The sequence below is a fragment of the Acinetobacter sp. F16 genome (assembly GCF_052712855.1).
The window spans coordinates 57,672-150,450 of sequence record NZ_JBRATK010000006.1; the positions used below are offsets into that span (position 1 = coordinate 57,672).

At 41.4% G+C, this 92,779-nt stretch carries 92 protein-coding genes (1 of these 92 running past the window's edge); 35 read left to right on the plus strand and 57 right to left on the minus strand.

The features are described 5' to 3' along the window. From clpX to tig, 3 genes are all read right to left on the minus strand, one after another. On the minus strand, nucleotides 1-1,188 hold the 5' portion of the coding sequence (gene clpX / locus ACU0NF_RS05225) for an ATP-dependent protease ATP-binding subunit ClpX (RefSeq protein ID WP_445660365.1). The gene continues 123 nt to the left of window position 1, outside the view; the window shows 1,188 of its 1,311 coding nt (coding positions 1-1,188); it begins with the start codon at nucleotides 1,186-1,188; the stop codon falls past the left edge of the window. A 27-nt stretch (nucleotides 1,189-1,215) separates the two neighbouring features. Next, nucleotides 1,216-1,821 (minus strand): ATP-dependent Clp endopeptidase proteolytic subunit ClpP, encoded by a 606-nt coding sequence (clpP, locus tag ACU0NF_RS05230; RefSeq protein WP_131287347.1) that lies wholly within the window; start codon nucleotides 1,819-1,821, stop codon nucleotides 1,216-1,218. A 192-nt stretch (nucleotides 1,822-2,013) separates the two neighbouring features. After that, entirely contained in the window at nucleotides 2,014-3,348 is a 1,335-nt protein-coding gene (gene tig, locus ACU0NF_RS05235; RefSeq protein WP_445660366.1) for a trigger factor, read from the minus strand. A gap of 962 nt (nucleotides 3,349-4,310) precedes the next feature. Between tig and ACU0NF_RS05240 the strand changes: the two genes are divergently transcribed. From ACU0NF_RS05240 to ACU0NF_RS05280, 9 genes are all read left to right on the plus strand, one after another. After that, nucleotides 4,311-6,533 (plus strand): TonB-dependent receptor, encoded by a 2,223-nt coding sequence (locus ACU0NF_RS05240; protein ID WP_445660367.1) that lies wholly within the window; start codon nucleotides 4,311-4,313, stop codon nucleotides 6,531-6,533. Between the two features lie 109 nt (nucleotides 6,534-6,642). Continuing rightward, a complete protein-coding gene (locus ACU0NF_RS05245) occupies nucleotides 6,643-7,326 on the plus strand; it encodes a Fe2+-dependent dioxygenase (protein ID WP_445660368.1) in 684 nt (227 codons plus the stop codon). Nucleotides 7,327-7,687: 361 nt separating this feature from the next. After that, complete coding sequence (locus ACU0NF_RS05250; protein WP_445660369.1) at nucleotides 7,688-9,919, plus strand: catecholate siderophore receptor Fiu; 2,232 nt, start codon at nucleotides 7,688-7,690, stop codon at nucleotides 9,917-9,919. A 174-nt stretch (nucleotides 9,920-10,093) separates the two neighbouring features. After that, a complete protein-coding gene (locus ACU0NF_RS05255; RefSeq protein ID WP_445660370.1) occupies nucleotides 10,094-10,777 on the plus strand; it encodes a Fe2+-dependent dioxygenase in 684 nt (227 codons plus the stop codon). After that, a complete protein-coding gene (locus ACU0NF_RS05260) occupies nucleotides 10,774-11,877 on the plus strand; it encodes an alpha-hydroxy acid oxidase (RefSeq protein WP_445660371.1) in 1,104 nt (367 codons plus the stop codon). Before ACU0NF_RS05255 ends, ACU0NF_RS05260 begins: the two co-directional genes overlap by 4 nt. Before the next feature lie 267 nt (nucleotides 11,878-12,144). Beyond that, nucleotides 12,145-13,842 (plus strand): 2-isopropylmalate synthase, encoded by a 1,698-nt coding sequence (gene leuA / locus ACU0NF_RS05265; RefSeq protein WP_445660372.1) that lies wholly within the window; start codon nucleotides 12,145-12,147, stop codon nucleotides 13,840-13,842. 101 nt (nucleotides 13,843-13,943) lie between these two features. Further along, nucleotides 13,944-15,104 carry a homoserine O-succinyltransferase MetX gene (gene metX / locus ACU0NF_RS05270; RefSeq protein WP_370983575.1) on the plus strand — a complete coding sequence of 387 codons (1,161 nt, stop codon included), beginning with the start codon at nucleotides 13,944-13,946 and terminating at the stop codon, nucleotides 15,102-15,104. Further along, on the plus strand, nucleotides 15,104-15,697 hold the full coding sequence (gene metW, locus ACU0NF_RS05275; protein ID WP_067866482.1) for a methionine biosynthesis protein MetW: 594 nt from the start codon (nucleotides 15,104-15,106) through the stop codon (nucleotides 15,695-15,697). Before metX ends, metW begins: the two co-directional genes overlap by 1 nt. Next, on the plus strand, nucleotides 15,694-16,281 hold the full coding sequence (locus ACU0NF_RS05280) for a tetratricopeptide repeat protein (protein ID WP_445660373.1): 588 nt from the start codon (nucleotides 15,694-15,696) through the stop codon (nucleotides 16,279-16,281). Before metW ends, ACU0NF_RS05280 begins: the two co-directional genes overlap by 4 nt. Before the next feature lie 37 nt (nucleotides 16,282-16,318). Here the strand turns inward: ACU0NF_RS05280 and ACU0NF_RS05285 are convergent, their stop codons facing one another. After that, nucleotides 16,319-16,510 (minus strand): GNAT family N-acetyltransferase, encoded by a 192-nt coding sequence (locus tag ACU0NF_RS05285; protein WP_445660427.1) that lies wholly within the window; start codon nucleotides 16,508-16,510, stop codon nucleotides 16,319-16,321. Nucleotides 16,511-16,627: 117 nt separating this feature from the next. Continuing rightward, entirely contained in the window at nucleotides 16,628-16,762 is a 135-nt protein-coding gene (locus ACU0NF_RS05290; protein ID WP_445660374.1) for a hypothetical protein, read from the minus strand. A 120-nt stretch (nucleotides 16,763-16,882) separates the two neighbouring features. Between ACU0NF_RS05290 and rdgB the strand changes: the two genes are divergently transcribed. Then, nucleotides 16,883-17,509 carry an RdgB/HAM1 family non-canonical purine NTP pyrophosphatase gene (rdgB, locus tag ACU0NF_RS05295; protein ID WP_445660375.1) on the plus strand — a complete coding sequence of 209 codons (627 nt, stop codon included), beginning with the start codon at nucleotides 16,883-16,885 and terminating at the stop codon, nucleotides 17,507-17,509. A gap of 223 nt (nucleotides 17,510-17,732) precedes the next feature. On the opposite strand, the gene ACU0NF_RS05300 is transcribed toward rdgB, so the two are convergent. Together ACU0NF_RS05300 and ACU0NF_RS05305 are read right to left on the minus strand one after the other, a co-directional pair. Continuing rightward, complete coding sequence (locus ACU0NF_RS05300) at nucleotides 17,733-18,614, minus strand: AEC family transporter (protein WP_445660376.1); 882 nt, start codon at nucleotides 18,612-18,614, stop codon at nucleotides 17,733-17,735. 184 nt (nucleotides 18,615-18,798) lie between these two features. Further along, a complete protein-coding gene (locus tag ACU0NF_RS05305; protein ID WP_445660377.1) occupies nucleotides 18,799-19,581 on the minus strand; it encodes an NRDE family protein in 783 nt (260 codons plus the stop codon). A gap of 93 nt (nucleotides 19,582-19,674) precedes the next feature. On the opposite strand from ACU0NF_RS05305, the gene lgt reads away from it, so the two are divergent. From lgt to ACU0NF_RS05320, 3 genes are all read left to right on the plus strand, one after another. Beyond that, nucleotides 19,675-20,487 (plus strand): prolipoprotein diacylglyceryl transferase, encoded by an 813-nt coding sequence (gene lgt, locus ACU0NF_RS05310; RefSeq protein WP_445660378.1) that lies wholly within the window; start codon nucleotides 19,675-19,677, stop codon nucleotides 20,485-20,487. An 82-nt stretch (nucleotides 20,488-20,569) separates the two neighbouring features. Next, a complete protein-coding gene (locus tag ACU0NF_RS05315; RefSeq protein ID WP_445660379.1) occupies nucleotides 20,570-20,956 on the plus strand; it encodes a hypothetical protein in 387 nt (128 codons plus the stop codon). Further along, nucleotides 20,956-21,336, plus strand: a complete 381-nt coding sequence (locus ACU0NF_RS05320) for a hypothetical protein (protein ID WP_445660380.1) — start codon at nucleotides 20,956-20,958, stop codon at nucleotides 21,334-21,336. The genes ACU0NF_RS05315 and ACU0NF_RS05320 overlap by 1 nt, the downstream gene beginning before the upstream one ends. 136 nt (nucleotides 21,337-21,472) lie before the next feature. On the opposite strand, the gene rplT is transcribed toward ACU0NF_RS05320, so the two are convergent. Then, complete coding sequence (gene rplT / locus ACU0NF_RS05325) at nucleotides 21,473-21,832, minus strand: 50S ribosomal protein L20 (RefSeq protein WP_131385200.1); 360 nt, start codon at nucleotides 21,830-21,832, stop codon at nucleotides 21,473-21,475. Between the two features lie 11 nt (nucleotides 21,833-21,843). Further along, nucleotides 21,844-22,038 (minus strand): 50S ribosomal protein L35, encoded by a 195-nt coding sequence (gene rpmI / locus ACU0NF_RS05330; protein ID WP_004278281.1) that lies wholly within the window; start codon nucleotides 22,036-22,038, stop codon nucleotides 21,844-21,846. 237 nt (nucleotides 22,039-22,275) lie between these two features. Between rpmI and ACU0NF_RS05335 the strand changes: the two genes are divergently transcribed. Further along, nucleotides 22,276-23,535 carry an MFS transporter gene (locus tag ACU0NF_RS05335; RefSeq protein ID WP_171535626.1) on the plus strand — a complete coding sequence of 420 codons (1,260 nt, stop codon included), beginning with the start codon at nucleotides 22,276-22,278 and terminating at the stop codon, nucleotides 23,533-23,535. A gap of 104 nt (nucleotides 23,536-23,639) precedes the next feature. Further along, nucleotides 23,640-24,374, plus strand: a complete 735-nt coding sequence (locus ACU0NF_RS05340; protein ID WP_445660381.1) for an energy transducer TonB family protein — start codon at nucleotides 23,640-23,642, stop codon at nucleotides 24,372-24,374. Nucleotides 24,375-24,425: 51 nt separating this feature from the next. Here ACU0NF_RS05340 and ACU0NF_RS05345 read toward each other — a convergent pair whose 3' ends face one another. From ACU0NF_RS05345 to ACU0NF_RS05355, 3 genes are all read right to left on the minus strand, one after another. Continuing rightward, on the minus strand, nucleotides 24,426-24,848 hold the full coding sequence (locus ACU0NF_RS05345) for a YqaA family protein (protein ID WP_445660428.1): 423 nt from the start codon (nucleotides 24,846-24,848) through the stop codon (nucleotides 24,426-24,428). A gap of 32 nt (nucleotides 24,849-24,880) precedes the next feature. Continuing rightward, nucleotides 24,881-25,165: a hypothetical protein gene (locus ACU0NF_RS05350; RefSeq protein WP_445660382.1), complete on the minus strand. Its 285-nt coding sequence runs from the start codon at nucleotides 25,163-25,165 to the stop codon at nucleotides 24,881-24,883. Between the two features lie 108 nt (nucleotides 25,166-25,273). Beyond that, complete coding sequence (locus ACU0NF_RS05355; protein WP_171535629.1) at nucleotides 25,274-25,897, minus strand: glutathione S-transferase N-terminal domain-containing protein; 624 nt, start codon at nucleotides 25,895-25,897, stop codon at nucleotides 25,274-25,276. A gap of 317 nt (nucleotides 25,898-26,214) precedes the next feature. Here ACU0NF_RS05355 and ACU0NF_RS05360 point away from each other — a divergent pair, with 317 nt between their 5' ends. Both ACU0NF_RS05360 and ACU0NF_RS05365 read left to right on the plus strand, forming a co-directional pair. Next, nucleotides 26,215-26,673: an Hsp20 family protein gene (locus ACU0NF_RS05360; protein ID WP_445660383.1), complete on the plus strand. Its 459-nt coding sequence runs from the start codon at nucleotides 26,215-26,217 to the stop codon at nucleotides 26,671-26,673. A 175-nt stretch (nucleotides 26,674-26,848) separates the two neighbouring features. Beyond that, nucleotides 26,849-27,250 (plus strand): hypothetical protein, encoded by a 402-nt coding sequence (locus tag ACU0NF_RS05365; protein WP_445660384.1) that lies wholly within the window; start codon nucleotides 26,849-26,851, stop codon nucleotides 27,248-27,250. Nucleotides 27,251-27,314: 64 nt separating this feature from the next. Here the strand turns inward: ACU0NF_RS05365 and infC are convergent, their stop codons facing one another. The 4 genes from infC to ACU0NF_RS05385 all read right to left on the minus strand — a co-directional run bounded on the left by infC (nucleotide 27,315) and on the right by ACU0NF_RS05385 (nucleotide 32,478). Then, on the minus strand, nucleotides 27,315-27,866 hold the full coding sequence (infC, locus tag ACU0NF_RS05370; protein WP_131385910.1) for a translation initiation factor IF-3: 552 nt from the start codon (nucleotides 27,864-27,866) through the stop codon (nucleotides 27,315-27,317). Between the two features lie 5 nt (nucleotides 27,867-27,871). Next, nucleotides 27,872-29,794: a threonine--tRNA ligase gene (thrS, locus tag ACU0NF_RS05375; RefSeq protein WP_445660385.1), complete on the minus strand. Its 1,923-nt coding sequence runs from the start codon at nucleotides 29,792-29,794 to the stop codon at nucleotides 27,872-27,874. A 234-nt stretch (nucleotides 29,795-30,028) separates the two neighbouring features. Further along, nucleotides 30,029-31,183 (minus strand): alanine racemase, encoded by a 1,155-nt coding sequence (locus ACU0NF_RS05380; protein ID WP_445660386.1) that lies wholly within the window; start codon nucleotides 31,181-31,183, stop codon nucleotides 30,029-30,031. Beyond that, nucleotides 31,183-32,478 (minus strand): D-arabinono-1,4-lactone oxidase, encoded by a 1,296-nt coding sequence (locus ACU0NF_RS05385; protein ID WP_445660387.1) that lies wholly within the window; start codon nucleotides 32,476-32,478, stop codon nucleotides 31,183-31,185. Before ACU0NF_RS05385 ends, ACU0NF_RS05380 begins: the two co-directional genes overlap by 1 nt. A gap of 233 nt (nucleotides 32,479-32,711) precedes the next feature. Here ACU0NF_RS05385 and ACU0NF_RS05390 point away from each other — a divergent pair, with 233 nt between their 5' ends. Next, complete coding sequence (locus ACU0NF_RS05390) at nucleotides 32,712-34,352, plus strand: acyl-CoA synthetase (RefSeq protein ID WP_445660388.1); 1,641 nt, start codon at nucleotides 32,712-32,714, stop codon at nucleotides 34,350-34,352. Between the two features lie 308 nt (nucleotides 34,353-34,660). On the opposite strand, the gene yjgA is transcribed toward ACU0NF_RS05390, so the two are convergent. The 9 genes from yjgA to mazG form a co-directional block, all read right to left on the minus strand. Next, nucleotides 34,661-35,197, minus strand: a complete 537-nt coding sequence (gene yjgA / locus ACU0NF_RS05395) for a ribosome biogenesis factor YjgA (protein WP_131315935.1) — start codon at nucleotides 35,195-35,197, stop codon at nucleotides 34,661-34,663. A 2-nt stretch (nucleotides 35,198-35,199) separates the two neighbouring features. Beyond that, entirely contained in the window at nucleotides 35,200-35,469 is a 270-nt protein-coding gene (locus ACU0NF_RS05400; protein ID WP_131315937.1) for an HPr family phosphocarrier protein, read from the minus strand. Beyond that, nucleotides 35,466-36,317, minus strand: a complete 852-nt coding sequence (rapZ, locus tag ACU0NF_RS05405) for an RNase adapter RapZ (protein WP_131385920.1) — start codon at nucleotides 36,315-36,317, stop codon at nucleotides 35,466-35,468. The genes ACU0NF_RS05400 and rapZ overlap by 4 nt, the downstream gene beginning before the upstream one ends. Nucleotides 36,318-36,341: 24 nt before the next feature. Then, complete coding sequence (panC, locus tag ACU0NF_RS05410) at nucleotides 36,342-37,187, minus strand: pantoate--beta-alanine ligase (RefSeq protein ID WP_131315941.1); 846 nt, start codon at nucleotides 37,185-37,187, stop codon at nucleotides 36,342-36,344. Nucleotides 37,188-37,189: 2 nt separating this feature from the next. After that, on the minus strand, nucleotides 37,190-37,999 hold the full coding sequence (panB, locus tag ACU0NF_RS05415; protein ID WP_131385924.1) for a 3-methyl-2-oxobutanoate hydroxymethyltransferase: 810 nt from the start codon (nucleotides 37,997-37,999) through the stop codon (nucleotides 37,190-37,192). Nucleotides 38,000-38,038: 39 nt separating this feature from the next. After that, nucleotides 38,039-38,527, minus strand: a complete 489-nt coding sequence (gene folK, locus ACU0NF_RS05420; protein WP_445660389.1) for a 2-amino-4-hydroxy-6-hydroxymethyldihydropteridine diphosphokinase — start codon at nucleotides 38,525-38,527, stop codon at nucleotides 38,039-38,041. Continuing rightward, nucleotides 38,524-39,978, minus strand: a complete 1,455-nt coding sequence (gene pcnB, locus ACU0NF_RS05425) for a polynucleotide adenylyltransferase PcnB (RefSeq protein ID WP_445660390.1) — start codon at nucleotides 39,976-39,978, stop codon at nucleotides 38,524-38,526. Before pcnB ends, folK begins: the two co-directional genes overlap by 4 nt. Nucleotides 39,979-40,114: 136 nt before the next feature. Then, complete coding sequence (locus ACU0NF_RS05430; protein WP_284067727.1) at nucleotides 40,115-40,471, minus strand: ComEA family DNA-binding protein; 357 nt, start codon at nucleotides 40,469-40,471, stop codon at nucleotides 40,115-40,117. 61 nt (nucleotides 40,472-40,532) lie between these two features. Further along, nucleotides 40,533-41,294 (minus strand): nucleoside triphosphate pyrophosphohydrolase, encoded by a 762-nt coding sequence (gene mazG, locus ACU0NF_RS05435; protein ID WP_445660391.1) that lies wholly within the window; start codon nucleotides 41,292-41,294, stop codon nucleotides 40,533-40,535. A gap of 119 nt (nucleotides 41,295-41,413) precedes the next feature. Between mazG and ACU0NF_RS05440 the strand changes: the two genes are divergently transcribed. Then, a complete protein-coding gene (locus ACU0NF_RS05440; RefSeq protein WP_445660392.1) occupies nucleotides 41,414-42,187 on the plus strand; it encodes an SDR family oxidoreductase in 774 nt (257 codons plus the stop codon). Nucleotides 42,188-42,266: 79 nt separating this feature from the next. Here the strand turns inward: ACU0NF_RS05440 and ACU0NF_RS05445 are convergent, their stop codons facing one another. The 21 genes from ACU0NF_RS05445 to ACU0NF_RS05545 all read right to left on the minus strand — a co-directional run bounded on the left by ACU0NF_RS05445 (nucleotide 42,267) and on the right by ACU0NF_RS05545 (nucleotide 64,263). Next, complete coding sequence (locus ACU0NF_RS05445) at nucleotides 42,267-42,914, minus strand: 4'-phosphopantetheinyl transferase family protein (protein ID WP_445660393.1); 648 nt, start codon at nucleotides 42,912-42,914, stop codon at nucleotides 42,267-42,269. Nucleotides 42,915-43,004: 90 nt separating this feature from the next. Continuing rightward, nucleotides 43,005-44,414 (minus strand): ribosome biogenesis GTPase Der, encoded by a 1,410-nt coding sequence (gene der, locus ACU0NF_RS05450; RefSeq protein ID WP_131267124.1) that lies wholly within the window; start codon nucleotides 44,412-44,414, stop codon nucleotides 43,005-43,007. 3 nt (nucleotides 44,415-44,417) lie between these two features. Continuing rightward, nucleotides 44,418-45,566: an outer membrane protein assembly factor BamB gene (gene bamB, locus ACU0NF_RS05455; protein WP_131385961.1), complete on the minus strand. Its 1,149-nt coding sequence runs from the start codon at nucleotides 45,564-45,566 to the stop codon at nucleotides 44,418-44,420. Beyond that, nucleotides 45,566-46,267, minus strand: coding sequence for a YfgM family protein (locus tag ACU0NF_RS05460; RefSeq protein WP_445660394.1), 702 nt, complete (start codon nucleotides 46,265-46,267; stop codon nucleotides 45,566-45,568). The genes bamB and ACU0NF_RS05460 overlap by 1 nt, the downstream gene beginning before the upstream one ends. A 30-nt stretch (nucleotides 46,268-46,297) precedes the next feature. Continuing rightward, nucleotides 46,298-47,593 carry a histidine--tRNA ligase gene (hisS, locus tag ACU0NF_RS05465; protein WP_445660395.1) on the minus strand — a complete coding sequence of 432 codons (1,296 nt, stop codon included), beginning with the start codon at nucleotides 47,591-47,593 and terminating at the stop codon, nucleotides 46,298-46,300. A gap of 3 nt (nucleotides 47,594-47,596) precedes the next feature. After that, nucleotides 47,597-48,718 (minus strand): flavodoxin-dependent (E)-4-hydroxy-3-methylbut-2-enyl-diphosphate synthase, encoded by a 1,122-nt coding sequence (ispG, locus tag ACU0NF_RS05470; RefSeq protein WP_445660396.1) that lies wholly within the window; start codon nucleotides 48,716-48,718, stop codon nucleotides 47,597-47,599. A gap of 24 nt (nucleotides 48,719-48,742) precedes the next feature. Beyond that, on the minus strand, nucleotides 48,743-49,531 hold the full coding sequence (locus ACU0NF_RS05475) for a helix-turn-helix domain-containing protein (protein WP_445660397.1): 789 nt from the start codon (nucleotides 49,529-49,531) through the stop codon (nucleotides 48,743-48,745). Beyond that, nucleotides 49,522-50,283 (minus strand): type IV pilus biogenesis/stability protein PilW, encoded by a 762-nt coding sequence (gene pilW / locus ACU0NF_RS05480; RefSeq protein ID WP_131385948.1) that lies wholly within the window; start codon nucleotides 50,281-50,283, stop codon nucleotides 49,522-49,524. The genes ACU0NF_RS05475 and pilW overlap by 10 nt, the downstream gene beginning before the upstream one ends. A gap of 61 nt (nucleotides 50,284-50,344) precedes the next feature. Further along, entirely contained in the window at nucleotides 50,345-51,580 is a 1,236-nt protein-coding gene (gene rlmN / locus ACU0NF_RS05485; RefSeq protein ID WP_445660398.1) for a 23S rRNA (adenine(2503)-C(2))-methyltransferase RlmN, read from the minus strand. A 123-nt stretch (nucleotides 51,581-51,703) separates the two neighbouring features. Then, a complete protein-coding gene (ndk, locus tag ACU0NF_RS05490; protein ID WP_131267131.1) occupies nucleotides 51,704-52,135 on the minus strand; it encodes a nucleoside-diphosphate kinase in 432 nt (143 codons plus the stop codon). A gap of 109 nt (nucleotides 52,136-52,244) precedes the next feature. Next, the gene (iscX, locus tag ACU0NF_RS05495) at nucleotides 52,245-52,445 is read right to left on the minus strand and encodes a Fe-S cluster assembly protein IscX (RefSeq protein WP_086192927.1); all 201 of its coding nucleotides are present in this window, start codon (nucleotides 52,443-52,445) and stop codon (nucleotides 52,245-52,247) included. A gap of 85 nt (nucleotides 52,446-52,530) precedes the next feature. Then, entirely contained in the window at nucleotides 52,531-53,082 is a 552-nt protein-coding gene (locus ACU0NF_RS05500) for a phosphatase PAP2 family protein (protein WP_445660399.1), read from the minus strand. A 31-nt stretch (nucleotides 53,083-53,113) separates the two neighbouring features. Further along, nucleotides 53,114-54,397: a glycosyltransferase family 4 protein gene (locus ACU0NF_RS05505; protein WP_445660400.1), complete on the minus strand. Its 1,284-nt coding sequence runs from the start codon at nucleotides 54,395-54,397 to the stop codon at nucleotides 53,114-53,116. A 369-nt stretch (nucleotides 54,398-54,766) separates the two neighbouring features. Next, entirely contained in the window at nucleotides 54,767-55,177 is a 411-nt protein-coding gene (locus tag ACU0NF_RS05510; protein WP_445660401.1) for a hypothetical protein, read from the minus strand. Between the two features lie 9 nt (nucleotides 55,178-55,186). Then, nucleotides 55,187-57,514: a fimbria/pilus outer membrane usher protein gene (locus tag ACU0NF_RS05515; protein WP_445660402.1), complete on the minus strand. Its 2,328-nt coding sequence runs from the start codon at nucleotides 57,512-57,514 to the stop codon at nucleotides 55,187-55,189. A 10-nt stretch (nucleotides 57,515-57,524) separates the two neighbouring features. Beyond that, nucleotides 57,525-58,223, minus strand: coding sequence for a fimbrial biogenesis chaperone (locus ACU0NF_RS05520; protein ID WP_445660403.1), 699 nt, complete (start codon nucleotides 58,221-58,223; stop codon nucleotides 57,525-57,527). Between the two features lie 114 nt (nucleotides 58,224-58,337). Continuing rightward, nucleotides 58,338-58,766: a hypothetical protein gene (locus ACU0NF_RS05525; RefSeq protein ID WP_445660404.1), complete on the minus strand. Its 429-nt coding sequence runs from the start codon at nucleotides 58,764-58,766 to the stop codon at nucleotides 58,338-58,340. A gap of 1,043 nt (nucleotides 58,767-59,809) precedes the next feature. After that, nucleotides 59,810-60,625: an XAC2610-related protein gene (locus ACU0NF_RS05530; RefSeq protein ID WP_445660405.1), complete on the minus strand. Its 816-nt coding sequence runs from the start codon at nucleotides 60,623-60,625 to the stop codon at nucleotides 59,810-59,812. A 286-nt stretch (nucleotides 60,626-60,911) separates the two neighbouring features. Beyond that, the gene (gene ilvC / locus ACU0NF_RS05535) at nucleotides 60,912-61,928 is read right to left on the minus strand and encodes a ketol-acid reductoisomerase (protein ID WP_445660406.1); all 1,017 of its coding nucleotides are present in this window, start codon (nucleotides 61,926-61,928) and stop codon (nucleotides 60,912-60,914) included. Between the two features lie 119 nt (nucleotides 61,929-62,047). Then, a complete protein-coding gene (gene ilvN, locus ACU0NF_RS05540; RefSeq protein ID WP_131287452.1) occupies nucleotides 62,048-62,539 on the minus strand; it encodes an acetolactate synthase small subunit in 492 nt (163 codons plus the stop codon). Beyond that, entirely contained in the window at nucleotides 62,536-64,263 is a 1,728-nt protein-coding gene (locus ACU0NF_RS05545) for an acetolactate synthase 3 large subunit (protein WP_445660407.1), read from the minus strand. Before ACU0NF_RS05545 ends, ilvN begins: the two co-directional genes overlap by 4 nt. A gap of 801 nt (nucleotides 64,264-65,064) precedes the next feature. Between ACU0NF_RS05545 and ACU0NF_RS05550 the strand changes: the two genes are divergently transcribed. The 7 genes from ACU0NF_RS05550 (at nucleotide 65,065) to ACU0NF_RS05580 (ending at nucleotide 74,973) form a co-directional block, all read left to right on the plus strand. Further along, on the plus strand, nucleotides 65,065-65,424 hold the full coding sequence (locus ACU0NF_RS05550) for a DUF4124 domain-containing protein (protein WP_445660408.1): 360 nt from the start codon (nucleotides 65,065-65,067) through the stop codon (nucleotides 65,422-65,424). A 147-nt stretch (nucleotides 65,425-65,571) separates the two neighbouring features. Further along, nucleotides 65,572-68,193: a leucine--tRNA ligase gene (gene leuS, locus ACU0NF_RS05555; protein ID WP_445660409.1), complete on the plus strand. Its 2,622-nt coding sequence runs from the start codon at nucleotides 65,572-65,574 to the stop codon at nucleotides 68,191-68,193. Between the two features lie 192 nt (nucleotides 68,194-68,385). Then, on the plus strand, nucleotides 68,386-68,922 hold the full coding sequence (locus ACU0NF_RS05560) for an LPS-assembly lipoprotein LptE (protein WP_445660410.1): 537 nt from the start codon (nucleotides 68,386-68,388) through the stop codon (nucleotides 68,920-68,922). 16 nt (nucleotides 68,923-68,938) lie between these two features. After that, the gene (gene holA / locus ACU0NF_RS05565; protein WP_445660411.1) at nucleotides 68,939-69,928 is read left to right on the plus strand and encodes a DNA polymerase III subunit delta; all 990 of its coding nucleotides are present in this window, start codon (nucleotides 68,939-68,941) and stop codon (nucleotides 69,926-69,928) included. A gap of 310 nt (nucleotides 69,929-70,238) precedes the next feature. Beyond that, the gene (locus ACU0NF_RS05570; protein ID WP_445660412.1) at nucleotides 70,239-71,576 is read left to right on the plus strand and encodes a MacA family efflux pump subunit; all 1,338 of its coding nucleotides are present in this window, start codon (nucleotides 70,239-70,241) and stop codon (nucleotides 71,574-71,576) included. Between the two features lie 2 nt (nucleotides 71,577-71,578). After that, entirely contained in the window at nucleotides 71,579-73,558 is a 1,980-nt protein-coding gene (locus ACU0NF_RS05575) for a MacB family efflux pump subunit (protein ID WP_445660413.1), read from the plus strand. A gap of 11 nt (nucleotides 73,559-73,569) precedes the next feature. After that, nucleotides 73,570-74,973, plus strand: a complete 1,404-nt coding sequence (locus ACU0NF_RS05580; RefSeq protein WP_445660414.1) for an efflux transporter outer membrane subunit — start codon at nucleotides 73,570-73,572, stop codon at nucleotides 74,971-74,973. 65 nt (nucleotides 74,974-75,038) lie between these two features. Here the strand turns inward: ACU0NF_RS05580 and ACU0NF_RS05585 are convergent, their stop codons facing one another. Continuing rightward, entirely contained in the window at nucleotides 75,039-75,560 is a 522-nt protein-coding gene (locus ACU0NF_RS05585; RefSeq protein WP_131315990.1) for a CHAP domain-containing protein, read from the minus strand. Between the two features lie 526 nt (nucleotides 75,561-76,086). Between ACU0NF_RS05585 and thyA the strand changes: the two genes are divergently transcribed. The 5 genes from thyA (at nucleotide 76,087) to msrA (ending at nucleotide 79,926) form a co-directional block, all read left to right on the plus strand. Further along, a complete protein-coding gene (gene thyA, locus ACU0NF_RS05590; protein WP_445660415.1) occupies nucleotides 76,087-76,929 on the plus strand; it encodes a thymidylate synthase in 843 nt (280 codons plus the stop codon). Between the two features lie 185 nt (nucleotides 76,930-77,114). Further along, nucleotides 77,115-77,627 (plus strand): dihydrofolate reductase, encoded by a 513-nt coding sequence (locus ACU0NF_RS05595; RefSeq protein ID WP_370982770.1) that lies wholly within the window; start codon nucleotides 77,115-77,117, stop codon nucleotides 77,625-77,627. Nucleotides 77,628-77,655: 28 nt separating this feature from the next. Next, nucleotides 77,656-78,717, plus strand: coding sequence for an Lnb N-terminal periplasmic domain-containing protein (locus ACU0NF_RS05600; RefSeq protein ID WP_445660416.1), 1,062 nt, complete (start codon nucleotides 77,656-77,658; stop codon nucleotides 78,715-78,717). A 102-nt stretch (nucleotides 78,718-78,819) separates the two neighbouring features. After that, nucleotides 78,820-79,281, plus strand: coding sequence for an META domain-containing protein (locus ACU0NF_RS05605; protein ID WP_445660417.1), 462 nt, complete (start codon nucleotides 78,820-78,822; stop codon nucleotides 79,279-79,281). A 120-nt stretch (nucleotides 79,282-79,401) separates the two neighbouring features. Next, nucleotides 79,402-79,926, plus strand: a complete 525-nt coding sequence (gene msrA / locus ACU0NF_RS05610) for a peptide-methionine (S)-S-oxide reductase MsrA (protein WP_445660418.1) — start codon at nucleotides 79,402-79,404, stop codon at nucleotides 79,924-79,926. Between the two features lie 67 nt (nucleotides 79,927-79,993). Here the strand turns inward: msrA and ACU0NF_RS05615 are convergent, their stop codons facing one another. From ACU0NF_RS05615 to ACU0NF_RS05635, 5 genes are all read right to left on the minus strand, one after another. Beyond that, on the minus strand, nucleotides 79,994-80,398 hold the full coding sequence (locus ACU0NF_RS05615) for an ExbD/TolR family protein (protein WP_445660419.1): 405 nt from the start codon (nucleotides 80,396-80,398) through the stop codon (nucleotides 79,994-79,996). After that, nucleotides 80,398-81,021 carry a MotA/TolQ/ExbB proton channel family protein gene (locus tag ACU0NF_RS05620; protein ID WP_445660420.1) on the minus strand — a complete coding sequence of 208 codons (624 nt, stop codon included), beginning with the start codon at nucleotides 81,019-81,021 and terminating at the stop codon, nucleotides 80,398-80,400. Before ACU0NF_RS05620 ends, ACU0NF_RS05615 begins: the two co-directional genes overlap by 1 nt. A 20-nt stretch (nucleotides 81,022-81,041) precedes the next feature. After that, the gene (locus ACU0NF_RS05625; protein WP_445660421.1) at nucleotides 81,042-81,836 is read right to left on the minus strand and encodes a TonB family protein; all 795 of its coding nucleotides are present in this window, start codon (nucleotides 81,834-81,836) and stop codon (nucleotides 81,042-81,044) included. Nucleotides 81,837-82,046: 210 nt separating this feature from the next. Beyond that, nucleotides 82,047-82,913: a formyltetrahydrofolate deformylase gene (gene purU / locus ACU0NF_RS05630; RefSeq protein ID WP_131385798.1), complete on the minus strand. Its 867-nt coding sequence runs from the start codon at nucleotides 82,911-82,913 to the stop codon at nucleotides 82,047-82,049. 78 nt (nucleotides 82,914-82,991) lie between these two features. Continuing rightward, the gene (locus ACU0NF_RS05635; protein WP_131216260.1) at nucleotides 82,992-83,693 is read right to left on the minus strand and encodes a TetR/AcrR family transcriptional regulator; all 702 of its coding nucleotides are present in this window, start codon (nucleotides 83,691-83,693) and stop codon (nucleotides 82,992-82,994) included. Between the two features lie 115 nt (nucleotides 83,694-83,808). Between ACU0NF_RS05635 and ACU0NF_RS05640 the strand changes: the two genes are divergently transcribed. From ACU0NF_RS05640 to ACU0NF_RS05655, 4 genes are all read left to right on the plus strand, one after another. After that, nucleotides 83,809-85,257: a coniferyl aldehyde dehydrogenase gene (locus ACU0NF_RS05640; protein ID WP_131385800.1), complete on the plus strand. Its 1,449-nt coding sequence runs from the start codon at nucleotides 83,809-83,811 to the stop codon at nucleotides 85,255-85,257. A gap of 162 nt (nucleotides 85,258-85,419) precedes the next feature. Then, on the plus strand, nucleotides 85,420-85,656 hold the full coding sequence (gene rpmB, locus ACU0NF_RS05645) for a 50S ribosomal protein L28 (protein ID WP_010325866.1): 237 nt from the start codon (nucleotides 85,420-85,422) through the stop codon (nucleotides 85,654-85,656). Nucleotides 85,657-85,668: 12 nt separating this feature from the next. Further along, nucleotides 85,669-85,824 carry a 50S ribosomal protein L33 gene (gene rpmG / locus ACU0NF_RS05650; RefSeq protein WP_001205031.1) on the plus strand — a complete coding sequence of 52 codons (156 nt, stop codon included), beginning with the start codon at nucleotides 85,669-85,671 and terminating at the stop codon, nucleotides 85,822-85,824. Nucleotides 85,825-85,964: 140 nt separating this feature from the next. Next, the gene (locus ACU0NF_RS05655; RefSeq protein WP_445660422.1) at nucleotides 85,965-87,683 is read left to right on the plus strand and encodes a cation:proton antiporter; all 1,719 of its coding nucleotides are present in this window, start codon (nucleotides 85,965-85,967) and stop codon (nucleotides 87,681-87,683) included. 52 nt (nucleotides 87,684-87,735) lie between these two features. Here ACU0NF_RS05655 and ACU0NF_RS05660 read toward each other — a convergent pair whose 3' ends face one another. From ACU0NF_RS05660 to ACU0NF_RS05680, 5 genes are all read right to left on the minus strand, one after another. After that, nucleotides 87,736-88,014, minus strand: a complete 279-nt coding sequence (locus ACU0NF_RS05660) for a hypothetical protein (protein ID WP_067722074.1) — start codon at nucleotides 88,012-88,014, stop codon at nucleotides 87,736-87,738. Between the two features lie 102 nt (nucleotides 88,015-88,116). Next, nucleotides 88,117-88,620, minus strand: coding sequence for a DUF6586 family protein (locus tag ACU0NF_RS05665; RefSeq protein ID WP_445660423.1), 504 nt, complete (start codon nucleotides 88,618-88,620; stop codon nucleotides 88,117-88,119). Between the two features lie 259 nt (nucleotides 88,621-88,879). Continuing rightward, nucleotides 88,880-89,152 (minus strand): RNA recognition motif domain-containing protein, encoded by a 273-nt coding sequence (locus ACU0NF_RS05670; protein WP_445660424.1) that lies wholly within the window; start codon nucleotides 89,150-89,152, stop codon nucleotides 88,880-88,882. A gap of 97 nt (nucleotides 89,153-89,249) precedes the next feature. Continuing rightward, nucleotides 89,250-91,241: an ATP-dependent helicase gene (locus ACU0NF_RS05675; RefSeq protein WP_445660425.1), complete on the minus strand. Its 1,992-nt coding sequence runs from the start codon at nucleotides 91,239-91,241 to the stop codon at nucleotides 89,250-89,252. Between the two features lie 255 nt (nucleotides 91,242-91,496). Further along, nucleotides 91,497-92,639 (minus strand): glycerate kinase family protein, encoded by a 1,143-nt coding sequence (locus tag ACU0NF_RS05680; RefSeq protein WP_445660426.1) that lies wholly within the window; start codon nucleotides 92,637-92,639, stop codon nucleotides 91,497-91,499. Between the last annotated feature and the right edge of the window lie 140 nt (nucleotides 92,640-92,779).

A 92,779-nucleotide genomic window follows, 5' to 3' on the forward strand; every position in this document is an offset into this window, starting at 1 on the left:
AATCACAGTACCAACATCGGTACGGCTTGGTAAATCATACATGGTTTCAAGTAAAGAATTTTCCAGGATTGAACGCAGACCACGAGCACCTGTATTACGTTCTAATGCTTTTTTCGCAACAGCCCGCAATGCAGAATCTTCAAATACAAGGTCAACATTTTCCATACCAAATAAATATTGGTATTGACGTGTTAAGGCATTTTTCGGTTCAGTCAGAATCTGCATAAGTGCTTCTTCATCCAACTCTTCCAAAGTTGCAATAACCGGTAAACGGCCAATGAATTCTGGAATCAAACCAAATTTCACCAAGTCATTCGCTTCCACTTGACGGAATAAATCAGACAATTTTTTAGTTTCGTCTTTTTTCTTCACTTCAGCAGTGAAACCAATACCACCTTTTTCTTGACGCTGTTGTACGATTTTCTCAAGACCCGAGAATGCACCGCCACAAATAAACAAGATATTCGAGGTATCAATTTGAATGAACTCTTGTTGCGGATGCTTACGACCACCTTGTGGTGGAATTGAAGCAACTGTACCTTCGATCATTTTCAATAACGCTTGCTGAACACCTTCACCCGATACATCACGGGTAATGGAGGGGTTTTCAGACTTGCGGGTAATCTTGTCGATTTCATCGATATAGATAATACCCTTTTGCGCTTTTTCTACATCGTAATCGGCTTTTTGCAAAAGTTTCTGTACGATGTTTTCAACGTCTTCGCCCACATAACCGGCTTCGGTTAATGTTGTTGCATCTGCCATAGCAAATGGAACATCAAGAAGACGCGCTAAAGTTTGAGCAAGTAAGGTTTTACCTGAACCTGTTGGGCCAACCAGCAAAATATTACTTTTCGCAAGTTCTACAGCATCATCAGGTTTATGACCTGAGTTAGTGACTTTTAAACGTTTGTAATGGTTATAAACCGCAACTGAAAGCGTTTTTTTCGCAACATCTTGACCAATGACATATTGATCAAGCGCAGCACGAATTTCATGTGGTTTTGGCAAAGGTTTAGTTGCCCAATCACCAGATTCGACTTGCTGACTGGTCTGGACTAAATCTAGGCATACGTCCACACACTCATTACAGATGTAAGCGTCCTCACCTGCAATCAGTTTCCCGACTTCAGACTGCGTTTTACCGCAAAATGAACAATGCTTTTGTCCTTGAGGATGTTCGGACATATTCACTCCAATATTAAAATCTGAAAATTATGGACGTTTACTTAACACTTCATCCACGAGACCGTATTCTTTTGCAGCCTGAGCTGTCATAAAGTTGTCACGGTCAGTATCTCTTGCAACAGTTTCATAGTCTTGACCACTATGCTCTGCCATTAAACGGTTTAAGCGTTCTTTAATGAATAGAATTTCACGGGCGTGAATTTCAATATCCGATGCTTGACCACGGAAACCACCGAGTGGCTGGTGAATCATCACACGGGCATTTTCCAAGCAATAACGCTTACCTTTTGCACCGGCATTTAATAAGAACGCACCCATAGATGCCGCTTGACCCATACAATAAGTCACCACATCCGGTTTAATAAACTGCATGGTGTCATAAATTGCCATACCTGCAGTTACAGACCCACCTGGTGAATTAATATAGAGGTGTATATCTTTATCTGGGTTCTCTGCTTCTAAAAACAACATCTGCGCAACAATTAAGTTGGCCATGTTGTCTTCAACTTCACCGGTTAAAAAAATTACACGCTCACGCAAAAGGCGTGAATAAATATCAAAAGAACGCTCACCACGAGAAGATTGTTCTACGACCATTGGTACTAAAGCGTTATCAATTGTTGGAACATACATACGTTATTTATTCCTAAATTTTTTGTTACTCAACTCATAGTCACAATATGAGGGATAATTGTCGAAATTGCAAAATATTCCCAATTAAATAACAGATATTTTTTGCATAAGCATTGTTAATTCAGTACAGGTTCAGTATAAGCCAATGCATAAAAAAAGGCGCATGATGCGCCTTTTTTCGATCAGCTAAACTTAGCCTTGTTGACGAGCTTGTTGCTCTTTCAACAATTCTTCGTAGCTTACAGCTTTATCAGTCACTTTAGCAGACGCTAAAATGTGATCAACGATTTGATCTTCTAACACAACTGCTTCGATTTGAGCACGTTGCTGTTTGTCATTTTTGAAGTATTCAATAACTTCAGTAGGATCTTCATAAGAAGAAGCCATGTCGTCGATATAAGCTTCAACGCGAGCAGGATCAACTTCAATTTTAGCATCAGCTAAAACTTTGCTAACCAACACACCCAATTTAACTGCTTTTTGAGCTTGCTCTTTGAACAAGTCATCTGGAAGCATGCTACTGTCAAATGCTTGCGCACCTTGAGCACCAAACTGTTGAGTGAATTGTTGAATCATTTGTTGACGTTGACGGTCAATTTCTTGAGCCAACATAGACTCAGGAACTTCAACTTCGTTTGCAGCTACAAGCGCGTCAAAAGTCGCAGCTTTAACTTGGTTACGAAGACCGTTTTTCACTTCACGATCCATATTTTTGCGAACGTCAGCTTTTAATTTTTCAACGCCTTCTTCTTCAGTCAAACCAAAGATTTTTAAGAATTCAGCATCAATTTCTGGAAGCTTTGGTTTTTCAACTTGCTTAACAGTGATTTTGAACTGTGCAGCTTTACCAGCAAGGTTTTCAGCTTGGTAGTCTTCAGGGAAAGTTACATCAATAACTTTCTCTTCGCCTTTCTTCATACCAACGATACCGTCTTCAAAGCCAGGAATCATGCGACCAGAACCTAAAACAAGTTTAAAGTCTTCAGCAGTACCGCCTTCAAACTTCTCACCGTCAACAGTACCTTCGAAATCGAAAGTTACTTGCATGTCTTTTTTAGCCATGCCTTTGGTTTCAGCCCAAGTTTGACGCTGTTTTTGAAGATTTTCAATCATCTGGTCAACGTCTTTGTCGTTAACTTCAGTTGTTTTACGTTCAACTTCCAAAGCGTCAAAAGCTTTCACTTCAACTTCTGGATAAACTTCTACAGTTGCTTCATAAACAAGAGCGTCTTCTTTATTTTCAACTTTATCAATGTTTGGCATGCCAACAGCATTGATTTTTTCTTGCTGAATTGCTTCGAATACTGTGTCACGAATTACATCGTTCACAACTTCTTGATAAATGCCTGCGCCATATTCACGACGTACAACATTCAAAGGCACTTTACCTGGACGGAAGCCGTTGATCTTCACAGTTTTAGCAGTGCGTTTTAAACGAGCTTCAAATTGCTCGTTCACACGGCTCGTCGGTACAGATACATTTAAACGACGGGCAACGCCCGAAACCGCTTCAGAAGTTACTTGCATGGCTTCCTCGATATAGAAATAGTAATTGCAATTTTGAAAGTGCCATATTATATGACAACATTGGAAGATATACAAAACAGGATGATTTAACCATTAAATTTTAAGCTTTCTTCGGATAAAAATCCGTTTTTATTTCAATTTCCTAACACTTTATCTGCCAAAGACGCTTATTTCGTATGCATTTTAGCTAAAAGCGTAAATTTTCTTAAATTTGAGTTCCTTGCTGATTTAATTCATGCATCCTAAAATAGTGTTGGATCATTGCTTATATGAGCCAATAAGAAACCTGCATTCACGTGTAACAATTCCAATCACTGCACATCAGCTTTTAATGACTTGGAAAAATATATAACTTACCAATATCATCGTTCCAACTTATCTTCACAACCTTTATCCCCCAACCAAATAAAAACGGATGATCTTGGTGTAATTTCATTAGACAACATCTCTTTCATCACAAGAGATCTAGAATAAGTTGGGTAGCCTTTCCCCATCGAGTGAAAAAATTCATTAAACGTTGCCGATTATTTATATGAAATTATAAAAATGAAGCTGAATATCTGTAACTAAAAATACTTTCTTGTTTTGGTATGAATTTATAGTTCAAGATGAGTGTAAGCAACTTATGCTGTGACTTTAAATCGACCATTTCAAATAAATCCAAGCGATGGAATCGAATAGACATGATTTAACATTAAGTTAACTGTTTGTTATCACAAATTGCTTAAAAAATGCTAAATATCAGCATGATTAAAATTCACAATCACAAATAAGAAATCAAGAGATTTTACAGATATTTATTTAAAATCATATATTTAATAAAAAATTATCGCATTTCATTATTCATTCTTAGAATTATAAATACGACAATGATCGCAAACTCCAATCCAACTTAATAGTTATAAAAAATAAGAATCATTATTATTCTCATACCTTTTCCCAGTACACTTTTTGAGTTAGAAATGGCCTTCATTAAAACACGCAAAAAAATCGTATCTTCTGCGATTGTGTCATCACTTTCAGTTATGGCGGGTAATGCAATTGCACAAGATCAAGTGACCCAACTTGATACTATTCGCACTCAAGCAGAAACAGAACAAACACTTAAAGTAGATAAATCAGCGAATTCTAAGTTTGTTGCTCCACTGCTCGATACGCCTAAATCAGTTTCTGTGATTTCTAAACAGCTGATTGCAGATACTCAAGTGACAACTTTAAGCGATGCTTTGCGTACTGTACCTGGTATTACTTTAGGTGCGGGTGAAGGTGGCAACCCAAATGGCGACCGTCCATTTATTCGTGGTTATAACTCTGAAAGTTCAATGTATGTCGATGGTGTGCGTAGCGCAACTTCACAAAACCGTGAAATGTTTGCTGTAGAACAAGTGGAAGTTACTAAAGGTTCTGCATCTGCCATGGGTGGTGCAGGTACCACTGGCGGTAGCATTAACATGATTTCTAAAGTTGCGAAACAAGGTGACTTCCTAGAAGGTTCTGTTGGCGCAGGTACAGACAATTACCAACGTATTACTTTAGATGGCAACAAAGATTTTGGTAATGGCATTGCAGCCCGTGTTGCGGTATTGGGCCATAAAAATGAAAAAGCAGGTCAAGCCGATGGTGCTGAATATGCACGTGCTGGTATTGCGCCAAGTATTACTTTTGGTTTAGACACCCCTACTCGTGCAACTTTAAGCTATTACTACTTAAAATCTGATGACACTCCAGATTCAGGTGTGCCATACAATTACGTGGATGGTGTCGGCGGTTTTGGTAAACCTGTAAATGTTAAACAAGGTATTTACTATGGTTTATTAGATCGTGATTTCCAAAAACAAGAAAATCAGATTGGTACATTAAAATTAGAACATGATTTAACGGACAATCTCACACTCACCAATACCGCAGTGTATGGCAAGTCTAAAAATGATTACCTATGGACTCAACCAGACGATTCTAAAGGTAATGTGCTGAATGATCAGGTATGGCGTCGTATCAACTCACGTATTACTGACACTGAAAGTTTTACAGACCAGTTAGCATTAACCGGTAAATTTAAAACGGGCACGGCTGAACATCGTTTTAACATAGGCGCTGAATATTCGGATCAAGAGTCTGACAAAGGCAACTACAGCACAACTTATCCAGGTTATCTTGATACCACAACAGGTGGCTTCAATAGTAACTGTGCCATCAATGATGCTTGGTGTACATCTTTAACAAATCCAAACTCACGTGAACCTTGGTTAGGTAAAGCGCAAGCCAATAAAAAAACCACAACTACCTCAACAGAAACAACCTCTGTTTATGTGTTGGATAACATTGAATTCAGTCCAAAATGGTTATTGGATTTAGGTGTACGTTGGGATCAGTTTGATACTGAACAAGTCACCCACGCAACAGGCGATAAGATTTCAAGTAATACAGATTTCTTCAATTATCAAGCAGGTCTAACCTTTAAACCACGTGAAAATGGTGCAATCTATACCAGTTTTGCAACTTCCGCTACCCCTGTAGGTGTCGACGCAGGCGATGGTTCTGAAAGTATTGGCCAAGCGTATATGGACTTAGACCCTGAAGAAAGCCGTACATTTGAGTTAGGTACAAAATGGGACTTATTGCAAGATCGTTTAAATTTAACTGCTGCAATTTTCCGTACTGAAAAACAAAATACCCGTATTCAACTAGATGCTGGAACCTATACCAATGGCGGTGAAACCAAAGTTGATGGTATTGAGCTTGGCGTAAATGGCCAAATTACAGATAAGTGGGCAGTTTCGGCTGGTTACACCTATTTAGACAGTGAAAACGTAAACCCTGGCCCTTCTTGTAACCGCCAAGGTGTATGTAACCCAGACAATCCAGCCAAAGGCAAACACATGCAGAATGTTCCTGAAAACTCTGCTACCTTTTGGACTACATATGACGTAACTCCAGCATTTACTTTAGGTGCTGGTGCAACCGCTATGGATAAAGTCTATGGCGATGCTGCTAATACCAAGTATATTCCAGGTTATGTACGTTACGATGCCATGGCACGTTACAACGTAAACAAAAATGTTGACCTGCAGTTGAACGTCAACAACTTGTCTGACGAACGTTACTTCACTAAAGCATATGCATCACATTATGCAACTGAAGCAGAAGGTCGTAGCGCTGTATTGTCTCTAAACTTCAAATACTAAAACCCAGTCAGAACCCCATAAATTATTTATGGGATTTGATTTTAAATAGCCTCATAATGAGGCTATTTTTATAGCTATACAAAATTCATTCTTCCAAAGGTGTATTGCCGTGATTCATCATATTCCTAACGTCCTGACTAAAGAACAAGTTCAATATTTCCGCGAAGAAATGAATAAAATTGAATGGGTCAATGGTAAAGTCACTGCGGGTACACTTTCAGCTACAGTCAAACAAAACCAACAGCTTCCGGAAGACCTTCCGCTGACCCATCATTTAAGTACGATTATCTTAGAGTCCTTAGGACAACATTCTTTATTCCTGTCTGCGGCCATTCCTTTAGACATCATTCCTCCCCTGTTTAACCGTTATGAAAATAATGAAGCCTTCGGTTTTCATGTCGACAATTCGATTCGTCGAATCCGAGGAACCAATGAGCGCTTAAGAACCGATTTGTCCTGTACGGTTTTTTTAAGCGAACCAGAAGAATATGAAGGTGGCGATTTAGTCATCGAAGATACATATGGCTACCATGAAGTTAAACTTCCTGCTGGCGATATGATTCTCTACCCTTCCACAAGTTTGCACGAGGTAACACCTGTGACCTCAGGTTGCCGTATTGCATCATTCTTTTGGGTGCAAAGCATGGTTCGTGATGAAGCTGAACGTCATATGCTATTCAATCTTGATCAAAGCATTCAGAACCTGCGTATGCAGTTGGGCGATCAACATGATGAAGTGATCAAGCTGACCAATCTTTATCATAATTTAATGCGTAAATGGGCTGAGCTTTAATTCTTTTAACGTAAAAAAATAAATGGGCGGTCGAGATTTTATATCGGCTAGCCCAGTCAATGACTTATAAATATAAGAATTTCTGTTTTATCTGTGAGTCAGATTTGACTGTCATCGGATCGTTTTCTTTAAGCATGATTGCTTTATCTAATGAATAAACCTGAATTAAGTCATATTTCCATCCCTTTTCATCACAATTAAACACTCACCACCATTGTTAATGATAATTATTATCATTATAATTCGCATAAATTGTTACAGGCCATAACAATATCTCCACTTTTACTGCTATTTTGCCAACTTTAAAAGTGGCAAGGCAGTAAAGGAATTCTGTCATATACGATATTAGGGATGACCTACAATGGCACAGATTAAAAGCCGTAAACACAATCGAAATGCTCAACTGGTTGCTTTAGCCGCATCTCTCCCCCTGATGGCTCATGCAGCGAATACACAAGATGTCACTCAGCTTCCAACCATTACCGTGAAATCAGATGCAGAAAATAAATATAAAGCGGATAAGCTAAGTTCGCCTAAATATACTCAGCCTCTGGTCGATACCCCGCAAACAGTTTCAGTGATTAAAAAAGAATTATTAAAAGAACAAGGTGCAACCTCCCTGGTTGAAGCCTTAAGAAATACGCCAGGAATTACCCTGCAACTGGGTGAAAATGGCAATACCAGTGCCGGTGATGCTTTCCAGATGCGTGGATTTTCCACTCAAACTTCGACCTATGTCGATGGTATTCGTGATCTGGGTGCTGTTACTCGGGATGTATTTAATCTGGAACAGATTGAAGTAGTCAAAGGCCCATCTGGTGCAGAAGCAGGACGCGGGTCGGCATCGGGTTATATTAACTTGGCCAGCAAACTTCCTCAGACTGAAAATAGCCGAGAAGTTTCTGCAACCTACAATACTGCTGAGCATGCACGTCTGACTGCCGACATTAACCAAGTGATTAATAGTGGTACCGCTTTTCGCTTAAATGCGATGGGACAAGACGGCGGTGTTGAAGGTCGGGATTATCTTGAAAACAATAGCTGGGCCATTGCTCCTTCAATTTCCTTTGGCTTAGATACCGATACACGTCTACATCTCTATTCGCAACATGTTCGTCAACGTAATATTCCAGATGGCGGGATTCCGACTGTAGGGATGAAAGGTTTTTACAATGCAGATTCAGCTTTAAGCTCAGCGCCTAAAGTCAACCCTGAAAATTATTATGGTCATGTGGATGATCATGAAGATGTCGATGCAGACATGTTTACGGCAAAAATTGAAAGTGATTTAGCCGACAATCTAAAATTTACCCACATCACCCGTTTGGGTAAAACCAGCATGAACCGCGTTTTAACTGGAATAAATACCGGTTCAACTGGTTTAAGAACCAATGGCTCAACCGATCCAAAAGACTGGGAAGTTAACCGTTCACGGCAGGGTGTCGATCAGGAAAATAAGATTCTTGCCAACCAAAGCACCTTGAACCTGAATTTAAAAACCGGTGCCATTGAGCATGATCTGGTCGCAGGATTAGAATTGTTAAAAGAACAACAACATACAAAAACATTAGCAACTCAAATGCCAGGCGAAACGACTGTAGCAACACCTTGGGCAAATCTTTACCATCCTGACCGAAATCAAGTATTACCCGGCTTAGTTTATAACGGTGGCTACAGCAACGGTGAAACAGATACAGCTGCCGCTTATTTGTTTGACACCCTGAAGTTTGGTGAACGCTTCCAGCTAAATGGGGGTGTGCGTGTCGATTATTATGATACTGAATATGATGGACTCGCTATTCCCCGTAATGAAAATGCCTTAGTCGCATCCAGTTTTGCTGCACATGACACGCTGGTCAGCTGGAAACTGGGTGGTTTATTTAAGCCAACCCCATTTAGCAGTGTCTATGCATCTTATGCAAAATCACTGACGCCTCCGGGAAGTGCGAATTTTACTTTGTCCGAAACAGGTGCAAACAGCTCGGCAGCAGAACCTCAAGAAACCCATCATTATGAAATTGGCACAAAATGGGATCTTTTAGAGGGCAAATTGGCGTTGAATGCTGCAGCTTACCGTACTGAAAACGAAAACCAGTTTACGATTGATCCCATTACCCAGCTCTCGGTACAAGAAGGTAAAAAGCGCGTTGATGGTGTAGAACTCAGTGCTGTGGGACAAATCACCGATGTGTGGAATGTTTCTGCCGGGCTGGCTCATATGAAAGTGAAACAGCTGAATCAACAGACGGCAACAGCAACAACCTTGGCTGAACGCTGGTCACCGGAATGGACTGCAAGTTTATGGTCTACTTATGATGTTGCAGGCTTTAAACTGGGCTTAGGTGCACGTTATGTCGATGATCAAAAACGTGTGACTACGGACAGCACTACAGTAGCGAATATGCCAGGCATTCCGGGCTATGTGGTATTTGATGCCATGGCCGGTTATACCCTCAATAAAAATGCCTCTGTAAACCTGAATGTCTATAACCTGGCAGATAAAGAATACATCAGCACCTTAAACAATGGGGGTGGTCGTGTGGTATTGGGGCAACCGCGTTCAGCAGCCTTAACCTTTAACTATAAGTTTTAAGCAATTCGCTAGGTCTTAGCAGATTGAGTATAAATGTAGTGTGTTAGAGCCAAGGTCTGTTGACACTTTGTCTATGTTTGCGACGACGCAAGCCATTGATGAAATATCAACAGACCCTACGCACCACATTATTTATTTTGAGTCCAACTCATTCAAGGGATGCAGATAAAGCAGATGATGTTACATATTCCTGAAATTTTAACCAAACAGCAAGTTGCCGAATTACGCCAGCAACTGGATGCCAGCCATGCCTGGGTTCACGGTCAGCAAAGCGCCGGCTTTCAGGCTCAAAAAATAAAAAACAATCTGCAAATTGATGTGAACAGCATTGTCTATCAATCCCTTTCTCCGAAAATAATGCAAGTATTACAACGAAATGCTCAGGTAAAATCGGCTGCCCTTCCCAAACATATCCTCTCGCCTTTGTTTAACTGCTATCAAGATGAGGGGAATTATGGCAATCATATCGATAGTGCGGTGCAATATTCAAATGCAACCGGACATGCGATTCGTACCGATGTTTCAATCACGCTGTTTTTATCTGAACCGGATGAATACCAAGGTGGTGAACTGATTATTGAAGATCATTATGGCAGCCATGAAGTGAAGCTGGATGCTGGCGATGCCATTCTCTACCCTGCTACAAGTTTACATCGGGTTGAACCGGTGACACAGGGCAAACGAATAGCTGCATTTACCTGGTTACAAAGCATGGTGAAAGATGACTGGCAACGCAGTATGCTATTTAACTTAGATATGGCCATTATGAAACTACGGCTACAAGTGGGCGATTCCGAAGAAATCATCAGCTTAACCAGTCATTATCATAATTTATTGCGCCAATGGGGCGATTTATGAAACCAGTTATACCCCTTGAGCCGTTCAGCCAAATTCCAGCACATTTACAGACGCTTGCCGATTACCAACAACAGGCTGAAAAGCACCTTCCGGACAATACCTGGCACTACTTACAAGGCGGTGCGATGGATGAAGTTAGCGTTCAAGAAAATCTGGAGCAATTTAAAAAAATCCAGCTGATTCCCAGACATTTAAATGACCTGACTCAAGGCAACACAAAATGTGAAATTTTGGGGCAGACCTTTCCCCATCCAATTTTTTTGGCCCCGATTGGCCATCAACAACTGTTCCATGCCGATGCTGAACTGGCGACTGCCTTAGCAGCTGAAGTACTACACAGTAATCTGATTTTAAGTACCTTTAGCAATACCGATATGCGTAATCTCAAAGCTGAAAATCCGTATAAATGGTTTCAGCTTTACTGGCAAGGCGATCGTGAAAAATCATTGGCACTGGTTAAACTGGCTGAACAGCAAAACTTCAAAGCGCTGGTGATTACGGTAGATTCACCGCATAGCGGCATTCGCGATCGTGAACGACGGGTGTTTTTCCAGTTACCTGCAGGCATGCAACATCCACATACTCCGGCACATATTCCCCTGCCTGAAATTGGTGAAGATCAACATCCGGTATTTAATGGCTTAATGCAGATTGCGCCGAAATGGCAGGATATTGAATGGATGATTGCCAACACGTCTTTGCCGGTCATTTTAAAAGGTGTGGTTCACCCCAAAGATGCAGAACGTGCAGTTCAATCTGGTGTTCAAGGACTGATTATTTCCAATCATGGCGGGCGGGTTTTAGACAGCTGCATTTCGCCACTTACTGCCCTGCAGCAGATTAAAGCCGTTGTGCCTCCGAATTTCCCTTTAATTGTTGATGGTGGAATTCGCCGTGGAAGTGATGTTTTTAAAGCCATTGCCTTAGGTGCTTCTGCGGTTTGTATTGGTCGACCTTATATTCATGGTTTAGCAGTTGCCGGTGCTTTAGGCGTTGCCCATGTGATTAAAATCTTGAAGGAAGAATTTGAGATTACGATGGCTTTGGCGGGAACTGCGACATTAAATGAGATCACTTCCGACTATATTTTTCATAAATAGCCAAATTAAAGGAAAATATTTTCTATAAAGTTGTTGTAAACGCAAAAATAGAAAAATATTTTCGGAATAAATAGATTAATATTTAGTTATAGATTTGCAAGTGCTGTAATAAAGCTAAGTCGTAATAATTTATCAATATTTTACGACTTTCGACTAAAGTATCCTAAGCATTACTTGTAAATTGATAGAATAGACACAATCTATATTCGTAGTACATTGCCGTTATCCACGATTAAAAGCAATGCCTGCTACACAAGGAGTTACCTCATGATGTTGGCTGATCCAAGTAAAAAATATCGTCGCATGTATCAACGTGTAGACTTGCCAGACCGTCAATGGCCAAATAATGAAATCAATCAAGCGCCTATTTGGATGAGCACTGACCTTCGTGACGGTAACCAAGCCATTTTCGAACCGATGGACATGGAACAGAAATTCAAGATGTTCCAGATGTTGGTAAAAATCGGCTTTAAACATATTGAAATTGGTTTTCCTTCTGCATCGCAAATTGACTTTGATTTCACCCGTAAATTGATTGAAGAAAATCATATTCCGGATGACGTTTATATCGAGGTTTTGGTTCAGGCGCGTGATCATTTGATCCAACGTACGTTTGAGTCTTTACAAGGCGCGAAACGTGCGATTGTGCATATCTATAACTCCAACTCACCGACTTTCCGTGAAAAAGTGTTGAATGTAGATGTGGCTGGCGCAAAACAGTTGGCGATCAATGCTGCACAAAAAGTGAAAGAATATGCAGCAAAACAGCCTGAAACTGAATTTGTATTCCAGTACAGCCCTGAATGTTTTACTGCAACTGAATTAGAAGTTGCAAAAGACGTTTGTGATGCTGTCACTGAAATCTGGGAAGCTTCACCGACCAACAAAGTGATCTTGAACTTGCCTGCAACCGTTGAAGTTTCAGGCCCACACGTTTATGCCGACCAAATTGAATGGATGCACCGCAACATTCAACGTCGTGACGGCGTGATCATTTCTGTGCACTGTCACAATGACCGTGGCTGTGGTATTGCAGCTTCTGAATTGGCCATTATGGCCGGTGCTGACCGTGTCGAAGGCTGTGTATTTGGTAATGGCGAACGTACCGGTAACGTCGACGTTGCAGCGATTGCCTTGAATATGTACACCCAGGGTGTAGCTCCAAACTTGGACTTCTCTAACATTAACGAAATTATTGCCACCATTGAAGAATGCACAGGCTTGCCTGTTCACCCGCGTCATCCGTATGCAGGTGACTTAGTGTTCACCGCATTCTCGGGTTCGCATCAAGATGCGATCAAGAAAGGTTTCGAGTTCCAGAAGAACCAAGAAATGTGGGATATGCCTTACTTGCCAATCGATCCTAAAGACTTGGGTCGTGACTACGATGCGGTCATTCGCGTGAACTCACAGTCTGGTAAAGGTGGTATCGCCTACTTGTTAGAATCAAATTACAACGTGGTATTGCCGCGCCGTTTACAAATTGAATTCTCACAAGCGGTTCAACAAGTGACAGATGAACAGGCCAAAGAAATTTCAGCACAAGATATCTGGGCCTTGTTTAAACAGAATTATGTTGCAATCAAAGATGCAAACTACTCTGCGAAAAACTACAGATTGTTTGATGACAACGGCAATCAGGTGGTTGAGTTAGATGTCGAAGTGAACGGTGAGAACCAGCACTTGCGTGGTGAAGGTAACGGTCCGATTTCTGCCATCTTGAATGCATTACAATTGCCAATTGACGTATTGAACTATGAAGAACGTAGCATTAGTTCAGGCGCGCATGCCAAAGCCTTGGCTTTAATCGAGCTTCAAGTGAAAGGCACAGGTAAATCTGCATTCGGTGCCGGTGTTCATGACAACATTGTGACTGCCTCAATCGAAGCGATCATTGCCTGCACCAACCGCTTGATCGAGCAAGGTGTACTTAGCACAGAACAGGTTGTTGCAGCTGCCGTATAAGTATTAGCAATAATATTTAGCACTAAAATGACTTTAGAAGGATACCCTCAAGTGGTATCCTTTTGTTTATACATCCTAAAGATTTAAGGCGAATTATTCCTGTGTCTTTTCCAGCTGACTCAGTGGGTCTCGTTACCCCACAAAAGTTCTCATTCGAAGAGCCGTTAGAGCTTGAATGTGGTCGCATTCTCCCGCGTTTCGAAATTATGGTTGAAACCTACGGTACGCTTAATGCAGATAAATCCAATGCGATTCTGATTTGTCATGCGTTGTCAGGCCATCATCATGCTGCAGGCTATCATCATGAAGATGATAAAAAGCCCGGTTGGTGGGATGCCTGTATTGGTCCGGGTAAAGCGATTGATACCTCTAAATTCTTTGTTGTTGCGCTCAACAACATTGGTGGTTGCAGTGGCTCTACCGGTCCAATCTCGCCAAATCCTGAAAATGACAACCGTCCTTATGGGCCAGATTTCCCTTTAGTTACTGTTCGTGACTGGGTCAAAACCCAAGCCATGCTGTCTGACCGTCTAGGCATTGATGTCTGGTACTCAATTATTGGCGGATCACTGGGTGGCATGCAGGCTTTGCAATGGTCGGTGGATTATCCTGATCGTCTAAAAAATTGCGTGATTATTGCCAGTGCACCCAAACTGTCGGCACAAAATATTGCCTTCAATGAAGTGGCGCGTCAGTCGATTTTGTCAGATCCAGATTTCCATAACGGCCGTTATCTAGAAAATGACAGCTATCCAAAACGTGGTCTGATTTTGGCACGTATGGTCGGTCATATTACCTATCTGTCTGAAGAAGCCATGAAACAGAAATTTGGCCGTGACTTGAAGTCGGGCAAATTTATGTACGGTTTTGACGTCGAATTTCAGGTCGAAAGTTATTTGCGTTATCAAGGTGAGCAATTCAGTCGTAACTTTGATGCCAATACTTACCTGATTATGACCAAGGCACTGGATTATTTCGATCCTGCACGTGAATATGAATTGTCTTTAACCAAGGCGATGGCAAATACCAAATGCCGTTTCCTGGTGGTTTCATTTACCACCGATTGGCGTTTCACCCCGCAGCGTTCAAAAGAAATTGTGGATGCACTCATCACCAATCATAAACCTGTCAGTTATGTCGATATTGATGCAGAACAAGGCCATGACTCGTTCCTGTTCCCTATTCCGCTTTACGTTAAATCATTACGTGCATTTTTAGGTGGCGCAGAACACCTTGAAGCAACACCTCAGGAGACTGTGTAATGCGTATCGATCATCAACTTGCTGAGACATGGATTAAACCTGATTCAAGCGTACTCGATTTGGGCTGTGGCGATGGTGAACTGCTGGCTCATATGGGCAAAAAGCACAATATTCGTGCCTATGGACTGGAAATTGATCAGGAAAAGATTGCAATTGCGGTCAGTCGAGGGTTAAATATTATCCAACAAGACTTGAACCTCGGTTTAAGCCGCTTTGCAGACCAGTCATTTGACTATGTCGTTATGGCACAGGCTTTGCAGGCAGTAGATGCACCAGACGTATTGTTGCGTGATATGGTGCGTGTGGGGAAACAAGCGATTATTACCTTTCCTAACTTTGCGCATTGGAAGACCCGTTCTTTCTTGGCTTTGAAAGGAATGATGCCTGTTTCAAATGCTTTACCGTATATGTGGTATAACACGCCTAATATCCACTTATGTACTTTCCGTGATTTCGAAGCACTTTGTGCTGAAAATGACATCCGGATTATTAATCGACTCGCCGTGAATGGGGATCAACAAGGTAGTTTACTCAGTAAACATGTCCCGAATCTGTTTGGTGAAGTCGCTATTTATCGAGTGAGCGCACTATGAAAAAAATATTATTAAGCACACTACTGGTTGGTTTTTTTAGCATTCAAGCGCATGCGGATTATGTTGCACCAGCACCGTCTATTTCCAGTCAGGCTGCACAATATTCTGTCATGGATATTAATAGCCTGATTAAGTCAGCAAAATCTGGTCAAGCCGCTGCACAGTTTTATTTGGCGACCAAATATCAACTCGGCAAAGATATTCAAAAAGATGTACAGCAAGCTTTTGCCTGGTACAAAGCCGCTGCTGACCAAGGTCTAACGGCTGCCCAATTGAATGTCGGCCGTATGCTGGCTGATGGTATGGGTACCAAAAAAGATGAAACTCTAGCGCGTAAATACTTTGAAAAAGCTGCAAGTCATGGTGACAACCGTGCCAGCTTTAATCTTGCGATGATGGAAGAGCAAAAGAAAAATTACGTGGGTGCATATCAGTGGTATGAACTTTCTACCCGTGATGGCATGCTCGACAATAAAGTTATTTCTCTTTCTGAAGGCAAGAAAACAGCTTTGGCTGCCAACTTAACTCAAGAGCAAATTCGTATGGCGCGTGACCGTGCCGACAAATGGATTCAAGCGCAGTAATTTTGCCCGGCTCTAGAAAGCACCTTCGGGTGCTTTTTTATGCGCAGGAGGATTTGAGCCGAGGCATTTTGATAAAGCGCAAGCCTCCAAATTCGCAAACCTCTGAAATACATTCAAAGCCAAATTTTTCATATACGGCAACCGTATTACAACTCAAATTGACACTGATCTGCTGATGATTACCATTTTCCAGATGTTGCAGTAAATAATTCCATAATAATCGGCCAATTCCCTATCCCTGATCAGCCTGGCCTACAAAGAAATAAACGATATGTGCCCGTTCTCTATAAGCGATTACATCAATTATTCTATTTGCTCTTTCATACAAAAAGTAATGGACTTCCGATTATTGCAAGAGCTCTTGCAGAGCAGACTGACTAAATTTTTGCTCGCCTTCTGTCTGAATGGCAAACTCAGAAATATAGGGCTGAATCAAGTATTGTATGGCATCACTATCTTGTAACTTGGCTCTTCTAATCACAATTTATTTCCTTAAATTTATTATTGTTTAATTCAAACCTACAAAATCAGTCCTACACTAAATCACGAACTAAAAATCCGTTAAAATAGCAGCATATTTATTGATACAAAGAGCACAACAATGGCGTCTCAAGACTGGTTATCTCAAGGAACTCTCGTTCTTGCAAGTAACAATAAAGGCAAAATTGCAGAATTTGAGAAAATGTTTGCAGAACTCAAGCTTCCAGTGGAAGTAATTCCACAGGGTAAACTGAACATTGAAGATGCCATTGAAGATGGGCTGAGCTTTGTTGAAAACGCCATTATCAAAGCCCGTCATGCAGCTAAAATTTTAGGCAAACCGGCCATTGCCGATGATTCCGGGATTTGTGTACCGATCTTAGGCGGAGCACCTGGCATTTATTCTGCACGTTATGCGGGTGAACATGGCAATGATGCTGCCAACAATAAAAAACTGTTAGCTGACTTAAAACCACTACGTAAAGACGGCGAAGCGATTGAAGGGATGTTTGTCTGTGTACTTGCGCTGGTGCAACATGCAGAAGATCCGCTTCCACAAATTTTCCAGGGCATTTGGAAAGGTGAAGTCCTAGAAGCAGCACGTGGTGAAAATGGTTTTGGTTATGACCCATTGTTCTGGTTGCCTGAACTTGGGATTTCTAGTGCAGAACTGTCTAAAGACGAGAAAAATAAAATCAGTCACCGTGGTCAGGCGATGCAACTGTTTAAGGCGAGTTTGGAGAACTGAGTTTTCCTTATTCATTCTCCCTCCTTTTAGGAGGGATGAGAAGCTTAGCTTCGTAAGGGATGTTGGCTCCTCCCTTTAGAAAAGGGAGATTGGGAGGGATTTAAATAGTAAATTACCTCTCCCTTGCGCACTCAGACTATATTCTGAGGATGCTCCCCCCTAAAAGGAGAAGGAATACTTTATCTACACCATCTCTCAGAGGGAGAGAGAACTTTTCTTGTATTTATAAACCCGGCACTAAAACGTGCAACACCACGCCATAAATTCCAATCAAGATTGCACTGGCAATCGTCCCTGATGCAATATATTTCGCTGAATGTCCTGTGCCTTGGTAATACGTTTCTAAAGCCACAATATTGGCTGCTGGTGGCAGGGCAAAGAACATAAACATAACAGCATAAGTCAGCCACTGATGCGGAATCGGCAAGACATAATAAGCTGCCAAACACACAAAAACAGCTAAAAACATTCGGCTACTGATCAGCAATAGACTCTGTTTTAGGTCATTCAAACCAATACGAATTTTACTGAGCCACATGCCAAGAATACACATTCCGGTAAAGGTCACCAATACCTTATTGGCTTGATACACCCCCTGCACCCATGGATGTGACTCATAGGCAGTAAAGTCCCAGATCGACAGAATAGCGGCTAGACTTAGGGCAATTACCGGTGGAGAAAGCAGAACATTTTTAATAATAAATTTCGGATCTTGCCTGGTTTGACTGACTGCCATCACTGCACAAATATTGCCAAACAAAGAGCCGCCAATATATAAAGCGACTATTGTGCTGCTGGCTTGTGGGCCAAATAATGCCAAGGCAAAGGGAAAACCCAACCAAGCCCCATTTAGATAGCTTAAGCACAGCGCGCGTAATTTATCTTTTTTAAAATAATAAAAAATACAAAAGAAGAATACCGAACTGATAAAACTAAAACCAATCAGCCACAAACTGCCTTCTTGGTAAAACACCATATTGTAGACAATGATCGCTGGAATAAGCAATCGTGCCAGTAACGAAGCCAATAGCTGTCGTAGCGGTGTTAAAACATGGACTCCCCAGTATCCAATCAAGAATGAAATTAAAGGAAGAATCAATGTCATAAGATGCAGTTTAACTAGAAGCAGAATGGCTTAAATCCTAACATAATTCTATCGTGCAAACGGCGTGTAGCATCTAAACTGAAGGACAACTAGGTTTATATTCTGCTTAAATCTCAATATAAAAAATCATCCTGCTTAGATTTAAAAAAAGCTGGCTTGTTACCCGCATTTTTTAGTGGCTTATTTAGTAGCTTAAAGGCAAATTAATGTGAATAACTTCTCCTTGAGTCTGACCTTGTTGCGATTTTTCCTGCCACAGCCATGTTTGATTTTTCATTCTTAAAAAATTAGAAGAGCGTGTGCCATACACGGGACTTTGAATAAAAGTTGATGAAAGCAATTCTTCCATTTCTGTACTAATACCGGTTTGGGGCAGACGTTCGGGAATAATTTTTCGTTCATCTTCTAAAATATCCCACACCGTAACTTCAAGATCCGCTTCTGGTGTATCTGCATGCTGCAACATCGGCAAAAATTCTTGGGTAAAGCGTTTACGCAAATGTTTGGTCTTTTCCCAATGTTCAGTCATTAAACCATTGGATACCACATACACGCCTTTGGCTAAAACCTGTGGTGCTTCACCGCGATTACTCATATAAACCGCCTGATCTTGATCGCCAAGCAATAAATTAAAACCGGCATAGTCACATTGCCGTTTTTCTAATGCTTGAGCAAAGCGGATCGGGGTTAAATCAGATTCTAAAAAGGCTTGAATCAGATGACCACGTGAAGTTGGATAGATTTTTTTATCGGTCGCGTCCCGAAAGTTGGTCACGACTGCCCATCTGCCGGATTTTGTTACGCCCATCCATGTTCCACCCGACTGTAGGTCTTGTCCGGCAATAATCGGGCTATTTTCCCAAGCTTTTAAACCGGCTGTCGGGCGCTGATAAAACTCATCCCGATTTGAAATGAGACATAAAGGCGTATCTTCCAAGACTTGCCAAGCTAAAGCGACAATACACATAATCTATGCTCTTTATCTTTACACATTGAATGTACAACATTTTTCATCACATTCAGCTAAAATCTGTGCAAAACAGAATCACAAGGAACAGGAATGCTGACCTATCCAAATATTGACCCAGTTGCCGTATCGCTGGGACCGTTACAAGTCCATTGGTATGGACTGATGTATTTACTGGCATTTTTATTTGCCTGGGGACTTGCCACTTATCGTACCAAACACCGGGATGGCTGGACACCCGATATGGTCTCTGACCTGATTTTCTATGGGGCTTTAGGTGTGGTGGTCGGTGGTCGTCTTGGCTACGTGTTCTTTTATGGCTTTGAGCAATTCCTTGCCAATCCGCTCTGGCTCTTCCAGGTCTGGACGGGTGGTATGAGCTTCCATGGCGGCTTCTTGGGAGTGATGATTGCGATGCTGTTCTGGTGCAGAAAATACCAGAAAACCTGGTTCCAAACACTCGACTTTATTGCACCTTGCGTACCGACTGGTTTGATGTTCGGTCGTATCGGTAACTTTATTGGGGGCGAACTGTATGGTCGTCAAGTCACCGATCCAAACTTTGCCTTGGGCATGGTTTTCCCAACCGATCCGCTGCAATTGGTACGTCACCCATCACAGCTTTATCAAGCATTAGCTGAAGGCTTAATCCTGTTTATTGTGTTGTGGTGGTTCAGCTCAAAACCTCGCCCACGTATGGCCGTTTCAGCCCTGTTCCTGATTGGTTACGGTATTGCACGCTTTGTGGTGGAATTCTTCCGTGAACCCGACAATGGACAGCTGTTTATTGGCTGGATGAGTAAAGGTCAATTCCTGACTGTACCGATGATTTTAATTGGTCTATGGATGATGTGGTATGCCTACCAAAAGAAAATTTATGATTGGGGTCCACAGAAAAATACTTGATTTTTAGCGAGGCAAAAGTCTCGCTTTTTTAGCTTTGTTTTTGCTAAAGTGCAGTCAGTCCCCATCTATCTATCAGAAGAATATGCTCGAATTTTGGTTTAATCCTAAAGTGTCTATGCTCCGTAAACTTATGATCTTTGCTGTCATTGCGATTGCAACAGGCGTGCTTTACTGGATGGACCCGCTAAAACCTGATGCAATTCTGATGTTCCTGGGAACAGGCATTATTTTTCTGATTTGCCGTTATTGCAAAATTCATTTTGCCGCAAAAAATCCAACCGGATTATTATATCGCCTGCTGACCTGGATTCCGATTGCCCTGTTACTGGCTCTTATTTTTATCCAGATGAAAGAGGGTGAAATTTTAATTCCGGGTGCACAAGGCATTGGCTTTACGGCTTTAGCCATCTGTCTCTTTTCACCTTTGTCTTTAATGAATAAAAACAATGTTTCAGACGAGAAAAAATAATGCTGGAATTTTGGTATTCAAATCAATGCAGCCGTCAAATCAAGCTGATAGTCTGTATTGCTACCTGTGTGATGATTTATCTGTGTTCCACAGTGCAACAGCTTTCACCTATATTTACAGGAATTAGCATTGTGATCGGCATGGCCATACATGGCTTAAGAGCATTAAGCTTAAAAATTGCAACAGATAATCCCTATAAAAAAGGCTTTGCTATTCTCATTCTGGTGATGCCGCTTATAGCATTCATCACTTTAATTTCAGCTTTACCGACCCAGCATAAAATCATTCTCGCCATGCAAGCAATTGGCTTTGCTGCGATTGGTTTATTTATCTTATCGATGTTTGCAAACCGTCGCTTTGATAAAAGTGAAGAGAGATGACCAAGCATCTTTGTGATCAGCCTGCAATTCATGCATCTTTATCAAGAATGATGAGTTTTATCATTGATCAATTTGCTACTTCTAAAAAATAAAAAAGACCGCTAAAAGCGGTCTTTTTTCAATCATCCGAAGACGATTAAGCAGCTAGTGCGTCTTTCGCTTTTTGAGCGATAGCAGCAAATGCAACTGCATCATGCATAGCGATGTCTGCAAGTACACGACGGTCGATAATCACTTGAGCTTTTTTCAAGCCAGCGATCATACGGCTGTACGATAAACCATTAAGACGCGCACCAGCATTGATACGTGCAATCCACAAAGCGCGGAATTGACGTTTCTTCTGACGACGGTCGCGGTAAGCATATTGACCTGCTTTAATTACTGCCTGGAACGCTACGCGATATACGCGTGAACGAGCGCCGTAGTAACCTTTAGCACGAGCAAGAATTTTTTTGTGACGGCGATGAGCCTGTACACCACGTTTTACACGAGCCATTTATAATCTCCTTAGATGTACGGGCACATACGGCGAACTGAAGCAACGTCACTTACGTGAACCATTACACAGCCGCGTAATTGACGAATACGCTTAGCAGATTTTTTGGTCAAAATGTGGCGTTTGAACGCTTGTTTACGCTTAAAACCGTTAGCAGTCGCTTTAAAGCGTTTAGCTGCACCACGGCGAGTTTTCATCTTAGGCATAACAACCTCTTTTGAACACCTGTTCGGAACGTCTGCACCATTGCAAAAACGACCTGCAGGTAAGGGAGCCAGTATTCTAAAGCATCTTTGCTTAAAACGAAAGCAGATATGCCCAAAATACCCGACCAATCGTCTACTTCTCTTCGTTTTATTTCCCCTATTAAATGCAGGATGTTTTTATTAATAAATCAACTCATCAGCATTATAATTATCACGACATAAGAATATTGGACCGACATGACTCCCGCACAGGATGCTTTTGCAGCGCTACGCTATCGTGATTTTTCTATTGTCACGATCAACCAGTTCTGTCTCACCCTCGCCATTTTAATTCAAGAAATTATTGTTGCGTATTCACTTTATCAAATCACTAAAGACCCACTGACACTGGGTTTAATCGGTTTAGCTGAAGCAATTCCGTTTATTACCTTGTCGTTGTGGGGCGGCTATTTTGCAGACCGCTTTAATAAACAGACCATTATGAAAATCTGTTTGTTCTTTGCCGTGCCCCTGCCTGTGGTTTTATGGTGGCTGTTTCATGCTTATGGCCTAGGTCAAATCGGAGTCAATACGCTATCTTGGGGAATTTACGCCGTGATTTTTGGCTTGGGCACGATTCGTGGTTTTTACAACCCCTCTGCAACTTCACTTAAGCCCTTCCTGATTCCACGTGAACTCTATGCCAATGGTGCAACCTGGACCACGATCGGATGGCAAAGTGGCGTGATTATTGGTCCCATGCTCGGCGGCTTTATGCTGGCATTTTTAGGTCGTGAAACCAGTTTGCTGTCAGTCGCGGTATTGCTGAGCATCTGTTTTATCCTGATTAATCTGTTGCAAAAACGCAGTTTCCCCAAAATTGAAACGGATAACCTGCTGGAAAGTCTGGGCGATGGTTTCCGCTTTATCTGGAAAACTAAGATTGTGCTATGGGCAATTTCACTGGATTTGGTTTCTGTCCTGTTTGGCGGGGTCATTGCCCTATTGCCGATTTTTGCAGAAGATATTTTAAAAGTCGGCCCAGAAGGATTGGGTTATTTGCGTGCAGCTCCTTCCATTGGTGCACTTTTTACCATGATTGCTTTAACCAAGTTTCCCCCCACACAAAATGCCTGGCGTAATATGCTGCTTGCCGTGGCCGGTTTTGGGGTGTTTACACTACTGTTTGCCTTCTCCAACAACATGTGGCTATCCCTGTTTGCTCTAGCCATGACCGGTGCCTGTGACAGTATTTCAGTGGTGGTTCGACAAACCATTCTACAGATTTACCCACCGGAGAATATGCGTGGCCGCGTTGCGGCAGTAAACGGCATGTTTGTCTCAAGCAGCAATGAACTCGGGGCATTTGAATCTGGCTTAGCCGCAAAATATATGGGCACCATTATGGCAACAGTCTTTGGTGGCTGCATGACCATGGTGGTGGTTGCGATGAGCTGGGCAAAAACCCGTGATTTATTTGGCGTAGATATCACGAAAGGTGATGATCAAACAGGTTAATTTACTGTTTAGACTTGCGAGTATTTCTAATTCAGGAAATACTTCGCACTCACCATGCTCCGCTACCGATACAACCTCTGGCTTGATTAAAGAAATAAATATTTATGAAGCAAATCCTGTGTTTTTCTCTACTTATAAGCTTACCCTTAACTGCTACCTATAGCGCTACAGCTAAAGCACCAAAACAACTCTCGGTTCAGAAAAGTGCAGCCCTTCCCGCGCATTTGACCACCCGCATTCAGTGGACCAAATTTCCACATCCTTCCTATAAAAATGAAGACTTAAAAGATCAAAACCGTAGCGCGATTATCCGGATCTATGCAGATGAAACTGGTACGATTAGCAAAGCCAGTGTACAAGAAAGTACCGGCTTGACGCATTTAGACGATTTGTTAATTAAAGCGGTTCGTGAGGCGCATGTAAAACCCCATGTCGAAAATGATACTGCCCTGCCACAAATTGGCTATCAGACCTTTAGCCTTAAACTCAGCCAAGAAGATGATGCTGAAGTTTGCCAATACAGCTTTAATTCTGAAAACTGGCAGGCTCAACAGCACAACAAAAAAGCACCCTTTTCGTATCGTTATCAACCGGATTTAGATCTCGACTCTGAACAACTCAACGGACACAATCGTGCGGTGAAATTCACTTTTAAAGTGAATAAACAGGGTGATGTGAAAAAAGTAAAAGTAAAAAAAGGCTCAGGCATTTACGCTTTAGACCAACAAATTGTACGCGCAGTCTCAAATACAAAAGTAGATGTGCCACGCAAATATTGGGTTTATAAAAAATCGACCCTTAAAGATGAAATCAAGTTCGATTTAGCTCAATGCCAGTAATTTAAATACTGATCTAGGCCATAAAAAGAGATGCGCAAGGCATCTCTTTTTTTAAAACATTGAAAAAGCGGCATAGATAAATAAATAGCGGCCTACTTTGGCAAGGCTCACGATCCATAAAAAACGCCAAAAGCTTTCTTTCAGTAAGCCTGCAATCAAGGTAATCGGATCACCAATAATCGGCACCCAGCTCAATAGCAACGACCAGTAGCCATACTTTTGATAGATTTTCTGTGCTTTCAACATTTGCTGCCCGGAGACAGGAAACCATTTTTTATCTTTATAGTGTTCGATTTGAAAGCCCAGCCACCAGTTCACGCAGGAACCCAGAATATTTCCCAAACTTGCAACAAATAGCAGCCCCATAACTGAATGGCTGTCCTCGGCCAACAAGGCCAATAGGACAGCTTCAGACTGTAATGGCAATAAAGTTGCTGCACCAAAGGCAGAAATAAACAGTAAAGCGTAGGACAGCATTATGCGAATAGCAGTTTAAAGGCCGAGTTTTAAAGACCGAGTTGTTTCTTGGTTTTTTTATACTCATAAATTGACCAAACAATAAATAAAGCCATCGCCAACCATCGTGCTAAATCATAACGATGCGCAATCACGCGAAAAATTTCTTTAGATACAGATGGATCATTGGCTTTTAGTGTTTCTGCCACGGATTGCATATGCACCACTTCAGCAATAATGAGCAACAGGCAAGCTGCGATACCAAAGATAATTGCCCAATAAATTTTCTTATTTGTTTCAATAATACGGGTCAAATTTAAGAAAAAGTCGTTCATAGCCATGAGGTCCAATAAAAAACCACCGCAACGGGTGGTTTATTTTTGCGAGATTTAAGCGGTGTTATTCCGCAATCTTAGCATAAAAAACATTTTTCAATTTCACCCTCAGCTATTCACTTGAATGGCCAATGCACGTTGCACTGCCGGACGTGCAGTTAAACGCTCCACATATTCTTTTACGTGTGGATATTCTTCGAGTTGAATTTGCTGCCATTCATAACGCAGAATCCACGGCAGAATTGCCATATCTGCAATTGAATATTCGCCAGCGACATATTTTTGACCAATCAGCTGCTTATTCAATACACCATATAAGCGTTTGGTCTCAGCGACATAACGATCAATGGCATAGGGGATTTTTTCCGGTGCAAATTTACCAAAATGATGATTTTGCCCAAGCATCGGCCCCAAGCCACCCATTTGCCACATCAACCACTGCTCAACTTCAACGCGTTGCTGTTCATCCTCTGGATAATACAAACCGGTTTTACGCCCCAAATATTGTAAAATTGCACCAGATTCAAATACCGAAATAGCTTCACCACGTGGTCCATCCTGATCGACGATGGCCGGAATTTTATTGTTTGGAGAAATACGTAAAAAGTCAGGTTGAAACTGATCATTTTCCATAATATTGATGGGAAAAACTTGATAATCCAAGCCCATTTCTTCTAAAGCGATTGTAATTTTATGACCATTGGGCGTTCCCCAATAATATAGATCAATCATGTTCTCTACCTTTTGCCGTTCTCGTTTTACATGACATTATTGAACTGTGCCCATACTTATATCATGTTTTATATTGATAAATCATTAATCTTTACTCAAACTTAAAACATAAAAAATTACGTATAAGCATTTATTTTTATTCACTATTATAAATTTTATCACTTTTTTAATCAGGAATTCTTGAAAACACCCAAAACAGTACAATATAAAAAAGAGCAATGATCTTTTCAGATATTGTTCCACATACTGTTGATGCAATCCATCACAGAATTGCAATGTTGTTTATAAAACTTTTCTGGACTCAGGAGGTTATATCAATGAGCAATCTTAGTCTTACTCCGCTATTCCGTCGTAGCATTGGTTTTGACCGTTTCAATGATCTATTTGATTATGCAATGCAAAGCGATACGCCTAATTATCCAAACTATAATATTGAAAAAACAGGTGATAACAACTATCGCATTGTGGTCGCTACCGCTGGATTTAATGAAGATCAGCTTGAGATTAATCTTGAAAATCAGCTGCTCACCATTACCGGCAAAGCGGTTGAAGAAAATTCAGATAATACGGTTGAATTTTTACATAAAGGCATTGCCAGTCGCTCATTTAAACTTTCGCTACGCTTAGATGAACATATTGAGGTACAGCAGGCAGATTATGAAAACGGTTTATTGAAAATAAATTTGCAGCGTTCTGTTCCTGAGGAAGCGATGCCGCGCCAAATTCCGATCAGACGTAAAACCAATGAGCAGATAGAGACATCTAAAACCGAATAAGTGCTAAAAAGACCCGTCATCGGCGGGTCTTTCTTGTTTCTGTTTTATTCAAAAAATAATGTCCTAAAAAGCACAACAATTAAATCTTAAAACATCCTGATTTAAATTTAAAATATACTGCCAGATACAGATCTAAAAACAACAATCTATCTTTACGAAGAAAAATAGGTAAAAAATGAACTATTCAAGACAACCCAATATTGGCCCATTTACAATCTTAATCGCCTTGATCTGTTTTATTGCCCTGATGATTCTGATCCTGTTCGGTTGGCCACATTATAAGGTTTGGAAACAAGGTATGGATGGTCAAGCAGCACTGGCAGAAGCAGAGCAATCGAAAATGATTCAGGTTCAGGTGGCCAAAGCAGAACTGGAAAGTGCCAAATTGCGTGCTCAAGCCATACAATTAGTGGGTCAAGCTGCAAAAGATTATCCGGAATACCGTAAACAGGAATTTATTGGTGCCTTTGGCGAGGCATTACGCGATGGTCGCATTCAGCAAATTATTTATGTACCGACCGAAGCCAATATTCCGATTGTGGAAGCAGGCAAGAACACTAGCCCTGTACAACAATAAAAAAATATAGATATAAAAAAGCACTGCATTTGCAGTGCTTTTTTATTAATGGATCAACGCATGCTTATTTCTTACGTTTCGGTCCAATGAGCATGCCCATTTGACGACCTTCCATTTTTGGTGCTTGTTCGACTGTACCGTATTCAATTACGTCTGCTTCAACTTTTTGTAATTGAGCAAGACCTAATTGTTGGTGAGCCATTTCACGACCACGGAAGCGCAAGGTAATTTTTACCTTGTTCCCTTCCTCTAAGAAACGAAGAATTGCACGCAACTTGATGTTGTAATCACCAATGTCTGTACCAGGACGCAACTTAATCTCTTTAACCTGAACTTGATGCTGTTTTTTCTTCGCATCTTTTTGCTTTTGCTTCAGATCGAATAAATGTTTGTTAAAGTCCATGATTTTACAAACAGGTGGCTCTGCATTGGCAACGATCTCAACAAGATCAAGCTCAACTTCTTCTGCAGCGCGCAACGCTTCAGCAAGTGAAACGATGCCTTTTTGTTCACCATCTGCAGCAACGAGACGTACTTCTTTCGCACGGATCTCGTCATTTAATGCAGGACGATTGCTTTTAGCACCTTGTTGTTGGTTACGGTCAGGCTGTTTAATCTTTCTTACTCCACAATGTACCGGCCACGTTCGGCTACGGCTGCTTTCACTAGGTCAACGAAGGCATCAATTGACATAGTACCTAAATTTTTTCCTGAGCGGGTACGGACATTTACTGTACCTTCCTCTACTTCACGGTCTCCAAGAACCAGTAAGTAAGGAATACGCTCTAAAGTACGTTCACGAATCTTAAAGCCGATTTTCTCATTTCTCAAGTCTGAAATGGTACGAATTCCGCTTTCTTTAAGTTTAGCGACGACTGACTCACACGCTTCAGCTTGTGAATCGGTAATATTCATTACACACGCTTGAACTGGTGATAACCATGGTGGCATGAAACCAGCGTAGTGCTCAATAAGTATACCAATAAATCGTTCAAAACTACCAAGAATTGCGCGGTGCAACATTACAGGCTGATCACGATCATTATCTTCTGTTACATAAGATGCGTCTAAACGCCCTGGTAAATTGAAGTCACACTGAATAGTACCACATTGCCAGATACGACCTAAGCAGTCTTTCAACGAGAATTCAATTTTCGGACCGTAGAATGCACCTTCACCCGGCTGTAAATCCCATTCAAGACCAGCAGCATCTAAAGCATCCGCCAAAGATTTTTCTGCCATATCCCAAAGCGCATCTTCACCGACACGTTTTTCAGGACGAGTCGACAATTTCATTTGTACTTCTTCGAAGCCAAAATCTTTGTATACATCTAGTGTCAATTTGATAAAGTCTGCAACTTCCTGACCAATCTGTTCTTTGGTACAGAAAATGTGCGCATCATCTTGGGTAAAGCCACGTACGCGCATAATACCGTGTAGTGAACCAGATGGTTCGTTACGGTGACATGAACCAAACTCTGCCAAACGTACCGGTAGATCACGGTACGATTTTAACCCTTGGTTGAACACCTGTACGTGACAAGGACAGTTCATTGGTTTAACGGCATAGTTACGGTTTTCAGAATGCGTGGTGAACATGTTATCTGCATAGTTTGCAGCATGTCCCGATTTTTCCCAAAGCGTAAAATCAACCACTTGCGGGGTACGGATTTCTTCGTAACCATTGTCTTGTTGAACTTTACGCATGTACTGTTCAAGCACTTGGTAAATGGTCCAACCGTTCGGATGCCAGAACACCATACCCGGTGCTTCTTCTTGCATATGGAACAAATCAAGCGCTTTACCAATTTTACGGTGATCGCGTTTTTCAGCTTCTTCAATACGCTTTACATAAGCCGCAAGCTGTTTCTTGTCCGCCCACGCTGTACCGTAGATCCGTTGTAGCTGTTCATTCTTCGCATCACCGCGCCAGTAAGCGCCAGAGATTTTAGTCAGCTTGAATGATTTTAAGAATTTAGTGTTTGGAACGTGCGGACCACGGCACATATCCAAATAATCTTGATGGTAGTACAAGCCCATTTGAGTTTCTTCAGGCATGTCTGCAATCAAGCGTAATTTGTATTCTTCGCCACGTGCTGTGAATTCTGCAATCACTTCGTCACGAGGAGTCATTTTTTTCACGACTTCATAGTCTTGATCGATAAGCTTTTTCATACGCTCTTCAATCGCTGCCATGTCGTCTAATGTGAATGGACGTGGCATCCAGATGTCATAGTAGAAACCTTCTTCAATGACCGGACCAATTACCATTTTCGCTTCTGGGAACAATTGCTTAACAGCATGACCGACCAAATGCGCGCAAGAGTGACGGATAATTTCCACGCCTGCTTCGTCTTTAGGCGTGATAATTTGTAAGGTTGCATCTTCAGTAATCAAGTCAGACGCGTCAACAAGACGATCGTTTACACGACCTGCAACTGTATTTTTTGCAAGACCAGGGCCGATGCTAAGCGCAACGTCCATCACAGATACGGCGTGATCAAATTGTTTTTGATCGCCATTGGGTAAAGTGATAATTGGCATAAGAAAATCCTTAAGGAGTGATGCCCCGTACCATGGGGCATATCACCGCGAGATTATGATCGAGGAGAACCTCAAAAGATAAAAACGGTGGATAAATAAAAATCGACTTGAATTTTACACGTCTTATCCACGGGATTAAACCTTTTCACCTAGAAAATTCGCGATTTGGCTCATTTTGAATTTATTTGCCAATGCTTTGCCTTTACTCAGATCAGGAAATTTTCAGTTTTGTTTTTATTCTCTAAAGCTATCCCATATTTCGAATTTGCCCTGCACGTAAGCATAAAGCTGAGCGAATTGCGGAATAATCGCTTCACTCTGAGTCGGCCTTAAAAACACATAATCATCCACTGCAATGTCACACGGTTTAAGCACCTGTAGCATTTCCTGATTGCTGCTGCGGCCATACAACACATGCGGCTGACTTTTTTCAGGATAAATATAATCTGCTCGCCAATAACCACCATACACAAACAAAGCTTTATATTTATGTGGAAGATGATTCAGCACTTCCAAACCGGGCAATTGACTATAGGGCAAAACTTTCAATACCGGGGTGGCAATCCAGAGTGCACACTTTAAAACGGATAAATTTTCCAGATCGAAATCACTCGGCTTGAGTAGCATCGAGCCAAAAGCCAGATCATTACAGACACTTTGCTGGCAATGCTGCATAAAGGTCGGACTGCCGCCGCCGTTAAAACACAGACCTTCATGCCATAAATCCGGGAATTGCTGCTGAAGAGTGGCTTTATAGTGTTGATAAGTTTGTTGCGATTGTCGATAACTTTTTTCAGGGCTTGTTATGATTTTCGGTAACTTGGCAACATGCGCATCGTAGCCCATTAAACCTGATAGTTTCAGATGTTCTGGATACTGTTGAATCAGATTGAGCAATGCCACAAATTGCTGCGAATTTTGCACTCCACCCCGATGCAACCCCACATCAATTTCAATATTCACATTCAGCCTGATGCTGAGTCGTTGTGCGAGTTCTAGATATTGTTGTAATCGTCCCAGATCATCAATCAGCCATTGAATATAAATATTGTGTTGTGCAGTGCTTTGATAAAACAACTCTACTGCCCGGATCGGCACGGGTTTACCCAGTAAAATATCGGCTTGCTCAAAGGTCTGCACAATCTCTGCAATATGCGGAAGATGAAACAGCATAAAACGCTGAGTATTGAGCTTTTGGCTGGCTATTTTGAGCAGCTGCATACTGGCCAGTGATTTCACTACCAAACGTGGTTTTAACTGCGTAGGCAATTTTGACTGTACATAGTCCAGATTATCTTGATAAGTTTTTAAATCTAAAATCAGTTGCGGCGTGCCTGTTCCCTGCTGTTTTAAATCCTGGGTTAATTGCTGAAAATAATTCGGTTGCATCACTCCCCCGACTGCTCAACTAAAAAAAGCTGCTTTAAGTACGGATTCAGCCATTTTTGATTGGGATCCAGTTGTTGACGCAACGCTATAAAATCGTCCCATTTCGGATAAAGATCACGTAGTGAAGCGGCTGTCATGGTGTGCAATTTCCCCCAATGCGGGCGTCCCTGATATTTCTGTAAAATCGGCTCGACCAAATCAAATACGACGTGATAATCCTGTTTGTAAAACTGATGGATTGAAATGGAGACCGAATCACGGGCATAGAAAGGACTCAACCAGATATCATCGCCTTTGACATAACGAAATTCGATCGGGAAAAACATCGGCACTTGATATTTGCGTAAGCTATATAGAACCTCCTCCAGACACTGCAAACCTTGCGCAACCGGAAACTGATATTCCATTTCATTAAATTTGGTCTTGCGCGGAGTCGGAAAAATCTGATTTGACCAATCCACATAACAAGTCGGTTTGACAAAGACACTCAGCAGTTTTTGCAGATAGGGATTCGTTGCAGGCAACCTTCGCGTCAATTCCGAACATAGGGTCAGCAAAGCGTCTTCCGAAGGCCAGCTCTCCTGCCTCGGCTGAATGTCATCCTCCGTTTCATCCAGGGTTTTCAGCATCACCTGATTGGAATGCAGAAAAGCCCAAAATTCAATATGCCGATGCTGATATTTCCATTGATCAATATTTGCAAAAACATCCTGTATTGGACACAGTCGGATCTGTTCTTTTAATTTATATCTGGGCCGATTTTGCAGGGTGATTTTTGTCAGTAGACCCAAGCTGCCCAAGGCAACACGTCCGGCCTGAAATATGTCGGTATTTTGCTGACGATCACATTGCAGCAGCTCGCCATCTGCGGTCAGCAATTCAAAAGCTTCTACAAAAGCCGATAAACAGGGTAAATCAAAACCCGTACCATGCGTTCCGGTAGAAATGGCGCCCGCCAGACTTTGCTGATCAATATCCCCTTGATTAGGTAAAGCCTGATGGATGGGGGCAAGATATTCGCCCAAGTCATATAAACGCGTGCCGGCTTGTACTGTGCATTGGGTGCGATTTTCATCAAAGGCAACCACGCCTTGGAAATGATCGAGATTGATCAGCACTGCATCCGTCTTGGCTAAAGCACTGAACGAATGCCCTGCGCCCACTGCACGAATTTGCGCATGCGCCTTCACGATCTTTTGCAATTCATAGATCTTTCTGGGCTTAAAAATCTCAGGAGAACCGTACTGACTGCCTGACCAATTTCGCCATGTTTCATCCGCCTGTTGTATTTTCATTATTATTCCTTGGCTGATATTATTTTAATTGCTCAACTAGAGTAAAATACCTAAAAAATCAAACATGGGAACCCATGCGTTCAAAATATTTGAGTGCTCTAAAATAATTTCATTAATATTCAATATGTTAAAAATTATAAAAATGCACTCGACTAAAGCATAAATGCAAGATTACTGAGAAGTGCATATCTTTTTAACAGGATATGAAAATAAATACAGAATGGAGTTTTAAAATGGTTAGCGCATACGATGAATTACCGCGTACCCCTGCAAACTTTGTAGCGTTGTCACCTTTACGCTATCTTGATCGCGCAGCATATATCTATCCAAATCAGAACGCGATTATTCACGGTAAGCGCCGTATTAGCTGGCGTGAGACATACAATCGTTGCCGTCAGTTTGCCAACCAACTCCAAAACTTGGGCATCGGTAAAAATGATACCGTTTCTGTACTGCTGCCGAACGTTCCTGCCATGATTGAAGCGCATTTTGCTGTCCCTATGGCAGGTGCTGTACTCAACACCTTAAATACGCGCCTAGATGCCAAGACACTCGCATTCATGCTTGAGCATGCTGAAACCAAAGTGTTATTGGTCGATCCTGAATTTACTGCACTTGCGACAGAAGCACTCGCACTCATTAAACAAGACATCTATGTGATTGATGTGGCTGACGAAGAATATGAAAATGCCTCGACGCCGATTGGTCAAGTTGAATATGAAGACTGGATTGCACAAGGTGACGCAAATTTTGAATGGCATTTACCCCAAGATGAATGGGATGCCATCAGCTTAAGTTATACCTCTGGAACCACGGGCAATCCTAAAGGTGTGGTTTACCATCACCGCGGTGCCTACATTAACGCAGCCAGCAATATCATTGCCTGCGGTATGACGCCTCGTGCCACCTATTTATGGACCCTGCCGCTGTTCCACTGTAATGGCTGGTGCTTTGCATGGACCATGGCTGCTAACGGCGGTACCAACGTCTGCTTGCGTAAAGTCGATGCAGAACTGATTTTCAAATTGATTGCTGAACATAAAGTGGATTACTTCTGTGGTGCGCCAATTGTCTTGTCCATGCTGATCAACACACCTGAAGAGAAAAAGGCCAAGCTTGATCACCGTGTCGAAGTGATGGTGGCGGGTGCGGCACCTCCAGCAGCCATTATTGAAGGCATGCGCAATATTGGCATCAACGTTACTCATGTCTATGGCCTAACAGAGACCTACGGCCCTTCTGCACTTTGCGCATCACAAGCGGGCTGGAGTGATTTGTCGATTCAGGAACAAGCGCAGTTGCATTCACGTCAAGGGGTTCCTTACCCATTACAAGACGGCATGAAAGTACTTGACCCTGAAACCATGCAAGAAGTTCCACATGATGGTCACACCATGGGTGAAATTATGTTCCGTGGCAACATCGTGATGAAAGGTTACTTAAAAAATGCTGAAGCGACAGCAGAAGCCTTCGCTGGTGGTTGGTTCCATACCGGTGACCTTGCTGTTTGCCAGCCAGATGGCTATGCAAAAATTACCGACCGTTCCAAAGACGTGATTATTTCAGGTGGTGAAAATATTTCCTCGCTAGAAGTGGAGGAAGTACTGTATCAACATCCTGCAGTTCTTACTGCAGCCGTGGTAGCAAAACCTGATCCACGCTGGCAGGAAGTGCCGTGTGCCTTTGTGGAACTAAAAGAAGGTAAAACAGCAACAGCTGAAGAACTGATTGAATTCTGCAAACAACATTTAGCACGCTTTAAAGTGCCTAAAGATCTGGTGATTACAGAAATTCCGAAAACATCGACTGGGAAACTGCAAAAATTTATCCTGCGTGACTGGGCAAAAGAGCGGGCTACAGGTGAGTTTCAATAATTTTTTTCTTCTAAATAACACTTCAACAAGCTCCATCCCAACCTTCCTTCTAATATAGGAGTTCGCTCTCATATTAGGAGAGGGTTAGGCAGAGGTCATATACATTGAAGAAATATGTGATTTTTACTTAGCTGTATAAAAATTGGTTATTTGAAAATATTTTTTGAAATAAAGGTCAGCCCTTTCTCTAACTCTCTCCCTGAGCAAGCGACAATGCACTGCATTCTCGCAAAGCGCAAGAGAGAAATACCAAAGCATAAAAAAGCGACTCATATGAGCCGCTTTTTTATTTCTATCAGGACAAAAAATCAGTTATCTGAAATCAATGCCACTTGCTGAATATAGTTAAATAATTTCAACTTGGAAGCAGCGATTTGTTCTTCAGGCAACTGTTTGCTGATGTCACGCTGAATACGCAAAATATGCTGACGAATCGGATGATGTTCTGCCGCATTATGCGCTTTCATGAATTCTTTGATTGCCGGATCACCCTGTGCAATCATTCGGTCAACCCAACGCTGCAACTGTGCGGTTTTTTTCGCACCTTGTTGCGGAGTTAAATAAGACAAAATGACTGCCTCATCTTCATTACGTAATAATTTACCAATACGTAAGAACTGACGGCGGCGGGCTTCGTGTGAAGTAATTAAACGTACATCTTCCAATGCTTCAATTAAACGTTCTTCCACAGGGAGTTTCTGAATTTGTTTAAGACTCAATTCAGCGAGTTGTTCACCTAAAGCAGCCATACGCTGAACTGCTTTTTTTTGTTCGGTTTTGCTTGCACGTCCTTCTAAAGTTTCAAAGTCATCTTCAGTAAAACGCTGTTGCGGTCGACGTGCCACGATTAATCTGCCTCGTAAAATTTTGCTGCAAATAGCGCCTGAATTTCAGATAAAGCTTGTTCTTCATCTGTACCCTCAAGCACTAAACGTAAAGTTGTGCCTTTGCCTGCACCGAGCATGAGCAAGGACATAATATTTTTTGCATCGACTAATTTATCACCTTTACCAATTTGAATCGATGAACGAAATTTGGTGGTAACTTCAATTAGCTTTCCAGATGCACGCGCATGTAAACCTAGTTTGTTAATTACGTCAACAGTTGTGTCAATCATGACCAGTGCTTCATTTCCCTGTGTAAGACCTGAATAGACCATTTTGCCTCAAGAGCTTTTTTGAGTCTATCCACTATATATACTGAACGGTGCTGCCCTCCCGTACACCCAATCGACACTGTCATATAGTGACGATGCCCCTCTGCAAAGGCAGGCAACCATTTATCTAAAAAATGATAAATGTCTTCAAACATTTCGCCGGTTTGTTCACTCTGCAGTAAAAACTGCTGCACAGGTAAATCTAAACCTGAATATTTTCGTAATTCCAGATCCCAATGCGGATTAGGCAAATGACGGACATCAAAGACATAATCGGCATCCAGAGGAATACCGTGCTTATAACCAAAAGATTGTAAAATTAAAATTAAGTTATCGGATTGTCCAAGTTTAGACAACAAAGTGTGCTTTAGATCATGCACACTTTTATCCGTTGTATCAATATGAACTGTGGAACGTAATTGTATCGGAAGCAATAAGGTTTTTTCTTCCTGAATACACTGATTCAAACTTTTAAAACGGCTGGCTAAGGGATGTGGGCGACGCGACGCACTAAAACGGGAAATAAGTTCCTGGTCTTGTGTAGTCAAATAAATGATATCGACCGAACCATGGCTCTGCATTTGTTCAAAGACATGATCAAACTCCTGTAAATCCGCGCGCGTACTGCGTACATCCACCCCTAGAGCCAATTGTTCCAGATTATTTTCACTGTCCAGTTTGGCAACAATTTCAGGCAGCAATGCCAAGGGCAAATTATCTATACAGTAATATCCCAAATCCTCCAGCACCTGCAAGGCAGATGATTTTCCTGATCCGGATTGTCCTGTAACGATTAAAATACGCTTCATGGCAAGGCTGTCCTTAACTAAATCTTACACAGTATACTTAACTTGCAAGTTATCAATCAGTCGTGTTTTACCTAATTTTGCAGCAACAAACAAAACCAGATCCTGATCAAATGCTTCTATTTTTTGTAATTCCGGAGTACGTGCTTCCACATAATCCACAATAAAGCCTGCTTGTGTCAACGTATGCTTAATACTTTCCAACACGTCCGCCAGAGCCACACCACTTTGAAGTTGTTGTTCAGCAGCTTTTAAACTTTGGAAAATGGTCGGTGCAATCTGACGATGTTCTTCACTTAAATAACCATTACGTGAACTGAGTGCCAAACCATCTTCTGCACGGGTAATCGGCACACCAATCACTTCCAGCGGAATATTCAAGTCACGCACAAACTGACGAATTACTGCCAGCTGCTGATAATCTTTTTGGCCAAAGAAAGCAAAATTCGGCTGCACCATATTAAACAGTTTCGTCACAACAACCGCGACGCCATCAAAATGGCCGGGACGCTGTAAGCCACATAAATCATTGGTAATGTCAGACACAGTGATATTGGTTAAACGCGGCTTGTTACCATACATTTGCTCAACGGTGGGCGCAAATACAATGTCACATCCCACATCTGCCAACAAATGGCTATCATGCTCTAAAGTGCGTGGATAATTTTCAAAATCTTCATTTGGGCCAAACTGAATGGGATTGACAAAAATACTGACCACTACAACATCACAGATCTTGCGTGCTTCACGTACAAGGTTTAAATGACCTTCGTGTAAATTGCCCATGGTTGGAACAAAACCAATAATTTTTCGCGCTGATCGAGCCGGACTCAGTGAAGCAGTTAATCCTTGAATGGTAGTTTCTGTTTTCATGTTTACAGCTCGACTTGAAAAGTGTGTTCTTTAGCAGGGAAAGAACCCTCTTGTACTGCAGCGTGGTAGGCTTTAAAAGCATCCAGAATTGCAGTTTCCCCTGCCTGTTCTTTCATAAAGTTACGTACAAATTTAGCCACACGGCCAAAGGTCAGCCCAAGCATATCTTGAACCACCAGCACTTGACCGTCGGTATCTGCGCCCGCACCAATGCCAATCACAGGAATATGCGGGAACAATTCACTAATTTCTTTACCCAATTGAGCCGGCACACATTCTAATAATAATAATGCAGCACCCGCTTCAACCACAGCCTTACAATCTGCAATCAGTTGATCCGCTGCTGCACGGGTACGGGCTTGTAATTTATAACCGCCAAATACATGAACAGATTGCGGGGTTAAACCTAAATGTACACAGACTGGAATACCATTTCGTGTCAAAACAGTGACAGTTTCACTTAACCAGGCGCCACCTTCCATTTTGACCATTTGTGCGCCAGCTTGCATGACGGTTTTTGAGCTGAGCAATGCGTCATTTAAAGTGGCATAACTCATAAACGGCAAATCCGTCATGATGAAGGCATGCTGATTACCACGGCGCACTGCTGCGGTATGGTAAGCCATATCTGCTACAGTCACAGGCAATGTTGAATCACGACCCTGGATCGACATCCCTAAAGAATCACCAATTAAAATAGTGTCGACTTCTGCAATTTCCATGGCCTTGGCCATACTGGCATCGTAACAGGTCAAACAAGAAAATTTGCGTCCATCAGTTTTAAATTGTCTTAAGTCGCTGAGACTAATCATCAAGATGTTCCTCTAACACGTTCCAAGAACATGCCTAAATTAAATATTTGACCAAGTTTCATCATCCAGAACAGATAAGCTGGGATGTTGAACCACGGGTAAATCTTTTAATCGTTGTGCTTTAATTTGTATATTTTCATCTAAGTCTAGCAAAGGAATGACCACAAAATCACGTTCAAACAGTCCCGCATGCGGAACGGTTAAACGCTCATTTTGAATGTGTTCTTGGCCATATACAAGTAAATCTAAATCCAAAGTACGCTCGCCCCAACGGCGTAAACGCACCCGACCTGACTCTTGTTCAAAACGTTGTAGCTCATCCAGTAAAACCAAAGGCGCCAATTCAGTTTCTAGCTGTGCCACCGCATTTAAATAATTCGGCTGGTCCTGAGGTCCCATCGGTGGACTTTGATATAACTTGGATGTTTTCACGCGTCCAAGCGTTGCCAGTTTTTGCACAGCTTCAAGCAAAATCTGACGTGAATCACCCAAATTACTGCCTAAGCCAATATAGGTGATTGTGCTCATTGTGTTGGTCCAAAAACAACTTGGCTTAAATCACGTTTTACACGTTTACGTTTTAGAATTGGATGGTCATACGCAATCTCTGAACCACCTGCAGAAACTGTTTGAACTGGTCTGTCAGACCGGGTTCTGCTCTTACGTTCACGACGACTACGTGGTTCAGGCTCGTTGACTAACGGCTCAATTTCAACAGAGACGGATTTAGCTTCAATCACATCTTCTGTTGCAGCTTTACGACGGCTTTTTGCACGTTGACGGTTGTATTGACTAATGGCACGTTCTTTTTCATCCGTACTCATCAGCTGATAAGAATCCCACCACATGCCCATACCTTGGGTGGTGTGGTCGCCAGACTTCTCGCGAAGCAGCAGGAAATCGAAGCCGGCACGGAAACGCGCATGAGTCGCTAAAGCTTGGATTTGTTGCGGTTTTGGATTCAGCAAACGGGTTTGCATTTCCCAAACTTCACGAATAAAGGTTTCTGCAAAACGTGGAATGATGGTACGGGTGGCCTGACGTTTTAATACATCCAAGCCCGCTTGTGCACGTGCTTCTGCAGCAACTACACCTTTATTGAGGTAAAACTCACAACGCTCCAAAAAGGGTTTCCATAGCAACACTGCATAGAAAAATGCAGGGTTAATGGTTTTACCCATTTGAATGCGCTGATCGGTATTAATGGCTGCGCGTTCGATAAAGGTCGAAATATCTGGACGAATATCGGCAAACAACTGACGCCAGATATCAAAATCGATCAGCATCGGCAGCACGCGATTCAAATGCCCCATGGTGAACAATTTCTGCGATTCGTCATATAAACGATGCGGAGAAATATCACGCAGTAACTGGGTGATTTCCGGGGTAAAAATTTCTAAAATTTCAGGTGCAATACTGAAATTCAATTTTGCTGCGAAACGTAAAGTACGCAGCATACGTACTGGATCTTCTTCAAAACGTAAAGTCGGATCGCCCAATAAACGTAAAGTTTTATTTTCTATATCATCAATTGCATTACAGAAATCGAGCACGATCCCTTTACGCGGCTGGTAATACATTGCATTAATAGAAAAATCACGGCGGGCAAAATCTTGCTCAATCGTGCCCCAATTATTATCACGTAAAATCATGCCTGAAGCAGAAGTGACTGCTTTTTTAGGTGGTGCACGGAATGTCGCAACTTCGATCAGTTCTCGGCCTGAATAGACATGAGCAAGCTCAAAACGTCGTCCAATAATACGACAACGCCGTCCGAAAACTTCTTTCACTTGAGCCGGTGTTGCATCGGTGACTGCGTCAAAATCTTTAGGATTAAGACCCAACATTAAGTCACGGACACCACCACCGACGATATAAGCTTCAAAGCCTGCCTTATTTAAAGCATCGATAACATCTAATATGGAAGAAGGTAATTGAGCGGTTGATAAACCACATTTTGACGCGCGCAAAGTTTGCAAAAGACGCTGTCTCCTACGTCTGAACGTAAAATATCTAAGATGACGCTAATCATATATCTAACACAATCAAAGGGCAATTTGATTATCTCAATGCTCAATATATTGTTTCACTCTTCTTGACCGCTTGATTCAAAAACTACAGGCTTAACCGGTCTTTATTTTTGGCAAATAAAGCCGGTCCAATCCCCTTGACCTGCTGTAATTCCTCAATGTTTTTAAATTTTCCATTTTTTTGACGATAGGCAACAATCGCTTCCGCTTTTTTTAAACCGACTCCCGCCAGCTCTTGTAACTGTTCCAGACTGGCTTGATTCAAACTTATTTTATTCCCGGTAGGTGCCTGTAAAGCAGGTTTTGCCAAATAATGATTTTTTGGCGGAGATACATGCGGTATTTTTAAGCGTGCATCCTGGGCTTCCTGTTCAGCCTTCCACTTTAAATAATGCTGGTCAAACTGTTGAGCATAAGCAGCCGTTCCAATCAGCACTGCCATCAAGCTAGCCATATAAAAAATTGCATTCAGGATCTGTATTATTTTTTTCATGATCGGCCTTTTATTTTAATTGTTGTTTTGCCTGCTCCCAAAGTTGATCCATTTCTTCTAAAGATAGCTTCTCAATTTTTTTATGTTGTTGCTGAGCGTGATCTTCAATGAAAGCAAAACGTGTTCTAAATTTATGAATGGTGCTTAAAAGCGCCATTTCACTGGAAAGTCCCAGTTTACGTCCAACATTGATCAGTGAAAATAAACAATCACCGAATTCATCGAATATTTCGTCGGAATTTTGATTGTGCATAGCCTGCTGTAATTCAGCCAACTCTTCATTCAGCTTGCCATAAGCACCTGCTACATCGGGAAAGTCAAAGCCAATTTGTGCTGCATTTTTTTGAATTTCATGCGCTTGCTGAATTGCAGGTCCATGTTTGATGTCATCTAAACGAGATTGGGCTTTGCCCTGCTTTTCTTTTTGTTTAATTTTTTTCCAAAGTACCGCCACATCATCAGAACTAAGTTGTGAAAATTGCTCTGCTTGAAATACATGTGGATGACGACGAATTAACTTTTCAGTAATCGCATTTACCACATCATTAAAATCAAAGGCCCCAACTTCACTATACATTTGCGACTGAAAAACCACTTGCAGGAGCAAGTCACCGAGTTCATTTCGTATCTCGTTTGTATTTCCTTCCCTGATCGCTGCTTCTACCTCATACGCTTCTTCGATGGCGTATTTGGTCAGGCTTTGTGGTGTTTGCTGTTGATCCCAGGGACATTTTTCACGTAACTCACGCATTATTGCTAATAATTTATCCATGTTTTCATCACTCCAGTCATTTTGAAAAAATTCGTTTTTCGCAGTCAATATTTGTTATGCTCAAGCTAAAATCGCTAACAATTAAGCGCTACAAAAACAAAACTGAAAGGGAAAAATATATGCACAGTATCTTTATTAGTGGTGCAGCACAAGGAATTGGGGCCGCAATTGCAACGCTGTTTTATCAACATGGTTATAAAGTCGGCATCTATGATATCAATGTTGTTCAAGCGCAAAAACTTGCCCAACGCCTGGGAACAAATGCTAAAGCTGGTCTACTTGATGTTTGTCATTATGAACAATGGCAACAGGCTTTAAATGAATTTCAGGCTTGGGCAGGAGAAATTAATATATTAGTTAATAATGCCGGTATTCTCTATTCAGGGGCTTTTGAGCAGACCGATATTGCAGCGCATCAACGAACTTTCAATATCAACGTTAACGGGGTTTTAAATGGTTGCCATGCTGCTTTACCTTTTCTAAGACAGGCATCTTTTGCACGTGTGATTAATCTATCCTCTGCTTCCGCCATTTATGGACAACCTGATTTAGTCTCGTATTCAGCCAGTAAGTTTGCGGTTCGCGGTATTACCGAAGGGCTAGATATTGAATGGCAGAAATATGGTATTCGGGTTCTGGATGTCATGCCCTTATTTGTTCAAACCGCTATGGTTAAAGATATGGATGCAGGCAGCATTCAAAATATGGGCGTGCATTTAACTACAGAAGATGTCGCCCGAGCAATTTACGCACGTGTGCAAGTGAAAGACTCCATGTTTACCAAAACACATCAAGCAGTAGGATTCAAAACCAAAATACTGATGACACTTTCCAAGCTCAGCCCGCAGTTTATTAACCGGATGAGCAATAGGTTTTTGGCGAAAAGAAAATAAGAGAAATCAAAATAAAAAAGAACCTGATGAACACGCTCTTTGAAGCACTCAATGCTTCATAAAGTTGATTAAAAAAACTTTAAGACGAAAAATGTATTTTGATTTCTGGAAAAGTAAAACCTTTACAGGAGGCTTCTGAACGCCATGCCACCGTTAACATGACATGACCTAAATTGAAATTTTGATAAGCAAATGTTCCGATCAAAGGATGAGTGCATAATCCTCCATCATAAACAGGATGCACCCAAGTCTCCAGCTCATTTAAATTGAGATGTATCCCCAAGCCAGATGCTTTCAATACGGCTTCTTTAGTAGTCCAGACTTTAAACCAGTAATTACGATCTTGCTCCAGCTCATTCCAGTGCTGTAATTCATTGGGGTGAAAAGCATGCAATGCCAAAGCTTCAAAGCGTACCTTTCGATCCAAGTCTTCAATATCCACACCTAAATCCTGCATATTAGTGCTGGTAGCCAAAACATAATTTTTTTGACTATGACTATGGTTAAAATAAAATTTAGGAGATTTAACCAAATATGGTTTGCCATGTTGAGTCGTAGCAAAATCTTCTTGCTGAATGGTTGTGCCTAATTGCTGGGAGAGCAATTGATTGCGGTAACGATAAATGGCCTGTTTTTGATGCTGAATTTTAGTCTTGCGATCCAATTCCGTAGATAGAGGTGCTATACGCTCAATTGTATCGACATCTATGCGTATCAATCTGCTCACGTGTACCCCCTGATCCCCAAAATATAATGATATCTTAAAACAAAAAAGCCCAAAGTAAACTTCAGGCTTTTATGATCAATAGATGGTTAATTAGCTTCTAAATTTCTTTTCAGCTTTTTTGAATTTCTGAACATAACGACGTTTACGTGCTGCAATACGTTCATCCATTTGCGTTTTACGACCTTCAAATGGATTTTCAGATGTTTTGAAGTCAATACGAACTGGTGTGCCTTCAAGTTTATAGACACGGCGGAATACGTTTTCCAAATAACGACGATAATCCGCAGGTGTTTTATCAACCTTGTTACCATGCACAATAATTGTCGGTGGATTTTGACCACCCATATGCGCATAACGCATTTTAATACGTTTACCGCTAATCATTGGCGGTTGATGTGCTTCAGTTGCATCATTCAAAATTTGGGTCAATTTCGCAGGCGAAACTTTCAAATGTGAAGAGTCAAATGCACGGTGAATTGAAGGATATAACTCCCCTACACCTGTACCATGCAATGCAGAAATCAAATGCACTTTAGCCCAGGGGATAAAGTCAAAACGACGATCGACATCAAGCTTACATTGCTTGCGGTCGTATTCTGTCATGTTGTCCCATTTGTTGATTGCAATCACCATTGCCCGGCCCGCTTCTAAAGCATAGCCAATCAAATGTAGATCCTGTTCAACCACGCCTTCACGGGCATCCAATACCACAACCACAACGTGAGCGTCTTTAATGGCTTGTAGAGTTTTCACGATTGAGAATTTCTCAACCATTTCATCTACCTTGCCTTTACGACGTACACCAGCAGTATCAATCAGCGTGTATTTCTGCTCATTCCGTTCATACGGAATATAGATAGAATCACGTGTGGTACCTGGCATGTCATAAACCACAACACGCTCTTCACCCAGTAAACGGTTGACCAAGGTCGATTTTCCGACATTCGGACGACCAATAACGGCTAAGCGTAAACCGGTATTCTGGTCATGCAACTCAGGATCTTCATCTTCAGGAACATCTTCAAGCACGTCTTCAAGCATTTGAGCGACACCACGACCGTGGCTTGCTGCAACATGCATGGGTTCGCCAAAGCCAAGTTGATAAAACTCAACTACTGCAGCTTCGGCATGTACACCATCAACTTTGTTTGCAACCAAGTAAACTTTTTTCCCGAGGGTACGAAGTTCTCGTGCAATCTGTTCATCTGACGCTAGTAATCCCGCACGCGCATCAACAACAAAAACAATAATATCGGCTTCATTGATGGCTGTTTTTGATTGCTCAGCCATATATGAATCAATACCGGCTTCACTTTCACCGATACCGCCTGTATCGACTACAATGAAGGATTTATTTTGGAATACTGCATCGCCATATTTGCGGTCACGAGTAAGACCAGCAAAGTCAGCAACGAGTGCATCACGACTCTTGGTAATCTGGTTAAATAACGTTGATTTACCGACGTTCGGACGTCCAATTAGCGCAATTACGGGTTTCATAAATTAACGGTTCTGCCAAACGCTTAACGCGCCCTTTCTGGTGGAGACATATAGTTGTCCATCAATTTCGCGTAGTGAACGTACTTCACCACTTGTTTTTGATCGACCAATGAGTTGCCCAGAAGTTGGATCGATCAAGTGTAATACACCATCTAGATCACCAACCACAAGGTCTTGTCCGAGCACAACAGGATTACTGAGCTGACGATTGAGCAAACTATCGTTTTGCCATAATTGCTCACCTGTTGTGAGTGCATACGCAGTGATTTTGCCATCTGCCTGTGCAACAAAAACGGTATTATTCATTACTTCTGGACGTTGAATACTACTTGCATCTTCACTCCACACCACTTGTTGTGAAGCCAAATCTGTAACAGTGACTTGTCCTTGGAAACTGGTTGTTACAAGAAACTGACCTGCAACAACTGGATCGCCATCAATATCATTGAGGCGTTGAATATCTGAACGGCCATCGCTGACTGCAACACGGCGCTGCATACGCGGTACACCACTGAGTATATCAAGGGCATAAACATAGGCATTTGATGAAGCAATCAATACCGTACGCGGATCGAGTGCGACTGGAGATGCCATTCCACGTAAGCTAAATTGTACATTAGGAAGGTTATATGTCCAAACTTGCTGACCGGTGGCAAGATCATGTCCATAAACAGTGCCATCATTACTGACGGTAATCACACGACCGGATTGAATCAATGAAGCAGATAAAATGGCACCCGACAACTGGGCAGTCCACTTTTGCTCGCCTGTCGCTTGATCTAAAGCAAACAGTTGACCTTTTTTATTGCCAACAACAACCGTGCCTTCGCCTGCCTCTACACCAGAGCTTAAACCCTGTTTAGAAACTTTTTTCTCCCAGACACGTTGCTTACCTTGATAAGCCGCGACTTCACCTTTTGGATCTAAGGCAAATATCACACCGTTATCCACATCTAAACGCAGACGTAATGGATCCGCTTTCGATGTTGATGAAACACTTTGAGAAAATACCGGAACAAGACTTTTGGCTTGGGCCAACTTAGGTAATGGATTCGGTTTGACCTCTTCCACTTTAATTTTATTGGTTGAACAGCCAACAAGTGCGAATGTTAAAATTGTCAGCGCAAACGGTATTTTGTATTTTCTATCCATCATGACTCATCCACTTGTGTTTCTAAAATTGGTCGTTCCACATCAGGATCATCAACTAAAACGCCGACACTTTCGAGTTTAATTTGTAAAATTTGACGTTCCTGCTGACGTTCAACCAGTGCATCCCATGCACTCTGGTACGATTTTTTAGCATTTTCTATATCATTTTTAGCAACATACACATCACCCAGCGCTTCATCAGCAGTCGCTTTAAAAGCGGGATCTGTCACTGCAGCCAATGTCTTCAATGCATCATCATATTTTTTTTGCGCAAGCTGAGCATAAGCCAAGCGCAGCTTAACCAACTGAACCAGACCGGCATCATCAAGCTTAGAATTTTCAACTTTCTTTAACGCTCTTTCTGCGTGTGCATAATCCGCTTTGTCATAAGCCAGTTTAGCCATCAACAATTGCGTTTGAATAGCTTGGGCAGAATCAGGAGCTTCTTTTACAATTTTGTCCGCAGTTGCAGACAAGGCATTGAATGCGTTGGTATCGCCTTGCGCATTTTTAGCATCATCCATCAACTGTTGAACCTTGGCTGTTTCCATCTGAGATTCAGCCAGATTTTTCTTCTGCCAATATTCCCATCCGAAAAAGGCAATCAACGCAATTAAAATCCCACTAATCATGGCAGAGCCATATTTCTTAGTGAAAGATTTCAAGCTATCAAGTTGTTCTTCATCACTCAATGCGTTCATGTGATTACCTTTTCCTTATGTTTTTTAAGCTTATTTTGAAGAAAATTTTTCAATGAAAAATGGCACAATATTCGCCACAGCAACATCAGTTTGCTCGGCAGTCGCCAATTCTTTCACAGCTAATTGTTGTGCTTCCCATTCACGTTCACCTGCAATCACGGCAAAAATAGCGCCTGATTGATCAGCTTTTTTCATCTGAGATTTCATCGAACCTTGGGAACCGACTTTCAGGCGAATATTGCTATTTGCTGCTTCCAGCTGATTACGAATTTGTTCTGCAAGTACCAGGGCTTTCCCTTGTGATGCAGGATCGGATAACAAGAATACTTCACAATCACGTACAGGTGTATTGTCTTCAACCTGTTCAAGTAGAAGCAGTAAACGTTCCATACCCATCGCAAAACCAACTGCAGGTACAGACTGATCAGCCTTGCCTTTCAATTGTCCCACAAGACCGTCGTAACGACCACCGGCACAAACCGTTCCTTGTGAACCCAAGTGTGTAGTTGTCCATTCAAAGACAGTTTTGTTGTAGTAGTCGAGACCACGAACCAGTTTCTGGTTAATCACAAATTCCACGCCTGCATCCGTTAAATACTGCTGCAATTGCGCAAAGTGAGCCAAAGTTTCTTCACCCATGAAGTCGTGAAGTTTCGGTGCATTTTCAAGAATTTGTTGCGTACGTGCATCTTTAGAATCGAGAATACGCAATGGATTGGTTGCTAAACGACGCTGTGAATCTTCATCCAGTTCTGCTTTATGCGATTCTAAGAATTCCACCAGTGCAGCACGGTATGCAGCACGTTCGTCCGACTCACCTAAAGTGTTCAGTTCAAGCTGAACTTTATCCGCCACACCCATGCGTTTCCACAAACGTGCAGTCATCAAAATCAATTCTGCTTCCATATCTGGTGTAGCCACACCAAATGTTTCCACACCAAATTGATGGAACTGACGGTAACGACCTTTTTGTGGTTTTTCATAACGGAACATTGGCCCGACATACCACACACGAGGTGTCGCACCGCGAAGCAAGTTATGTTCGAGCATGGCACGTACACAGCCTGCAGTCCCTTCAGGACGCAAAGTCAAAGACTCAGGTGGATTACCCTTATCCAGGAAGGTGTACATTTCTTTTTCAACAATATCCGTCGCATCACCAATTGAACGTTTGAACAGATTGGTCTGTTCAACAATCGGCAAACGGATTTGCTGGTAGCCATAAGCATCCATAAGTGATGCTAAATGTTGCTCAAGACGTCTCCACGCAGCAGTTTGCGTTGGGAGAATGTCATTAAAACCTTTGATTGCGACAATTGAACTCATGATCTACTCAGAAAAACCTGTACGAATAATCTCTTTAGATTTAGCTTTTTCAAGCTCTAGAACACGTTGACGAACCATAGTTTCGATTTCATCAACCAATTGATTGGTATCAATTAAATGGCTTTTCTCGCCATTACGATACACCAGTGAACGCGGACTTGCACCTACAACGCCAATATCGGCTTCTTTGGCTTCGCCCGGACCATTCACTTTACACCCGATCACGGATACATCCATGGGGGTACGAATATCTTCCAAACGCTCTTCCAGTGATTGCATCACTTTAATCACGTTAAATTCCTGGCGCGAACAGCTTGGGCAGGCAATAAAGTTAATCCCGTTAGAACGAAGCCCCAATGATTTCAAAATATCAAAACCAATTTTCACTTCTTCTTCAGGCTCTGCTGCCAAGGAAATACGCATGGTATCGCCAATGCCTTCCATCAACAGGCCGCCCAAGGCAATCGCTGATTTCACTGAACCAGTCCGGTAAATGCCCGCTTCAGTCACACCCAAATGCAGTGGATTATCAATTTGCGCTGATAATAAACGGTAAGCATCCATGGTCAAAAACACATTCGACGCTTTCACCGAAATCTTGAATTCCTGAAAATCCAGACGGTCTAAAATCTCGATATGACGCATCGCAGATTCAAGTAATGCTTGACCTGTCGGCTCGCCATATTTTTTCTGAATATCTTTTTCCAGTGAACCGGCATTTACACCAATACGCATGGAAATATCGTTGTGACGTGCCGCAGCAACCACTTCACGAATTTTTGCTTCCGAACCAATATTGCCCGGGTTGATCCGCAAGCAATCTGCACCGGCATCGGCAACTGCCAAAGCAATTTTATAGTCGAAATGAATATCGGCAACCAAGGGCACATTGACTTGCTTACGGATTTCACCAAATGCCGCTGCTGCTTCCATCGATGGAACAGAAACACGCATGATGTCCGCACCGGCGTCGGCACAACGTTGAATTTGCGCAACAGTTGCAGCAACGTCACAAGTTTCGGTATTGGTCATACTTTGGATGCTGATGGGTGCATCACCACCTACATAGACGGAACCAACACGAATTTTACGAGTGGGACGGCGCTTAATCGGATTTTCAATCATTAATATCGCTCTTCTCTTTACCCATTAACGTGATAAACGGAAATCTGCTTTGCCATTCACTGTATAAGGTGACAACGCAATATTTTCATTATTCAAGGTTAAGGTTACAGCTGATGCATCATCCAGACGAATTTGGAATGGAGTTTCACCATTTAATTTCACTGTCGATGCCTGACGACCTGTTGCCAGAACTTTACCGGTTGAATCCACAATATGCACAGAGGTTGGACGGCTAAACTGAAGTTCCAACTGATCACCCGATACAGCGGTTGAATTATCTAAATTCAACACTTCCACGTCAGATTGTGCTGGGGCAATTTCTGGGCCATCTTCTTTATTTGACGACATGTTTTGCACAGCCATCACCGCAGCAACTACAGCAAACAGCACCACTAAAGCAATAACAATACGTTTTAACCACTTCTTATTGCGATCACGATTTGAACCTGGCAGTTTGCCCATGATTTTAATCGGTGAATTATTTAAGGCATGATTGGGCAATAATCCCGTATCATTTTGATAAATTTCATCAAAACGCTGAATGCTTGCGGTTGCATCGACCTTTAAATATTTGGCATAAATACGGTAGTAACCTTTAATGAAGGTCGCTTCCGGCAAAGCTTTATAATCATCTTGTTCTAAAGCTGTCAAAGTTTTCACTTGCATGTTCAAATCTTTGGCAGCGTCATTTAATTCACGCTTTTGTGCAATTCGAATTTGACGTAAGTACTCACCTGGACGCTGAACATTTCCTAATGCATTGGGTACTACGCTTGAACCATTTGATTGCTGTGAATTAGGATTTACTTCCATACGGCCTCAGTACTGTACTGTAATTGCAGATAACGTTGGTATTCCGGACTTTCCGGGAAAAGCGCACGCAATTGATTGACAAGTGCCTGCATTCCCATCGTGTCACTATTTGCCCGTGCATTTCGGATACCAATCCAGAGCGCACGCGCACCTTGATTCTTTTGACCTACACCACGCACAAACTGTTCATACAATTGTGTCGCAGCCGCGGTCTGCTGTTTCAAATAAAAAATTTCGGACAACTCTAACATTGAAATGTAGGAATCACGATTTACTTGTAGGGCCTGTTTGAATGATTTTTCAGCATTCGTCATGTCACCTAGTTTTAAATAAATGCGTCCAACATTTTCCAGTGCCTTGTAACGTTGATCATAACCCAATGTCGTTCCCGCCACATTGAGCTGCTCAATCGCGTCATTATAACGCTCAATTTGATACAAATAAGTACCGTAGTTGTTACGCGCTTGCGCATTTTGGGGATCAGCAGAAATGGCACGCTTAAAATATGCGTCTGCTTTATCCATGCTGACTTTACTGCCCTCTTGTTGCAGTAAAATCCCCATCATCATATTCGCAGCAGAATCTCGGGAATTCATTTCAAGCGCTTGGTCTAAAGTACGCTTTGCAGAATCCAGATCACCGGATTTAATATATTCTGCAGCCAATTGAGTGCGAACTTTAATTGCTTTTTCTGGATCTTTCTTCACCATGGTTGTCTGTGTCTGACAAGCAGTGATAAAAATAGCAGACATACAAATCGTTGTAATAAAAGCTAATTTATATGCGGGCTTTCTCAATTGGCGTCCCCTTTTATTATCCTTGAGAGCGCATAATCTCATTACTTTGCGCAATTTTCTTTTTCCACTGTTCCGCACGACGGGTACGGTCAGCCACTTGACCCACTAACTGTCCACACGCAGCATCAATATCATCACCACGTGTCTGACGAATCGTACACACAAAACCGGCATCAGACAAAGTTTTTTGGAAAGAAATAATGCGGTTACGGCTTGAACGACCGTATGGTGCATGCGGGAATGGGTTAAATGGAATTAAATTAATTTTACTTGGTAAATTTTTAAGTAGCTTAATCATTTGTTGCGCATGTTCAGGATGATCATTCACGCCATCCAGCATGACATACTCAATGGTCACGTGTTTACGTGAACTTTCGTTACCATCTTTGGCAATATAACGCTGACATGCAGCAATAAGCTGTTCTAAAGGATATTTTTTATTAATTGGAACCAGTTCATTACGCAGTTCATCATTTGGCGCATGTAAAGAAATGGCAAGTGCTACATCTATGTCTTTGGCCAACTGGTCAATCTTCGGTACCACACCTGAAGTTGATAAGGTCACACGGCGTTTAGACATACCATAGGCAAAGTCATCCAGCATAATGCGCATTGAACTCAGCACAGCGTCATAGTTGAGCAATGGCTCGCCCATGCCCATCATCACTACATTGGTCACTGAACGCTCACGCTCTGCAACAGGCACTTCTTCCATATAAGAATAGTTTGCCATCCACAGCTGACCGATGATTTCTGCAGGGGTTAAATCACGCTGGAAACCCTGTTTACCGGTCGAGCAGAATGAACAATCCAGCGCACAACCCACTTGTGAAGAAATACACAAGGTTTTACGTAGACCGGTTTTGTCTTCTGCCGGGATCAGCACGGTTTCAACCAGTGAACCGTCACCATCACCGACACGGAACACCCATTTACGGGTACCGTCTTTAGAATAGTTACGGTGTACCACTTCTGGTGCTCTGACTTCACAAACCCGTTCCAGTTTTTCACGAAGTTTGCCTGAAATATTGGTCATTTCAGCAAAATCAGTCACAAAGAACTGATGAATCCATTTCATCACCTGACCGGCACGGAACTTCTTCTCGCCAATATCTTCGAAGAATTTTTCCAGTTGCGGACGTGACATGCCGAGTAAGTTCACTTTTTCCACAGCATTTTGCTGTGTTGGAGTGGATGGAGATGGTTGCTGTTCAGCTGAAATTGCAGAGACAGCGACGACTTCAGTACTCATGTGTAATTACCTAAACCATGTCTAAAGATGAAAGGAGAAGCTCAATAATCGAGCAAAGTTTTATTCAGAAAATAAAAAAACCAGATAAGTATAATAACACTTATCTGGCTTGAATACTTCGAATTAACGAGTACGTGGAGCAATCTCAGTTTGAGCGAAGAAGTAGTTAACTTCACGATCAGCAGATGCTACAGAGTCAGAACCGTGAGCAGCATTTTCGTCGATGCTTACAGCGAAATCTGCACGGATAGTACCAGGAGCAGCTTCTTTAGGGTTAGTCGCCCCCAAGATATCACGGTGAGCAAGAACAGCGTTTTCGCCTTCAAGAACAGATACAACAACAGGACCAGAAGTCATGAATGCAACTAGGTCACCGAAGAAACCACGTTCTTTGTGCTCAGCGTAAAAGCCTTCAGCTTCAGCTTGAGTCAAATGTTTCATTTTAGTTGCAACGATTTTAAGACCAGCTTTCTCAAAACGAGCAAAGATGTCGCCAATGTGGTTTTTAGCAACTGCGTCTGGTTTAACGATAGATAAAGCGCGTTCGATAGCCATGATTGGCTCCTTATGTCAATTTGACGAGAAAATTTTGCCGCATTATACCGAGATAATCAGCAAGTATCAGCTTTTGATATGTAAAAAGTTGCTTTTTTCGATTTACTGATTAACGAACTTCGTCAATCCACGCCATTTGGATCCCTTCCAACAGACCTTCAGTCGATTTTTCCGGGTCATCCTTGAAGTCTGGCAATGCACAAACCCAGGCATGCAGGTCTGTAAAACGAATCCATTGTGGATCGACATCTGGATGGGCTTCAGAAAGTTCAATGGCAAGATCAATGGTGTCAGTCCAACGTAAACCCATGGTTATTCCTAAACGCTAAATGAATGCCCTACTTTAACAAATTCCTAAAATCGAGAGAGAGTTTTTCGATTTTTAAAAGACATTTTTATAACACGATATTTAAAAATGGCGCGGTAAAAATAATGCCAGTGGCAACCAACACCCCAATCAATGCACCTACAATCACATCACTCGGATAATGCAGCCCTAAAACCATACGCGAGACGGCAACCAAAAGCGTAAACGGCAACATAAAAACAAGTAACATCGGCTGAATATAGCCCAACACTGTACTGGCCATGACGGCATGCAAGGTATGTCCAGACGGAAAACTAAAATGATCTAGCGGCGGCTCTTGTAACATAACTACTTGATGCACCTGATAAGGTCGAGGACGCGTGGTTTTTTGTTTTAAAATTTTATAGATTGCAGAACCCACAGATCCACTAATCAAGATATATAGCAATTGCTCTATATAAAAGCTATCTTCCAACACCCAAAGACTGGCCAACATCAGGCACCAAAACAAACCATTGCCCAGACGGCTAATAATTTTAAAAAAATAGGCGACAGTTTGTGAATGGGAGAAATGATTCAGATATAAACATCCTTTTAAATCGAGATCCAGCATCGTTATTATTGCTTTTTTTAATTTCATGATGATGCTCCTTTAAGCGTCTGCTTAAAATTCAGGATGTCATTTGCCTCTCTCTGGCAACTCCATAGAGTGCCTGTTCAAATTGTCGTACCGGATGCTGCCATCCTGCATCCATTACTGTTTCACGGGCTTTCATCCCCATGTATTTTAACTGTTGATTATTCGGTAATTGATCAATCGACTGAATCAGTTTATCCATCCGACCCAAAGGACTTAACCAGCCAGTTTCACCATTTTTGACATACAAGTGCGCACTGGCATAATCATAAGCAATGACCGGCAAACCGCTCGCCATAGCCTCAAGCACCACATTACCAAAAGTTTCCACTTGGCTGGCGAACACAAATACATTGGCGCTAGCATAGGCCTGAGCTAAATTCAAACCGCTTAAGTTTCCCATAAAAATAACGTCATGACTTTGGCATAACATTTCCAATCGGCTTCGATCTGGCCCATCACCAACAATAACGAGTTTTACATCCTGCCGAGTCGCTCGCTTCATAGCCATATATGCATTCACCACAACCTCTATTTCCTTTTCGGGAGACAACCGTCCTACATACAACATTACCCTGGTTTCTGGAGTTACCTTCCACTGTTGGCGCAAAGCATCCGAACGATATTCTGGAGAAAAACATGCAACATCCACACCACGCCCGACAATAGCCAAAGGACAACAAACTCCAAACTTTCTTAAAATATATTCTGTATCTTTACTGGGAATACATGTCATTTGTGTATTGTTATGAAACCAACGTAAATAGCGCTGAATAGGCTTAACTAAAAAAGCCAAATCAAAGAAGCGACTAAATTCTTGAAAAGGTGAATGGAAGCCACTTGAAACAGGAATTCCTTTGGTTTTTGCAGCCTGCAGAGCACTCAAACCCAAGGGTCCTTCGGTAACAATATGCACAACGTCTGGTACAAATACATCCAGTGCATATGATAGTTTTAAAAATTGTGGCCAACCAAATTGAAGGTTTGGATACTTGGGAATAGATTGTGCTCTGACCAAACACTCTTTATTAGGTGTAAAGTCATGACAAGTCGGCTGTTGCTCTGGTCGAATCAGTAAAATTTTATGACCTTGTTTTTGTAAACCTTTACATAATTGTAGTAAAGAGAGTGCCACTCCATTAATTTCTGGAGGCCAAGTCTCAGTGACAATAGCTATTTTTAGGCGTGGACGAACCAAGTCACTTAAAACCTGGGTCTCATCACACCTAATATCTTGCTTTTTTTGTTTAAAATAAAATTGAAAAGTTTCTGGAAAATCTTGTTGTTTGAGCAGACTGGTCGCATATAAATTTGTCATACAACACCTATGTCGTTATTTTAAACTTAGCGTAGATGTTGTTTCTTTCAGTTTGATGATTATTATATGACCGTTTATTGACACGTCTTATAAGGTAAAAGTGAATAAAGACTAAAGCATTGCCCATGTAACATGATCGTTAAATGTTTCTTTACTGCCGATCCGTATTCATAAAAGCTTCTATATTCCCTCATACCAATATATAAAATCATTCAAATAATAAGCTTCAGTAAACTTTCTTCCGAAAAAACTATTTTGGGACGGCACTTAAATTATCGAAATAAATCTCATAAGCCCTACTCACTTTTATTATTAATCAACTCAAAACACTCTAAAGATTGTGCAACTTATTTAATAATCGAATTTATATTAGAATGAAATATCAACTGAAACTCGATCTCGATAGATTCCTGCGGGAACACCATTTAAAGGATTATCTTCAAGTTGTACAGATATAATATATTTTTGTCTTTGTGCTCCAGCCTGATTAAGGTGCACTCCCCATAAATTTTGATTTGCTCCTCTCAAATTCAACTTGGTCCTTAATTTATATGGCCCATTTGAAATATAACTCATTCCATTGGGTGTGATTAAATTTTGGCTATTAAATAAAATCGAATAGCTCGCATCGCATGAAATATTAAATGAAGTTGCCGACTGACTACGCTGATAACTTGCCAAGCGCATTTCCGAGTTAGTAAATCCATCAATTGAACATTGTTGAGCAGCAACCATTTCACTCATCAATGCGCCTAAAATTATTAAAATGAATTTATTCATTTTCAACTCCTATTTACATACGGGGCTCAAAACCTGATTAGCTAAATTTTCGAATTGATTCTGATTAAGGACAAATTGAGACTGGCATTGCGTTCCCCCTTGCGTCTTAACTACAAGGTTGTAACGATCAGGCTTGGATACATACAAATAGACGATCCCATCACTTCCCACAAAATATGGCTCTGTGGATATTCCTTCTACCTGAACTTCTGATCCTGCCAATAAGTTATTTCCATTAATATCTTTAATATTTATAGCAAGGCGTTTTGTTTTATAAATGGGAAAATCGATTTTATATCCGCGTTGATCTAGGCCAACCAATCTTTTAGAAGAAGATTCAAAAGTTTCCTCCATAGGCAACTGATTCTGATCAAAAGAAATATCATAATTTATGTAAGGAATAATATGATGTACAAACATATAGCCTTTATCATTAGTGCTACCGACCAATGATGAGGATTTATAAATATCCAAATTTGAATGATTATTGACGTTAACAAGGGCAAAAGCATTATCGGCATATTTGGTTAATGCCGCTTTATTACCTAACCAAACTAATGCACCTTCAAACATGGCTTGTGAAATTCGATTATCTTTATATTCATCATGAGAAACACGCAAGTTACCAATATCAGTTTTCCACAACCCATAAGCATTATAATTTATTTCATCTTCAATTCGGTTTACACCTAACACATAGTCAAAGCCATTTTGTGTCATTGTTGTTTTTCTAAAGCTTAGTCGGGTTTCATCGTTGTCAGTATCATGGTTTAAATTGATTTGACCTTTTCCAACCCAATTATAATTAAATGCAATATTAAACCCATAGTCCTCATCATCTCCAAAATCTTTAAAAAAACCGAAGGTTGAATACAAATTATTGGTTAAATTTTTCCTTGCAATAATATCAAAAATTTTGCGGTCATTCGGGTCAGCATTATTAGAAGTATAATTTGTCTGATCGATATAACTTATGTTCAGCCCATCTATATATTTAAGGTTATAAAAATTAAAATAAACCAGATTGGATGTTTTGATATTAGAATTAAATTCTTCATCACTAATATATTTATATTGCTCAGAAAAAAAACGGCTATTTATTCCAAATGACCAATTCATAAAATCTCGGCTAAGAGATACAGAAGCACCATATCCTTGCTCATTTTTAGCATCGCTTAGCGCAAAAGCAGTGTCTAAAAGTACAAATTTGCTTAATGCTTGAGTCCATAACAAACTGGCATTACTCGCCTCCTCACTATATAAAACATCTCCTCCTAGAGTAGTGGATGAAGTAATTCCTCGCCTAAAATATAATTTCGAAAAAAAGTCTCGGTAATCATCATCAACCTCATCATAGTTATATCTGAGTTTACCTAAAGAGAAATTGTATTCATTTAACTTAGGTTTGAGTAATTGATTATTGATATAGATAGGAAAACTCTGAACAGTTCTATTCCCCAAAATATCTTCCACAACAATTTGGGCATTTCCTGCCTGATTAATGAGTGCTCCCGTAGGCAGGGAGTAATTACCTGGTGTCACAGAATTTTTATACAATTGAACGCCATTAAGGTATAAATCGACTGTGGAAGGGAGCGCAGCACTTCCTTTTAGAGTCGGTGCATTCCAGTAAATGAAATCTGGCCGATCTGTATAATTCGTTCCAATACTCAGTCCTCCAAACCGGAATGAATTATTTAAAGTGTTGTAAGGACTGGTCGTATCCCCGAGAGTTAATGTTAAAAATTTTTCAGGAAATTCAATATCCAAAGTACTGTTTACTCGAAGTAATTTCTTTTCGAATTCATCTGGACTATTTCTATATAAAAAAGAATTTTTTAATAACCAATAGTCTTTAAATATGCCTAGTTCAGAAAATGTATTAAAGTCCTGCTCATAATTATCTTTACTATAAAAAAGACTATAGTTCAAAAAACCACCAAAGCTTGCTTTTTCTGGTGGCGTAGTGGTATTTAAATCATATTGCGTATCTTCAAAATAATCTGGTGGAAAATTTATTTTTATTGCTTGTAAAGCTTGATCATCTTCAAATTTTATTGAAGATGAAGTCAATAAACAAAAATCTTTTTTAAGAATATCCCTGCCCAATTTCTCGATACGGACTCCTACATTTTTTAAGGCCTGACATTCAATAAATTTTTTTCCATCCCTCAAAAAAGTAACTGCTTCCGTTTTATAATCCAGGCCATTGATCCAGATATTTACAATGACCATATCTACTTCTTGTTGTTGATTTACTTGCTGATTACTATCTGCATTTACATGAGTAAAACTTATACTACAAATGATCATTGTAAGAATCTTAGTGGCCTTCATAGCACTACCCCTATCCTTTTACTGAGTATTCCAAATACTTCTCATCCTTATCTGTTTTAATTTTAATTTTTAACTCATTATTATTGGTAATCTCCCCAAGCTCAAGCTTGATCCGATTCCCCCCCAAAACATACTGACCCAATTTCTTTTTTAAAATTTCTTTATCTTTATTATCTGTTACAAGAATTTCAACAATTTTTATGTGCGATTTGGCCAAATTATCAATATTTAAATAAGCTTGATTATCTAGTTTTTCTAATTTTAGGTTTAATTTAGGATTCACCTGTTTCCCAGCAAATAATGGCAAGGAAAAATTAAATAAAAAATTAATCGAGGAATCATCTTCAATGGGCGTAACCTCTTTAAAAATGATACGCCATGTCTGTTCTTGATTCATATTTGCGAGTGGTTGACTAAAACCAACACGTACAATTTGTTTACTCTCGGGTTTTAATTCAAAAGTTTTAGGGTTAAATAAAAGTGTTTTATCTTCTTCTAAAATATCTTCACCTTGCTGATTTTGTTTCCACTTCACTGCAGAAATTTCAAATATCCGTGATTTCTTTAATCCTGTGCTTTCGACGCTGACTGTGGTACTTCTTTGCCGGGTCGAATCTTGAATATATAACTGTATAGGGTTAAATTTTATTCCTGCAGATACAGATAAACTACACAGAAGTAATCCACAAAAACCTATTATTTTTTTCATTATTCTTTGCCCCAAATATATAAAATTATTTTTCTGCTTTTAAAGGCTAAAAATAGGAGATGCTGAAATGCACCTCCTATATGATCTTTTTTTAAAATAGAGAATGCTTTTAAGTTAGAATTTAACTTCTACACCATAAGTTCCTCGGTAAGTACCCGCATATGTTCCGATACCAATGTTACGGGCCTGAGCTCGAACACCATAAGTATGTTCACGTCCATCCCAAGTTACCGTCGAGCCACTGCGGTATGTAGCCCCACCCCGTCGAGTAGTTTGAATACTTACCGGCACAGAACGAGTACCATTGACCAGTGTTCCAGGAGGTGTAATCGTCAAACTATAATCCGCATTGGTACGTACACCAAAGGTTGTGGCATCGGTATAATTATTTTGTTCTGTAAGTACAAGATTTGAATCTGCAATATCAAGATCACAATGTTTTGGAACTTCTAATACGATATCAATTTTGCCTTTACAGTCATGACCGCAAGAAGATTTTCCTGGTTTATGCCCACCTCCACGATCTGCTTCTCCTGCATGCACGCTTGTTACACATACACCAAAGGCTAGTGCTGCTAATGCGGCTTGTATTGTTTTATTCATAACTTTCTCCATTTCTTTTTAAAGAATGTAATAAGAATGTTTATATATTTAATGTTAACAATTACGTTTGTAACTCTTTTTATTATGAGTAAGGTTTCGTAATCGTTGATTTATCTTATTACGATTAATATAAAAATTTTAAAAATGTTATTATTCACAATATTTTTTTATATTTTGATTTTTCACTGCCACTCTTGGATAGAACGCTATTTTTATTAAGATTTAGATTACTAAACAATAAGATACAATTTAAACTTGTTTCCAATTATGTCAAAAAACAACTAAATATTTCGTAAAATAAATTAATAAAAAACTAAATACTTAATTTCTATATTTTTTTTAAATTATTAATGTATTACACAAAAACATAATAAGATTACATAAATTACAAAAGAGTAAAATTTATTTCTTATTTTCTCATAAATACGTGATTTATTTTTTAATTTTACGTTATTTTTATAACAACCTCTCATTTTAATAATTTTATACTTACACTCTTATTATTAAAATATCAAACAATTAAAAACATTCAATAAAAACTAAAAATTCAAGTTTATAAATCTTATTCAAAATAAAAATCTTGTCATAATTATCAATTATTTTGATTGTATTTATATTGCTTTCGATATTTCCCAAATTTTAAGTAATCGTACTTACTTTAATTCAGCATGTAATGTTTTAAGAATGATTTTTTAAGAAATTAAATCCTATATTTATTGAGAAATGGATTATAAAAAATATTAAATGAATATTTATTTAAATAAAATTTATAATTTAGGATTAAAAAGCGATTAATACTATTATTTAATCATTAAAAAATACATAAGCTAACCCATGTAAAACCCACTTAGCTTAAAAAAAATGAGTTAATTCAGACTATTAAATTATAATTATTTCACATACAAAATTTAATATCGAAAATCTTAAAGCCATTATTCGATATAAGCCTATACATAGTATAATTATTTTATTAAAATTTATATTTATTCTATTCGATTTAATAAGCCTTTTTCTACTTGATACACCTGTCCATCTCCAAAATCAATCTGTTGTTTATCACCATGTAATTTTGGAAATCCTACAATTCTTTCAAGTTGGGGGGAGCGTTGAAACTGCTTGTTTTTGGGGTTAAACATCCAGTAAATATAACGTTTATCTTGAATTGTTCGTTCTTCTGAAATATCTGACAACACAATATCGTAATATCCATCAAAATTAACATCCATATAACCGATACTTTTTGGAAATGCGCTAAATCCTGACAGCGCCTGTACAATGCTATTATTATTTTTATTTACAATGTCTACTCGTTTGAGTACCGAACCATAGGGTTGCTGAATATCTTCTAAGCCATAGAATTTAAAGATAAAATTAGGTTTATCTGCAATTTTTATTGCAGGCTCAAACTGAATAGCTTTCCCTAAAGCATCATCACCTTCAACAAACACCGCCTTCAGATCACCGCTATTGGCATTAAGCATCCCCGATAATTGATAAGTACTGCTTGTTATATTTTCAGGGTCAGCATCAATAGATTTTAAATCCAGCTGATCCCCTTTTTGCAATCCTTTTAAATTGATTGTCTGATCTTCAATAAGATCATATAGCGTGGCATGCGGATTCCAAATACCTGCATATAAGCTAAGGAAATATCTTCCCTCGCTCGAACGCAACATGCGTTGCATGGAAACACGAACATTATTGAGTGGCTTGTATTCTGGAGGAATTAAAATGGTTTCAGCCGCACTTAGGTTGGTAAAAGTCAACGCAGCAATACAAAGCAATAATTTAGTTTTCATTGTTCAGCACACTTATAAATGCGGAAATTATGAGTACTGTATCACAAAAAAACTGCTCAATTGAGCGGCCTTTTTTGTATCTTTGAAACAGAAAAAAACTTAGTTTTTCTCTTTGTCTACAATCTTGTTCGCTTGAATCCAAGGTATGAGCAAATTCAAAGCTCTGCTTTGAATGAAGTGCAAGGAGACAAAACTCTGCTTGTCACAAAATGCAAGAAAGGGAAAGCTACCTTGTATAAAAAAGCCCCTGTTAAAAACAAGGGCTCTTTGACTTAGAAATTAGAACTTAGTTCTTTTCTTTATCTACAATCTTGTTCGCTTGGATCCAAGGCATCATTGCACGTAACTTGTTACCAGTTACTTCAATACCATGCGCTGCGTTTTGACGACGACGAGCAGTCATAGATGGGTAGTTCAACGCACCTTCTTGAATGAACATCTTCGCGTATTCGCCAGATTGAATACGTTTAAGCGCATTACGCATTGCTTCACGAGATTGTTCGTTGATAACTTCAGTACCAGTTACGTATTCGCCATATTCAGCGTTGTTCGATACAGAGTAGTTCATGTCCGCGATACCGCCTTCGAACATTAAGTCAACGATCAATTTAAGTTCGTGTAGACATTCGAAGTATGCCATTTCAGGCGCATAACCAGCTTCAACCAAAGTTTCGAAGCCCATTTTAACCAATTCAACCGCACCACCACAAAGAACCGCTTGCTCACCGAATAGGTCAGTTTCAGTTTCTTCACGGAATGAAGTTTCGATAATACCTGTACGGCCGCCACCTACGCCTGAAGCATAAGAAAGCGCAACGTTACGTGCATTACCAGAAGCATCTTGGTGAATTGCGATTAAGTCAGGAACACCTGAACCACGTTGGTATTCTGAACGTACTGTGTGACCAGGTGCTTTAGGCGCAACCATGATCACGTCTAAGTCAGCACGTGGAACAACTTGGTTATAAAGAATTGAGAAACCGTGAGCAAACGCTAAAGTAGCACCTTGCTTGATGTTTGGCTCAATCTCGTCACGGTAAAGTTGAGATTGGAATTCATCTGGAGTCAAGATCATAACTACATCAGCTTGCGCTACAGCAGCAGCAACTTCAGCAACTTTAAGACCAGAATTTTCAGCTTTCTTCCAAGAAGCAGAGTTAGCACGTAGACCAACAGTTACGTCAACGCCAGAGTCTTTAAGGTTAAGCGCATGCGCGTGACCTTGTGAACCGTAACCAATGATCGCTACTTTCTTAGATTGGATGATAGATAAGTCTGTGTCTTTATCGTAAAAAATTTGCATTGCTGTCTCCGCTTAAATGCTTTCGTTTCCTTTTATCCAAGCCAATGATGTTATTGGTATTCATTAGCTTGGAAGCTCATCTATATGATGAACAGAATGTGTGAATAAAATTAAATCTATTAGATTGTTAAAACTTTTTCGCCGCGCGCGATACCGGATACACCTGAACGCACCACTTCAAGAATGGTATTTTCTGCCAGCGCATCAATAAAGCCATCCAGCTTTTCAGTGGTACCTGCGATTTGAATCGTATAGGTCGTCGGTGTTACATCGACAATTTGTGCACGGAAAATGTCTGCAGTACGTTTGATTTCCGCACGTGCTGATCCAAGTGATTTCACTTTAATCAACATCAGTTCACGCTCAATGTGCGCACCTTCAGACAAATCCACAACCTTTACAACTTCAACCAACTTGTTGAGCTGTTTAGTGATTTGTTCAATTTTATGATCATCACCATAAGTGGTAAGGGTCAAACGCGACATGGTTGGATCTTCAGTCGGTGCTACGTTTAAAGTCTCAATGTTATAACCACGTTGAGAGAACAAACCGACTAAGCGAGAAAGCGCACCAGCTTCATTTTCAACGAGTACAGAAATTATGTGTCTCATTTTGTGCGCTCTCCTTTTCCTAACCACATATCTTTCATAGATTGACCAGCAACCAACATTGGATAAACGTGTTCTGAACGATCAACCATAACGTTGATGAATACGCACTTATCATTGATGGCCATTGCTTCGGCAAGCTTAGAATCAAGCTCATCTGCATGGTCAATTTGAATACCGACGTGACCGTAGGCTTCCATCAATTTGGCAAAATCTGGCAATGAATCTACATAAGAACTTGAATGACGACCTTCGTAGTTCATATCCTGCCATTGTTTAACCATACCTAAAGCACGGTTATTCAAGCAGAGAATTTTCACATTTAAGCCATATTGCTTACATGTCGATAATTCCTGAATACACATCTGAATCGATGCTTCACCCGTAATACACACGACTTGCTGGTCGGGGAATGCGAGTTTCGCAGCCATGGCATATGGCAAGCCCACACCCATTGTTCCCAAACCGCCAGAGTTAATCCATTGACGTGGACGTTTGTATTTATAGTAGTTGGCACCGAACATCTGATGCTGACCTACGTCTGAAGTAATAATGGCTTCACTGTTGGTGATACGATCAAGTGCTTCAACCACCTGCTGTGGTTTCATTACACCATCAACGCCTGCTTCATAACGCAAGCCATGTACTTTGCGCCATTCATTGATTTGAGACCACCATGCAGCAATCGCTTCAGGATTTGGCTTGGAAACATTCATTTGTTTCAATTGAACCAACATCTCTTGAAGTACAGGTTCTACCGCACCCACGATTGGAATATGCGCCATGATGGTTTTTGAAATCGTCGCTGGGTCGATATCAATATGAATCACTTTTGCATTTGGACAGAATTTTGCTGGATTATTGGTTACACGGTCATCGAAACGCGCACCGATACACAAAATCACGTCTGCATTGTGCATGGTCATGTTGGCTTCATACCTACCATGCATACCTAACATACCAACGAACTGCTCATCAGTCCCCGGGAAAGCACCTAAGCCCATAAGGGTATTGGTTACCGGGAAATTTAGAAGATGTGCAAGTTCTGTCAATAATTCAGATGCATTGCCTTGAACAACACCACCACCACTATAAATGACTGGACGTTCAGCGCTAATCAGCTCTTCAATGGCTTTACGGATTTGACCTGAGTGACCACGATGCGGAGGTTGATACGAACGCATCTTCACTTTTTCAGGATATTCGTAAGCGAATTTTTCTGCAGGATTGGTTGCATCTTTAGGAATATCAACAACTACAGGACCAGGACGACCTGAAGATGCAATATAAAATGCTTTTTTGATAATTCCAGGAATTTCACTGGCATGACGCACCTGGAAACTATGTTTCACGATTGGGCGAGAAACACCAACCATGTCTGTTTCCTGGAATGCATCTTCGCCAATTAAATGTGTTGCAACCTGACCAGACAAAATCACCATTGGGATTGAGTCCATATAGGCCGTTGCAATAGGCGTTACTGTATTGGTTGCACCTGGGCCTGATGTGACAAGTACCACACCAGTTTTACCTGTGACGCGCGAATAGGCATCTGCCATGTGACCAGCAGCTTGCTCATGACGTACGAGGTAATGATTGATTTTGTCTTGTTGAAAGAGCGCGTCGTAAATATGCAGTACTGCGCCGCCTGGGTATCCAAATAAATGTTCAACGCCTTCGTCCGCCAATGCGCGAACGAGCATTTCACCACCAGATAAAAGTTCCAACGTGATTCACCCTAATCTTTTTCACTAACAAATGGAGGGCATTTGTAGTGGTTAATTCATTAACTGTATGCACTGTTATAGCACACAAATTTCATAGTTTTCATAGCAATAGGAAAAAAATCTGACCTGACTGCTGTTTGAGCAATATGAGGTCTAAAACATGTTGGGATAAACATATTTTGTTGGCTTTGTTCAGCTTCTCGGCTAGAGAAGAAGTCCATTGCTAAAATGACGCTGATTCGAAGGGTGATCAAATAAACGCATATAAAACTACAGTCAGCATTTTTGTGGTTTCGACTATTAAAGTCAAGTTTAAAAATTAGCTTTTTCTTGATTATTTACAGACCGGCTGTTTTTTAAGCTTTTTGATTCATTTCAGCATTTATTTGTTTATGGATGATTTCACCAGAAAAACCAATCACTTCGTTACACCTGACAGTTTGCTCATAAAAAAATACTATAAATTAAATAAATAATTTTAATATGTTATGACTTTGCAAATTTATTCTTTCTCAATAAGAGTTTTAAATAGCCCTGTCAGTTATTAAATATTTCATCTTTATTTTCATTACAATCCCATTACTCATATGATCATAAATCAATCAAAAAAAACAGAACAGCTTGGTATTAAAAATTAACGCCACAATGAAGCATTTTTTTGCAGAATTCAGCGATCAACATCATTCGTCAGCTTATCTTTTTTTTCTGCAAATAAGCGAAAATCATATAAAATATGAAACCTAGAATGTAAATATCTTCCATATATTACAACCGACTGATTCTTATAGGGACTTGTTCATTATGTCATCATCTTTGCTTAAAACTGGATTCATGGCTGCATGCGTTACCTTCAGTCTAAGTTCCACCACCGGCTTTGCTAAAGAATATTACAAATGGGTCGATGCAAAAGGTTCTACGCATTACACCACCACTCCACCACCAAAATCGGCCAAGAAAAAAGGTAAAGTGGATACCTATGGTGCCCCTCGCACTTCAGCGCCTCACCAATCAACTCCTGAAAACATCAAGAATATAGAGCAGCCGACTCAAAACACCACCATCGTGTCTGGTGAAAAAGTCATTGTTTTACCGACGCCAACTGCATCGCCTAGGATTCAGGCACAACCGGATTCTGAGACTTCGGCACCTGCCGCACAATGACCGAGTTGGCGCTATAAATTCAACTGCTGATATTTATCCAAAAACTTCGATATTTTCTTATTTATACATCGCCGCAAAATTCACTTTTAGGTGCATTTTGCGCTATGCTGTGCAACAAACTTTTAACCGTTGTTCTTAATTACGTTTATGACTACTCACATTGACCCTGAATATCAAGCCAGTGCGATTGAACCTTCTGTCCAACAAGACTGGGAAACTCGCAAAGCCTTTAAAGTTGCCGACACTGTAGAAGGTAAACATCGCTATATCTTATCGATGTTCCCTTACCCAAGTGGCAAGCTGCATATGGGTCATGTGCGTAACTACACCATTGGTGACGTGATCAGCCGTTTCCACCGCCTAAAAGGTGAAACTGTGCTGCAACCAATGGGTTGGGATGCGTTCGGTCTTCCTGCAGAAAATGCAGCGATTGCCCATCAGGTTGCTCCGGCAAAATGGACCTTTGAAAATATCGCCTACATGCGTGATCAATTGAAAAAACTCGGTCTTTCAGTGGACTGGGATCGTGAATTTGCAACCTGCACACCAGAGTATTACCACTGGGAACAATGGCTATTTGTACAGCTGTATAAGAAAGGCTTGATTTATCGCAAACTTTCAACAGTGAACTGGGATCCTGTAGACCAAACTGTTCTTGCCAATGAACAGGTTGAAAATGGTCGCGGTTGGCGTTCAGGTGCATTGGTAGAAAAACGTGATATTCCAATGTATTACTTCCGCATTACCGACTATGCGCAAGAATTATTAGACGATCTAGATTCACTCAAAGATGGCTGGCCACAACAAGTGTTGACCATGCAGCGTAACTGGATTGGTCGCTCACAAGGCATGGAAATCACTTTCCCTTCAGCAAACCCTGAAATTTATGCCGATGATTTAACTGTTTATACCACGCGTGGCGACACCTTGATGGGTGTGACTTATGTTGCGGTTGCTGCTGAACATCCAATGGCGCTGAAAGCTGCTGAAACCAATCCTGAATTGGCGGCATTTATTGAAGAATGCCGTATGGGTTCTGTTGCAGAAGCTGATCTTGCGACTGCTGAAAAGAAAGGCATGGCAACAGGTCTTTCAGTTAAGCATCCTGTGACTGGTGAAGCAGTTCCGGTGTGGATCGCCAATTACGTATTGATGTCTTATGGTTCAGGTGCGGTGATGGCTGTTCCTGCACATGACGAACGCGATTTCGAATTTGCCAACAAATATGGCCTAACCATCAAGCAAGTGATTGATGCGAAAGGCGCAGATGATGCTGGATTCTCTGCTACCACATGGCAAGAATGGTACGGTTCGAAAGAAGGTAAACTGGTCAATTCTGGCGAATTTGATGGTCTGGATTTCCAAGCTGCTTTTGATGCGTTCATTGCTAAATTAGAACCGCAGAAACTTGCCAATACCAAAGTTCAGTTCCGTTTACGTGACTGGGGTGTTTCTCGTCAGCGTTATTGGGGTTGTCCAATTCCAATGATCAACTGTGAAACATGTGGTCAGGTGCCTGTACCTGAAGAACAGCTTCCAGTGATTTTACCGACTGACGTGGTTCCGGATGGTTCAGGTAACCCGCTTAACAAAATGCCAGAATTCTATGAGACTAAATGTCCTTGCTGTGGCGCTGACGCACGTCGTGAAACAGATACCCTGGATACCTTTGTAGAGTCTTCTTGGTATTACGTACGTTATGCATCGCCTGATTTCACTGGCGGTATGGTGAAACCTGAAGCTGCGCAATCTTGGCTTCCAGTGAATCAATACATTGGGGGTGTTGAACACGCGATTCTGCATTTGTTATATGCACGTTTCTTCCACAAATTAATGCGTGATGAAGGCGTGGTACAAGGCAATGAACCATTCACCAACTTGCTCACTCAAGGCATGGTTTTGGCGGATACCTTCTACCGTGAAGCAGAGTCAGGCAAAAAAACCTGGTTTAACCCTGCGGATATCGAGCTAGAAAAAGACGAAAAAGGTCGTGTGCTTTCTGCAAAATATAAAGGTGATGGCCAAGAAGTCGTAGTTGGTGGTCAGGAAAAAATGTCGAAATCGAAAAATAATGGTATCGACCCGCAAGCGATTATTGACCAATACGGCGCAGATACTGCACGTGTATTCATGATGTTTGCAGCTCCTCCTGATCAATCTCTAGAATGGTCTGATGCAGGTGTTGAAGGTGCGAACCGCTTCCTGAAACGTGTCTGGCGTTTGGCGACAGGGTTCTTAGAAAAAGGCAACCCTGCAGCGAATATTGATACTGCTAGCCTGTCTAAAGATGCGCAAGATTTACGTCGTAAAACACATGAAACCATTCAGAAAGTGGGTGATGACTTAGAACGTCGTCATGCATTCAATACCGCCATTGCGGCACAAATGGAATTATTGAATAGCATCAACAAATTTGAAGCGAAATCTGACAATGATGTTGCAGTTGAACGTGATGCCATTATTACCTTACTAACAATGCTTGCTCCATTTGCACCGCATTTAAGTCAAACCTTATTGACTGAATTTGGTATTGAGTTAACTGAAGCACTGTTCCCTGTTGTGGATGAGTCTGCTTTGACACGTAATACGCAAACTATCGTGGTTCAAGTAAACGGTAAGCTTCGCGGTAAGTTGGAAGTTTCAGTTGATACGTCTAAAGAAGACATTTTGGCTCAGGCAAAAGCATTACCAGAAGTTCAACAATTCTTGACTGGCCCAACCAAGAAAGAAATTGTTGTTCCGAATAAATTGGTTAACTTGGTGGTTTAAATCCTTATAACTCCTTCTCCCCGAGCCATATATGGCATAAAAGAAGGAATGTGAAAGGAAAAATCCCTCCAACCTCCCTTTAAGAAAGGGAGGCTTAAAAAACACAAAGCCCGTTGTCAATCAACGGGCTTTGACTTTACAATCAACTCAGGAATTCATTTACCCATCTTTGGGATAAACAGAGGAATAAGCATGCATTTGGTTCAACGTGTTGCAGCGATTGTATTAACTTTGGGCCTAAGTGCCAGCTTAGTCGGTTGTGGTTTTCACTTAAAAGGAACCAACCCAACGACAGCTCCTGTTGCGTACTCGAAAATGAGTTTAGCGCTTCCAGATAACACAGAAGAATTACACGAAAAACTTGCAATCTACCTGGGTGCGACCGGTATTCAACTGAGCAATAATCCAGATGCTTATGTATTACATGTTCTTGAGTACACACCTCAACGTCATGAACTTAACGGTAAACTGGTTGAAACCTTGCTTCGCTTAACCGTAACTTTCCGCATTGAAGATGCGCAAGGCAATCCTGTGACTGAACCACGCACCCTGACCGCTTCGCGTAGCTATCAATATGACGTCGCGACCGTAAACACCGATGACCAGGAACAGAAGTATCTTAATCAAGTGATTGTTGATGACATTGCACAGCAAATTGTGCGTCAGATTTCATCCAATCGTTTACCGAAAGTCGCAGCCAAACCAGCAGCATCAACCACTCAACCTTAAAGATAGAAATTAAGCTATGAAACTTGACTATCCACAAGCACTGAAACGTGTTGATGAAGCTCGCGGTGCCTGGATTATGTATGGTCAAGAGCCATTGCTTGAACAAAATTTACTCGATGCTTTTCGGAAAAGTTGGCAAAAACAAGAAATTGAACGTCAGCGTCATGACATTAATAATGTGAGTGACTGGAAAAATGTTTTTAATGCGTTAAATAGCTTATCGCTTTTTTCCAGTCAACTTGCCATTGAAGTGCATGGCAACATCAAGCCTGATGCAAATGGCATCAAGCAACTGAAAAGCTATATTCAGCACAATGAGCAAAACCTGTTGCTTGTAGTCATGCCCAAGCAGGACAGCAGCAGCTTAAAATCCAGTTTCTTCCAGGTGGTGGACGCCAATGGTGTTACTGTGCCATTGACTGCCAATTACCCACAAGACCGGCAACGGATTTTAGGAATTGAGGCAGAAAAACTGGGGATTAAACTGGCCAATGATGCCTGGGCTTGGCTGGAACAGCATCATGAGCATAACCTGCTGGCGGCAAAAAACAGTCTGATGCGTGTCAGCGATACCTTTTGCGATGTCGATGTGATTCAGATTGATCATTTGTATTCATGTCTACAAGACCAGTCGCGCTACACCACTTATGATTTAACAGATACCTTACTTGCGGGAAATCTGGCTCAGGCAATTAAAATTTTTCAATATCTGATTGCTTCAGGTGAGCCGATGAGTCTGATCTTATGGAGCATCAGCAAAGAAATGCGCTTGCTGATGCAACTGTTTGAACAGCCACAAAATGCCCTGCAACTCGGCATTTGGAAAAATAAAGTCAGTCAATATCAGCAAGCTTTAAGACGACTCAATCCCAATAACTTTCTGACTTGGCCTTCGCTGCTGTTACGTATTGATGCGTCCATTAAAGGCTTGGGAAAAGAAAATCCTGAGCACTTGGTCATGCAGGCCATTGCCGGCATGTGTGGTCGAAGTTTATTTCCCAGCTAAGCTTGGTAACTCATCTGTTTTCGCGGATGCAGACCATTTTCCTCCAGACTGAATATTTTATTTTTATAATTTGAGTGATCTGCTTCTAAGTTTCATTTCAATATTACCCTTTCTCTTTTTATATATTTTTCATCTTAATTAAAAATCTCAAGAAAAGTGCTCAAGAACAAAGTACACCTAAAACCTATTGAATAAAAAAGATTTTTTTTGTAAAAAATAGTTATCATTTCTATTGGATGCAAAAATATTCACGTTTTATCCTCATTTAACTTTTATACTCTGTTCAATTTTCTCAATTTGCACGCTCACTATGCCAAAAATAAAACCGTCCAAAATAGTTGTCGCTGTGGTCTGCATTCTTGCTATTGCGGTCACAGCCTGGTTTTTCCTAAAGCCAAAAGAGCAAGCGCCTCAATACATTACCAGCGAAGTTAGCCGCGGCGATATTGAAGACTCTGTGCTTGCAACCGGTGTACTTGAAGCCACCAAAATGGTCAGCGTCGGTGCACAGGTTTCCGGCCAGGTCAAAAAAATGTATGTGAAACTGGGCGACCAAGTCAAACAAGGTCAACTAATTGCACGAATTGATTCGATTCGTCAGGAAAATGACCTTAAAACGGCTGAAGCGAGCATTAAAAATCAACAAGCACAACTGGCAGTCAAGCAAGCCAACTTAGCCAAAGTTCAAGCTGAATATCAACGTCAACAAGCGATGTATGCACAAGATGCAACTTCACGTGCCGAATTGGAATCCGCACTGGCAAGCTTTAAAACAGCACAAGCGGATATCCTGGCGATTAATGCACAAATTGAACAATCTCGCTTAACACTGGCAACCGCCAAAGAAGATTTGGGCTATACACAGATTGTTGCACCAATGGACGGCACCATTGTGGCGATTGTGACTGAGGAAGGCCAAACCGTAAACGCTAATCAAAGTGCACCGACCATTGTTAAATTGGCGAAACTCGACAACATGACCATTAAGGCTGAAATCTCTGAAGCCGACGTGATGAAAGTTGAAGAAGGTCAAACCGTTTATTTCACCACTTTGGGCAATAGCGACAAAAAACACTATGCAAAACTACGCCAGGTAGAACCTGCACCGAATTCAATTAATACAGAAACCAACAACTCATCGACTTCATCTTCAAGTACTGCAGTGTATTACAACGCTTTATTTGATGTACCGAATGAAGATGGCAAGTTACGTATTGATATGACAGCACAAGTTTATATCGTACTGAATGAAGCAAAAAATGCCTTAACTGTGCCTGCAGCGGCCTTACAAGGCTCAAACCGCCCGCAAGGCAAACGTGGCGAGCGTAATGCAAACAGAGCCAAAGAACAAAAGCCAGCCGATATCGATCAAGCTAAAACTGAACGTCCAAAACGCTTAGAGCTGTCTGCTGAAGAAAAATCGCTGATTGAACAAGGCAAAGCCTCTATGTCGATGGTTCGTGTAGTTCAAGCCGATGGCACTGCAAAACCACAACCTGTGTTGATCGGTTTAAATAACCGTGTCACTGCTCAAGTGATTAAAGGCTTGAAACAAGGTGACAAAGTGGTGATTGCAGATGCGTCTGATACGTCAAATGATTCTGCAAAACGTAGCAATAGCCGTGGTGCTGGTCCAATGAGAATGTAATGATGAGTCAAGATCAACAACCTTTGCTCAAGGTCACAGATCTGACTCGTGAATTCCCCGCTGGGGAAAACACCATTCAGATTCTGAAGGGCATTAATTTAGAGATTTACCCTGGAGAACTGGTGGCGATTGTTGGCCAATCAGGTTCAGGTAAATCAACCCTCATGAACATCCTCGGTTGTTTAGATCAACCGACTGCTGGTAGCTATCAGGTTAAAGGACGCGAAACCCGGAAACTTGAAGCAGATGAACTGGCGCAACTGCGCCGTGAATATTTCGGTTTTATTTTCCAGCGCTATCATTTACTGGGTGATTTAACTGCTGCAGGCAACGTCGAAGTTCCAGCGATTTATGCAGGAGTTGATGCATCTGCACGTCAGGAACGTTCAACCCAACTGCTCACGGACTTAGGTCTAGCTGAAAAAACCCAAAACCGCCCTAGCCAGCTTTCTGGTGGTCAGCAACAACGTGTGTCGATTGCACGTGCCCTGATGAACGGTGGCGATGTGATTCTGGCCGATGAGCCGACCGGTGCATTGGATAAAAACAGTGGTATTGAAGTGATGCGTATTTTACGTGAACTGAATGCCAAAGGTCACACCATTATTTTAGTCACGCACGATCATAATGTAGCGAAAAATGCCTCGCGCATTATTGAAATTAGTGACGGGAATATTATTTCGGATCGGGCCAATGTGCCTGAAACGGATGGTGAAGTGCTGGAAAAACGGCAACTCGACCGTACCCCACAGAAGAAAACCCCGTCTTGGCGCTCTGCTGCCGACCGACTGGGTGAAGCATTCCGTATGGCCATCCTAGCCATGAATGCACACCGCATGCGGACCTTCCTGACCATGCTCGGGATCATTATTGGTATTGCATCGGTAGTTTCGGTGGTTGCGCTCGGCAATGGTTCACAAAAGCAGATTCTGGAAAATATCAGCAGTCTTGGTACCAACACCATTACTGTGTCCCAAGGTCGTGGCTTTGGTGACAATTCCAAAACGGCTCAAGTCAAAACCCTGGTTCCCGCCGATGCTGAAGCTTTGGCCGAACAGCCGTATGTCGATGGAGTGACGCCTTCGGTTACCAGTAGCGTAACTGCACGCTTTAAAGATACTGAAGCGTCTACCACGGTCAATGGCGTGAGTGAAGACTTCTTCTATGTTAAAGGCATGACCTTCGAATCGGGGCAGCCTTTTGATAAAGAAGGTGTGAATGAACGTGTCCAAGATGTGGTCATTGATAACAATACCAAGAACACCTTCTTTAGTGATGGTACCAATCCTGTCGGTCAGGTCATTCTTTTAGGCAGCTTGCCAAGCCGTATTATTGGTGTGATTGAAGCGCAAAAATCGATGATGGGTAACTCGGATAGTCTGAATGTTTACCTGCCCTACTCGACCGTCATGAGTCGTATGTTGGGTCAATCCAATGTGCGTAACATCATTGTCCGTGTCAAAGATGAATATCCGAGTGCTGCCGCTGAAAACGCGATTCTGAACTTGCTGGTTCAGCGCCATGGGGCACAAGATGTCTTTACTCAAAACTCGGACAGTATTCGTGAAACCATTCAGCAAACTACACAAACCATGACCTTGCTGGTTTCTGCCATTGCGGTAATTTCACTGATTGTTGGTGGTATTGGGGTGATGAACATCATGCTGGTTTCGGTGACTGAACGGACTCAGGAAATTGGGGTACGTATGGCCGTGGGTGCACGTCAAAGTGACATCTTGCAGCAATTCCTGATTGAAGCGGTACTGGTATGTATTTTAGGCGGTGTCTTAGGGGTACTTCTATCTTTAGGCATTGGACAGCTAATTGGCCATTTTGCTGGCGGTACTTTCCAGATGGCCTATTCAACCACCTCAATTATTGCAGCCTTTGTCTGTTCCAGCATGATCGGGATTATCTTCGGCTTTATCCCTGCCCGTAATGCAGCACAGCTCAATCCTGTTGATGCACTTTCTCGCGAATAAGGATACTTAGAATGCAAATGAATTTTACCAAACTTGCCACTGCCCTTATTTTAACTGGATCGCTGGTCGGTTGTGCTGCGGTGGTGAAAACGCCGTATGAGCAACCTGCCGTGAATATTCCTAACGACTTCCAGAACAGCAAAGCCATAAGTCAGCAAGTACATGCCGATGTCTATGCAGACCAATGGTGGACCTTGTTTGGCGATGCGCAGCTAAATCAATTGGTCAGTCAAGTTTTAGCCAGCAATACCGATTTGGCAGTTGCCGGTATTAACTTGCAGCAAGCACGTTTACAGGCCGGTTTAGCTGCAAACCAGCAAGGCCCACGGGTCAGCTCAAGCGTATCGGCTGGGCATAGCATTGACTTAAATTCAGGCGATGATTCCTCACGCGGCTTATCCTTAAGTGGTGGCGTGAGTTATGAACTGGATTTATTCGGAAAACTGGCGCGCCAAACTGAAGCATCTCGTTGGGAAGCTTTAGCGACTGAACAGGACTTGCAAGCCACTGCACAAAGCTTGGTAGCGACGACTGCAAATTTATATTGGCAGTTGGGTTATCTGAATGAGCGTTTGACAGTTGCACAGCAAAACCTCACCAGTACGCAAAAGATTTATGAACTGGTACGCACACAGTACCGTGCCGGAGCAGTTTCTGGTCTGGACTTAACTTCAGCTGAACAGTCGGTGCAAAGCCAAAGAGCGACTTTAAGTCAGATTGAACAGCAGAAGGTTGAAACGCGCACAGCACTGGCTGTGTTAATGCATCAGCCGGTACAGCAACTGAATATTCAGGAACCTGCTCGTTTGCCACGCATTGCCTTGCCGACCATTGCAGCAGGCTTGCCGGCAGACTTACTGTCACGTCGTCCAGATTTACAGGCTTCAGAATTACGTTTACGTAAGGCTTTGGCCAACAAAGATGCCACTAAAGCCGGTTACTATCCTTCGATTAACTTGACCGGAAATTTGGGTTCTTCCAGCACCTCGTTAACCAATCTGTTGCAGAACCCAGCTTTAACTTTGGGGGCGAGTCTGAGCTTACCGTTCCTGCAATATAACGATATGAAGAAAGATTTGGCAATCAGTGATCTGGATTATGAAAAATCGATTATTCAGTACCGTCAAACCTTGTATCAGGCTTTTGCCGATGTGGAAAATGCGCTATCGGCCCGTACCGAATTAAACAAGCAGGTGGCTTTGCAAGAACGTAATGTACAACTTGCCGAGAAAACTGAGCGTTTAACTGAAGTGCGTTACCGCAATGGTGCAATTGCACTTAAAAACCTGTTAGATGCACAAGAAACCACGCGTAATGCGCGTCTGTCTTTAATTCAGACCAAGCAAAGCCAATACAATGCTTATGTGACCCTGATGCAGTCTTTGGGTGGTAGCCCAATCAAACAACTACCTTAATCTGAACAATAAAAAAAAGCCTCTACGGAGGCTTTTTTATTTAGCTTATTTGGATTTATAAAAATTTAGAAACTTGGGCGATAATATTTATAGGTCAGGCCTTTTTCATTATAAACGTCATAACTTTTTTGCTTAAAGTCAGACACCCATTGCTGGCCATTAAATCCTGCAATATGTCCATACACATGTTTGCCGGTGCGATCAATAATATAAATATCACCTTCTTTAGGTGAATCGAATTTAGGGTTAATTTGTCGATAACCAATTTTCGTCAAAGTATTGCCCCAGTCTGCCGCAGCAACAGGATGACTTTGAAACCGTGCACCTGCTGACTCCAAGGCAAGCCGGATACTTTTGGCACACTTTTGTGAACTACGATATGAGCTAATACCCTGCAAGAAATTGGTGAATTTATTAATATCAATTCGCTGTCCATTGCTTGCAATAATATTCTTTTTTTGGCTGGTTTGAACAGACTTGGACTCTGTATTTTTTTTAGAATTTTTACCAGATTTGGAACGAATTACGATGTTGGTCTGAACGGGAGCATACATCTCATTCATGTTTACATTATAATCATAAGCCATTCTTTACCACTACTCCCAACCCTTAAACTACGGGCCTTTCACTCATTTCGACGGCGAAGATAGTACCCCGGAATATGTGATTTTTCATGTAATAAATGTAATTAAATATAAACATGCACCTAGAAATTGAGTTAAATGATTATTTTTTGTTAACTTTTATAAATACAGAGAGTAGATACATTTAATTGCTGCTCAATAGATAAACGCAAAGCTGCAATTCTCTGTTCCAACCTTCATCATGACTGAGTCATCTTGAACCTGAGAAATTGAAATCGAGCAAATTTCTCATACTCTGCAATTCGTTCTCAATAAACTTCCTTCAATTTAAGCTCACCCATATATTTTGAATATTGAATAGCAACCGACATATAGAATTTTTTATATTTTTAATTTCCTCAGATTTGAGGAGATACAGTTTTATGTAAAAAAAGGCTAATATGTAGAGTTAGCCAACAGATTCTAAAATTAGAGTTAGCAAACAGATTCTAATGAGAGAAGACATGAACCAGATTCTAATGAGAGAGACATGCGTCAGTATTTAGACCTTTTACAACATATCCTCGACAACGGTGGCGACAAAGGCGACCGTACCGGTACAGGGACGCGTTCAGTGTTCGGTCACCAAATGCGCTTTGATCTTTCCAAAGGTTTCCCTTTACTCACCACCAAAAAAGTTCATTTCCGCTCGATCGTGATTGAACTGTTATGGTTTCTAAAAGGTGATACCAACGTCAAATATCTGCAAGATAATAAAGTTTCAATTTGGGATGAATGGTCAACTGCAGAACAGACTGCACGTTTTGGTCGTCCTGAAGGCGAATTGGGTCCAGTCTATGGTCATCAATGGCGTAACTTTGGTGCAACCAAAAAAGAAAATGGCTTATATGAGCAGGATGGTTTTGACCAGATTCAATGGCTGATCAATGAAATTAAAATCAATCCCAATTCACGCCGTTTAATCGTGTCAGGCTGGAACCCAAATGAAGCGGGAAATGTTGCCCTTCCACCTTGCCACACCCTGTTTCAGTTCTTTGTACAGAATGGCAAACTATCTTGCCAATTGTATCAACGCAGTGCAGACGTGTTCCTGGGCGTTCCATTTAACATTGCCAGCTATGCCCTACTCACCCATATGATTGCGCAAGTCTGTGGTTTAGGTGTAGGTGACTTTGTCTGGACAGGTGGCGATACCCATTTATATGTCAATCATTTTGAACAGGCAAAATTGCAACTCAGCCGTGAACCGTTGCCGCTTTGCCAATTAAAATTGAATCCTGAAATTAAAGACATCTTCGAGTTTAAATTTGAAGATATCGAAATTGTCGGTTATGAATTCCATCCAGGAATCAAAGCTCCTGTTGCGGTTTAATTTTCCTTTTTAGAGTTCCTCTCTCAAGAGGAAAGGGTTAGGGAGAGGTAAATCAATACCCTCATCCTAACTTCTCCCCACGGGAAAAGGAATTAGAAATCAAACCTATAAAATCCCTCGTCCCTCCTTTAATAAAGCGGGAAATTGTAGAAAGGATTTTGGGATTATTCACAAGGATTAAATAAATGACCTTCCAAAATTTAGAAATTGTCCATGTTGTGGCCATGGATCAGCAACGCTGCATTGGCAAAAATAATGACTTGCCTTGGCACATTTCTGCTGACCTCAAGCACTTTAAAGAAATTACCCAAGGGGGTGTCGTGGTCATGGGCCGCAAGACTTTAGAGTCTATGGGACGCACCTTGCCGAAACGTGTCAATTGGGTGATTACCCGTGACACAAATTGGTCATTTGAAGGGACGAAAGTGGCCCACTCTATTGAAGATGCCTTGACCCAAGCCGTTGCCGATGTCAAAGCTTCAGAAAAACCAGATGCGATCTTTGTGATTGGCGGCGGAGAAATCTTTAAGCAGACCATGAATATTGCCGACCGTTTGGAATTGACCCATGTCGAGCTTGATGTTCAAGGCGATGCCTATTATCCGGAAATTCCGGCTGAATTTAAAAAGGTCGCGTCTGAACAACATATTGACGACAAAACTGGGATTGCTTTCGAGTTCGCAACTTACCGAAAATAAAGGCAATAATTATTTATAACAGTCAAATATGCATAATATTGGGAAAAGGGAATTTTTCGCTGCGCTGGGCATGGCTTTACTGCATTCTGTGTTCAGCCTTTTCGTTATTTTGTCCTCGATTTGGCTGTGTCTTGCCTTATGGTTTCAGGAACCTTTTGGCTGGTTAGTCACACGCCTGCTCATCGGTATCTGGATTGTCTTTGCTTTAAGCATTCTCGGCATTTACATCACCCAACATTTCTTTAACCGCCACACCGATGTACTGATTTATATGCTGGGTTTTCTGCTCGGCTTATTTTGGTATTTTGGTCTGGAAGCCAGGCAAGATCGCGACTGGAATCCGGAAGTGGCCCAGGTATTGTCTTACGAACAAGATGGCGACAAGATCAGATTACACAATGTGCGTAATTTTAACTGGCATGCAGATGGCAGTTATGATGAACGTTGGGAAACGCGTGATTTTGATTTAAACCAAATTACCGGTGTGAATATTATTACCTCCTACTGGATGGGACCACAGATTGCCCATACCTTGGTCAGCTTTGACTTTGCCAACAGTAAACCCCTGACTTTCTCGATTGAAATTCGCAAAGAAAAAAATGAAGAATTTTCAACTTATGGCGGTTTTTTTAGAAAATATGAACTCAGCCTGATCGCAGCAGATGAGAAGGATCTGATTTATACCCGCAGCAATGTGCGTGGTGAACATGTCTATTTTTTTCCGGTCAATATGTCGAAAACCGAAAGACGCGCCTTGTTTAAAGAATATCTGGGTAAAGCCAATGAATTCAGGCATCAGCCAAAATGGTATAACAGCCTGACCAGTAACTGCACCACGCTGGTATTTGATATGGTGCAAGCAATATCTAAAAGACATTTACCCACCGATTACCGCCTGCTGGCTTCAGGGTATTTACCCAATTATCTGTATGACCTGAATGCCATTTCACACGATTTAACCATACAACAGTGGTATGACGTTGCCTATATAAACCCGCGTGTCAGTGAATTAAACAATATCAGCAGTACTGAATATTCAACCCTGATTCGTCAAGGCATACCTAAACCAATACTGCAAAAATCTCCATAATTTAAAATTTAAAAATATATAAAACATAGATTTAACTCTAGTGAATTGACTGTTTTTTTGTTTATATACAACCTAGGTTAAATCAAGAATGAGAATTCCAATATGTTAAAAAAATTATTTGCTGTTGGCATAATGGGTGCAGCTGTTGCTTTTAGCGGTTGTGAAACGATACCTAACGCATCTGCTACGATTGAAACTGCAAATTTAGTTCAGTTGCAAAACCGTACCTGGATTGCAACACAGATTGGTAATACTGAAATAAAAACCGCCCCAACTGCGCATAATATTCCAAGCTTACAGTTTGATGCTGCAACCAAACGCGTCAGTGGTGCCGATGGCTGTAACCGTATTATGGGAAGCTATGAAGCTGGACGAGATACTTTGGTTCTTGGCCAAATGGCAGGCACCAAGATGGCCTGTCTAGATGGCAATAATGTATCGCAACAATTTAATGAAGCACTGACCAAAGTGGCAAATTATCAAGTCTTTGGTAAAACACTCAAGCTGCTTGATCGTCATGGCAACCTCCTGATCCAATTCAGCAGTCCGGTTCAACCACGTTAAAGCGTGCAGATAAAGAGCCTGAAACCTCAGGCTTTTGTATTTAAAATGCATAAATAAATACATTGTAGCTTCATAAAAAGCCCCTATATTAAAAACAATAGATAAATACAGGATAAAACCATGCAACAGGCATTATTTGGTGGTGGATGTTTTTGGTGTGTTGAAGCCATATTTTTACAGCTGAAAGGCGTAGAAAAAGTGGTCAGTGGTTATGCCGGCGGTCACACCGACAATCCAAGTTATGATGATATTTGTCGTGGTGATACCAACCACGCAGAAGTCATTTTGATTGATTATGATGAAACGCAAATTAGCTTTACCCAGCTTTTGGATGTGTTTTTTACCACCCATGATCCAACCACATTAAACCGTCAAGGTAACGACATCGGCACTCAATATCGTTCTGTGATTTATTATTTGAATGATCAGCAACAACAGCAGGCAGAGCAAGCCATTGAGCATTTGAAGGCAGAAGGCCTGAATATTGTGACTGAGCTCAGCCCTGCACCCAAGTTCTACCCTGCAGAAGAATATCATCAAAATTTCTTTGCCCGAAATCCATCTCAAGGCTACTGTAATTTTTCTATTCCACCGAAACTGATGAAATTACGCAGCAAGTTTCAGGACTTGCTTAAAGCTGAATAAAAATAATTTTCAGCGAATTTCAGACATAAAAAAGCGACCGTCTCGGTCGCTTTTTTTATATTTTTGATTAGTTATCACTGGCAAAAGCAATGTCGCTGAGCCCGGCTTCGCTCGCACGTGACATCACTTGTGCAACAGTGTCATAACGTGATTCTTTATCGGCTTTCAGAACAATGGTCGGCTGACGCTGTTCCTGACCCGCTTGTTTGAATTTTGTCTGTAGCTCATCAAGAGTGAGCACATCGCCATTCCAGGCAACATCTCCATCCGCATTAATACTGATGGTCACACTTTCAGGTGGCAAATCAATAATATCTGCCGTGGTTTTTGGTAAGGTTAATGGAATTGATGGGTTAGCAACGGTTGCTGTCACCAAAAAGATGATCATCAATACCAACATAATATCGATCAGCGGAATGAGATTCATCTCATTCATGCCTACATCGTTGTCTTCGCCCAATTGAAAGCCCATTAAGCTTGACCTCCAACCAAATTATTCGATGTTGCTTTAGCTTCGGCTGCTTGAGCCGAGCTGTCTTGTTGCAACATGGTATCAATCAACAAACTGTGCGCCTGGTCTTGTAGCTCATGCGCCAAACCACGATTAACACGGGTACAAATGTTATAAGCCAGTACCGCAGGAATAGCCACCGCCAAACCTAAACCGGTCATAATCAAGGCTTCCCCCACAGGAGTTGCCACTTGTGCCAAACCGGCTTGACCGCTCTTGCCTACTGCAACCAAGGCATGGAAAATACCCCAAACTGTACCGAACAAACCCACAAACGGTGCAAGTGAAGCAATCGTACCTAAAACTGCAACACCTTTTTCAGCATTGGCTTTTTCAGCAGAAATTTGACGCAATAGAGCTTGTTCTGCCACTGCTTTGCGTTGCTCGAAATTTAAAGGTGAAAATTTTGCCTTTAACTTGCTTAAAGCTTGAGAAAGTTGAGCATAAGCTTGTTGCTTCAGTTGGCGAGTCCCCATTAAACGTAAAACGAAGATGGTCCATGTCGTAATCGACATTGCCAATAACACGAAATACAGTGTCTTACTCACTGCATCGGCGTGTTGCCAATAAACTGAAAAGTTCATACTCGAACTCCTAAAAAATGTTAGCCGTGTGGATTCAATGTCAATTCAAATGGTTGGTCAGCACTAATTGGATAAGCCACGCCATTTTCTTTGTACGGTTTGAATTTGGAACTACGCACTGAGCGTAAAATCTTGTCATCTAAAGCAGGCACACCACTCGAACGCGAAATACGCGCTGAGGTAATCACCCCTTTTTCATTCGCTTCAATATGTATCACCACAGTACGGGTTTGGCCTTCTAAATCGCTATTGTTATAAGAAGGTTTTGGCGAACGACTCCATTGCACGCCCGAGCCACCAATCGATACACTTTTTGGAGATGGCGGAGCAGCGGGTGCCGGTGGAGTAACAGGTGCTGGTGGCGCAACCGGCGCAGGTCTCGCGACCGGTACAGGTTTAACCACTCTAGTTTCAGAAATCGTTGTCGTGACAGTGGGTTTAGGTGGTGCTTCAACCGGCTTCACCACTGGTTTTGGTGCTTCTACTTTTTTAACTTGTTGAACCTTCTCTACCTTTTTCGGAGGTGGTGGAAGTTGTTTTTCTACAATTTTAACTTCTTTCACTTCCTTAGGCTTGGGCTTTTCTTTTTTCGGTTCAGCTTTCGGCTTCGGTGGTAAAGGCTTTGGCGGTTCTTGAATTTTAACAAAACGAACTTTTAAAGGCTCTTTTTCAACGGGTTTGAGTTCAGGAGTCTTCATTTGTCCCACCGCCCACAACACGCCCATGTGACCGACCACAACGGCGATCAGCGCTGTGATAATTTTCTTTTTCATCGGGTTGGGAGTTTGCATATTTAGAGCGGGAGATTGACTCATTAAAATCGGTTACCTAATTAAAGCGATTGTAGATCAATACAGATTTAAGCAATCAAGCTCATCGGTTAGTACATTTAAAGCACCGTAATAATAAATGAGAAGTGTTTTCATTTGCAACTATTAATTCAGGAGTTTTGATGAGTTTTTTGAATCAAAAACGAAAAAGGCATGCCTAAAGCACGCCTTTTGAATGGATCATTCTAACAATTATTATTGAAAAACAACTGTCTTGTTGCCATCCACAATAATACGATCTTCAAGATGCCATTTCACTGCACGCGCCAGCACATTTCGTTCGACGTCTTGTCCAAGTTCACGCAACTGATCGACGGTAAAATCATGATTTACCCGTTCTACATCTTGCTCGATAATCGGCCCCTGATCCAGATCAGCAGTCACATAATGCGCGGTTGCACCAATCAGCTTCACCCCTTTTTCATACGCTTGCTTATAAGGGTTTGCACCCACAAAGGCAGGCAGGAATGAATGGTGAATATTAATCACTTTCATGGTCCATTTAGACACAAATTCTTCGCTTAGAATTTGCATATAACGTGCAAGAATCAGTAAATCATTCCCTTGCATGATTTCATCAATTTTTGCGTAGGCTTCTGCCTTGTTGTCTTTATTGACCGGAACCACAACAAAAGGAATACCGAAGTTTTCAACTGATTCGCGCAAATCTTCATGGTTAGACACCACGGTTGTGATTTCGCATGGCAAACCACCACGTGCATGACGCCACAACAACTCAAGCAAGGCATGATCGACTTTAGAAACCAAAATGCCAACTTTTTTGATGTCGCTAACAAGGGCCAAACGCCAATGCATGTTATAGCGCTCTGCCACATTGCTCGCAAAAGTTTGGGTCAAACTTTCTTTACGGCTTTGCAAGTTATCCAGTTCAAACTCAACACGCATGAAATAACGCCCGCCCTGAGCTTCAGTCGCGTATTGATCAAGTGCGGTAATATTTGCTCCCTGATGATACAAAAAGCTCGATACAGCTTGCACGATTCCTGGTTTATCCTCGCAAGTAATCAGTAAACGTGCTGTGTTAGCAGTGGTCATATTCATGTTGGTTTATATCACTAATCAGTTAAATTGAAAAACAAGCCGAGCATTCTAACGCTTTTTTAAGGCTTTCTAAATAGGCTATGTCGCATCATGATTTTTACTTGAAGATAGACTCTCAAATAGTTCTGAAGGCCCCAAGGTTTCAAGCAAATGTTCATAAGTTTGACGGCTTTCACCACGCAAATACGCCCCTTCCAGGAACACCATTTGTCGCAATGCCTGCCAGACCCACTTCTCTTCTAAAGTATTTGAGTCGGTAATATGACCCGACATATATAAGAAGTTGGTCCAGTTGGTCAAAACAATCCACAAGTTGATAATCAGGGCCTCAATTTCCGAGTCCGTCATTTGCATCAACCCGGCATTGACAAAGGCTTTATAAATTTTCTGCCCCTGCTGCATCACCTGACCGGCAAAACGCGGATACATTTTGCGAAAATCATCATTATTTTCAACCAAATGATAAACATCACGATGCAAAAAGCGATAAGCCCAAAGCTGACTGCTCAGTACCTGAAAATAACGAATCTTATCATTGGCATCGAGCAGGCGATCATCTGGCAATGCAAGCATTTCCAAAGTTTCTTTTTGATATTGCTCCATCAATTCCTTGATAATTTCGTTTTTATTACGAAAGTGGTAATACAAATTACCCGGGCTCATACTCAGTTCAGCTGCAATATGATTCGTTGTAACTGAACGTTCACCGCGCTCATTAAATAACTGTAAGCTGAGCTGTAAAATACGTTCTTTGGTTTTCACCGTTTTGGAGTGAGACATCCTAAAGTAACCATTCATTCAATAGGTTAGCTAGCTAACACATAAAGTAACTTGACTATTTAGAGCTTTTACTCTAAAAATTAAATTAATCGCTTTTATTTAAGGGTAGCAGGTCATGAATAGTCCTATAAAAACAACTTCAATGACACCACATTCTTTCGATATTCCGCACTTACATACTGTGCTGGAACAGCAAAAACATGCCTATCAACGCCACCCTTTACCAAGCGCAAAGGAACGTATTGATCGTTTAGCACGTTTAAAGCGTATCTTAGTTAAATATCAAGATCAATTTGCCGAAGCAATTAATCAAGACTATGGTAACCGTTCTATTGGCGAAACCAAAATTGGTGAACTGCTCACCTGTCTTGAACAGATTAAATATTATAGCAAGCATTTGACCCAATGGATGAAACCTTCGAAACGCCATGTCGGAATTATTCATCAACCGGCAAAAGCCTGGGTTCAATACCAGCCGTTAGGTGTGGTCGGAATTATTGCCCCTTGGAACTATCCTTTATTATTGTCGGTAGGTCCACTGATTTGTGCAATTGCTGCCGGCAACAATGCCATGATCAAAATTTCCAGTGCATCGAGCAATTTTGGTCGTGCGCTTGAAAAAGCCTTGGGTGAAGCCTTTTCGACCGAACTAGTTGCGGTGATTAATGGCGGCGGTCCTGTTTCTGATGCGTTTAGCCATTTAGCTTTTGATAAAATTATTTTCACTGGTTCTACCGAAATTGGTAAAACTGTGATGGCAGCGGCCTCAGAAAACCTGGTGCCTGTCATCTTAGAATTGGGCGGAAAGTCCCCTGTTCTGGTGCATCCATCCATTGACTTAAAAGATGTGGCGCAGCGGCTTGCTGCAGGTAAGCTATGGAATGCAGGTCAGACCTGCGTGGCACCGGACTATATGTTCCTGCCTAAAGGAAAAACAGCTGAATTCATCGAGCACTTTAGGGCATGTGTGGAAGATATGTATGCAGATATTGCATACAATCAGGATTACACCTCGATTATTAATGACAAACAGTACAATCGTCTGCAAGGTTATTTGGAAGATGCCCGTAATCAGGGTGCCAAAATGATCGAAATCAATCCTAAACATGAAGACTTAACTGCAGTTCGAAAAATTGCGCCAACTTTATTGACCGGCGTAACCACTGAAATGCGGATTATGAAAGAAGAAATCTTCGGCCCGATCCTGCCAATCATGGAATATGATCAAATTGACGATGTTATTGACTTTATTAATAGCCGTCCGCGTCCACTTGCTTTATACTATTTCGACTTTGATCAGGCGCGTGCCGACTATGTCGCACAGCATACGCATTCAGGGCATTTCGGGCAAAACACGGTATTGACCCATGTTGCACAAGACGATTTACCATTTGGTGGCGTAGGTGCTTCAGGCATGGGCAAGTATCATGGTCCAGAAGGTTTCTTCAGTTTGTCTCATGAACGGTCGGTGATGTCGAATCCTAAGCTGTATAGCTTAAAATTCATTCTCCCACCATTTAACAAGCCGATTCATAAATTGATTTCGAAGACCCTTCTTCGCTAACTGATCAAGGCATGAGCTATTGCACGTGTTCATGCCGGGTTTTTATTAAATTCGCTTGTCTTTTAAGCGTATTTTTGATATAAAACGCCCCTTGAATGATTTCATCCGTTTACTTTTAATGACTAGCCGCACAATCGGTGCTGTCTAGCAATGGAGTTCACCATGTCTAAGGTTTGCCAAGTTACCGGCAAGCGTCCAGTCGTTGGCAACAACGTCTCGCACGCCAATAACAAAACCAAACGCCGGTTCGAGCCGAACCTGCATCACCACCGTTTCTGGTTAGAAAGCGAAAAACGTTTTGTACGTCTTCGTTTAACCACTAAAGGTATGCGTATTATCGACAAATTGGGTATCGAGAAGGTTGTTACTGACCTACGTGCTCAAGGTCAAAAGATCTAAGGAGTTCGAACCATGCGTGATAAAATTCGTCTAGTTTCTTCAGCTGGTACTGGTTATTTCTATACCACCACTAAGAACAAACGTACTATGCCGGAAAAAATGGAAATCAAAAAATTTGATCCAAAAATCCGTCAACACGTGATTTTCAAAGAAGCTAAAATTAAATAATTTTAGCTTCTTCAAAAAAGCGACCTTCTGGGTCGTTTTTTTTTGCATTTTTTTTATCCGGCTTGATACACTTTAGCTACTTTTTTGGCACCGTTTGTGCTTTTGTATCTTACCCTTAACTTAGGCTTAAGGAGTTTTTAGTGCCTCATGACGTAGATCTCATTATATTATTAGCCGTTGGCTTTGGACTGGCGCTTGTTTTTGGCTATATTGCAGCTCGTATACGCCTCCCCCCTCTGATCGGCTATCTCATTGCCGGCATCCTGATTAGCCCGAACACCCCTGGTGTAGTCGGAGATATTCAACTTGCAAACCAGCTGGCTGAACTTGGGGTCATGTTCCTCATGTTCGGTGTCGGGATGCACTTTTCCCTCAATGATTTGATGCAAGTACGTCGAATCGCTTTACCAGGTGCTGTTTTACAAATTGCCGTAGCCACCTTATTGGGAATAGGCGTTTCCATGATCTGGGGCTGGAGTTTTGGCTCTGCACTGGTGTTCGGTTTGAGTCTTTCTTGTGCAAGCACGGTGGTTTTACTTAAAGCCTTAAGCGACCGCGGTTTGCTCAATTCTGTAAATGGAAAAATTGCCGTAGGCTGGCTATTGGTTGAAGACCTGGTCATGGTTCTGGTCTTGGTGTTACTTCCTGCCATGGCAGTGTTACTTGGCGGTACACCTGTTGCAGGCTCCAATCCCGATGCAAACATATGGCTCACTTTAGGCGTAACTCTGCTTAAAGTGGCTGGTTTTATTGCCTTTATGTTGATTATTGGTAAACGCCTGGTTCCCTGGATCATGCAACTGGTCGCACGCTTGGGTTCGCGTGAACTGTTTACTTTAACCGTGGTTGCCGCTGCGGTTTCAATTGCCTTTGGTGCTTATAAAGTTTTTGGCGTATCCATGGCACTCGGTGCATTCTTCGCCGGGATGGTGGTCAAAGAATCTGACTTCAGTCACCGTGCAGAAGAAGAAACCTTACCGCTACGTGAAATTTTCTCGATTTTATTCTTTGTTTCTGTCGGCATGCTGTTTGATCCTCGCATCTTGATTGAACAACCCCTGCATGTACTTGCTGTGGTTGGCATCATCATGATTGGTAAGACCATTGCAGCGATGGCTTTGGTTTTATTCTTCCGCTATCCGATTAATACCGCCTTAACCGTGGGTGCAAGCCTTGCACAAATTGGTGAATTCTCTTTTATTCTGGCAACCTTGGGTCTCTCGCTCAATTTACTTTCTATAGAAGGCCAAAACCTGATTCTGGCAGGTGCGCTTATTTCAATTACAATGAATTCATTTGTGTTCTCTGCTATAGAACCGGTACAAAAATGGATTCGTGAACGCTCGGATTTGGCGCGTTTACTGGAACGTAGTGGTGACCCGCTTTCTATGCTGCCCGATGAAGTCTCTCAAGAATATTTACGTGATCAGGTGGTGATTGTCGGTCATGGTGAAGTCGGCCGTCGCATTACCAAAGAATTAATGGCACAAGATATTAAAGTGGTGATTGCAGAAGAAAACCGTGAAATTGTAGAAAGCTTACGACAAAAAGGCATTGCTGCAGTTTCGGGTCATGCCACCGAAGCAGGTGTACTGATTCAAGCGCACATTCAACATGCACGGCTTTTAGTTCTGTCACCCATGGATATTTTAGATATTCATAAAATTGTGGATATTGCCAAAACCCTGAATCCGCAAATTCAGGTTTTAGTCTGTGCAGAAAGTAAGGCAGAGGCTGAAGTGATCCGTCGTGATGGTATTGGCGAAGTCTATTTTGCCAAAGAGGAAATGGCGAAAAATATGACCAATCATATTCTCAATCAAATCCAGATTGCTCATCAACAAGATCCTACACATTAATCTAGTCTGGTAAAAAAACGCACTCATGAGTGCGTTTTTTATCTAAATGAGATCAGCTCAAATACTTAGGTTGATCATCTACAATCTCTGCCTGCCATTCATTGACCTGTTTTTCCATCATGGCAAACAAAGCAGCTTGCACCATATGTTGTGCAATCTCAGGCATTTGATCACCCAGTAATGACTTCACTTCATCATTAAACTGAATTTTAACCAAGGGTTCTTTTTGAGAGCCTGCATTTCGCAATGCCAACTCACCACCTTCAAGTTGAACCAATTCTAAAATAGCTTCTTGATTACCAAATAATTCTTTCAATTGTTCTATAGACATAGTTCCTCCATGTTCAACATGGTGGCAAAGGCAGTTGCACTTTGCATTACGTAGACTATTTATATAAGGCCAATAGCAAAAACTTCAAGAGCCGAAAAAAGATTAAAACTCAACCATCTCGTTACGAAAGCCATCAATCAACTGGGTTAAATCACGATGCCATTCACGCAAAATTTTTGTATCCGGCAACCATGCTTGAGGTGTTTGGGTCACTTTAATAATCAGGTTGGATGATGTTTCATGTTCTGGTTCAGGCGCACTTGGCTCCGGTGCATATTGGCACATGCGATAAGCACGCTTCAACTCGGCAATAAAACCCTGCTTTGATAATTGCTGCATTACGGTGACTTCAGGAGATACTTGTCCCTTTTCCGCCATATTGTCTTCAATCGACTTGAGTGTCGGCATAAAGTCATTTAAACGATAGTAACGAACCAGTTCCTGTAAAAATGCCAGCACTGCTCCATGCAAATGGAATACGGCAGCTTCACGATATGCCTGTGCCTGTTGAATATTGTCAGTTTGCTCAGCTTGTTGACATGAAAGACGTGCAAAATACAGTTTCTGATTGGTACGGTCAGCATGGAAACGAGCAACACGGGACATAGCGATATTCCTAAATTTTGGCGTTTGTTACAGACTTAAGATTAAACTTTATTTTGCTCAATTCACAATAAAAATTATGCATGATCTATGTCAATTAAATAAATTTTACAGTTTGCAGCAACTTCAGTCCTGTTCTGGATTGTACTTCTAAAATCCTAATTACCCTGAGAAATACACATTCTATTGAAGGCAATCATAGACAGGACCTGAAAACTTTCGTTTCATTTTTACCTAAAAAAAGGAGCTTTCGCTCCTTTAATTATTTGTTTTCAGTTTTACTGGTCTCTTCAGGCTTATCTTCAGCCTGTTTTACACGAATACCATGTCCATGCAAACGCAGCGTATTTAAACCTTTAATCGCTTTCACTGCTTCACGACCATGGGGCATTTCAACAAAGGCAAAACCTTTCGATTTACCTGTAGTCGCATCCAGCACTAACTTGCATGAATCAACTGTGCCAAAGTCTTGAAATAGCTTCAATAATTCAGCTTCTGTTACTGTACGTTCTAAACTACGAACTAAAATTTTCATCTTACAACCTTAAAATAGGCAAAATCATCAAAAAGCACTCGCCTACTCGACTTTTTGAACTTCGCAATAAAAAACAAAATAACGCAATTGCTATAGTTTAATCGAGATCAATGCCAAAATCTAAATTAATCGACTGTCGTTCTATTAAAGCACTTTTCACAGTTTGCTGGCGTTGCTTGTAATGGGTTTCGGTAGTGCACAAATTACGGGTTAATTCATTGAGAAAATAACTTTCAATCTTGCGGCCCTGATCATCGACCTGATCGCGTGCCCATAAATTCAGATTCTGCTTGGTCAAAATCAATTCATTTTTGGCACGGGTTAATGCCACATACAATACACGGCGTTCTTCTTCGACTTCATCGAAATTACCCTGCGCACGTGCATGTGGATATTGCCCTGCCGAAACATTCGCTACATAACAGACTTTCTGTTCCGTGCCTTTGGCAGAATGGATGGTGATCAGGGTAACCACATCATCCTGCGACTGTCGTTCAATTTCACTGATCGACACCGGATCGAGCACGTATTCTTCCAGAAACTCACTCAGTTGATCATGCTTGGCAGCCAATTGTTTGACCAGATCAAAATCACCCAAGCGTTTCGCCCAGTCCTTCTTGGCATAATTTTCTTCCAGCTGATCTTTTAGCGCTTCAATACCGAGCGATACACAAGCCTGCACATGATCTTTCAACACCAGCATTTGTTTCATGATCAGCAAAGTATTGTCTGGAATACGGCCAAATTTTTCCAACTTTTCAAAAATGCGGTCGGTCTCAGGCTCAAGTAATAACTGTTGAGCCAGTTTACTAGCCCCGACATCACCTACACCATTCCATAGCGTCAGGAAGCGCATCCAGGCAATATCATCCAATGGATTGGCAATCACACGCAGCAGACTGAGCAAGTCCTTTACATGTGCAGTTTCAAGCAATTTCATGCCGCCAATAAAGCGATAAGGCACGTTGGCCTGAATAAATGCTGCTTCAATATGCCGCGCAGCAAAACTTGAACGCACCAAGACCATATGTTCATGCCATGCCGAACCTTCCAGTAAATGCCGCTCTTTAATGTCTATTGCAATCCATTTGGCTTCATCAAATTCATTCGGGAAAATATGCATGCGCGGTTTGACGCCTTCACCACGATAAGCCTCTAAATGCTTGTCATATTGAATTGGGCTTTGATCGAGCAACCAGTTGGATAAATCCAGAATTTCTTGTGTAGAACGATAATTTTTTTCCAGTTTAAAAATCTGTGCATTGGGCACACGCTCTTTAAAATGGTGGATATTTTCAAAGTCAGCACCACGGAAACCGTAAATGGACTGCGCATCATCACCTACACAGAACAGATTGGTTTTATCTTTCAGCGGTTCAAGCAATGCCCATTGCAAGGGATTGGTATCCTGCATTTCATCCACCAGCATATGCTGACAAATGGATGAAACGTAATCCACTAAACCTCCCGATTGTGCCAGTGCTGAAGCAACAACCGCCAAAATATCGTCATAATCCAGAAAGCTACGTGCCTGTTTTCGGGCTTCGTACTCTTTCATGATTTCAGCGATCTGATCTTTATATTCCAGAAATTCTGGCATTTGCTTTTCTAGAGCCAGACTTAATTTTTGCCGCGTATTCCGAGCAAAAGAATAGAGATCACATAACTCTTTCGGCTTTGGCAGGGCATTGGGATTTTTCTTGTCATCTTTGCCCCGAATCAGGCGGAACATCATCAACTGATCATCACGGTCGATAATTGAGAATTGTTCCAAGCCAAATGCTTTGGGAATACGGCGCAGCAAGTACATACAGAAGGTATGAAAAGTCGATGCTCGAAGACCTTTGGCTTGTTCACCTAAAGCAAGTTCCACACGTGCGACAATTTCACTGGCTGAACGTCGGGTAAAGGTCAGAATCTGGATTTGATTGGCAGGCACACCTTGATCAATCAGATAAGCTGCACGCGCCACGATGGTTTTGGTCTTGCCACAGCCTGCGCCTGCAAGTACCAAACTGTGCTTAGATTCGGTGGTTGCGGCTTGCTTTTGTTGAGGGTTTAATTCATCAATCAGGGTGGCTAAACTCATAATCTCTAATCTACTTGGGGATAGAGATAGTTTAGCAGAGCTGACCATACATCTGAGATTGGTCTGCTTAAAAATTGAATCTAATCCCATATATTTGTCATCCAGAAAGGTGACATGGATGTCGCCTGTTGAACTGTGAAACAGGGATGTTTAATCAGTTCAACATAGGATTTTTGTTACTTTTCATCCTTGAAAAGTAAGGCATTACCTACGCAAAAACATTTAAGTTTACCTAGAGTAATCTAGTCGTGATTGTTATGAATTTAGGGCTAATATCCGAGCAATAGCCTCACAAGTTCTTTCCAGATTCTTTTCCCCATTTTCTAATGCCGTTGGCAAATCACACGCCCCATCAACAATGCCAAAAATTGCGGTAAATCCTGCATCATAAAGCTCTTCTACCCCTTCCCCAATATAGCCTGCACAGGCAATCACAGGTTTATTCAATCGCTTTGCCACTTGTGCTACACCATAAGGAGTTTTACCAAATTTGGTTTGAAAGTCGATACCGCCTTCACCAGTAAATACATAATCGGCTTGGGCAATTTTCTCTGCTAATTGGGTCTGTTCAATGACAAGCTCTACACCTGAACGAATACTTGCACCTGCAAATACCATCAAGCCAAAACCCAAGCCACCAGCCGCGCCTGCACCCGCAATGTCTTTAACATCAATCTTTAATTGTTTGGAAACCAGTTCTGCAAAATGCACAAGGTTCTGATCAAGCTGTTGCACCATTTCAGGCGTTGCACCTTTTTGTGGTCCAAATACATGTGAAGCCCCATTGATTCCAGTCAAAGGATTATTCACATCACTGGCAATCGTGATTTCAACCTGCTTTAAACGTGCATCCAAACCTGAAATATCAATCCTTTGAATTTGATCAAGTTGCCCACCACCTATTGCAACTTCGGTATTGTGTACATCTAAAAATTTTGCTCCCAATGCCTGTGCCATTCCTGCACCTGCATCATTGGTGATACTTCCGCCCAAACCCATAATGATTTTAGATACGCCTAAATCCAGTGCCGCTTTAATCATCTCTCCTGTACCGAAAGTTGTAGTCAGTAAGGGATTTCGCTGGGAAGGTTCGAGCAAATGAATGCCATTGGCTTTTGCCATTTCAATCACGGCGGTATGACCATCTTCAATTAAGCCAAAATAGGTTTTTACTTTTTGAGTGGTTAAAGGTCCTGTGACTTCACAATCAATCATCTGTCCATTTAAGCAAGAAACCAAGGCGTCGACTGTGCCCTCACCACCATCTGCCATGGGCACCTGAATAAAATGCGCATCTGCAAATACTTTCTGGATGCCACGTTGCATCGCCTGACAAGCCTGTTCAGCAGTTATGCTTTCTTTGAAAGAATCTGGAGCAAGGACAAAGGTTTTAGGCATGATCTTCAAAAATGAAATGAATAATCTTTTATACAATCTTAGATTCTCATATGAAGTGCAACAGAGATTAAAATACTGGAAGGGAGCAAGATGAGCTAGCATTCTGCATCCGACCGACCAAAGTCAAAGTTGCATCATGA

Excerpts from the sequence above, each read along its gene's own strand:
- ACU0NF_RS05280 (WP_445660373.1), top strand. The coding sequence starts at position 15,694 with ATGAAAAAAATATTATTAAGCACACTACTGGTTGGTTTTTTTAGCATT.
- ACU0NF_RS05580 (WP_445660414.1), top strand. The coding sequence starts at position 73,570 with ATGCAAATGAATTTTACCAAACTTGCCACTGCCCTTATTTTAACTGGA.
- ACU0NF_RS05510 (WP_445660401.1), bottom strand. The coding sequence starts at position 55,177 with ATGAATAAATTCATTTTAATAATTTTAGGCGCATTGATGAGTGAAATG.
- hisS (WP_445660395.1), bottom strand. The coding sequence starts at position 47,593 with ATGAGTTCAATTGTCGCAATCAAAGGTTTTAATGACATTCTCCCAACG.
- ACU0NF_RS05570 (WP_445660412.1), top strand. The coding sequence starts at position 70,239 with ATGCCAAAAATAAAACCGTCCAAAATAGTTGTCGCTGTGGTCTGCATT.
- msrA (WP_445660418.1), top strand. The coding sequence starts at position 79,402 with ATGCAACAGGCATTATTTGGTGGTGGATGTTTTTGGTGTGTTGAAGCC.
- ACU0NF_RS05500 (WP_445660399.1), bottom strand. The coding sequence starts at position 53,082 with ATGAAATTAAAAAAAGCAATAATAACGATGCTGGATCTCGATTTAAAA.
- thyA (WP_445660415.1), top strand. The coding sequence starts at position 76,087 with ATGCGTCAGTATTTAGACCTTTTACAACATATCCTCGACAACGGTGGC.
- ACU0NF_RS05380 (WP_445660386.1), bottom strand. The coding sequence starts at position 31,183 with ATGCAACCGAATTATTTTCAGCAATTAACCCAGGATTTAAAACAGCAG.
- rpmB (WP_010325866.1), top strand. The coding sequence starts at position 85,420 with ATGTCTAAGGTTTGCCAAGTTACCGGCAAGCGTCCAGTCGTTGGCAAC.
- ACU0NF_RS05635 (WP_131216260.1), bottom strand. The coding sequence starts at position 83,693 with ATGTCTCACTCCAAAACGGTGAAAACCAAAGAACGTATTTTACAGCTC.
- ACU0NF_RS05320 (WP_445660380.1), top strand. The coding sequence starts at position 20,956 with ATGCTGGAATTTTGGTATTCAAATCAATGCAGCCGTCAAATCAAGCTG.
- der (WP_131267124.1), bottom strand. The coding sequence starts at position 44,414 with ATGAAACCCGTAATTGCGCTAATTGGACGTCCGAACGTCGGTAAATCA.
- folK (WP_445660389.1), bottom strand. The coding sequence starts at position 38,527 with ATGAGCACAATCACCTATATTGGCTTAGGCAGTAATTTGGGTGATTCA.
- mazG (WP_445660391.1), bottom strand. The coding sequence starts at position 41,294 with ATGGATAAATTATTAGCAATAATGCGTGAGTTACGTGAAAAATGTCCC.
- ACU0NF_RS05350 (WP_445660382.1), bottom strand. The coding sequence starts at position 25,165 with ATGAACGACTTTTTCTTAAATTTGACCCGTATTATTGAAACAAATAAG.
- ACU0NF_RS05560 (WP_445660410.1), top strand. The coding sequence starts at position 68,386 with ATGCATTTGGTTCAACGTGTTGCAGCGATTGTATTAACTTTGGGCCTA.
- ACU0NF_RS05670 (WP_445660424.1), bottom strand. The coding sequence starts at position 89,152 with ATGAAAATTTTAGTTCGTAGTTTAGAACGTACAGTAACAGAAGCTGAA.
- rpmI (WP_004278281.1), bottom strand. The coding sequence starts at position 22,038 with ATGCCTAAGATGAAAACTCGCCGTGGTGCAGCTAAACGCTTTAAAGCG.
- ACU0NF_RS05475 (WP_445660397.1), bottom strand. The coding sequence starts at position 49,531 with ATGGAAGTAAATCCTAATTCACAGCAATCAAATGGTTCAAGCGTAGTA.
- ACU0NF_RS05255 (WP_445660370.1), top strand. The coding sequence starts at position 10,094 with ATGATGTTACATATTCCTGAAATTTTAACCAAACAGCAAGTTGCCGAA.
- leuA (WP_445660372.1), top strand. The coding sequence starts at position 12,145 with ATGATGTTGGCTGATCCAAGTAAAAAATATCGTCGCATGTATCAACGT.
- ACU0NF_RS05550 (WP_445660408.1), top strand. The coding sequence starts at position 65,065 with ATGTCATCATCTTTGCTTAAAACTGGATTCATGGCTGCATGCGTTACC.
- lgt (WP_445660378.1), top strand. The coding sequence starts at position 19,675 with ATGCTGACCTATCCAAATATTGACCCAGTTGCCGTATCGCTGGGACCG.
- purU (WP_131385798.1), bottom strand. The coding sequence starts at position 82,913 with ATGAATATGACCACTGCTAACACAGCACGTTTACTGATTACTTGCGAG.
- ACU0NF_RS05530 (WP_445660405.1), bottom strand. The coding sequence starts at position 60,625 with ATGAAAACTAAATTATTGCTTTGTATTGCTGCGTTGACTTTTACCAAC.
- ACU0NF_RS05515 (WP_445660402.1), bottom strand. The coding sequence starts at position 57,514 with ATGAAGGCCACTAAGATTCTTACAATGATCATTTGTAGTATAAGTTTT.
- ACU0NF_RS05620 (WP_445660420.1), bottom strand. The coding sequence starts at position 81,021 with ATGAACTTTTCAGTTTATTGGCAACACGCCGATGCAGTGAGTAAGACA.
- panB (WP_131385924.1), bottom strand. The coding sequence starts at position 37,999 with ATGATTAGTCTCAGCGACTTAAGACAATTTAAAACTGATGGACGCAAA.
- ACU0NF_RS05430 (WP_284067727.1), bottom strand. The coding sequence starts at position 40,471 with ATGGCAGTGCTGATTGGAACGGCTGCTTATGCTCAACAGTTTGACCAG.
- tig (WP_445660366.1), bottom strand. The coding sequence starts at position 3,348 with ATGCAAGTAACTTCTGAAGCGGTTTCGGGCGTTGCCCGTCGTTTAAAT.
- ACU0NF_RS05665 (WP_445660423.1), bottom strand. The coding sequence starts at position 88,620 with ATGTCCCGTGTTGCTCGTTTCCATGCTGACCGTACCAATCAGAAACTG.
- iscX (WP_086192927.1), bottom strand. The coding sequence starts at position 52,445 with ATGGGTTTACGTTGGACTGACACCATTGATCTTGCCATTGAACTTTCT.
- ACU0NF_RS05335 (WP_171535626.1), top strand. The coding sequence starts at position 22,276 with ATGACTCCCGCACAGGATGCTTTTGCAGCGCTACGCTATCGTGATTTT.
- rlmN (WP_445660398.1), bottom strand. The coding sequence starts at position 51,580 with ATGAGTACTGAAGTCGTCGCTGTCTCTGCAATTTCAGCTGAACAGCAA.
- ACU0NF_RS05585 (WP_131315990.1), bottom strand. The coding sequence starts at position 75,560 with ATGGCTTATGATTATAATGTAAACATGAATGAGATGTATGCTCCCGTT.
- ilvN (WP_131287452.1), bottom strand. The coding sequence starts at position 62,539 with ATGAGACACATAATTTCTGTACTCGTTGAAAATGAAGCTGGTGCGCTT.
- ACU0NF_RS05260 (WP_445660371.1), top strand. The coding sequence starts at position 10,774 with ATGAAACCAGTTATACCCCTTGAGCCGTTCAGCCAAATTCCAGCACAT.
- ACU0NF_RS05385 (WP_445660387.1), bottom strand. The coding sequence starts at position 32,478 with ATGAAAATACAACAGGCGGATGAAACATGGCGAAATTGGTCAGGCAGT.
- ilvC (WP_445660406.1), bottom strand. The coding sequence starts at position 61,928 with ATGCAAATTTTTTACGATAAAGACACAGACTTATCTATCATCCAATCT.
- pilW (WP_131385948.1), bottom strand. The coding sequence starts at position 50,283 with ATGTCTGCTATTTTTATCACTGCTTGTCAGACACAGACAACCATGGTG.
- ACU0NF_RS05390 (WP_445660388.1), top strand. The coding sequence starts at position 32,712 with ATGGTTAGCGCATACGATGAATTACCGCGTACCCCTGCAAACTTTGTA.
- panC (WP_131315941.1), bottom strand. The coding sequence starts at position 37,187 with ATGAAAACAGAAACTACCATTCAAGGATTAACTGCTTCACTGAGTCCG.
- rapZ (WP_131385920.1), bottom strand. The coding sequence starts at position 36,317 with ATGAAGCGTATTTTAATCGTTACAGGACAATCCGGATCAGGAAAATCA.
- ACU0NF_RS05460 (WP_445660394.1), bottom strand. The coding sequence starts at position 46,267 with ATGAACGCATTGAGTGATGAAGAACAACTTGATAGCTTGAAATCTTTC.
- clpP (WP_131287347.1), bottom strand. The coding sequence starts at position 1,821 with ATGTATGTTCCAACAATTGATAACGCTTTAGTACCAATGGTCGTAGAA.
- ACU0NF_RS05365 (WP_445660384.1), top strand. The coding sequence starts at position 26,849 with ATGAACTATTCAAGACAACCCAATATTGGCCCATTTACAATCTTAATC.
- ACU0NF_RS05615 (WP_445660419.1), bottom strand. The coding sequence starts at position 80,398 with ATGGGCTTTCAATTGGGCGAAGACAACGATGTAGGCATGAATGAGATG.
- ACU0NF_RS05660 (WP_067722074.1), bottom strand. The coding sequence starts at position 88,014 with ATGTCTATAGAACAATTGAAAGAATTATTTGGTAATCAAGAAGCTATT.
- ACU0NF_RS05360 (WP_445660383.1), top strand. The coding sequence starts at position 26,215 with ATGAGCAATCTTAGTCTTACTCCGCTATTCCGTCGTAGCATTGGTTTT.
- ACU0NF_RS05440 (WP_445660392.1), top strand. The coding sequence starts at position 41,414 with ATGCACAGTATCTTTATTAGTGGTGCAGCACAAGGAATTGGGGCCGCA.
- ACU0NF_RS05520 (WP_445660403.1), bottom strand. The coding sequence starts at position 58,223 with ATGAAAAAAATAATAGGTTTTTGTGGATTACTTCTGTGTAGTTTATCT.
- ispG (WP_445660396.1), bottom strand. The coding sequence starts at position 48,718 with ATGATTGAAAATCCGATTAAGCGCCGTCCCACTCGTAAAATTCGTGTT.
- metW (WP_067866482.1), top strand. The coding sequence starts at position 15,104 with ATGCGTATCGATCATCAACTTGCTGAGACATGGATTAAACCTGATTCA.
- ACU0NF_RS05250 (WP_445660369.1), top strand. The coding sequence starts at position 7,688 with ATGGCACAGATTAAAAGCCGTAAACACAATCGAAATGCTCAACTGGTT.
- ACU0NF_RS05675 (WP_445660425.1), bottom strand. The coding sequence starts at position 91,241 with ATGAGTTTAGCCACCCTGATTGATGAATTAAACCCTCAACAAAAGCAA.
- ACU0NF_RS05505 (WP_445660400.1), bottom strand. The coding sequence starts at position 54,397 with ATGACAAATTTATATGCGACCAGTCTGCTCAAACAACAAGATTTTCCA.
- ACU0NF_RS05240 (WP_445660367.1), top strand. The coding sequence starts at position 4,311 with ATGGCCTTCATTAAAACACGCAAAAAAATCGTATCTTCTGCGATTGTG.
- ACU0NF_RS05600 (WP_445660416.1), top strand. The coding sequence starts at position 77,656 with ATGCATAATATTGGGAAAAGGGAATTTTTCGCTGCGCTGGGCATGGCT.
- ACU0NF_RS05640 (WP_131385800.1), top strand. The coding sequence starts at position 83,809 with ATGAATAGTCCTATAAAAACAACTTCAATGACACCACATTCTTTCGAT.
- ACU0NF_RS05355 (WP_171535629.1), bottom strand. The coding sequence starts at position 25,897 with ATGATTGATCTATATTATTGGGGAACGCCCAATGGTCATAAAATTACA.
- ndk (WP_131267131.1), bottom strand. The coding sequence starts at position 52,135 with ATGGCTATCGAACGCGCTTTATCTATCGTTAAACCAGACGCAGTTGCT.
- rplT (WP_131385200.1), bottom strand. The coding sequence starts at position 21,832 with ATGGCTCGTGTAAAACGTGGTGTACAGGCTCATCGCCGTCACAAAAAA.
- rpmG (WP_001205031.1), top strand. The coding sequence starts at position 85,669 with ATGCGTGATAAAATTCGTCTAGTTTCTTCAGCTGGTACTGGTTATTTC.
- ACU0NF_RS05605 (WP_445660417.1), top strand. The coding sequence starts at position 78,820 with ATGTTAAAAAAATTATTTGCTGTTGGCATAATGGGTGCAGCTGTTGCT.
- ACU0NF_RS05340 (WP_445660381.1), top strand. The coding sequence starts at position 23,640 with ATGAAGCAAATCCTGTGTTTTTCTCTACTTATAAGCTTACCCTTAACT.
- rdgB (WP_445660375.1), top strand. The coding sequence starts at position 16,883 with ATGGCGTCTCAAGACTGGTTATCTCAAGGAACTCTCGTTCTTGCAAGT.
- holA (WP_445660411.1), top strand. The coding sequence starts at position 68,939 with ATGAAACTTGACTATCCACAAGCACTGAAACGTGTTGATGAAGCTCGC.
- ACU0NF_RS05400 (WP_131315937.1), bottom strand. The coding sequence starts at position 35,469 with ATGATTGACACAACTGTTGACGTAATTAACAAACTAGGTTTACATGCG.
- leuS (WP_445660409.1), top strand. The coding sequence starts at position 65,572 with ATGACTACTCACATTGACCCTGAATATCAAGCCAGTGCGATTGAACCT.
- ACU0NF_RS05315 (WP_445660379.1), top strand. The coding sequence starts at position 20,570 with ATGCTCGAATTTTGGTTTAATCCTAAAGTGTCTATGCTCCGTAAACTT.
- bamB (WP_131385961.1), bottom strand. The coding sequence starts at position 45,566 with ATGGATAGAAAATACAAAATACCGTTTGCGCTGACAATTTTAACATTC.
- ACU0NF_RS05595 (WP_370982770.1), top strand. The coding sequence starts at position 77,115 with ATGACCTTCCAAAATTTAGAAATTGTCCATGTTGTGGCCATGGATCAG.
- ACU0NF_RS05305 (WP_445660377.1), bottom strand. The coding sequence starts at position 19,581 with ATGTGTATTGTCGCTTTAGCTTGGCAAGTCTTGGAAGATACGCCTTTA.
- thrS (WP_445660385.1), bottom strand. The coding sequence starts at position 29,794 with ATGCCAATTATCACTTTACCCAATGGCGATCAAAAACAATTTGATCAC.
- ACU0NF_RS05300 (WP_445660376.1), bottom strand. The coding sequence starts at position 18,614 with ATGACATTGATTCTTCCTTTAATTTCATTCTTGATTGGATACTGGGGA.
- ACU0NF_RS05680 (WP_445660426.1), bottom strand. The coding sequence starts at position 92,639 with ATGCCTAAAACCTTTGTCCTTGCTCCAGATTCTTTCAAAGAAAGCATA.
- ACU0NF_RS05575 (WP_445660413.1), top strand. The coding sequence starts at position 71,579 with ATGAGTCAAGATCAACAACCTTTGCTCAAGGTCACAGATCTGACTCGT.
- ACU0NF_RS05625 (WP_445660421.1), bottom strand. The coding sequence starts at position 81,836 with ATGAGTCAATCTCCCGCTCTAAATATGCAAACTCCCAACCCGATGAAA.